Annotated in this window: 101 protein-coding genes, 4 tRNA genes and 1 other RNA gene (2 of these 106 running past the window's edge); 77 read left to right on the forward strand and 29 right to left on the reverse strand. The window is 70.0% G+C overall.

The window, feature by feature from the left end; all coding sequences use genetic code 11:
• From BLT62_RS06960 to BLT62_RS06975, 4 genes are all read left to right on the forward strand, one after another.
• Positions 1-1,068: the 3' portion of a YlbL family protein gene (locus BLT62_RS06960; RefSeq protein ID WP_231919380.1), read on the forward strand. 78 nt of this gene lie to the left of the window's left edge; 1,068 of the gene's 1,146 nt are visible here — the last part of the coding sequence; its start codon lies off the left edge, out of view; it ends in the stop codon at positions 1,066-1,068.
• A 64-nt stretch (positions 1,069-1,132) separates the two neighbouring features.
• Positions 1,133-4,072, forward strand: coding sequence for a UPF0182 family membrane protein (locus BLT62_RS06965; protein WP_083363410.1), 2,940 nt, complete (start codon positions 1,133-1,135; stop codon positions 4,070-4,072).
• A 723-nt stretch (positions 4,073-4,795) separates the two neighbouring features.
• Positions 4,796-4,869, forward strand: a tRNA-Met gene (locus BLT62_RS06970).
• A gap of 109 nt (positions 4,870-4,978) precedes the next feature.
• A tRNA-Met gene (locus BLT62_RS06975) sits at positions 4,979-5,052 on the forward strand.
• Positions 5,053-5,352: 300 nt separating this feature from the next.
• Here BLT62_RS06975 and BLT62_RS06980 read toward each other — a convergent pair.
• From BLT62_RS06980 to BLT62_RS06990, 3 genes are all read right to left on the reverse strand, one after another.
• Positions 5,353-5,871, reverse strand: a complete 519-nt coding sequence (locus BLT62_RS06980; protein ID WP_083363411.1) for a hypothetical protein — start codon at positions 5,869-5,871, stop codon at positions 5,353-5,355.
• 105 nt (positions 5,872-5,976) lie between these two features.
• The gene (locus BLT62_RS06985) at positions 5,977-6,540 is read right to left on the reverse strand and encodes a YdeI/OmpD-associated family protein (RefSeq protein WP_083363412.1); all 564 of its coding nucleotides are present in this window, start codon (positions 6,538-6,540) and stop codon (positions 5,977-5,979) included.
• Between the two features lie 9 nt (positions 6,541-6,549).
• Positions 6,550-7,503, reverse strand: a complete 954-nt coding sequence (locus BLT62_RS06990) for an alpha/beta fold hydrolase (RefSeq protein ID WP_156786270.1) — start codon at positions 7,501-7,503, stop codon at positions 6,550-6,552.
• A gap of 63 nt (positions 7,504-7,566) precedes the next feature.
• On the opposite strand from BLT62_RS06990, the gene BLT62_RS06995 reads away from it, so the two are divergent.
• Entirely contained in the window at positions 7,567-8,565 is a 999-nt protein-coding gene (locus BLT62_RS06995) for a helix-turn-helix transcriptional regulator (RefSeq protein ID WP_083365353.1), read from the forward strand.
• A 425-nt stretch (positions 8,566-8,990) separates the two neighbouring features.
• Here BLT62_RS06995 and BLT62_RS07000 read toward each other — a convergent pair whose 3' ends face one another.
• Positions 8,991-10,706, reverse strand: coding sequence for a SulP family inorganic anion transporter (locus BLT62_RS07000; RefSeq protein WP_083363413.1), 1,716 nt, complete (start codon positions 10,704-10,706; stop codon positions 8,991-8,993).
• Positions 10,707-10,921: 215 nt separating this feature from the next.
• On the opposite strand from BLT62_RS07000, the gene speB reads away from it, so the two are divergent.
• The gene (gene speB / locus BLT62_RS07005) at positions 10,922-11,926 is read left to right on the forward strand and encodes an agmatinase (RefSeq protein ID WP_407937559.1); all 1,005 of its coding nucleotides are present in this window, start codon (positions 10,922-10,924) and stop codon (positions 11,924-11,926) included.
• Here speB and BLT62_RS07010 read toward each other — a convergent pair.
• Entirely contained in the window at positions 11,865-12,359 is a 495-nt protein-coding gene (locus BLT62_RS07010; RefSeq protein ID WP_083363415.1) for a GNAT family N-acetyltransferase, read from the reverse strand. The two genes, speB and BLT62_RS07010, sit on opposite strands and share 62 nt — an antisense overlap.
• A gap of 161 nt (positions 12,360-12,520) precedes the next feature.
• On the opposite strand from BLT62_RS07010, the gene BLT62_RS07015 reads away from it, so the two are divergent.
• Complete coding sequence (locus tag BLT62_RS07015) at positions 12,521-12,979, forward strand: anthrone oxygenase family protein (RefSeq protein ID WP_083363416.1); 459 nt, start codon at positions 12,521-12,523, stop codon at positions 12,977-12,979.
• 48 nt (positions 12,980-13,027) lie between these two features.
• Positions 13,028-13,849, forward strand: a complete 822-nt coding sequence (locus tag BLT62_RS07020; RefSeq protein WP_083363417.1) for a carbon-nitrogen hydrolase family protein — start codon at positions 13,028-13,030, stop codon at positions 13,847-13,849.
• Here BLT62_RS07020 and BLT62_RS07025 read toward each other — a convergent pair.
• Positions 13,836-15,035, reverse strand: coding sequence for an aminotransferase class I/II-fold pyridoxal phosphate-dependent enzyme (locus BLT62_RS07025; protein WP_083363418.1), 1,200 nt, complete (start codon positions 15,033-15,035; stop codon positions 13,836-13,838). The two genes, BLT62_RS07020 and BLT62_RS07025, sit on opposite strands and share 14 nt — an antisense overlap.
• Positions 15,036-15,240: 205 nt before the next feature.
• Between BLT62_RS07025 and BLT62_RS07030 the strand changes: the two genes are divergently transcribed.
• The 5 genes from BLT62_RS07030 (at position 15,241) to BLT62_RS07050 (ending at position 21,233) form a co-directional block, all read left to right on the forward strand.
• Positions 15,241-17,025 carry a S1C family serine protease gene (locus BLT62_RS07030; RefSeq protein WP_083363419.1) on the forward strand — a complete coding sequence of 595 codons (1,785 nt, stop codon included), beginning with the start codon at positions 15,241-15,243 and terminating at the stop codon, positions 17,023-17,025.
• A gap of 110 nt (positions 17,026-17,135) precedes the next feature.
• Complete coding sequence (locus BLT62_RS07035; protein WP_172829770.1) at positions 17,136-18,191, forward strand: glycosyltransferase family 2 protein; 1,056 nt, start codon at positions 17,136-17,138, stop codon at positions 18,189-18,191.
• A gap of 2 nt (positions 18,192-18,193) precedes the next feature.
• Positions 18,194-19,006: a CDP-alcohol phosphatidyltransferase family protein gene (locus BLT62_RS07040; protein ID WP_083363420.1), complete on the forward strand. Its 813-nt coding sequence runs from the start codon at positions 18,194-18,196 to the stop codon at positions 19,004-19,006.
• Positions 18,993-19,871, forward strand: coding sequence for a glycosyltransferase family 2 protein (locus BLT62_RS07045; RefSeq protein ID WP_083363421.1), 879 nt, complete (start codon positions 18,993-18,995; stop codon positions 19,869-19,871). Before BLT62_RS07040 ends, BLT62_RS07045 begins: the two co-directional genes overlap by 14 nt.
• A gap of 63 nt (positions 19,872-19,934) precedes the next feature.
• Positions 19,935-21,233 (forward strand): CDP-glycerol glycerophosphotransferase family protein, encoded by a 1,299-nt coding sequence (locus BLT62_RS07050; protein ID WP_083363422.1) that lies wholly within the window; start codon positions 19,935-19,937, stop codon positions 21,231-21,233.
• 108 nt (positions 21,234-21,341) lie between these two features.
• On the opposite strand, the gene BLT62_RS17965 is transcribed toward BLT62_RS07050, so the two are convergent.
• Positions 21,342-22,394: a hypothetical protein gene (locus tag BLT62_RS17965; protein ID WP_197675178.1), complete on the reverse strand. Its 1,053-nt coding sequence runs from the start codon at positions 22,392-22,394 to the stop codon at positions 21,342-21,344.
• A gap of 261 nt (positions 22,395-22,655) precedes the next feature.
• Here BLT62_RS17965 and BLT62_RS07060 point away from each other — a divergent pair, with 261 nt between their 5' ends.
• Complete coding sequence (locus BLT62_RS07060; protein WP_083363423.1) at positions 22,656-23,279, forward strand: hypothetical protein; 624 nt, start codon at positions 22,656-22,658, stop codon at positions 23,277-23,279.
• A 28-nt stretch (positions 23,280-23,307) separates the two neighbouring features.
• On the opposite strand, the gene BLT62_RS07065 is transcribed toward BLT62_RS07060, so the two are convergent.
• From BLT62_RS07065 to BLT62_RS07075, 3 genes are all read right to left on the reverse strand, one after another.
• Positions 23,308-24,063 carry an ABC transporter ATP-binding protein gene (locus BLT62_RS07065; RefSeq protein WP_083363424.1) on the reverse strand — a complete coding sequence of 252 codons (756 nt, stop codon included), beginning with the start codon at positions 24,061-24,063 and terminating at the stop codon, positions 23,308-23,310.
• Positions 24,063-24,863 carry an ABC transporter permease gene (locus BLT62_RS07070; RefSeq protein ID WP_083363425.1) on the reverse strand — a complete coding sequence of 267 codons (801 nt, stop codon included), beginning with the start codon at positions 24,861-24,863 and terminating at the stop codon, positions 24,063-24,065. Before BLT62_RS07070 ends, BLT62_RS07065 begins: the two co-directional genes overlap by 1 nt.
• A 94-nt stretch (positions 24,864-24,957) precedes the next feature.
• The gene (locus BLT62_RS07075; RefSeq protein ID WP_083363426.1) at positions 24,958-25,650 is read right to left on the reverse strand and encodes a phosphocholine cytidylyltransferase family protein; all 693 of its coding nucleotides are present in this window, start codon (positions 25,648-25,650) and stop codon (positions 24,958-24,960) included.
• A 277-nt stretch (positions 25,651-25,927) separates the two neighbouring features.
• On the opposite strand from BLT62_RS07075, the gene BLT62_RS18100 reads away from it, so the two are divergent.
• From BLT62_RS18100 to BLT62_RS07095, 3 genes are read left to right on the forward strand one after another with little or no spacing between them, the layout of a single operon-like run.
• Positions 25,928-27,637: an ABC transporter ATP-binding protein gene (locus BLT62_RS18100; protein ID WP_231919381.1), complete on the forward strand. Its 1,710-nt coding sequence runs from the start codon at positions 25,928-25,930 to the stop codon at positions 27,635-27,637.
• Positions 27,613-29,187, forward strand: coding sequence for a hypothetical protein (locus tag BLT62_RS07090; RefSeq protein ID WP_231919382.1), 1,575 nt, complete (start codon positions 27,613-27,615; stop codon positions 29,185-29,187). The genes BLT62_RS18100 and BLT62_RS07090 overlap by 25 nt, the downstream gene beginning before the upstream one ends.
• 18 nt (positions 29,188-29,205) lie before the next feature.
• Positions 29,206-29,493, forward strand: coding sequence for a DUF3039 domain-containing protein (locus tag BLT62_RS07095; RefSeq protein WP_067226682.1), 288 nt, complete (start codon positions 29,206-29,208; stop codon positions 29,491-29,493).
• Positions 29,494-29,783: 290 nt separating this feature from the next.
• On the opposite strand, the gene BLT62_RS07100 is transcribed toward BLT62_RS07095, so the two are convergent.
• Positions 29,784-31,103 (reverse strand): nicotinate phosphoribosyltransferase, encoded by a 1,320-nt coding sequence (locus BLT62_RS07100; protein ID WP_172829654.1) that lies wholly within the window; start codon positions 31,101-31,103, stop codon positions 29,784-29,786.
• 28 nt (positions 31,104-31,131) lie between these two features.
• On the opposite strand from BLT62_RS07100, the gene murI reads away from it, so the two are divergent.
• The 4 genes from murI to BLT62_RS07120 are packed head-to-tail and all read left to right on the forward strand — an operon-like array spanning position 31,132 to position 34,324.
• On the forward strand, positions 31,132-31,956 hold the full coding sequence (murI, locus tag BLT62_RS07105) for a glutamate racemase (protein WP_083365357.1): 825 nt from the start codon (positions 31,132-31,134) through the stop codon (positions 31,954-31,956).
• Between the two features lie 8 nt (positions 31,957-31,964).
• Positions 31,965-32,735 (forward strand): ribonuclease PH, encoded by a 771-nt coding sequence (gene rph, locus BLT62_RS07110; RefSeq protein WP_231919383.1) that lies wholly within the window; start codon positions 31,965-31,967, stop codon positions 32,733-32,735.
• Positions 32,732-33,358, forward strand: coding sequence for an RdgB/HAM1 family non-canonical purine NTP pyrophosphatase (rdgB, locus tag BLT62_RS07115; RefSeq protein WP_083363429.1), 627 nt, complete (start codon positions 32,732-32,734; stop codon positions 33,356-33,358). The genes rph and rdgB overlap by 4 nt, the downstream gene beginning before the upstream one ends.
• Before the next feature lie 51 nt (positions 33,359-33,409).
• Entirely contained in the window at positions 33,410-34,324 is a 915-nt protein-coding gene (locus BLT62_RS07120; RefSeq protein WP_083363430.1) for a cation diffusion facilitator family transporter, read from the forward strand.
• A gap of 9 nt (positions 34,325-34,333) precedes the next feature.
• On the opposite strand, the gene BLT62_RS07125 is transcribed toward BLT62_RS07120, so the two are convergent.
• The 3 genes from BLT62_RS07125 to BLT62_RS07135 are packed head-to-tail and all read right to left on the reverse strand — an operon-like array spanning position 34,334 to position 36,484.
• A complete protein-coding gene (locus BLT62_RS07125; RefSeq protein WP_172829771.1) occupies positions 34,334-35,071 on the reverse strand; it encodes a DedA family protein in 738 nt (245 codons plus the stop codon).
• A gap of 55 nt (positions 35,072-35,126) precedes the next feature.
• Positions 35,127-35,798 (reverse strand): DedA family protein, encoded by a 672-nt coding sequence (locus tag BLT62_RS07130; protein ID WP_231919384.1) that lies wholly within the window; start codon positions 35,796-35,798, stop codon positions 35,127-35,129.
• Between the two features lie 2 nt (positions 35,799-35,800).
• Complete coding sequence (locus BLT62_RS07135) at positions 35,801-36,484, reverse strand: biliverdin-producing heme oxygenase (RefSeq protein WP_172829655.1); 684 nt, start codon at positions 36,482-36,484, stop codon at positions 35,801-35,803.
• Positions 36,485-36,651: 167 nt separating this feature from the next.
• Here BLT62_RS07135 and BLT62_RS07140 point away from each other — a divergent pair, with 167 nt between their 5' ends.
• A complete protein-coding gene (locus tag BLT62_RS07140) occupies positions 36,652-37,071 on the forward strand; it encodes a hypothetical protein (protein WP_156786271.1) in 420 nt (139 codons plus the stop codon).
• A 43-nt stretch (positions 37,072-37,114) separates the two neighbouring features.
• On the opposite strand, the gene BLT62_RS07145 is transcribed toward BLT62_RS07140, so the two are convergent.
• A tRNA-Leu gene (locus tag BLT62_RS07145) sits at positions 37,115-37,199 on the reverse strand.
• A gap of 81 nt (positions 37,200-37,280) precedes the next feature.
• Here BLT62_RS07145 and BLT62_RS07150 point away from each other — a divergent pair.
• From BLT62_RS07150 to BLT62_RS07175, 7 genes are read left to right on the forward strand one after another with little or no spacing between them, the layout of a single operon-like run.
• Positions 37,281-38,513, forward strand: a complete 1,233-nt coding sequence (locus tag BLT62_RS07150; RefSeq protein ID WP_083365360.1) for a CpaF family protein — start codon at positions 37,281-37,283, stop codon at positions 38,511-38,513.
• Positions 38,510-39,403 carry a type II secretion system F family protein gene (locus BLT62_RS07155; RefSeq protein WP_231919385.1) on the forward strand — a complete coding sequence of 298 codons (894 nt, stop codon included), beginning with the start codon at positions 38,510-38,512 and terminating at the stop codon, positions 39,401-39,403. The genes BLT62_RS07150 and BLT62_RS07155 overlap by 4 nt, the downstream gene beginning before the upstream one ends.
• Positions 39,400-40,338, forward strand: a complete 939-nt coding sequence (locus BLT62_RS07160; RefSeq protein ID WP_083363434.1) for a type II secretion system F family protein — start codon at positions 39,400-39,402, stop codon at positions 40,336-40,338. Before BLT62_RS07155 ends, BLT62_RS07160 begins: the two co-directional genes overlap by 4 nt.
• A gap of 18 nt (positions 40,339-40,356) precedes the next feature.
• Positions 40,357-40,530 (forward strand): hypothetical protein, encoded by a 174-nt coding sequence (locus BLT62_RS17850; protein WP_162842935.1) that lies wholly within the window; start codon positions 40,357-40,359, stop codon positions 40,528-40,530.
• A gap of 4 nt (positions 40,531-40,534) precedes the next feature.
• Positions 40,535-40,930: a TadE/TadG family type IV pilus assembly protein gene (locus BLT62_RS07165; RefSeq protein WP_083363435.1), complete on the forward strand. Its 396-nt coding sequence runs from the start codon at positions 40,535-40,537 to the stop codon at positions 40,928-40,930.
• Positions 40,905-41,357 (forward strand): hypothetical protein, encoded by a 453-nt coding sequence (locus BLT62_RS07170; RefSeq protein WP_083363436.1) that lies wholly within the window; start codon positions 40,905-40,907, stop codon positions 41,355-41,357. Before BLT62_RS07165 ends, BLT62_RS07170 begins: the two co-directional genes overlap by 26 nt.
• Complete coding sequence (locus BLT62_RS07175) at positions 41,354-41,803, forward strand: pilus assembly protein TadG-related protein (RefSeq protein WP_197675179.1); 450 nt, start codon at positions 41,354-41,356, stop codon at positions 41,801-41,803. The genes BLT62_RS07170 and BLT62_RS07175 overlap by 4 nt, the downstream gene beginning before the upstream one ends.
• 72 nt (positions 41,804-41,875) lie before the next feature.
• Here BLT62_RS07175 and BLT62_RS07180 read toward each other — a convergent pair whose 3' ends face one another.
• The gene (locus BLT62_RS07180; RefSeq protein WP_083363438.1) at positions 41,876-43,135 is read right to left on the reverse strand and encodes an MFS transporter; all 1,260 of its coding nucleotides are present in this window, start codon (positions 43,133-43,135) and stop codon (positions 41,876-41,878) included.
• Between the two features lie 75 nt (positions 43,136-43,210).
• Here BLT62_RS07180 and prfB point away from each other — a divergent pair, with 75 nt between their 5' ends.
• The 8 genes from prfB to BLT62_RS07215 all read left to right on the forward strand — a co-directional run bounded on the left by prfB (position 43,211) and on the right by BLT62_RS07215 (position 53,225).
• The gene (gene prfB / locus BLT62_RS07185; protein ID WP_083363439.1) at positions 43,211-44,314 is read left to right on the forward strand and encodes a peptide chain release factor 2; all 1,104 of its coding nucleotides are present in this window, start codon (positions 43,211-43,213) and stop codon (positions 44,312-44,314) included.
• A gap of 97 nt (positions 44,315-44,411) precedes the next feature.
• Positions 44,412-45,437 carry a cell division ATP-binding protein FtsE gene (gene ftsE, locus BLT62_RS07190; RefSeq protein WP_083363440.1) on the forward strand — a complete coding sequence of 342 codons (1,026 nt, stop codon included), beginning with the start codon at positions 44,412-44,414 and terminating at the stop codon, positions 45,435-45,437.
• Complete coding sequence (gene ftsX / locus BLT62_RS07195; protein ID WP_083363441.1) at positions 45,434-46,348, forward strand: permease-like cell division protein FtsX; 915 nt, start codon at positions 45,434-45,436, stop codon at positions 46,346-46,348. The genes ftsE and ftsX overlap by 4 nt, the downstream gene beginning before the upstream one ends.
• 44 nt (positions 46,349-46,392) lie before the next feature.
• Complete coding sequence (locus BLT62_RS17855; RefSeq protein WP_172829656.1) at positions 46,393-49,401, forward strand: hypothetical protein; 3,009 nt, start codon at positions 46,393-46,395, stop codon at positions 49,399-49,401.
• A complete protein-coding gene (locus tag BLT62_RS07200) occupies positions 49,385-50,050 on the forward strand; it encodes an ATP-binding cassette domain-containing protein (RefSeq protein ID WP_172829657.1) in 666 nt (221 codons plus the stop codon). The genes BLT62_RS17855 and BLT62_RS07200 overlap by 17 nt, the downstream gene beginning before the upstream one ends.
• A 55-nt stretch (positions 50,051-50,105) precedes the next feature.
• On the forward strand, positions 50,106-50,582 hold the full coding sequence (gene smpB, locus BLT62_RS07205; RefSeq protein WP_083363443.1) for an SsrA-binding protein SmpB: 477 nt from the start codon (positions 50,106-50,108) through the stop codon (positions 50,580-50,582).
• 2 nt (positions 50,583-50,584) lie between these two features.
• Positions 50,585-51,358 (forward strand): tyrosine-protein phosphatase, encoded by a 774-nt coding sequence (locus tag BLT62_RS07210; RefSeq protein ID WP_083363444.1) that lies wholly within the window; start codon positions 50,585-50,587, stop codon positions 51,356-51,358.
• Positions 51,359-51,806: 448 nt separating this feature from the next.
• Positions 51,807-53,225, forward strand: coding sequence for an HNH endonuclease signature motif containing protein (locus BLT62_RS07215; RefSeq protein ID WP_083363445.1), 1,419 nt, complete (start codon positions 51,807-51,809; stop codon positions 53,223-53,225).
• Between the two features lie 68 nt (positions 53,226-53,293).
• On the opposite strand, the gene BLT62_RS07220 is transcribed toward BLT62_RS07215, so the two are convergent.
• Complete coding sequence (locus tag BLT62_RS07220; RefSeq protein ID WP_083363446.1) at positions 53,294-53,956, reverse strand: SIMPL domain-containing protein; 663 nt, start codon at positions 53,954-53,956, stop codon at positions 53,294-53,296.
• A gap of 128 nt (positions 53,957-54,084) precedes the next feature.
• Between BLT62_RS07220 and ssrA the strand changes: the two genes are divergently transcribed.
• The 10 genes from ssrA (at position 54,085) to BLT62_RS07270 (ending at position 66,209) form a co-directional block, all read left to right on the forward strand.
• Positions 54,085-54,460, forward strand: a transfer-messenger RNA (tmRNA) gene (ssrA, locus tag BLT62_RS07225).
• Positions 54,461-54,609: 149 nt separating this feature from the next.
• The gene (locus tag BLT62_RS07230) at positions 54,610-54,966 is read left to right on the forward strand and encodes a PadR family transcriptional regulator (protein ID WP_083363447.1); all 357 of its coding nucleotides are present in this window, start codon (positions 54,610-54,612) and stop codon (positions 54,964-54,966) included.
• Entirely contained in the window at positions 54,963-55,904 is a 942-nt protein-coding gene (locus tag BLT62_RS17970; protein ID WP_197675180.1) for a hypothetical protein, read from the forward strand. The genes BLT62_RS07230 and BLT62_RS17970 overlap by 4 nt, the downstream gene beginning before the upstream one ends.
• Positions 55,905-55,980: 76 nt before the next feature.
• Positions 55,981-56,799 (forward strand): protocatechuate 3,4-dioxygenase subunit beta, encoded by an 819-nt coding sequence (pcaH, locus tag BLT62_RS07240; protein ID WP_083363448.1) that lies wholly within the window; start codon positions 55,981-55,983, stop codon positions 56,797-56,799.
• Positions 56,799-57,368 (forward strand): protocatechuate 3,4-dioxygenase subunit alpha, encoded by a 570-nt coding sequence (pcaG, locus tag BLT62_RS07245; RefSeq protein WP_083363449.1) that lies wholly within the window; start codon positions 56,799-56,801, stop codon positions 57,366-57,368. The genes pcaH and pcaG overlap by 1 nt, the downstream gene beginning before the upstream one ends.
• Entirely contained in the window at positions 57,358-58,692 is a 1,335-nt protein-coding gene (locus BLT62_RS07250; protein ID WP_231919386.1) for a lyase family protein, read from the forward strand. The genes pcaG and BLT62_RS07250 overlap by 11 nt, the downstream gene beginning before the upstream one ends.
• A complete protein-coding gene (locus tag BLT62_RS07255) occupies positions 58,689-59,477 on the forward strand; it encodes an alpha/beta fold hydrolase (RefSeq protein WP_083363450.1) in 789 nt (262 codons plus the stop codon). Before BLT62_RS07250 ends, BLT62_RS07255 begins: the two co-directional genes overlap by 4 nt.
• A complete protein-coding gene (pcaC, locus tag BLT62_RS07260; protein WP_083363451.1) occupies positions 59,474-59,875 on the forward strand; it encodes a 4-carboxymuconolactone decarboxylase in 402 nt (133 codons plus the stop codon). The genes BLT62_RS07255 and pcaC overlap by 4 nt, the downstream gene beginning before the upstream one ends.
• Before the next feature lie 132 nt (positions 59,876-60,007).
• Positions 60,008-60,373 (forward strand): hypothetical protein, encoded by a 366-nt coding sequence (locus BLT62_RS07265; protein ID WP_156786272.1) that lies wholly within the window; start codon positions 60,008-60,010, stop codon positions 60,371-60,373.
• A 163-nt stretch (positions 60,374-60,536) separates the two neighbouring features.
• On the forward strand, positions 60,537-66,209 hold the full coding sequence (locus BLT62_RS07270) for a peroxidase family protein (protein ID WP_172829658.1): 5,673 nt from the start codon (positions 60,537-60,539) through the stop codon (positions 66,207-66,209).
• Positions 66,210-66,283: 74 nt separating this feature from the next.
• On the opposite strand, the gene BLT62_RS07275 is transcribed toward BLT62_RS07270, so the two are convergent.
• Both BLT62_RS07275 and hisN read right to left on the reverse strand, forming a co-directional pair.
• Positions 66,284-66,811, reverse strand: coding sequence for a hypothetical protein (locus tag BLT62_RS07275; protein WP_083363454.1), 528 nt, complete (start codon positions 66,809-66,811; stop codon positions 66,284-66,286).
• A gap of 134 nt (positions 66,812-66,945) precedes the next feature.
• Positions 66,946-67,740: a histidinol-phosphatase gene (gene hisN / locus BLT62_RS07280; RefSeq protein ID WP_083363455.1), complete on the reverse strand. Its 795-nt coding sequence runs from the start codon at positions 67,738-67,740 to the stop codon at positions 66,946-66,948.
• A 127-nt stretch (positions 67,741-67,867) separates the two neighbouring features.
• Between hisN and BLT62_RS07285 the strand changes: the two genes are divergently transcribed.
• Positions 67,868-67,943, forward strand: a tRNA-Lys gene (locus BLT62_RS07285).
• A 225-nt stretch (positions 67,944-68,168) separates the two neighbouring features.
• On the opposite strand, the gene BLT62_RS07290 is transcribed toward BLT62_RS07285, so the two are convergent.
• The 8 genes from BLT62_RS07290 to BLT62_RS07325 form a co-directional block, all read right to left on the reverse strand.
• Entirely contained in the window at positions 68,169-68,570 is a 402-nt protein-coding gene (locus BLT62_RS07290) for a VOC family protein (RefSeq protein WP_083363456.1), read from the reverse strand.
• A gap of 135 nt (positions 68,571-68,705) precedes the next feature.
• Positions 68,706-69,299, reverse strand: coding sequence for an energy-coupling factor transporter transmembrane component T family protein (locus BLT62_RS07295; RefSeq protein WP_083363457.1), 594 nt, complete (start codon positions 69,297-69,299; stop codon positions 68,706-68,708).
• Positions 69,296-69,976, reverse strand: a complete 681-nt coding sequence (locus BLT62_RS07300) for an energy-coupling factor ABC transporter ATP-binding protein (protein WP_083363458.1) — start codon at positions 69,974-69,976, stop codon at positions 69,296-69,298. Before BLT62_RS07300 ends, BLT62_RS07295 begins: the two co-directional genes overlap by 4 nt.
• A complete protein-coding gene (locus BLT62_RS07305) occupies positions 69,973-71,118 on the reverse strand; it encodes a thiolase family protein (RefSeq protein ID WP_083363459.1) in 1,146 nt (381 codons plus the stop codon). Before BLT62_RS07305 ends, BLT62_RS07300 begins: the two co-directional genes overlap by 4 nt.
• Entirely contained in the window at positions 71,108-72,376 is a 1,269-nt protein-coding gene (locus BLT62_RS07310; protein WP_083363460.1) for a class I adenylate-forming enzyme family protein, read from the reverse strand. The genes BLT62_RS07305 and BLT62_RS07310 overlap by 11 nt, the downstream gene beginning before the upstream one ends.
• Positions 72,373-72,996, reverse strand: coding sequence for a biotin transporter BioY (locus tag BLT62_RS07315; RefSeq protein ID WP_083363461.1), 624 nt, complete (start codon positions 72,994-72,996; stop codon positions 72,373-72,375). Before BLT62_RS07315 ends, BLT62_RS07310 begins: the two co-directional genes overlap by 4 nt.
• Positions 72,997-73,071: 75 nt before the next feature.
• Positions 73,072-73,398, reverse strand: a complete 327-nt coding sequence (locus BLT62_RS07320) for a hypothetical protein (RefSeq protein WP_083363462.1) — start codon at positions 73,396-73,398, stop codon at positions 73,072-73,074.
• 156 nt (positions 73,399-73,554) lie between these two features.
• Positions 73,555-73,743 (reverse strand): hypothetical protein, encoded by a 189-nt coding sequence (locus BLT62_RS07325; protein ID WP_083363463.1) that lies wholly within the window; start codon positions 73,741-73,743, stop codon positions 73,555-73,557.
• A gap of 103 nt (positions 73,744-73,846) precedes the next feature.
• Here BLT62_RS07325 and BLT62_RS07330 point away from each other — a divergent pair, with 103 nt between their 5' ends.
• From BLT62_RS07330 to BLT62_RS17600, 10 genes are all read left to right on the forward strand, one after another.
• A complete protein-coding gene (locus BLT62_RS07330) occupies positions 73,847-74,452 on the forward strand; it encodes a TetR/AcrR family transcriptional regulator (protein ID WP_083363464.1) in 606 nt (201 codons plus the stop codon).
• A gap of 71 nt (positions 74,453-74,523) precedes the next feature.
• Positions 74,524-77,535, forward strand: a complete 3,012-nt coding sequence (locus BLT62_RS07335) for an MMPL family transporter (protein WP_083363465.1) — start codon at positions 74,524-74,526, stop codon at positions 77,533-77,535.
• A complete protein-coding gene (locus tag BLT62_RS07340) occupies positions 77,535-79,523 on the forward strand; it encodes a YhgE/Pip family protein (RefSeq protein WP_083363466.1) in 1,989 nt (662 codons plus the stop codon). Before BLT62_RS07335 ends, BLT62_RS07340 begins: the two co-directional genes overlap by 1 nt.
• 296 nt (positions 79,524-79,819) lie before the next feature.
• Positions 79,820-82,102 carry a bifunctional alpha,alpha-trehalose-phosphate synthase (UDP-forming)/trehalose-phosphatase gene (locus tag BLT62_RS07345; RefSeq protein ID WP_407937563.1) on the forward strand — a complete coding sequence of 761 codons (2,283 nt, stop codon included), beginning with the start codon at positions 79,820-79,822 and terminating at the stop codon, positions 82,100-82,102.
• A 9-nt stretch (positions 82,103-82,111) separates the two neighbouring features.
• Complete coding sequence (gene ilvD / locus BLT62_RS07350) at positions 82,112-83,806, forward strand: dihydroxy-acid dehydratase (RefSeq protein ID WP_083363467.1); 1,695 nt, start codon at positions 82,112-82,114, stop codon at positions 83,804-83,806.
• Positions 83,807-83,852: 46 nt separating this feature from the next.
• A complete protein-coding gene (locus BLT62_RS07355) occupies positions 83,853-85,679 on the forward strand; it encodes an acetolactate synthase large subunit (protein WP_083363468.1) in 1,827 nt (608 codons plus the stop codon).
• 3 nt (positions 85,680-85,682) lie between these two features.
• On the forward strand, positions 85,683-86,192 hold the full coding sequence (gene ilvN, locus BLT62_RS07360; protein WP_083363469.1) for an acetolactate synthase small subunit: 510 nt from the start codon (positions 85,683-85,685) through the stop codon (positions 86,190-86,192).
• Positions 86,193-86,243: 51 nt separating this feature from the next.
• Positions 86,244-87,269, forward strand: a complete 1,026-nt coding sequence (gene ilvC, locus BLT62_RS07365) for a ketol-acid reductoisomerase (RefSeq protein ID WP_083363470.1) — start codon at positions 86,244-86,246, stop codon at positions 87,267-87,269.
• Positions 87,270-87,428: 159 nt separating this feature from the next.
• A complete protein-coding gene (locus BLT62_RS07370) occupies positions 87,429-88,694 on the forward strand; it encodes an alpha-L-fucosidase (RefSeq protein WP_231919387.1) in 1,266 nt (421 codons plus the stop codon).
• Between the two features lie 219 nt (positions 88,695-88,913).
• Positions 88,914-89,495 (forward strand): hypothetical protein, encoded by a 582-nt coding sequence (locus BLT62_RS17600; RefSeq protein ID WP_156786273.1) that lies wholly within the window; start codon positions 88,914-88,916, stop codon positions 89,493-89,495.
• 179 nt (positions 89,496-89,674) lie between these two features.
• Here the strand turns inward: BLT62_RS17600 and BLT62_RS07380 are convergent, their stop codons facing one another.
• On the reverse strand, positions 89,675-90,850 hold the full coding sequence (locus BLT62_RS07380; RefSeq protein ID WP_083363473.1) for an ROK family transcriptional regulator: 1,176 nt from the start codon (positions 90,848-90,850) through the stop codon (positions 89,675-89,677).
• 282 nt (positions 90,851-91,132) lie between these two features.
• On the opposite strand from BLT62_RS07380, the gene BLT62_RS07385 reads away from it, so the two are divergent.
• From BLT62_RS07385 to serA, 10 genes are all read left to right on the forward strand, one after another.
• A complete protein-coding gene (locus BLT62_RS07385) occupies positions 91,133-92,392 on the forward strand; it encodes an ABC transporter substrate-binding protein (protein ID WP_083363474.1) in 1,260 nt (419 codons plus the stop codon).
• A gap of 34 nt (positions 92,393-92,426) precedes the next feature.
• Positions 92,427-93,338 (forward strand): carbohydrate ABC transporter permease, encoded by a 912-nt coding sequence (locus BLT62_RS07390; RefSeq protein WP_083363475.1) that lies wholly within the window; start codon positions 92,427-92,429, stop codon positions 93,336-93,338.
• Positions 93,328-94,287 (forward strand): carbohydrate ABC transporter permease, encoded by a 960-nt coding sequence (locus BLT62_RS07395; RefSeq protein WP_231919388.1) that lies wholly within the window; start codon positions 93,328-93,330, stop codon positions 94,285-94,287. Before BLT62_RS07390 ends, BLT62_RS07395 begins: the two co-directional genes overlap by 11 nt.
• Before the next feature lie 2 nt (positions 94,288-94,289).
• Entirely contained in the window at positions 94,290-95,306 is a 1,017-nt protein-coding gene (locus tag BLT62_RS07400) for an ROK family protein (RefSeq protein ID WP_083363476.1), read from the forward strand.
• Between the two features lie 13 nt (positions 95,307-95,319).
• Positions 95,320-96,912 carry a M81 family metallopeptidase gene (locus BLT62_RS07405; protein WP_197675205.1) on the forward strand — a complete coding sequence of 531 codons (1,593 nt, stop codon included), beginning with the start codon at positions 95,320-95,322 and terminating at the stop codon, positions 96,910-96,912.
• Positions 96,912-98,279: an alpha-L-fucosidase gene (locus BLT62_RS07410; RefSeq protein ID WP_083363478.1), complete on the forward strand. Its 1,368-nt coding sequence runs from the start codon at positions 96,912-96,914 to the stop codon at positions 98,277-98,279. Before BLT62_RS07405 ends, BLT62_RS07410 begins: the two co-directional genes overlap by 1 nt.
• A 5-nt stretch (positions 98,280-98,284) precedes the next feature.
• Complete coding sequence (locus tag BLT62_RS07415; RefSeq protein ID WP_083363479.1) at positions 98,285-99,037, forward strand: copper homeostasis protein CutC; 753 nt, start codon at positions 98,285-98,287, stop codon at positions 99,035-99,037.
• Positions 99,034-99,519 (forward strand): hypothetical protein, encoded by a 486-nt coding sequence (locus tag BLT62_RS07420; RefSeq protein WP_083363480.1) that lies wholly within the window; start codon positions 99,034-99,036, stop codon positions 99,517-99,519. The genes BLT62_RS07415 and BLT62_RS07420 overlap by 4 nt, the downstream gene beginning before the upstream one ends.
• Entirely contained in the window at positions 99,519-99,893 is a 375-nt protein-coding gene (locus BLT62_RS07425) for a hypothetical protein (RefSeq protein ID WP_083363481.1), read from the forward strand. The genes BLT62_RS07420 and BLT62_RS07425 overlap by 1 nt, the downstream gene beginning before the upstream one ends.
• Positions 99,894-100,028: 135 nt before the next feature.
• The gene (gene serA, locus BLT62_RS07430; protein ID WP_083363482.1) at positions 100,029-101,621 is read left to right on the forward strand and encodes a phosphoglycerate dehydrogenase; all 1,593 of its coding nucleotides are present in this window, start codon (positions 100,029-100,031) and stop codon (positions 101,619-101,621) included.
• A 265-nt stretch (positions 101,622-101,886) separates the two neighbouring features.
• Here the strand turns inward: serA and BLT62_RS07435 are convergent, their stop codons facing one another.
• Positions 101,887-103,377, reverse strand: a complete 1,491-nt coding sequence (locus BLT62_RS07435; protein ID WP_083363483.1) for an alanine/glycine:cation symporter family protein — start codon at positions 103,375-103,377, stop codon at positions 101,887-101,889.
• Between the two features lie 172 nt (positions 103,378-103,549).
• Between BLT62_RS07435 and nusA the strand changes: the two genes are divergently transcribed.
• The 9 genes from nusA to BLT62_RS07480 form a co-directional block, all read left to right on the forward strand.
• Complete coding sequence (nusA, locus tag BLT62_RS07440) at positions 103,550-104,545, forward strand: transcription termination factor NusA (RefSeq protein ID WP_083363484.1); 996 nt, start codon at positions 103,550-103,552, stop codon at positions 104,543-104,545.
• A gap of 175 nt (positions 104,546-104,720) precedes the next feature.
• Positions 104,721-104,978 (forward strand): YlxR family protein, encoded by a 258-nt coding sequence (locus tag BLT62_RS07445; RefSeq protein WP_083363485.1) that lies wholly within the window; start codon positions 104,721-104,723, stop codon positions 104,976-104,978.
• Between the two features lie 90 nt (positions 104,979-105,068).
• Positions 105,069-107,918: a translation initiation factor IF-2 gene (gene infB / locus BLT62_RS07450; protein WP_083363486.1), complete on the forward strand. Its 2,850-nt coding sequence runs from the start codon at positions 105,069-105,071 to the stop codon at positions 107,916-107,918.
• Between the two features lie 106 nt (positions 107,919-108,024).
• On the forward strand, positions 108,025-108,510 hold the full coding sequence (rbfA, locus tag BLT62_RS07455; protein ID WP_083363487.1) for a 30S ribosome-binding factor RbfA: 486 nt from the start codon (positions 108,025-108,027) through the stop codon (positions 108,508-108,510).
• Between the two features lie 136 nt (positions 108,511-108,646).
• Positions 108,647-109,657, forward strand: a complete 1,011-nt coding sequence (locus BLT62_RS07460; protein WP_172829659.1) for a hypothetical protein — start codon at positions 108,647-108,649, stop codon at positions 109,655-109,657.
• Positions 109,657-111,327, forward strand: a complete 1,671-nt coding sequence (locus tag BLT62_RS07465; protein ID WP_231919389.1) for an efflux RND transporter periplasmic adaptor subunit — start codon at positions 109,657-109,659, stop codon at positions 111,325-111,327. Before BLT62_RS07460 ends, BLT62_RS07465 begins: the two co-directional genes overlap by 1 nt.
• Positions 111,324-112,016: an ABC transporter ATP-binding protein gene (locus BLT62_RS07470; protein ID WP_083363489.1), complete on the forward strand. Its 693-nt coding sequence runs from the start codon at positions 111,324-111,326 to the stop codon at positions 112,014-112,016. Before BLT62_RS07465 ends, BLT62_RS07470 begins: the two co-directional genes overlap by 4 nt.
• Positions 112,013-113,350: an ABC transporter permease gene (locus BLT62_RS07475; protein ID WP_083363490.1), complete on the forward strand. Its 1,338-nt coding sequence runs from the start codon at positions 112,013-112,015 to the stop codon at positions 113,348-113,350. Before BLT62_RS07470 ends, BLT62_RS07475 begins: the two co-directional genes overlap by 4 nt.
• A gap of 1,455 nt (positions 113,351-114,805) precedes the next feature.
• Positions 114,806-115,343 carry the 5' end (the start) of an HNH endonuclease signature motif containing protein gene (locus BLT62_RS07480; protein ID WP_083363491.1) on the forward strand. Its footprint extends 680 nt past the window's final position, so the window shows 538 of its 1,218 coding nt (coding positions 1-538); the start codon lies at positions 114,806-114,808; its stop codon lies beyond the right edge, outside the window.

A 115,343-nucleotide genomic window follows, 5' to 3' on the forward strand; every position in this document is an offset into this window, starting at 1 on the left:
CGCCGTGTGCGCCGCGGCTGGTACTTTCTCGCCATCGCGCTGGCCTGCGGCCTCGTTCTCGGCCTGGTTCCCTCTCCCTATGTGATCGAGAAGCCGGGCCCGGTCTTCGACACGCTCGGCACCGCCGAGCATGACGGCACAGAGCGCCCGCTCATCAACATCCCGGACGAGCCCATCTTCCCCACCGACGGCGAGCTGAACCTGCTCACCGTCTCCGTGGTCGGCAACAGGGAGACGCGGCCCAACTGGTTCGAGGTGCTGGGCGCCTGGGCCAGCCCCGAGCAGGCGGTGCTGCCGCTGGACGCCGTCTTCCCGCCGAACGTGTCCACCGCCGACCGCGAGCAGGCGAACCAGGTAGCCATGGTCAACTCGCAGCAGGACGCCATCGCCGCGGCGCTGATCGAGCTCGACTACCCGGTGGAGCGCACGCTCGTCGTCAACTCGCTCTCGGCGAACTCGCCGGCCGAGGGCGTGCTGCAGGCCGACGACGAGATCGTCGCCGTCAACGGTGACCCAGCCGAGGACCTCGCCGATCTGCGGGCCACGGTGCAGCTGAACGGCGCGGAGAAGCCTGCATCCGTCACGATCGTGCGGGCGGGGCAGACCCTCGAGGTCGAGGTCACGCCGATCATGGTCGGCGACACCGCCGTGCTCGGCGTCAACATCGCCACCGACTACCAGTTCCCGATCGAGGTGCAGATCCAGCTCGACAACGTCGGCGGCCCGAGCGCCGGCATGATGTTCGCGCTCGGCATCATCGACAAGCTCACCCCGGGCCCGCTGACCGCCGGCAAGGACTGGGCGGGCACCGGCACCATCGACGCGGACGGCGTGGTCGGCCCCATCGGCGGCATCCGCCAGAAGATGTTCGGCGCCGTGGATGCCGGGGCGAAATGGTTCCTCGCACCGCAGACAAACTGCACCGAGGTGGTCGGGCATGTGCCGGACGGCCTCACCGTGTTCGCCGTGGACACCCTCGACCAGGCCCTGACCGCGATTGAGACTGTCAGCGACGGCGGGGACACCTCGCAGTTGCCCTCCTGCACACTCTCAGGTTCGGCTCCATAGGATAGAACCAGCACCACCAGAGTCTTTGCACTTCGAGACCCCACACACCGAGCATTGAGGCCACGTGACTTCCCCTGCAGCTGACGCACCCGCCCGCCCAAACCGAGCGCCGCTCGCCATCACAGTGGCCGTCGTGGCCGGACTTGTGATGGCGTTCTTCGCATTCGCCAGCCTCTACGCCGATGTGCTCTGGTTCGACCAGCTCGGCTTCCTGAACGTGTTGACCACGCAGTGGGTCGCCAGCACCGTGCTGTTCCTCATCGGCTTCGTCGCCATGGCGGTGCCGGTCTGGGTCGCGATCCAGATCGCCTACCGCTCGCGCCCGGTCTACGCCAAGCTCAACGCCCAGCTCGACCGCTACCAGCAGGTCATCGAGCCGCTGCGCCGCCTCGCGATGTACGGCGTCCCCGCCCTGCTCGGCCTGTTCGCCGGTGTCTCGGCCGCCTCGCGCTGGGAGACCACCCTCATGTGGCTCAACCGCACCCCGAGTGGCACCAAGGACCCGCAGTTCGGCCTTGACGTGTCGTTCTACCTCTTCGACCTGCCGTTCCTGCACTCGGTGCTCGGCTTCGCCTCCGCCGTGCTGCTGATCGCGCTCATCCTCTCCGCCGCCACCGCGTACCTCTACGGGGCGATCCGGGTGAGCGGTCGCGAGGTCATCATCTCCAAGGCCGCGCGCGTGCAGATCGCCGTGATGGCCGCGCTCTACCTGCTGCTGCAGGCCGCCAGCCTCTGGCTCGACCAGTACACCACCCTCACCGACAGCAGCGCCTACGTCATGTCCGGCGCCGGCTACACCGACGTCAACGCGACCATCCCGGGCCGTGCGATCCTCGCCGGTATCGCCGCCGTCGTCGCCATCCTCTTCCTCGTCACCGCGATCATGGGGCGCTGGCGCCTGCCGATCGTCGGAACCGTGCTGCTGATCATCTCCAGCCTGCTGATCGGCTCGCTCTACCCCTGGGTTGTGCAGCGCTTCCAGGTGGTCCCGAGCGCGAAGACGCTGGAGGCCCCGTATATTCAGCGCAACATCGACGAGACGCGGGCGGCCTTCGGCCTCTCCGGCGTCGAGGAGATCCCCTACAACGCGACCACCGAGGCCGAGCCCGGCGCGCTGCGCGAGGATGCCGAGACCACCGCGAACATCCGCATCCTCGACCCCGCGATCGTCAGCGACTCGTTCGAGCAGCTCGAGCAGTTCCGCCAGTACTACCAGTTCCCCGACCACCTCGACGTGGACCGCTACAACATCGACGGCAAGTCCCAGGACACCGTGGTCGCCGTGCGCGACCTGCGCCTGAGCGGTCTGAGCGACGCCCCGGACTGGGTCAACCGCACCCTCGTCTACACCCACGGCTACGGCATGGTGGCCGCCTACGGCAACCAGCGCTCCGCCGACGGCCAGCCGGTCTTCCTCGAGTCCGGCATTCCCAGCACCGGCGCGCTCGGCGACTTCGAGCCGCGCGTGTACTTCGGTGAGGACTCGCCCGCCTACTCCATCGTCGGCGCGCCCGAGGGTGCCAAGCCGGTCGAGCTGGACTACCCGGCCGGCGGCGACGGAACCGAGCAGACCTACACCAGCTTTGCCGGCGACGGCGGGCCCAAGCTCGACAACATCTTCAAGAAGCTGGTCTTCGCCCTGAAGTTCCAGAGCGAGCAGATCTTCCTCTCCGACTCCGTCACCGACTCGTCGCAGATCCTCTACGACCGCTCTCCGCTGGAGCGCGTGCAGAAGGTGGCGCCGTACCTCAAGCTCGACTCCGACCCGTACCCCTCGGTCATCGACGGCAAGATCGTCTGGATCGTCGACGGCTACACGACGAGCGCGGACTACCCGTACTCAACCAAGGTCGGCTGGAGCGGCGCCATCAACGACGCGCAGACCGCGGCGCAGAGCTTCGCGCTCGATGACGTCAACTACGTGCGCAACTCGGTCAAGGCCACGGTCGACGCCTACGACGGCACCGTCACGCTCTACGCGTGGGACGACCAGGACCCGCTGCTGGCCACCTGGCAGAAGATCTTCCCGTCGACCGTGAAGCCGCTCAGCGACATCTCCGGCGAGCTGATGAGCCACGTGCGCTACCCGGCCGACCTGTTCAAGGTGCAGCGCGCCATCATGGGCCAGTACCACGTGACGGATGCCGGCTCGTTCTACTCGAGCGACGATGCCTGGACCACCCCGAAGGAGCCCACGCTCCCCGCGGACAACAAGACGCTCCAGCCGCCGTACTACCTGACCATGCAGATGCCCGGGCAGAACTCGCCCGCCTTCTCGCTGTACTCCACGTTCATCCCCGACCAGAAGGGCGACAGCACGCGTGACGTGCTGACCGGCTACCTGGCCGTTGACGCGGATGCCGGCAACAAGGCCGGTGTGCGAGCCGACACCTATGGAAAGCTCCGCCTGCTGACGCTGCCGAACGACCGGATCCCCGGCCCCGGCCAGGTGCAGAACTCGTTCGACTCCGACCCCGCCGTCTCGCAGGTGCTCAACCTGCTCAAGCAGGGCCAGTCGAAGGTGCGCAACGGCAACCTGCTGACGCTGCCCGTCGGTGGCGGTCTGCTCTACGTGCAGCCCGTGTACGTGCAGTCGACCGGTGGCACCAGCTTCCCGCTCCTGCAGAAGGTGCTGGTCGGCTTCGGCAACCAGATCGCCTTCGAGAACACCCTCGACGAGGCGCTGAACGTGCTCTTCGGCGGCGACTCCGGCGCGACCGCCGGCGACACCGCGACGCCGGGCGGAGGGGTCACCGTGACCCCGACGCCGGAGCCGACGACGCCGCCCACCGACGGCTCGACCACGCCGCCGACGACCGAGCCGACGACGCCGCCGACCAGCGGCACCGCCGACGAGCAGGCCAAGGCGCTGCTCGAAGTCGCCAAGCAGGCCCTGCAGGACAAGCAGAAGGCCATGGCCGACGGTGACTGGGCCGCCTACGGCGCAGCCGACAAGAAGCTGGCCGACACGCTCTCCGCACTGATGCTGGTGCTCGGCGAGTAGTACCCCGCACGACTGGCGCATCCCTCCCGGAGCTCACGCTCCTGGAGGGATGCGCTTTTTCGTGCCGTCGTGCCGCAGTACCACAGTGGGGGAGCGGCCGATCGTCCGCCTCCCACGTCGGCTGAGCAAGGAACGAGCGACTCTCCCCACGTCGGCTGAACGAGGAACGAGCGAAGCCCTGATAGCCCGCGGACGCCGCAGCCGGCGGCATCCGCGGAGAGCCACTCGGGAGGCAACAATGACTTAGGGAGGCCGTTTGTGCACCAGTTCGGCCTCCCGATCCGCCTTTCGCCTCCCCGCATGCCCCCGCGGGGGAGCGGCCGCCGGCGCACCCCGCCCCGCGCTGGCTGCGCGGCCCTCCCCGCGTCGGCTGAACGACTTACCGACCGTCGGCTGAGCGACCCGCCCCACGTCGGCTGAGCGACCCGCCCCACGTCGGCTGAGCGAGGAACGAGCGAAGCCCTGACAGCCCGCGGACACCGCAGCCGTTGGCATCCGCGGAGAGCGCTCGGGAGGAAACAACGAGTTAGGGAGGCCGTTTGTGCACCAGTTCGGTCTCCCGATCCGCCTTTCGCCTCCCCACATGCCCAGCGGGCACCGCAGCCACCGGCGTTCGAGGGTCGTTCGAGGCGACCTGAGAATGTGGGCGGCGCGCCCGAGAACGCACGGAAACGGCCCTCGATTCGTCGCCTCCCAGCGCGTCTGGTAATCTAATTCTTGTGACGCGGGGTGGAGCAGCTCGGTAGCTCGCTGGGCTCATAACCCAGAGGTCGCAGGTTCAAATCCTGTCCCCGCAACAGAAACAGAAGGCTCGGAATCGTCAAGGTTCCGGGCCTTCTGTGTTTAACGCGGACGCCGGGCAGTGAACATGCGCACCCAAAACGTGGGGTAGTATTGATCTTGTAGCGCGGGGTGGAGCAGCTCGGTAGCTCGCTGGGCTCATAACCCAGAGGTCGCAGGTTCAAATCCTGTCCCCGCAACAGAAGGTAGTTCCAGGAACTGCCGCCAGAATCGCCCTCGAGGAAACTCGGGGGCGATTTTGAGTTTCCGGGACCTTTTCGCCGCCGGTGCCGGCCTCCGCCGCAGCGATGGGCCGCTGGGCACCGAATCTGCGCTCCCGTTAACGACTTTCAGGCTCGCGGAACAGATCGGTGAGCCTGGGTGTGTGCCCTCTCGGGCGGTATCGGGTGCCGGTTGTGCGGCTAGGTGCGCAGGGGTGGCCCGCCGGTATCGTCCGACGGCGCGGGTCTGGCTTTGTCGGGCCGTTCTACGCCGGCCGGCTAGGTGTCGGTGCAGGGGTTGCGGAACTCGCAGTCGCGGCGGGGGATCAGTCGCGGCTTCGCGGGCTGGCCGGCGGCGGCGCGCATGTCTTCTTTGATCTTGTCGCTGAGGAAGGCGGCGATCTTGCGCAGGTTGAAGTTGGTGAGCAGGATCGTGACGATGATTTGCGCCGCGCCCATACCGCGGACGCGACGCCTGTTCGCGGACTGGATGTCTTCGGTGCCGCCTGCCTTGATCTGGGCGTTCAGGGACTCGATCGAGTTGCGGGCATGGGTGTGTATAGCGTCCCACTCTGGGGTGCCGTAGTCGAAGGCCTGCTGGTGTCGGCGCATGTCGGCCTCGTCGAATGACGCCGAGTGCCGCTGGCAGATCTTGCCTGCGAACTCGGGCAGGTCGGCGGCGTCCACGGCCGGCCGCTCTTTGTCGGCGATCTTCCGTGTCTTCAGCAGTTCGCGCAGCGGGCGGGTGACGGTCGGGCTGGGGCCGAGCGCGGGGCCGAGCGCGGGGCAGAACAGCATGGTTCGTCCTGTGGGGTCTGCTTGCTCTGGTCATAGTTCGGAAGCGAGATGACCGAACCCGCACTCGCGCTCAGCGCCCAAGCCATCACGTCGAAGGACACCGCGCTAGATCAGTCCCCGGGGCTTGATCCCCTGGGCTGACGAGGAAATCAGAATGTCCAATCTCTTTTGCCTCGTTTCTTCTTTCTTCGCGCTCATGACCCACCAGACTGCATCGCGCCTATATGACGGTGCGAATACCGAAAACCTCTCCCAAGCGGTCTGATGTCCCTTGAACCTCTGCTCATATGCGGCGTCTAGCTGCACTTTTCGTGTTTCAGGTGAGTAGCCTTGAGTGTCCTTTCGACTGTTGAACAGTTCCAGCCCTTCTGGCCGCAGCTTGCCCAACTGCATCAACGCTTCAGCTTTTTTGACGTTGACGGAACTCCACACGCTATTCCGTTTGCGGGGTGTGAAACGCACTTTGTAACTGTCGCTGTCGACACTTTTTCTGAGCCCATCAATCCACCCAAAGCACAGTGCCACATCGACAGCTTCAGGCCATGTCTGGCTCACTCTCCCTGAGTTCTTCTTATGAAACAGTACCCACGCTTCAAACGTCTCACGGTGGTGTGCTTCGAGCCACTCGCTGAAAGCCTCAGCGTCGCTGAAGAATAGCGTGTCGACCATTTTCGTCTCCTAGCTGGCTGGGTTCCGGCCCAACCACTCGAGGATCGCATTCGTTGTTTCGCTGCGGCGTTCCTGCTGTACCCAGTGGCCGCTGTCAAAGCTGAGCTCTTCGACATTCGGAACGAACGCAGATAGCTGCTCTGAACGGGCGATAGCGTCGCGAAGACCGTAGATCATGAGAGCGGGTTGGTGGATGATGGGGTCGGCGTCTGCGAGCAAGTGCCAGTTGCGATTGAGGTTGCGGTACCAGTTGATGCCACCCGTAAACCCTGAATGTTTGAACGCGGATTCGTAGACTGCCAGTTCATTCTCACTGAGCAGAGGTTCGCCAAGAGGAGCGGTATCTCTGGCAATTTCGATCAGCGCCATGCCCGGTTTCGGGGGCATGAGCGGCTCGTCCCTGCGGTAGAGGTTGTTGATAAAGCGTGCGGGCTCTGCGTCGAATACCGCATCAGCAACACCCGGCTGCTTGTTGAAGTGTACGAAGTAGTAGTCGCTTCCTAGCACCGCCTCCATGAAATCGAGCCACGGCATTTCGCCACGTGCGAGGTACGGCAAGCTGAGCGCCACGACCCTGTCGACACGGTGTGGGTACAGCAGCGTGAAGCTCCACACGACAAACGCACCCCAGTCGTGACCGATGAAGGTTGCGCGCTCATAGCCGAAGTGGTCAAGCAGTGCCGCGAGGTCGCCCGTCAGGTGCTCGATATCGTAATCGACGATCTCTTCCGGCCTCGTTGAATTACCAAATCCGCGCTGGTTAGGAGCGATCACATGGTAGCCGGCTGCGACAAGGGCCGGGATCTGAAAACGCCACGTGTATGCAAGGTCCGGCCATCCGTGACAGAGCACAATCGGGTTTCCTGCGTTCTCTTGGCCAGCCTCGAAGACTTCAAGATCAACACCATTCACGGTGATCACGGTGGCGTCAGGAAAGGGAATTTCATGCGTAGATGTGTTCATGTTTTGAAGGTAACGACATAAATAGGCCACCTATTGACCGGTTTTTCTGGGAACATACACATCATGAAATCTGATCGTTTGGTGGCCATCCTCCTTTTGCTGCAGCGGCGTGAGCAGGTCACGGCTGCAGAGGTCGCAAAAGAACTGGAGATTTCTGAACGCACCGCGCGCCGCGATCTCGATGCCCTGGGTGTGGCAGGCATCCCCGTCTACTCGATTCAGGGTCGTTCTGGCGGGTGGCGTCTCCTGGGGGGTGGGCGCACTGACCTCTCAGGGCTCACCGCGAGCGAGGCTCGCGCCCTGTTTCTCGTTGCTGGACCAGCGGCAGCCGCGGAGGCCGCAGCGCCAGAGCTGAAGGCATCGCTTCGAAAACTCGTCCGAGCCTTGCCTGAGACGTTTCGTACACAGGCCGAGTCGGCGGCGTCTTCCATGATCGTGGATTCGCAACCGTGGGGTGCAACGGGGGCCGCAAAACCGCCGCCACCATTCATTGACGTTCTGCAAGACGCAGTCATCCGCGGCGTGCAGGCGCAGCTCAGTTACGTTGATAGCGCTGGCAAAGAGTCCGAGCGAATCGTGCATCCCCTGGGGCTAGTGGTGAAGGACTCGCGCTGGTATCTCGTTGCTCATGCTGACGCAGGTCGGCGTACCTTCCGCCTGGACCGTGTTACTGCCGTGGTCCCAAGCGAGACACTCGTTCACCGAGCGGAAGACTTCGATCTCACGAAAAGCTGGCGCGACCTCACCGCCGAAGCTGAGCGCCACCGTACAGTCGTCGACGTGCACGCGAACTGTGCCCCCGAAGGGCTTGGCTTTCTCCAAATCGCAGTCGGTGACAACCTCGAAATCGGGCCAGCTGCAAGCGATGGCCGCATCCCTGTAGTGATCCACGCGCCTAGCGAGTACGGGATCGCCGGCCATCTCGCAGGGCTCGTCGAGTGGCTTGAGATTACGAGCCCACAAGGTGTGCGCAACCACTTGGCAGTGATCGGCGCAGCACTTACGCGCCGGTACGGCCAAAGCGTCATGACGGATACCGCGACCGACCTCGGTGGCGCGTGACGTCTCGGTCATCACTACCCGGGTACGTCGAGAGAATCGCGCCGCGCTCGGTGTATGTGCGGCATGCTGGTGCGTTGCTCACACTGAGGTGGTCAGGAGCCAACGGGAACACGGTGACTGTCTGGCTCGCTGGCGCAGAAACGTTGCGAGGGACTGCTGCAGCTTCGGTTGACTCCTGGCCCGCGGTGATCGATCACCATTGTCGGCAGTTCCTGCCGTCTGAGTGAATCCTCGACAGATGTGGAGGAAAAGGACGATGGATGTGGAGGAAAGCTCGTTTGGTGGCGGCTTGAGATGCGCGCCGCGGCGGGTTTCGCGAACAGCCAACAGAAGGTAGTTCCAGGAACTGCCGCCAGAATCGCCCACGAGGAAACTCGGGGCGATTCTGTGTTTCCGGAGGATTCTGCCGTTGTCCCGGCACAGCCTCAGCCGCTCGACTCGGACGGCGGGTCCGACGACTCACGCTGGGCCAGCACCGCCGTGGCGACGTTGCCGTGGATGTTGGCCGCGCCGATGCGCTCGAGCACGCCGTCCCGTTCGAGCGTGGCCCGGACGGTTGGCTTCAGGCGGGCCAGGCGCAGCGTGATGCCGGCATCCTGGGCGAGGTCGACGACATCACGCATCGTCGCGGCGCCCTGCGAGTCGATGAAGTTCATGCCCGCACAGTCGAGAACGATGCCGGTCAGGCCGGGGTGCGAGTGGATGACGTCGCGCAGCCGGTCCTCCAAGGCATCCGAGGTGGCGAAGAAGAGTCCGCCGTCCATCCGCAGCACTACGACACCGGGGTCCAGCTCGTCCTCCGGGTGCTCGCTCAGCTCGCGGAAGACGTCGGTCTTGGCCTTCCGGGCGAGGACGGGGATGTGCGGGTGTGTGGCGACCCCGATCAGCCAGAGCAGCGACAGGCCGATGCCGATCAGCACGCCGGCCAGGACCCCGAAAGCGAGGGTGCCGGCGATGGCGGCGATTGCAACCCAGAAGTCGAAGGGCTGCACGCGGGCGAGTCGCCGCATCTCGGGGAGGTTGATCATGCCCATGACGACGGCCTCGATGATCAGCGCGGCCAGGACCGGCTTGGGCAGCGAGGAGAACAGCGGGGCCAGCACGAGCAGCGTCAGGAGCACCATGACGCCAGAGGTGAGCGAGGCCAGCCCGGTGCGGGCGCCGGAGTGGTCGTTGAGCGAGCTCGCCGACAGGCTGGTGGAGACCGGCATGCCCTGGAACAGCCCGGCGCCGGTGTTCGCCAGCCCCTGCGCGACCGATTCCTGGTCGATGTCGACCTGGTAGCCGTGCTTGGCGGCGAAGGCGCGGGCGTCGCCGGCGGTCTGGGAGAACCCGATCAGCACCAGCGCGATGGCGGCGATCGCCACGGTGCCCGCGTGATCCCACATCAGCCCGACATCCGGCAGCGCCACGGCGGGCAGGCCGCGCGGCACGTCCCCGACGAGCGCCACGCCGCGGTCGCCGAGCTGGAAGATCCAGGACGCGAGCAGTCCGCCGACGACCAACACCAGCGCGCCCGGGACCTGCGGGGCGATCCGCCTGAGCCCGAAGACGACGAGCAGCGAGATGCCGCCGACGATCGCGGTCGCCTGGTTCCACTCACCCGCCGTCCCCAGCCACGACCACAGCTCCTGGAACGAGTTGCTGCCGCTGGCCGGGCTGCCGGTGAGCTTGGGAAGCTCCCCGATGACGACATCGATCGCCGCCCCGAACAGGAACCCGGTCACCACGGCGCGGGAGAGGAACTGCGCGATCCAACCCATCTTGAGCACGGCCAGGAGCAGGAAGAGCACCCCGGATGCCAGGGTGATGCCCGCCACGAAGGAGGCGACGTCCACCTGCTCGGTGATGCCGGCGGCGACCACCGCGCTGGCGGCCACGGCGGCCAGCCCCGAGCTCGGGCCCATCGAGATCTGCCGGCTGGTGCCGAAGATCGCGTAGATGATGGCTCCGGCGGCCGCGGCGTAGAGGCCGTTCTGCAGCGGGAGCCCGGCGATGCCGGCATAGCCGAGGTTCTTCGGGACGATCAGCGCCGCCACCGTCAAGCCGGCGATCAGATCGCCGCGCAGCCAGCTCCGGTCGTAGCCGCGGATCCACCCCAGCATCGGAACCAGGCCGGCGATGCGCTGTCGGGTGCTCATGGCGTGGGGTCGAGCATCGACATGGTGGCCAGCTTTCAGCGAGTGGCTCTGGAGGAGCCGCTGCCGAGCGGTGCTCGGCCTGCGTGGATGCTCCGAGGGTTTCCATGGTGACAGCAAAAGGCGGCTCGTGCCAGAGGAATCCGGAGCCTCCGACCGGGTCGCGGTAGCGTGGTCGAAACCCGGTGAACCCCTCGCCGGGAGGGGGAGGCATCCGCGTGAGCACAGAGCAGCCGCAGCGCATCGGGCAACGAGACGACCCGGGGATGCCGCGCTTCGCCGGCCCGGCGACGTTCGCGCTGCTGCCGCGGAGCGAGGACATCGAGCACGCCGACATCGCCGTGCTCGGCATCCCCTTCGACGCGGGCACCAGCTTCCGGCCTGGGGCGCGCTTCGGGCCGGGGCACATCCGCGAGGCCTCGCGGCAGCTGCACCCGTACCACCAGATCCACGACGTCTACCCCTTCGCCGTGAACCAGGTGGCGGATGCCGGCGACCTCGGCGTCACCCCGTACGACCTGGCCGCCGCGGTGGCCAGCATCGAGGCGGCCGCCGACCGCTTCGCCGAGGCCGGCACGACGCTGATGACGCTCGGCGGCGACCACACCATCGCCCTCCCGCTGCTGCGCGCGGTGGCGAGGAAGCACGGGCCTGTCGCCGTGCTGCACTTCGACGCCCACCTGGACACCTGGGACACGAACTTCGGCGCGCCGATCTGGCACGGGTCGCCGTTCCGCCGCGCCTCGGAGGAGGGGCTGCTCGACCTGGCCCGCTGCCAGCACGTCGGCATCCGGGGCGGCGTCTACGACCGCTCCGAGCTCGATGACGACGCGGCGCTCGGCTTCCAGATCATCCGCAGCGAGGACTACCAGGTGCGGCCGGTCGCGGACATCGTCCGGCAAATCCGCGACCGCCTCGGCGGCGGACCCGTGTACATCTCGATCGACATCGACGTGCTCGACCCCGCGCACGCACCGGGCACGGGGACGCCGGAGGTGGCGGGCCTCACCACGCGGGAGCTGTTCACGACGCTCCGCGGCCTCGCCGGGCTCACCATCGTCGGCGCGGATGTCGTCGAGGTGCTGCCGGCCTACGACCACGCCGCGCTGACCGGCCTGGCCGCCGCCCACACCGCCTGGGAGCTGATCGCCCTGATGGCGCTCACCCCGTCGGCGACGGCGGGCGCCGAGGCGCAGGCGGGGCCGGCTCTGCCTCATAGGTGACCCAGCTCGTCCGCGTCGCAAGCGTGTCGTAGAGCGCTTGAGCCTGGAAGTTGTCTGCGGCAGTCTCCCACTGCACCACCGAGCGTCCCTCGGCCGCGGCCATCTCGGTGAGGCGGCCGATCAGGGCGCGCCCGACACCCCGGCCGCGCGCTGCGGGGTCGGTGAAGAGGTCGTCGAGGAAGAGGCCGGTGGTGCCGTCGTAGGGGGAGGAGAAGCGCCGGAGGTGGGCGAATCCCACGACCTCGCCGTCCACCTCGGCGACGAGCGCCTCGCACTCGTGTCGGGGGTCCATCAGCCAGCCCCAGACCCGGGAGACGACCTCCTCGGACTCCGGCAGCTCATAGAACTCGCGGTAGGCCCGGAAGAGCGCGCGCCAGCGGTGCTCGTCGGCGGGGGAGAACGGCCGGATCGTCGGGGCGGTCTTCTCTGGCATCGGGTGCTCCCGTCGGTGCGGAGTTCAGAATGTGAGGCGCGCTGGGACATCGCGGGATGCAGCGCCCACGCTGTAGGGAATCAGAGCAGGGACCTCACCGCAAGGGCCGGGAGGCGCGGCCTAGGATGGCCGGGGCTCACCACACCATCAGGAGGACCCCGATGATCAGCATCGTCATACCGGCCATCGGGCTCGTGCTGGCCGGCATCCTGGCCGGTGAGGAGTTCATCGTGCGCTGGGGCGTGCAGCCCGCGCTGTCCCGGCTGAGTGACCGCGCCCACCTCGAGGCGCGGATCGCGCTCGTCAAACGGCTGAAAGTCGTCGTGCCCGCCATCATGGTGCCGACGGCGCTGCTCGCGGTGGCCACCCTCGTCGTGGCCGGGCCGGAGGGTCTCGCCTGGCGCTGGGCCGGCATGGCCGCGCTCGTCGCCTTCCTGCTGTTCTCCTTCCTCGGCACCGTCCCGATCAACATCAAGGTCAACGACTGGGCGCTGGGCGCCCCGCCGGCCGACTGGAAGACCGTGGTCCGCCGCTGGGAGGCCATCGACGTGTACCGCTCGACGGCGGCGGTCCTGGCCTTCGTCTGCTTCACGGTCGCCTTCGCGCTGCAATCCCGCTGACGCCGCCCCGGCGGCCTCCGGCTCGGGGCGCCGCAGTAGGCTGTGGCCATGAGTGCAGAGATCGCGGTGGCCGTCGCCCAGTTCGCGCCCGGGGCCGACACGGCGGCGAATCTGGCCGAGATCGAGCGGATGACGCGGCTCGCCGCCTCCCGCGGGGCCAGCCTCGTCGTCTTCCCCGAGTACTCCAGCTTCTTCACCCCGACCATGGGCCCCGAGTGGGTGGCCGCGGCCGAGCCGCTCGACGGACCCTTCGTGCGGGCGCTCGCCGCCCTGGCCGCCGACACTGGCTGCCACATCGTGGCCGGGCTCGTCGAGACAGGCAGCGAGGCGACGGCCAGTGCGCACGGCCGCGTGCGCAACACCGTCGTCGCGCTCGCGCCGAACGCCGGCCTCGTCGCCCGCTACCGCAAACTGCACCTCTACGACGCCTTCGGCATGCGCGAATCCGACTGGGTCGAGGCCGGAGTCATCACCGAGCCCGAGCTGTTCGAGCTCGGCGGGCTGCGCGTCGGCCTGCAGACCTGTTACGACGTCCGCTTCCCCGAGGTGACCCGCCGCCTCGTCGACGCCGGCGCCGAGCTGGTGCTCGTGCCAGCCGAGTGGGTGCGCGGCCCGCTCAAGGAGGCGCACTGGCGCACCCTCTGTACGGCGCGCGCCCTCGAGAACACGGTCTACCTGGCCGCAGCCGACCACGCCCCGCCCGTCGGCGTCGGCAACAGCTTCGTCATCGACCCGATGGGCGTCGAGCTGGCGACGATCGGCGAGTCGACGGATGTCGCCCTCGCCTGGATCAGCCGGGAGCGCCTGGAGTCCGTGCGCCGCCTGAACCCGGCGCTCGAGCTCCGCCGCTTCGCCGTCAGCGCGCGCTGAGCCCGCTCAGCTGCACCGCGGCCCGCTCCAACAGGTCGAACTTCTTGCAGTAGGCGAAGCGCAGCAGCGAGGAGTAGCCGGCTCGGCGCTCCGCGTGCACGAACGCGGTGATCGGAACGGCGACGACCCCGACGAGCCCCGGCAGCGCTCGGCAGAGCTCGGCGCCGTCGTCGAAACCGAGCGGCGCGGCATCCGCCACCACGAAATATCCGCCCGCCGGCCGGGACACGGTGAAGCCCGCCCGCAGCAGCCCGGCCGAGAGCACGTCGCGCTTGGCGGCCAACGTCGCCGCGATGCCGGTGAAGAAGGCGTCCGGCAGGCCGAGCCCGACGGCGACGGCCGGCTGAAACGGCGCGCCGTTGACATAGGTGAGGAACTGCTTGACGGCCAGGATCGCCGTGATGTGCTCGGCGGATGCGCTCACCCAGCCGATCTTCCAGCCGGTCGTGTTGAACGTCTTGCCGGCCGAGCCGATGCTGATGGTGCGCTCGCGGGCCCCCGGCAGCGTCGCGATCGGCAGGTGCGGCGTCTCGAAGGTGAGGTGCTCATACACCTCGTCGGTGACGATCAGCGCGTCGTGGGTGTGCGCGAGCTCGACGATCAGCTCGAGCGTCTCCCGCGGCAGCACGGCGCCGGTCGGGTTGTGCGGCGTGTTCACGAGGATGATCCGCGTGCGCTCGTTGACCGCGTCGCGCAGCTCGTCCAGGTCGGGCTGGAAGTCGGGGGAGCGCAGCGGCACCGTCGTGTGCACGCCGCCGGCCAGGGCGATCGTGGCCGCGTAGGAGTCGTAGAACGGCTCGAGGGTGAGCACCTCGTCGCCGGGCCGTACGTAGGCGAGGATGGTCGCCGCGATGGCCTCGGTGGCGCCCGCCGTCACGAGCACCTCCCGCTCGGGGTCGAGGCGGATGCCGTAGAAGCGGTTCTGGTGTTCGGCGATGGCCTCGAGCAGCACCCGCTGGCCGCGGCCGGGCGGGTACTGGTTCACGCCGTCGCTGATCGCGCGCCGCGCCGCCTCGAGGACCTCCTCCGGCCCGTCCTCGTCGGGGAAGCCCTGGCCGAGGTTGATGGCGCCGGTGCGCTGGGCCAGCGCGCTCATCTCGGCGAAGATCGTCGCCGCGACGCTGCCGTCTGCGGCGAGGAGTCCTGCACCGGCAGCGGTGCGCTGCCACGGGGCGAGTGCGCTCATCGGAATCCTGTCTGCTCAGTCTGCTCACGCTCACTGCGGTTGCGCAGTCCCATCAGAGTACGCTGGCGAGTGGCATGAGTAGGCGAATCCCATCGTCGCGACTGCTCGGCCAAGCCTCAACCGATCCCAAGGTGGCTCTCAGCTTTCCCATAAAGATTGCACAGGGGCCGGGTGGATGCTTGAGCTTGCTTGGAAGGAGCAACCCATGACCGAGAACTACAACCAGGACGCGGCCCAGCCGGAGTCCGCGGACAACGCCGCCGCACAGGCTCCCGCTCAGACCCCCGCCCCGGCCGCCACCCCGGCGGACGCCGTGCAGACGACTCCCGTCGCAGACGCCCAGCCGGCGGTTCCCGCAGCCGCTCCCGCCCACGAAGCTCCCGCCCACGAAGCTCCCGCAGCGGCGCCGGCCGCTCCGGCCGCAACCACGCCCGAGCCTGCCGTTCCCGCAGCTGCCCCGGCCGCGACGGCACAGCCGGCTCCCGCAGCCCCGGCCGCTCCCGCTGCCCCCGCGCACCCCCCGTACGGCGCCGCCGCGCCCAACGCCACCGTCTACGCGCCGAACACCCCGCCGCAGCCCTACGCCGGCCAGCACACCGGGCAGCCCGCGCAGGCGGGCTACCCGCAGCAGGCCCAGCACGCGCAGTACCCCGGCCAGCAGCACACCCAGCCGACCGTTCCGCTGAACGGCGCCGCCTTCGGCCTCGGCGGCCCCGCCGGTCCCGGCGGCCCGACCGGACCCGGCCACCAGCCCGCGGCCGCAGCCGCACCGAAGCGCGCCGGCGTCGGCATGCTCGTCGCCGCGCTCGTGATCGGTGCCCTCGTCGGAGGCGGCTCCGCCGCCGGCGTCATGGCGATTGCCGGCGCCCAGAACCAGGGCCGGGTCTCCAGCTCGGCCGCTGCCCCGCAGAACGTCGTCGTGAACAACACCGAGTCCGTCAACCAGATCACGGCCGTCGCCGCCAAGGCGATGCCGAGCGTGGTGACCATCTCCGTCGCCGGGCAGAACGGTGCGGGCACCGGTTCCGGCGTTGTGCTCAGCTCCGACGGTTACGTGCTCACCAACACGCACGTCGTGACGCTGGACGGCGAGACGGCCGACCCGACGATCCAGGTCACGATGAGTGACGGCACACTGTACGACGCGAGCATCGTCGGCACCGACCCGATCTCCGACCTGGCCGTCATCCAGCTGAAGGACGCCTCCGGGCTCACCCCGCTGAAGTTCGCCGACTCGAGCAGGCTGAACGTCGGCGACACCGCCATCGCGATCGGCGCCCCGCTCGGCCTCGCGGGCACCGTCACCAACGGCATCGTGAGCGCGCTGAACCGCAGCATCACGGTGGCCTCCTCCGCGGTGCCGGCCACACCGGAGCAGGACAGCACGACGCCCAGCAACCCGAACGACAACTTCCCGTTCAACTTCGACTTCCCCGGCCAGGGCCAGTCGCAGCAGGCGCCGTCGACGGGCACCGGCACGATCTCGCTCGCCGTCATCCAGACGGATGCCGCCATCAACCCGGGCAACTCGGGCGGCGCCCTGCTCAACGATGCCGGCGAGCTGATCGGCATCAACGTCGCCATCGCCACGGCAGGCAGCTCCGACAGCGGAAGCAGCGGCGCTGGCAGCATCGGCGTCGGCTTCGCCATCCCGGCGAACCTCGCAGAGCGCGTCTCCAGCGAGCTCATCCAGAACGGCCAGGCCACCCACGGCCTGCTCGGCGCCACCGTCTCCGCGGCCGCCAGCGTCGAGGGCAGCACGACGGTCGGCGCCTACATCGCCGACGTCACCCCCGGCGGCCCCGCCGCCAACGCCGGCCTGCAGAAGGGCGACGTGATCACCCGCTTCAACGGCGTGCCGATCACCGACGCGAACGACCTGACCGCGCAGGTGCGCACGGTGGAGGGCGGCGGAAAGGCCACGCTCAGCTACGAGCGCAACGGCACGAGCTACGACGCCGACGTGACCCTGGGCACGCTCGGCAGCTAGCCCGCGCACCGCTCCTTCCCGCATCGCCGTCCGGCCTCTTGGCCGGGCGGCGATGTTCGCGTTCGGCTCGCCTGATAAGCTCGCAAGTCCAGTTTCAACGAGTGGGAGAGATGATCGACACGGTGTCGAATGACGCAGTCGCTGCGCTTCCCGGTGTTTCCTATGTGATGCCGGTGCTCAATGAAGTGACCCATGTGCGGGCTGCCGTCGACAGCCTGCTCAACCAGGACTACGCCGGCCCCTTCGAGGTGGCGCTGGCCCTCGGGCCGAGCATCGACGGCACCACGGAGCTGGTCGAGGACATGGCGCGGGTCGACCCGCGCATCCGCGTCGTGCAGAACGAGGTCGGCTCGACCCCGTCCGGCTTGAACGTCGCCATCCGCGCCTCCCAGTACCCCATCATCATCCGCGTCGACGCGCACTCCGTGCTGCCGCCCGACTACGCGCGCATCGCCGTCGAGACGCTGCAGCGCACCGGGGCCGCCAACGTCGGCGGCATCATGGACGCCCGCGGCGAGAGCCCGTTCCAGCGCGCCGTCGCCCGGGCCTACGGCTCCCGGGTGGGTCTCGGCGGATCCTCCTTCCACATCGGCGGCGAGGAGGGGCCGGCAGAGACCGTCTACCTCGGCTGCTTCCGGCGAGAGGCCATCGAGGCGGTCGGGCTCTTCGACGAGCACATCAAGCGCGGGCAGGACTGGGAGCTCAACCGCCGGCTGCGGAAGGCCGGCGGCGTCGTCTGGTTCACCCCGAAGCTGAGGGTCACCTACCGGCCTCGGCCGAGCGTGAAGCGCCTGGTCAAGCAGATGCTCTCCACCGGGCTGTGGCGCGGCGAACTCGCCCGCCGCTTCCCCGACAGCAACGGCATCCGCTATTTCATCCCGCCGGTGATGGTCGTCGGCGTCGTCGTGGGCCTGCTGCTGGGCCTCGGCGGACTCGTTCAGGCGCTCGTGGGCGCCTGGCCCTGGCTGCTCTTCGGCCTGGCCGCCCCCGCCACCTACGCGCTGTTCGTGCTCGTGGCCGCGCTCGGCAACCTGCGTGTGCTCGGATTACGCAGCACGCTCTGGTTTCTCCTAGTGTTGCCGTGCATCCACTTTTCGTGGGGCATCGGATTCCTGCTCGGCTACCTCAAGCTGACCAGCAACATCACGGCACACAACGGAAGGTGACCATGGCGCAGGCAACACCCAGACAGGGGCGCCCCTCGTCGATCGCCGAACTGCGCGCCGTGGCCCAGCCGCCCGAGGTGCGCTCGCGCCGCAACGCGGAGCACTGGACGGCGTCCCTCTACCTCCGCGACATCTCCCCGTACCTGACCTGGATGCTGCTGAAGACGCGCATCTCGGCGAACGGCGTGACCGGGCTGATGATCCTCGTCGGCTGGTCGACGGCCGCTGCCCTCCTCATCCCCGGCATCTGGGGGGCCGCGCTCGCGCTGCTTCTCGGCCAGCTGCAGATGCTCGTCGACTGCTCAGACGGTGAGGTCGCGCGCTGGCGCGGTACATCCTCCCCGGCCGGCGTCTTCCTCGACAAGGTGGGCCACTACTCGACCGAGGCGCTGATCCCGCTCGCCCTCGGCATCCGCGCCGCCGCCTACCCGTTCGAGACGCCGGAGGACTTCCTCTGGACCACCCTCGCCGGGCTGCTGGCGCTCATCATCGTGCTGAACAAGGCACTCAACGACATGGTGCACGTCGCCCGCGCCAACGCCGGCCTGCCCAAGCTCGCCGACACGCACGGCGAGTCGGCCCCGACCGGCGGGCTCGTGGCCACGCTGCGCAAGATCGCCCGCTTCGTGCCGTTCCACCGGCTCTACCACTCGGTCGAGCTCACCATGCTGATCTTCGTCGCCGCGCTGGTGGGGCTCATCGCCGGCCAGCCGATCACCGACCGGGTGCTGCTCATCGCCCTCGTGCCGCTGTCGTTGCTCGCCCTGTTCGGGCACTTCCTCGCGATCATGGCGTCCAAGCGTGTCCGCTCCTAGCCTGCCCACCGTCGGCGTCGTCGTCCTGACCCAGGGCACGCGCCCAGCCGATCTGGACCGGGGCCTCCGCAGCATCCTGGCCCAGCAGGGCGTCGTGCTCGACGTCGTCTGCGTCGGCAACGGCTGGCAGCCCACCGGCCTGCCGGAGGGCGTCAAGGCGCTCGGCCTGCCGGAGAACCTCGGCATCCCGGCCGGCCGCAACCGGGGCGTGCCGGAGGTGTCCGGCGAGTACCTGTTCTTCCTCGACGACGACGCCAGCATCCCGGATGCCGGCTTCCTCACCACCGCGATCGCCCAGCTGCGCGCCGACCCGAGCATCGGCCTGCTCCAGCCGCAGGTCGTCGACCCGAGCGGGGTCACCTCGCCCCGGCGCTGGATCCCGCGCATCCGCAAGGGCGAGGCCGGCCACTCCAGCAACGTGTTCTCGGTCTGGGAGGGCGCCGTGCTGCTGCCCCGTGCCGTCTTCGACGCGACCGGCGGCTGGGCGGAGCCGTTCTTCTACGCGCACGAGGGCATCGAGCTGGCCTGGCGGGTGTGGAACACGGGCAAGCGGGCCTGGTACGCCGGCGACCTGATCGCCAACCACCCCGTCATCCAGCCGACCCGGCACAGCTACTACTACCGGCTGAACGCGCGCAACAGGGTGTGGCTGGCCCGGCGCAACCTGCCCGCCGTGCTGATCCCGCTCTACGTCGGCAGCTGGACGGGCATCCAGCTGCTGCGCTGGTGGCGTCATCCGGTGGCCCTCAAAGCCTGGTTCGGCGGCTGGTTGGAGGGCTGGCGCGCAGACCCGGGGGAGCGCAGGCCGATGTCCTGGCGCACCGTGTGGCGGATGACGCTGGCCGGCCGCCCACCGATCGTCTAACGATTCGGTCGGTGACTCCCGTTCTGGGGTATTGAGTCCCCGGCGATCTGTACTCTGGAACACGTGGGTATACAGAAAGACATGCGCAACGCCATCAAGCTCGTCAAGGGGGTGCTGGCGTCCCGCAAGGCGCAGGGACAGCTTCGTGAGAAGCTCGCCGTGCAGGGGCCGCTCGAGCCGCACCGCTTCAAGGTGGGCGTGTACTTCGCCGACGGCAAGGTCAACATGTACCAGATGCGGCAGTGGTACAAGCCGCTGGCCAAGCTGGCCGAGACCTGGCCGGTTCTGATCCTCAGCCGGGCGTCGGGCGCCGCCCTCACCATGCTCGACGAGGCGCCGCTTCCCGTCGCCTACGTGCGCAAGGTTGTCGACCTGGAGCGGGTGATCCACGAGCAGGACCTGCGCGTGATCTTCTACGTCAACCAGAACGCCAAGAACTTCCAGATGATGCGCTACGGGCGCCGCTGGCACGTTTTCATCAACCACGGTGAGAGCGACAAGATGTATATGACCACCAACCAGTTCAAGGCCTACGACTACTCGCTGATCGCGGGCGACGCCGCCAGGGCCCGGCTCGGCAAGGTGCTCTGGGACTACGACTTCGACAAGCGCGCGCTGCCGATCGGCCGGCCGCAGGCCGACCACTACCTCGACGACGCGGCGCTGCCGTACCAGCAGGACTCCCGCGAGGTCGTGCTCTACGCGCCGACCTGGGAGGGCGATCGCGGGGGCGCAGCCTACGGCTCCATCGCCACGCATGGCGTGGCGCTGATCGCCGGACTGCTGGCCAGCCCGCGGCACCGCGTGATCTACCGCCCGCACCCGCGCTCCGGCGTGCTCGACCCGGCCTACGCGGCGGCCAACCGCGAGATCGTGCGGATGATCGAGGCGGCGAACGCCGCGGACGCCACCGCCCAGCACGTGTTCGACACCGGCTCCCAGCTTGGCTGGCAGCTGGTCGCCTCCGACGTCGCCATCGTCGACATCTCGGCCATGGTCTACGACCGGCTGGCTGCAGGCAAGCCGCTCCTCGTCACGCGCCCGGCGAACCCCGCCGCCGAGATCGACACGAGCGGCTACCTCTCCGACTGCGAGTGGCTGCCGGCGGCGGATGCCGGCAACATCGTCGCCATCGTCGACGAGCTCACCCACGGCGATGCCGCGCAGGCCAGGCTCCGGCGCTGGGTGGAGTACTACTTCGGCGACACGACGCCCGGCAGCGCGACCCACCGCTTCCACGGGGCCGTGCAGCACCTGATGGGGGAGTGGGACAAGCACGCGGCCATCCACGCCGCCGACGCCGAGTTCGACGACCACGACGTGAAGGGCGACATCGAGGACGCCGAGGAGATCGAGGCCTAGGCCAGAGATGGGCGCGCCGAACGGGTAGCCGATCGGCGGATGCGGCCGCCGGATCTACCCGGTCTGGCCGCTGCCGACGGCGCGTCGCGGGTCGCGTCCGCGGACTCGCTACGGGACGGGCACGCCGTCCACGGAGCCGCCGCCCACAGGAGTGCCGTCAACGGGAGTGCCGTCAACAGGAGTGCCGTCGGACGGCGTCTCGTCGGTCGGAACGCCGTTGTCGGGGTTGCGCGCCGCCGCGGCATCCGCCCGACCGCGCGGCAGCGCCTTGCGGAACGCACCGCCCACCGCCCCGCCGACACCGACGGCCGCGCCGCCCACGGCCCCGCCGACCCTGCTGCCGACGCGGGCGCCGCCGCGCACGACCGCCGTGCCCATGCCAGCCACGCGGCTCGCCGGGGTGCGCAGCGGCACAGTGCGCGCGGGTGGCTCCAGCTCGAACGGCAGAAGGGGCGGAGCCTGGCCGAACGCGAGGCGGGCGTTGCGCAGCACCCGCTTGCCCAAGATGTTGTTGCCGAAGCCGCCGACCGCGGCGCCGACGCCGAACGGCAGCGCCTTGCCGATGAAGCTCGCCCCTCCGCGCACCGCGAACTGCCGGATGAACACGGTCTTCATGCGGTCGACCAGGGGGCCCATCAGGGTGGCGGGGATGGCGCTGGTGACCATTTCACCCCAGTACATGTTGCGGGTGAACGTGCCGCCGGTGAACTGCCCGGCGAGGTTGCGCACCAGATCGCTGCCCTCGCGGCCGAGCATGAGCGTCATGACGAGGGCGCGGGCGCGGTCGGGGTCGTCGACGGCGATGCCGTGCACCTCGGCGACCGACTGGGCGAACAGGGCCGTCGCCTCCAGGAAACCGGCCGTCTCCACGCCGGAGAGGGCCAGGGTGACGCCGGTCCCGATCGCGGGGATCACCGCGGTCGCGCCGACGGCGGCCCCGCCGGTGGTGACGGCGGCGAGGTAGCGCAGCTCCAGGATGCGCACCAGCTGGTCGGGGGTGGCGTCCGGGAACTTGCGCCGGATGCTGCGGATGTGCGCGACCACGATCGGGCGCTGCACCGCCATGACCTTGTCGATGCCGCGCAGCAGGCCGTGCGGCAGCTCGCCGCCCTGGGGCGTGCCCCCGGTGGGCGAGATGATCGGTTTCGCTTTTCTGGCCACGAGGCGATCCTAGGGGCTGGCCTCCCTCCGCGCCTGAGTCAACGCCGAGAGCGGTCGGGCACAGGAGTCGATGCAGCGGGCAATCGGTCCGCGCCTGAGTCAACGCCGAGAGCGGCCGGGCACAGGAGCCGATGCAGCGGGCAATCGGTCTGCGCCTGAGTCAATGCCGAGAGCGGCCGGGCACAGGAGCCGATGCAGCGGGCAATCGGTCCGCGCCTGAGTCAATGCCGAGAGCGGCCGGCTCGGCGGTAGCCTTGGTGCATGGTCACTCTCATCACCGAAGACGACATCGACGAACTTGAACTGCGCGACTTCGACGAGAGAGCGGGCAGCAGCACCGGCGGGGTCGCCGAACACCTCGAGAAGGCCGCCATCTTCGAGTCCTGGGCGACGGATGCCGACGCCTACACGCTCGACGACGGCGTGACGCCCGCACAGCTGCTGATCGTGGCCGCCGAGCACCTGCAGATGGGGCGCGACTACGACGAGGCGTTCCGGCTCGCCCTGGCCGCGGCCGGCCACCCGTCCGCGGAGCGCTTCGAGGCGCACCCGACGCTGATCTCGTTGCACCTGGAGCTGGACCAGCGCGCCGAGGCGCTGGCGCTGGCCGACGAGGTGCGCACGGCCGGCGCGCCCGAGCTCGGCATCTACGAGGCGATCGCCTCGAGCTTCGAGATCGCCGACGAGCTGGCGCTCGCGGAGCGCTGGTACGCCATCGCGCTGCGGGCCCTCGACAAGGTGAACCTGGAGAGCCCGGCCGACCGGCTCTCGCTGCTCTCCGGGCGCTACCGGGTGCGCCGCGACGCGGGCAAGCCGCTCGACGTGCTGGACACCGAGACCGAGCAGCAGCGCGCCACGCAGGGCCTGGCCCCGCTCGAGGGCTGAGCGCCGAACCTCGAGTTCTGGCCGCGGGTTACGCGGTGCCGTACTCGGCGTTGTAGCGGGCCAGCACCTCGGCGATCGGGGCGTCGAGCACGAGGGCGCCCTTGTCCAGGTACAGCCCGCGCGTGCAGAAGCGGCGGAGGTCCCGCTCGTTGTGCGAGACGAAGAACAGGGTGCGGCCGCTGGCCAGCAGCTCCTCGATGCGCCGGTAGCACTTCTCCCGGAACGCCTTGTCGCCGACGGCGAGCACCTCGTCGACGAGGATGATCGGCTCCTCAAGCCGGGAGATCACGGCGAAGGCGATGCGCACCTTCATGCCACTGGAGAGGTGCTTGTACGGGGTGTCCAGGAAGTCGCCGATCTCGGCGAAGTCGATGATCTCGTCGAAGCGCGCATCGACCATCGCCTTCGTCATGCCGTGCAGGCCGGCCGTCAGGTAGACGTTGTCGCGCACCGAGAGGTCGTCGACGAATCCGCCGGTGATCTCGATCAGCGGGGCGACGCCCTGGCGCACGTCGACGGTTCCCTCGTCGGGCAGGATGACGCCGGCGACGAGCTTCAACAGGGTCGACTTGCCCTGCCCGTTGCGGCCGACCACGCCGATGGCCTCACCGGCGCGCACTGTGATGGTGACGTTGCGCAGCGCCCAGAACTCGCCCGGCCGGCTGCGGCGCTTGCGCCCGGCGAAGAGGTCCTTGAAGTTGCGGCGGCCGCGCCGGTTGCGGCGGAACCGGATGCCGGCATCCGTCACCGTCATCACGACGGGAGTGGCCTCGGTCTCTGGCATCAGATCTCCTTCAGCACGGAGCGCTCGAGGCGGCGGAAGACGAGCAGCCCGACGGCGAGGATGAGAACGGACATGACCGCGGACACCCCGACCGCGAACCAGTCGAGCTCGCCGGGGAAGAAGCCGGCCCGGTACAGGCTGAAGATGCCCGTCAGCGGGTTGAACGCAGCCCAGAAGTGCAGTTCCTCCGGCAGGTTCGAGGTGCCGTAGATGATCGGGGATGCGTAGAACAGGAAGCGCAGCACCAGCTTGGTGGCCCGCTCCAGGTCGCGGAAGAAGACGACGAGCGGCGCGACGATCAGGCCGATGCCGACGGTCAGCACCGTCTGCATCAGGATGGCGAGCGGGAACAGCACGAGGTCGCCGTTGATCGCGGAACCGGGGGAGAAGACCACGAAGAGTGCGAGCACCGGTATGGATGCCAAGAACTCGATCCCCTTGGAGAGCACCAGCCTGTTCACCCAGATCGTGCGCGGGATCTTGGTGGAGCGGATCAGCTTCGCCTCGCGCAGGAACGCGCGGGTCGAGTCGGAGACGGCGCCGTTAAACCACATCCACGGCAGCAGCGCCGAGAGCAGGAACACGATGTACGGGTCGCTGCCGAGGGGGCGCTGGAACACCTGGGTGAAGACGAACCAGTAGATGCCCGACATGACGAGCGGGTCGAGCACCGACCAGATGTAGCCGAGGGCCGACGTCGAGTAGCGCACGCGCAGATCGCGGCGCGTGAGCAGCCAGAGCGCATGGCGGTACCGTGCAAACGGCGACCAGTGCGGGCGCTCCTCAGCGATTGAACTCACAGGCACTATCGTATGGGCGCGCGAGACGGGAGGCGTGCATCACGCCTCCCGAACCGGCATCCGCTGGCTGAAAACGCCGGCACGACGGCTTCGATTAGACGAAGAGGTTCGCCCGGGCGAGGTCTTCGGCGAAGTCCACCTCGACCGCGTACAGGTCGGAGATGTCGACCGGCTCGACCAGCAGGCCGAACTTCTCGATCGCCACCTCGAGCCCGCGCTCGAAGTAGTCCTGGTCGCCGACCTTGACCAGCTCGCGCTGGAAGGTGGCCTTGTCGGCCGCGGAGATGTAGTTGATGCCGACGGCCTCGCCGAGGCCGCCCTTGACGGTCTTCGAGAGCTCCTTGATGTAGCCCTCTGCGCTGGTCGTGTACTTGACCTCCTCGTCGGACACCTTGGAGGTGTTGACGGTGACGAAGCTCTGGTCGCGGGCGATCATGGCCGCGGCGCGGTCGAGGATGCGCGGGTCGAAGACGACGTCGCCGTTCATCCAGAGCACGCCGCCCGGCTGCGAGGCCTGCAGGGCGCGCAACAGGCTCTTGGAGGTGTTGGTCTGGTCATACTCTTCGTTGTAGACGAAGGACGCCTGGGGGAAGGCCTCAATGATGTGCTCGAGCTTGTAGCCGACGACGATGGTGACCTTGGCGTTGTTGCCGAAGGCGTGCTCGATGTTGTCGAACTGCTGGCGCATGATGGTGCGGCCGTCGCTGAGCTCGGTGAGGGGCTTGGGCAGCGAGCGGCCAAGGCGGCTTCCCATGCCTGCGGCAAGAATTACGACCTGTGTGGTCATGTTGGGCTCCTCAAAGAAAAATCCGGCGAAATTCACCGAGCATGCGTGCCTGCGAGTCGAGCTCGCGCACTGTTCACCTCGGGTTCGCCCGTACGTTTACGTCAAGACACGCCATTATGCCTTCCGGAATTCTACCGTGACACCCTCTCGGGGGATGCCGAGAGGCGTGGAAAGTATCCACTTCGTTATGTGCCGCTCGGGACTTTCACAGGCTTGAATCCCCGGCATGTCGCTCGGCGGCACCGCTTGGAGGCGACGACTTTGGTAGCTTTGCTGAGTGACTTCTCTGCAGCACGACGCCACTGACTCCACCCCCATCGAACCGGCCCAGGGGGCATCCGCGCCGAAGGCGCGCGCTCCGCGAACCCCGACGGCCGCGAAGCCCGCCAGCAAGACCGCTGCCACCCAGGTGGACACCGCGAAGGCCACGCCGGCCAAGGCCCCCGCTGCGACGAAGACGACCGCGGCCGCGAAGCCTGCCGCCAAGACCGCGCCGGCCAAGACCACTGCCGCCAAGACGGCTGCGGCCAAGACGGCTGCGGCCAAGACGACCGCCGCGAAGACGACCGCTGCGAAGACGACGGCGGCCAAGAGCACGGCGGCCAAGTCGAGCGCAGCCGCGAAGAAGAGCGGCGCCGCCACGACCGCGAGCACGACGAAGAAGGCGACGGCGGCCAAGGCCGGCGCCAGCGCGACCGCCGCGAAAAGCTCCGCCGCCTCGAAGGGGGCAGCGAAGTCCGCCGCGGTGAAGGCGACGACGGCCAAGACGAGTGCCGCTCGGGCAAGCGCCGTGAAGGCCGCGGCCCAGGCGGCACTGGCCGAGCAGGCGCTGGCCGAGCAGGCGCTGGCCGAGCAGGCGCACCCGCAGCCGGCCTCCGCCGCCGAAATCGTGGACGACGGCCACCCCACCATCGCCCAGACGGCCAAGCTGTCCGCGACGGCGAGCGCGGTCGAGGTGCCCGCAGTCGCGATCCCCGCACCAGAGTCACCCGCAGCTGACACTCCCGCCGCTGCGCCCGCCACCGCTGACGCGCCCGCCACCGCTGACGCTGCGCCTGCCGCAGCTGACGCGCCCGCCCTCGAAGTCCCGGCCGTCGTCGCAGAGGTCGCCGTCGTTGCCGTGGCCGCCGAGCGCGCGGAGGAGCCCGACGCGCGCAAGCCCGCCCCGGCCGCGAAGAAGAAGAAGGGCGCTAGGCGCCCGGCGGCCATCGCCCCGGCATCCGACGCCCCCGTCGTGCTGCAGATCAACGCGCTGAGCAAGCAGTTCGGCGAGATGCGGGCCGTCGACAACATCGAGCTCGCCGTGCGCACCGGCTCCTTCTTCGGAATCGTCGGGCCGAACGGCGCAGGCAAGACCACGACGCTCTCCATGGTCACCGGATTGCTGCGCCCGGATTCCGGCAGCATCCAGGTGAACGGCATCGACGTCTGGGCCAACCCCGCCGCCGCGAAGCGCGCGATCGGCGTTCTGCCCGACCGGTTGCGTCTCTTCGACCGGCTCACCGGTGCCCAACTGCTCTACTACTCGGGAATCCTGCGCGGGCTCGACAACGCCTCGGTGCGGGAGCGCTCCGCAGACCTGGCGGCGGCCTTCGGCCTCGAGGACGCCCTGAACCGCCTCGTCGCCGACTACTCGGCCGGCATGACGAAGAAGATCGCGCTGGCCTGCGCCATGATCCACTCGCCGCGCCTGCTCGTTCTCGACGAGCCGTTCGAGGCCGTCGACCCCGTCTCCGCCGCGAACCTCACCGAGATCCTGCAGAAGTACGTGGCGGCGGGCGGCACCGTCGTGCTCTCCAGCCACGGCATGGACCTCATCGAGCGCGTCTGCGACAGCGTCGCGATCATCGTGCACGGAGAGGTGCTGGCATCCGGAACACTCGACGAGGTGCGGGGGAAGGCGACGCTCGAGGAGCGCTTCGTCGAGCTCGCCGGCGGACGCAAGGCAGCGGAGGGGATGGAATGGTTGCACAGTTTCTCGGACTAAAGCTCCGACTGCTGGGCAACCTGTTCCGGCGTAGCCCCTGGCAGCTCGTGGGCATGATCATCGGGCTGGTCTACGGACTCGGCCTCGCCGTGTTCCTCTCTGCCGCCCTCATCGCCCTGCGCTTCGCGCCGTCGACCGAGCCGATCCGCGACATCATCGTGCTCGGCGGCTCGCTCATCGTGCTCGGCTTCCTCGTCATCCCGCTGATCTTCGGCGTCGACGACACCATGGACCCGCGCTCCTTCGCGCTGTTCGGGATGCCGAACCGCTCGCTCTCGCTCGGGCTCGCGCTCAGCGCCCTCATCGGCGTGCCGGCGCTCAGCCTGGCGATCGTGCTCGTCGGGTACATCGTCACGTGGACCCGCGGCTTCGGCGAGACGCTGCTGGCCCTCATCGCCGCCGTGCTCGCCCTGGCCACCTGCGTGCTGCTGGCACGGGTCACCACCTCGATCGCCTCCTTCCTGCTCGCGACCCGCCGCTCCCGCGAGTTCACCGGCGTGATCGGGCTGTTCGCCATCGTGATGATCTCCCCGGTCGCCATCCTGCTGGGCAACGTCGACTGGGCCGAGGACGGCTCCGCCGTGTTCTCCGCGCTCGCGGACGCCCTCAGCTGGACGCCGCTCGGCGCCGTCTGGGCGATCCCGGGCGATGCTGCCAACGGTGAGTGGGGGCAGGCGCTGCTCAAACTGCTCATCGCCGGTGCCACGCTCTGGCTGCTCTGGCTGGCCTGGCAGGCTCTCGTCGCCAAGATGCTCGTCACCCCCAGTCGCGAGGCGCCGAGCAAGGCGTACCACGGCATCGGCTGGTTCGACCGGCTGCCGCACACGCCGAGCGGGGCGATCGCCGCCCGCAGCATCACGTACTGGACGCGGGACGCCCGCTACTGGGTGTCGCTGTTGATGATCCCCGTGCTCCCCGTCATCCTGATCCTCTCGCTCAGCGTCGGCGGCGTGGGCGACGGGTATCTGGCACTGCTGCCCGTCCCGGTGATGAGCCTCTTCCTCGGCTGGACCATCCACAACGATGTCGCCTACGACAGCACGGCCATCTGGCTGCACGTCACCTCCGGCACCAAGGGGCTCGCCGACCGGCTCGGCCGGCTGGTGCCCGCCCTGGTGCTGGGCATCATCGTGATCGGCCTCGGCACCGGTGTCAGCATGATGCTGCACAAGGACTGGTCCGTGATGCCATCGCTGCTCGGCGTCAGCACCTGCCTGTTCCTCGGCGGCCTCGGCTTCGGCAGCTACACCTCGGCCCGCTTCCCCTACCCGGTCACCAAGCCGGGCGACAGCCCCTTCGCCGCGCCGCAGTCCTCGGGCAGCGCGGCGGCGCTGGTGCAGTCACTCACCCTGTTCGGCACGCTGCTGCTCGCGGCGCCCGCCGTCGCGTTCGCGGTTCTCGGCCTCACCGACAACCCGGAGTGGCACGTCGCCTCGCTCATCGCCGGATGCGGCATCGGCGTCGTTGCGCTGATCGTCGGCGTCGCGGCGGGGGCGCGCACCTTCGACCGGCGCGGGCCGGAACTGTTGGCCGCCGCGCTGCGCGCCTAGCGGCGGTATTCTGGAACCATGTCTGAACTCTTTCGCGCCAGCATCGCCGACCCGGGAATGCCCGGCGGCGGAACGTCCACCCTCGACCGAGAGCTCGAAGAGCTGCTCAACCAGGAGTCGATCGAGCCCGGCGACCACGAGCGCTTCTCGCACTACGTGAAGAAGGAGAAGATCCTGCAGTCGGCGCTGACCGGCAAGCCCGTCCGGGCGCTCTGCGGCAAGAAGTGGACCCCGGGCCGCGACCCGGAGAAGTTCCCCGTCTGCCCGAGCTGCAAAGAGATCTACGAGAAGATGAAGTCCGAATAGGTCACGCGCTTCCTCGCACTGCGCCACTTCGTCGGCATCCGCACCACCTGATGTGGCTCGGATGCCGACCAACTGGCGCACGGCGCGGGCGCCGACCGGCTGGCTGCCCCCGCCCGGCTCACCGCGGCCACGCCGTGGCGCCCTGGGGGGTCCTGGCGCGGAATGGAGCGCGCTGCGCCACTTCGTCGGCCTGCGCGCCAGAGGATGCGGCGCGGAGGCCGACCAAGTGGCGCAGGGCGCGGGCGCCGCGGGGTGGCGCCCGCGGGGCGGGGCGCGCGGCCCAGGGGGGCCTAGCGGAAGACGGTGGGGATGACGGGGTCGCCCTGCCCGAGGCGGAATGCCTGGATCGGCAGCTCCTGCATCACGGCGGCGCGGTGCTCGCGGGCCAGCAGCGTGCCCGCGTGGCCGAGGTAGCGCTCCTCCGGAACGCCGTTGTGCACGAGCTGCACCAGCAGCTCGCGCTGGTTCTCGCCCGGCGCACCGGCCGGGGTGTCGACGCCGCTGCCCTGCACGTCGACGATCTCCTCGCGCGCGGTGCGGGTGGCATCCAGCCGCCGGAAGGCGCGCTTGCGGCCACCGACGCTCACCTTCTGGGCGCTGGCCTTGGCCACCGGGATCCAGTCCTCGCCCTGGTCGCCCTTGTGCGCGACGAGCTTGTAGACCATGCCGGCCGCCGGCGCGCCCGAGCCGGTGACGACCGAGGTGCCGACGCCGTAACCGTCGACGGGGGAGCCGGAGAGGCCCGCGATGGTGTGCTCGTCGAGGTCGCTGGTGACGGTGATGCGCGTGTTGACGGCGCCGAGGCTGTCCAGCTGCTCGCGCACGGCGGCCACCACCGTCGGCAGGTCGCCCGAGTCGATGCGCACGGCGCCGAGCCCGGTGCCGGCGACGGCGACGGCCAGCTCCACGCCCGCGTGGATGTCGTAGGTGTCCACCAGGAGGGTGGTCCCGGGACCGAATGCCGCCACCTGGGCGCGGAAGGCGTCCTCCTCGCTGTCGTGCAGCAGGGTGAAGGAGTGCGCGGCGGTGCCCATCGTCGGCAGGCCCCAGCGGCGGCCGGCCTCCAGGTTGCTGGTCGCGTCGAAGCCGGCGATGTAGGCGGCGCGGGCCGCCGCGACGGCGGACTGCTCGCCGGTGCGGCGCGAGCCCATCTCGGCGATCGGGCGGCCGAGGGCGACGGAGACCATGCGGGCGGCGGCGCTGGCCACCGAGGTGTCGTAGTTCAGCACGCTGAGGATCAGCGTCTCGAGGATGACGCCCTCGGCGAAGCTCGACTCCACGGTCAGCAGGGGAGAGCCGGGGAAGTACACCTCGCCCTCCCGGTAGCCCCAGATCTCGCCGCTGAAGCGGTAGTCGGCGAGCCAATCCAGGGTGCCCTGGCGCACCACGTTGTTGTCGCGGAGCCAGTCGAGCTCGGCATCCTCGAAGCGGAATGCCTGGATCAGCTCCAGCAGGCGGCCGGTGCCGGCGACGATGCCGTAGCGGCGCCCGTTCGGCAGCCGGCGGGCGAACGCCTCGAACAGGCAGGCCCTGTCGGCGGTTCCGCTCTGCATGGCCGCATCGACCATGGTGAGTTCGTAGCGGTCAGTCAGGAGTGCGGAGCTGGTCACGCAGGCCAGCCTAGTAGGGTTGATTGACGTGACTGATGCACCGATTGGGATCTTCGACTCCGGCGTTGGCGGTTTGACCGTCGCCCGGGCCGTGAAGGATCAACTGCCGAACGAGTCGATTCTCTACATCGGTGACCTCGCCCACTCGCCGTACGGCCCGAAGAAGATCGCCGCCGTGCGCGGCTACGCCCTCGAGGTGCTCGACGATCTGGTCGACCAGGGCGTGAAGATGCTCGTCATCGCCTGCAACACCGCCTCCTCCGCGATGCTCCGCGACGCCAGGGAGCGCTACAGCGTGCCCGTGATCGAGGTGATCCAGCCGGCCGTGCGCCGCGCCGTCGTCAGCACCCGCAACAACCGGGTCGGCGTCATCGGCACGGCGGGGACCATCGCGTCCCGCGCCTACAACGACGCCTTCGCCGCGGCACCCACCCTCGAGCTGTTCAGCCAGGCCTGCCCGCGCTTCGTGGAGTTCGTGGAGTCCGGCGTGACCACCGGCGCCGAGGTGCTCGCGACGGCGGAGGAGTACCTCGCCCCGTTGAAGGCGGCGGATGTCGACACCCTCGTGCTCGGCTGCACCCACTACCCGTTCCTCAAGGGCGCCATCAGCTATGTGATGGGCGAGGACGTCACGCTCGTCTCCAGCGACACCGAGACCGCCAAAGACGTCTACCGCACCCTCGTCGGCCAGGGCCTCGAGCGCACGGCCCCCGGCGCCCCCAGCTACCGCTACGAGGCGACAGGCGAGAGCACCAGCGCCTTCCTCGACCTCGCCCACCGCCTCATCGGGCCCGACATCTCGACCGTCGAGCTCACCAGCGTTCCCCCCGCCACCAGCGCGAAAACCCACTAGGAGACACCGTGACCACTCTGAACAGCTCCGACCTCGTCCGCGTCGACGGCCGATCCGTCAGCGACCTGCGCCCCGTCACGATCGAGCGCGGCTGGAGCGATCAGGCCGAGGGCAGCGCGCTGATCTCGTTCGGCCGCACCAAGGTTCTCTGCACCGCCTCGTTCACCAACGGCGTGCCCCGCTGGATGGCCGGCAAGGGCAAGGGCTGGGTCACCGCCGAGTACTCGATGCTGCCGCGCAGCACGAACTCGCGCATGGACCGCGAGTCGGTCAAGGGCAAGATCGGCGGCCGCACCCACGAGATCAGCCGGCTGATCGGCCGGAGCCTCCGCGCCGTCGTCGACATGAAGGCCCTCGGCGAGAACACCATCGTCATCGACTGCGACGTGCTGCAGGCCGACGGCGGCACCCGCACCGCCGCGATCACCGGCGCCTACGTCGCCCTCGCCGACGCCCTCGAGTGGGGCCGCGGCAAGAAGTTCCTCGCCCAGAAGGCGCAGCCGCTCATCGACAGCGTCGCCGCCGTCTCCGTCGGCATCATTGACGGCGAGCCCATGCTCGATCTGGCATACACCGAGGACGTCCGCGCGGAGACCGACATGAACGTCGTCGTCACGGGCCGCGGGCTCTTCGTCGAGGTGCAGGGAACGGCCGAGGCCGCCCCCTTCGACCGCCGCGAGCTGGACGCGCTGCTCGACCTCGCCGTCGGCGGCGCCGCGACGCTCACCGCGCTGCAGACCGCCGCGCTGGCGACCTCGCTCGAGGCCGCGCGCGCATGAGCATCGAGTTCGTGCTCGCCACGCACAACCAGCACAAGGTGGAGGAGTTCCAGCGGATCCTCGCCGAGGTGTTGCCGGATGCCGTCGTGCACGCCTACGACGGGCCGGAGCCCGTCGAGGACGGCACCACCTTCGCCGCGAACGCGCTCATCAAGGCGCGGACGGCGGCCAGCCACACCGGCCTGATCGCCCTCGCCGACGACTCCGGCATCAGCGTCGACGTGATGGGCGGCGCGCCGGGCATCTTCTCCGCCCGCTGGGCGGGTGGGCACGGCGACAGCCTCGCCAACACGCAGCTGCTGCTGGACCAGCTGTCCGACATGCGCGCGCCGAACCGCGCCGCAGCCTTCCACTGCGCCATCGCACTCGTCATCCCCGGGAACGAGGACGGCGCCGGGGCGTTCGAGCATGTGGCATCCGGCGTCTGGCCGGGCACCCTGGCCACCGAGGTGTCCGGCGCGCACGGCTTCGGCTACGACCCGATCTTCATCCCGGAGGGCTCGGAGCTGACGGCCGCCGAGCTCGCGCCGGAGGTCAAGAACGCCACCAGCCACCGGGCCAGGGCGGTCGCCGCGCTGATCCCCGTGCTGCTGCAAGCTATTGAGAATGGCACTCATTCCTAACTAGGCATACGCGCTGGCGTGGCGCTCGCGCGCCCGCCTAGCGTGGAGCACATGGGACACGACCACAGCCACGCCGATCGCTCGACGAACCGCACCAGGCTGCTCGTCGCGATCGGCATCATCGGCGCGTTCCTGCTCGTCGAGGTCGTCGGCGCCCTGCTCAGCGGCTCGCTCTCGCTGCTGGCCGACGCCGGCCACATGTTCTCCGACCTCACCGGCCTGATCATCGCCCTCGTCGCGACGGTGATCGCGGCCCGGCCGGCGAATGACCGGCAGACCTACGGCTACCAGCGGGCCGAGGTGTTCGCCGCGCTGTTCAACGGCGTCGTGCTCACCGTCGTCGCCGTCGGGGTGAGCATCGAGGGCATCCGCCGGCTCATCGAGCCGGGCGGGCCGGAGGTGCAGGGCGGGACCATGCTGCTGGTCGCGGTGCTCGGGCTGGCCGCCAACATCGCCGCGATGTTCGTGCTGCGCGGGGGAGCGAAGGACTCGATCAACATGCGCGGCGCCTACCTGGAGGTGTTCGGCGACATGCTCGGCTCCGTCGCCGTCATCATCGCCGCCGTCGTGATCATGACGACCGGCTTCGAGAAGGCCGACGCCATCGCCTCCCTGGCGATCGCCGTCATGATCGCGCCACGCGCCTTCTCGCTGCTCCGGGACGTGCTGCGCGTGCTCAGCCAGGCCGTGCCGGCCGACACCAACGTGGCCGAGATCCGCGCGCACATCCTGCGCACGCCCGGCGTCGTCGACGTGCACGACGTGCACGTCTGGGCGATCACGACGGGCAGCCATGTGTTCAGCGCCCACGTGGTGGTGGAGCCGGAGGTGCTGAGCGGGGATGCCGGAGGCTGCCTGCTCGACGAGCTCAGCGAGTGCCTCGAGGAACACTTCGACGTGGCCCACTCAACCTTCCAGCTGGAGCCGGCCACCCACGCGGCGCACGAGGACCACTCGCACGCCTAGCTGCGCTGCCTAGGCCGGGTCCTTGCCGTTCAGCAGCTCGGGGTCGAGCGCCAGCGCGGCGGCCTCTTCGGCATCCGTGATCTTGTCCGCGCCGGCGGCCGTCGAGCGCTTGGCCTTGACCGAGGAGCTGATGTAGTGCCAGACGGTCGGGATCAGGGTGATCGTCACCGCACCGAGCAGGATCAGGTCGATGTAGGACTGCACGAAGTTGGCGATCGGCGGGATGTAGCCGAGCAGGAAGCCGAAGTAGGTCAGGCCGGCGCCCCAGATCAGCGCGCCGATGGCGTTGTAGAGCGAGTACTTCTTGTAGTTCATGTGGCCGACGCCGGCCGCGACGGGGGCGAAGGTGCGCACGATCGGCACGAAGCGGGCCAGGACGATCGCCAGGGCGCCGAAACGGTCGAAGAATGCGTTGGTCCTGCGCACGTTCTCGACGCTGAACAGCCCGGACTCCTTGCGCTCGAATACCTTCGGGCCGAGCTTGTGACCGATCAGATAGCCGACCTCGCCGCCGAGGAACGCGGCAAAACTGATCGCGAGGCAGACCCACCAGATCTCCACGCCGAACACGAGCGACGTGTGGGTGAGCAGGCCGGAGATGACGAGCAGCGTGTCCCCGGGAAGCAGGAAGCCGACCAGGAGGCCCGTCTCGGAGAAGACGATCGCGCACACCACGAGCAACGCCCACGGTCCGGCCGAGGAAATGATGACCTCAGGGTCGAGCCAGGGGATGAGAGCGGTATGGATCACGAGGTGAAGTCTAGCTTTCCGAGGGGTGCACCAACCGGTCCGCTGGCCAAGATCATCCCTCGGATGTAGATGTTCCCGGCGTCGCAGCGGCTGCGGCGCGCTCCGCTTTGTCAATCCGCCAAGCGCGGATGCCGGCGACGATGGAGGCGGTGATGACGATGCCCGCGATCACGTAGGAGCCGGCCTTCACCGCGGGGATGGATGCGGCGAAGTAGCCGATCAGCGTGATTCCGACGCCCCAGGCCAGCGCGCCGACGAGGTTGGCGGTGACGAAGCGCAGATACGCCATCCGGCCGACGCCGGCGATGACGGGGATGAACACACGACCCCACGGCACGAACCGGGCGATCACAACCGACCACCAACCGAAGGTGTGGTAGAACCACTCGGTCTTCGCGATGGCCTTCTGCGTGCGGGCGCCGCCGCGTTTGTCGAGGTAGGGCCTGCCGAACCGGCGTCCGAGCAGGAAGCCGACCTGGTCGCCGAGGAACGCGGCGATGCCGACGCCGATCGTGAGCACCCAGATGTCGACCCCGGATGCGCTCGCGGCGATCAGGCCAGCGGCGAAGAGGAGCGAGTCGCCGGTGACGAAGGGGACGAAGATCCCGAAGAACAGGGCGGTGCCGGCAAAGACCAGTCCCCAGACGATGAGGTAGAAGACGATCGCGCCGACATCACCCAGCAGTCCGACGAGGTCATCGCTGACGCTGGTGGTGATATGCACGACTACGCGGCGACGGCGGGCGTCTGCAGCTCGTCGAACAGCGCGCCGTTGAACTCGAAGGCGGCCAGCGCCTCCTCGACGACGGCTGCCGACTCCTCTTCGCTCAGCGGGAGGGCGTCGAGCTGCTCGCGGTACTCGCGCTTGAAGTGCACGTGGTTCTCGATGCCGTCGAAACGGTAGAAGGCGAGCTGCTCGTCGGTGGCGGCGTAGTGCCGGGCCACGAGGCGCGAGATGGCCTGGCCGCCGGAGAGGTCGCCGAGGTAGCGGGTGTAGTGGTGGGCGACGTAGCGCGGGGAGTCGGTGGCGACGAGCTCGCGCAGGCGGTCGGCGTAGCGCTGCGTGGAGGGCAGGGCCGGGTGGCTGCTGCGCCAGTCGGCTGCGCCGAGGGCGACGAGGTCGCTCTCGATCTCGGCGAGGCGGTTCAGGCGCACGTCGTAGATCGCGAAATCGGATTCGCTGGGGGTGCGCGACTCGAGGGCCTCGTAGACCCAGGCCATCTGCGCCAGGTAGCGGGTGTAGTCGGCCAGCGAGAGCTCGCCCTTCATCAGCTGCACGATGAAGGTGCGCGACTCGGTGGAGCGGTGCTGATCGTGCGTCTCGGTGCGCAGGCGCGCTCCCAAGGCGAGCGGGTCCTCTGAGACGACGGTTTCAGAGGCGTGCGACTCGGGCGAGATTAGCTTAGGCATACCTACACAATACCGAACGAGTGTGGTGATTGCTGACAGATTTCCGGGACTCCGATGTGGGCGGAGGGGTGCGGATTGCCCGAATCGCGCCATTTACATCGGTCGAAAGGGGGCGCACAGTTGTTTGTGCCCCTCGAACGTGGGGTATCACGATCGGGGAAGACGAAATGCGAGGATCCAGAACAGCCGCCGTGGTCGCCCTGGCGGGTGCGCTCCTGCTCTCCGGCTGCGCCACTGGCGGGGGTGCGAGCCCGACGCCGAGCGCCGACGCCTGCGCGGCCGTGCAATCCGCGACGCGCGATATCGCGAACGGCGCGCAAAACACGCTGGCCGCGGCGGGCACGCCGAGCGAGATCGAGGCCAAGCTCAAGGGCTACAGCGAGCGCATCCTGGCGCTGGCCGAGAGCGCAGACAACGCCGCCGTCGCCGATGCCCTGACGGCCGTCGACGAGAAGATTGCCGAGGCGTCCGCGTTCGTCGCCGGCCTGCCGACGAACGAGGCCGGCGAGATTGACGCCGCCGCGATCGTCGACCAGCAAACGGCGATCCAGGACGCCGCCAGTGCGGTCAAGGCCGCCTGCGGGTAGTGCGCCACGGCTGGCCGGGGCCGACGCTGTCCGCGCCGACCGGTGGTGCGGGAGAAGGGACTTGAACCCTCACGCTCGAAAGCACAGGAACCTAAATCCTGCGTGTCTGCCAATTTCACCACTCCCGCGAGTGCCTCCCCAGCTTAGGTGGAAGAGGGGCCTGTGGATAACTTCTGCGCGGCCGGGGCAAATGGAGCATCATGGTCGGCATGAGCGACGCCGTGCGCATGATCACCGAGCAGGTGCGGTTGCGCGTGCGTCGGGAGAGCGTCGATCTGGCCGCCGATGCGGCCCTCGCCGAGAGTTATGTGCGCGATGAGGTGCAGCGTTACAGCGAGCGGGCCCTCGGCAGTGCGCTGCCGCTCATCCACGACGAGGAGCAGGCCGCGCGCGAGGCCGTCGCCTCGCTGACCGGGTTCGGCGCGCTGCAGCCCTACCTCGACGACCCGGAGATTGAAGAGGTGTGGGTGAACTCGCCGACCCGCGTCTTCGTGGCCAGGGCCGGCGTGCCGGAGCTGACCACCACGGTGTTGGCGGAGCGGGAGGTGCGGGAGCTGGTCGAGCGGATGCTGCAGAGCTCTGGGCGACGGGTCGACCTGAGCTCGCCGTTCGTCGACGCCTCCCTGCCGGACGGCAGCCGGTTGCACGTCGTCATCCCCGACGTCACGGCCCGGTTCTGGTCGCTGAACATCCGCAAGTTCAGCCGCCGCATCCGCAGCCTCAACCAGCTGGTCGCCGCCGGCTCGCTCAACCGGCAGGCGGCCGAGTTCCTGCGCATGTGCGTGCTGGCCGGGCAGAACATCCTCGTCTCCGGGGCGACGCAGGCCGGCAAGACGACGATGCTGAACGCGTTGATCGGGGCGGCCAGGGAGCGCGAGCGGATCGTGACCGTCGAGGAGACCTTCGAGCTCGACCTCCGCGCCCGGGACGTGGTCGCCATGCAGTGCAGGCAGCCCAGCCTGGAGGGCACCGGCGAGATCACGCTGCGCCGGCTGATCAAGGAGGCGCTGCGGATGCGGCCGGACCGGCTCGTCGTCGGGGAGGTGCGCGAGGCGGAGAGCCTCGACCTGCTCATCGCCCTGAACAGCGGAGTGCCCGGCGCCTGCTCGATCCACGCCAACTCCGGGCGGGACGCCCTGGTCAAGCTCTGCACGCTGCCGCTGCTGGCTGGGCGCAACATCGACTCCTCGTTCGTGCTGCCGACGGTGGCCAGCTGCGTCGACATCGTGGTGCACTGCGAGATGGACAGGCACGGTCGGCGCCGGCTCGCCGAGGTCCTCGCCGTGACGGGGCAGGTGCGCGATGGGCAGGTCGAGGCGGAGGCCCTGTTTGAGCGGCGCGCGGGCGAGCTCTGGGCCCCCGGCGTCCAGCCAGCGAAGCTCGAGAAGTTTCGCGCGGCCGGGTTCGACCCGGCCGTCGTGCTCGGGGCGGTGCCGGCATGAGCCCGCTGCTGAACACGCTGCTCGGGGCCGCGCTCGGGGCCGGGCTGCTGTTGGCGCTCGCCCCACTGTTCTGGCCGGCCGGGCGGGTCAGGCAGCCGGCGGGGCCCACGGCCGGTGCGGCATCCGGGCCCCGCGCCGCGGCAGCCCGCCTGCTCGCGCAGGCCGGCCTCCGCGGGGTGCCGCCGCTCGCCCTCGCCGCGCTCTCCGTCGCCCTCGGCGTCATCGCCGCCGGGCTCGCCCAGGCCCTCCTCGGCATCACCGCGCTCGCCATGGTGTGCGGGGCCGCAGCACTGCTGCTGCCCCTGGTGCTGGTGCGCTGGCGGGCGGCGGCCCGCCGCAGCGCGAATCGCGAGGTCTGGCCGGATGTCGTCGACCATCTGGTCTCGGCTGTGCGCTCTGGCCTCTCACTGCCGGACTCGGTGAGCAGCCTCGCCCGGGTGGGGCCGCCGAGCACGCGCGCGCCGTTCGCCGATTTCGAGCGCGACTACCGGTCGAGCGCGAACTTCGGCCAGAGCGTCGAGCGGTTGAAGGACGCGCTCGCCGACCCCGTCGCCGACCGGATCCTGGAGACATTGAAGATGGCCCGCGAGGTCGGCGGCACCGAGCTGACCGGTGTGCTGCGCAGCCTCGCCGGCTACCTGCGCGAGGACGCGGCGGTGCGCGCGGAGCTGCGGGCGCGGCAGGGCTGGGTCGTCAACGCGGCCCGGCTCGGCGTCGCTGCGCCCTGGATCGTGCTGATGCTGCTCGCCTCGCGCCCCGAGGCGGCCCGCGCCTATGACACCCCGGCCGGCTCGGTGCTGATCCTCGGCGGGCTGCTCCTCTCCGTCGTGGCGTACCGGGTCATGCTGCGCCTCGGCCGGCTGCCAGAGGAACAGCGGTGGTTCCGATGAGCCCCGCCGGCGGCTGGGCGCTCGTGTTGGGCTGCACCCTCGGACTCGGGCTGTGGTCGCTCGTCGCGCTGACACCGCGGCTCCGCCGGGCGCGCCTGATCGACCGGGTCGCGCCGTACCTGAGTGACGTCTCGGAAGCCGCGCGGGAGCGGGCAGGTCGGCACACCGTCGACCCGCTGCCCGTGCTCGGCACGCTGTTCGCCCCCGCCGCGGCCCGGGCGGCCGCCGTCCTCGGAGACGTGCTCGGCGGCTCCGAGCTGTTGGCCCGGCGGCTCCGCCAGGCCGGGTCGGGCCGCAGCGTGGTGCAGTTCCGCACCGAGCAGCTGCTCGCCGCCGTGCTCGGCCTGGCCGTGGGGCTCACCGTCACGATCCTCGGCTCGGCCCTCGGCACGCTGTCCCCGCTCGCACAGGTCGCCCTGCCGCCGACGGCGTTCCTCGTGGGCGGAGCGCTGCCGGAGCTGGTGCTGCGCCGGCGTGCTCGGGCGCGGCTGCGCCGGATCGAGGCCGAGCTGCCGCTGCTGCTCGAGTTCCTGTCGTTGAGCCTGTCGGCCGGAGAGGGCCTGCAGGACGCCCTCGCGCGTGTCTCCCGGGCCAGCTCCGGCGAGCTCGCCGCCGAGTTCGGCGTCGTCGTCGCCCGGGTGCACACCGGCATCCCGCTCACCCGAGCCCTGCACGAGCTTGCCGCCGAGCTGCGCATCACCGCACTCGCGCGCTGTGTGGACCAGATGATCGCGGTGCTCGAGCGCGGCACCCCGCTGGCCGAGGTGCTGCGCGCGCAGGCGAGCGACGCGCGCGGGGTCGCCAAGCGGGAGCTGTTGGAGAGCGGCGGCAAGAAGGAGGTACTGATGCTGGTGCCGCTGATCTTCCTGATCTTGCCGCTCACCGTCATCTTCGCCATCTTCCCTGGGGTGCTCGTGCTCCAGGCCGGGTTCTGAACAGGAAGGAAGACAACCATGTCCCGAATCACAGGAATGGCGCGGCTGCGCGAGGAGGAGCGCGGCGACGTGCCCGGCTGGGTTCTGATCTCGCTGATGACGGCCGGGCTGGTGGTGTTGATCTGGGGCCTGGCCGGCACGGCGCTTGCGCAGGTCTTCGATCAGGCCATCCAGCGCGTCCTCAGCTTCTGACACCGTGCGGCCCCGCGGCGCGGTACGGGACGAGCGCGGCAGCGCGCTCGCCGAGTTCACGATGGTCGCCGCCCTGCTCACCCTGCTCTGCCTGGCCGTCGTGCAGCTCGCCTTGGCCCTGCATGTCCGCAACACGGTGCAGGATGCCGCAGCGGAGGGGGCCCGGATGGCGGCCCTGGCCGGGGCGACGCTGGACGACGGCCTCCAGCGCACCCGCGAGCTGATCACTCTCGGCATCGGCGCGGGCTATGCCGGCAACGTGACGGCCGGCTACACCGAGGTGGCCGAGCTGCGCAGCACAGAGGTGCGCGTCGTCGCCCCGCTGCCGCTGATCGGCCTATTCGGGATCGCGTCGGGGCTGGAGGTGACCGGGCATGCGGCCGTGGAGCTTCCGGACTGAGCGCGGCTCGGCCTCGCTCGAGTTCCTCACCGTCGGCCTGATCCTGATGGTTCCACTGGTGTACCTCGTGCTCGCCGTCTCCGCGCTGCAAGCGGGCGCGCTCGCCGCGGAGGGAGCCGCACGGCAGGCCGCCCGCGCCTTCGTCCAGGCGGCGAACGAGGAGGCCGGGCAGGCCGCGGCCGGGCGTGCGCTCGCCGTGACCCTCGCCGACTACGGGCTCCCCACCGAGACCAGCACGCTGGAGTTCGACTGCGGAGACGGCCAGCCGCGCTGCCTGGTGCGCGGGGAGGTCGTCACGGTCAGTGTGCGCGTCACCGTGGCGCTGCCGCTCGTGCCGGATGTGCTCGGGCTGCAGCAGAGCGCGAGCGTACCACTGGCGGCATCCGCCACCCAACGGGTGTCGACGTTCTGGGGAGCAGCGCCGTGACCGGGGTGCTGAGAGGGAGGCTGCGCGGGGAGGAGGGCTCGAGCCTGGTGCTCACCGTCTTCTACGGCGCCTTCGCGCTCGCCCTGATCCTGATCGTCGTCGCCGCGACCTCGCTGTCGCTGGAGCGGAAGCGGCTGCTCAGCGTCGCCGACGGCGCCGCGCTCGCCGGGGCGGAGGCGTTCGAGCTCGGCGCGGTGCAGCCGGGCCCCGACGGGCTCACCGTCACCGTGCGCGACGCCGATGTGCGGGCGGCGGCGCTGGAGCACCTGGGCGCGGTTCCGCACGGCTCGCTGGAGGACCTGCGGCTCGAGCACGCGGGCACGCCGGATGGCGCCTCGGCTGTGGTCACGCTGAGCGCCTGGTGGCGGCCGCCGGTGCTCAGCGTGTTCGTGCCGGCCGGCATCCGCCTCGAGGCCAGCTCGACGGCGCGCTCGGTGTTCCGCTGACCGGGCCGGGGCAGGGCGGGCGCCGAGATGGCAGGTGAACGTTTTCCCGGGCGCCGGGAAGACGTGCAGCTGTCATTTCGATGCAGCGGGCTTGGCAGGGTGTTCGGCGGGGCGTTTGGCGGTGCGCGGCAGGTAGCGGGGGATGTAGCGGGCGAGGATGCCGGCGCCGAAGAGCCCGGCCACCCCGGCGACGCCGCTGGCGAGGGCGAGGGTGGCGATGGCCGTGATGCCGGCCACCGCAAGCGGCGCCACGGCGGAGCCGAGGTCTCCGGCGAATCGCCAGGCGCCGAGGAACGGGGCCGGGTTGCTGCGCGGGGCGAGGTCGGCGCCGAGGGTCATCATGATGCCGCTGCCGATCCCGTTCGCGAGGGAGAGGAACATGGCCACGGCAATGAACCACGCCACATTGCTGGGCAGGTCGTGCGTGAAGGCGAGCACGAGCAGGCCGGAGCCGAGCCCGAGCATGGAGGGCAGCGCGCTCCACAGCCGCCCGTGCTTGTCCATGATCTGGCCGCTGACGTAGAACAGCGCGAAGTCGACGGCGCCGGCGATGCCGATGATCAGCGCCGTGTCCGCCTGCCCGATGCCGATGCTGACCGCCCAGAGCGGCATGATCACGAGGCGCGTCGCCCGCATCGCGCCGACCAGCCCGACGCCGGTGCCGAGCCGCAGCAGCACGCCGCGGTTCGCCCGGAGGGTGCGGAACAGCCCGTCGGCGCCCGCGGTGCCCGGCCGCCCCTGCGGGGCCCCGAAGGTGCTCGCCGGGTCGGGCAGGAGCAGCAGCACGGCGGTGGCCGCGAGGCAGCAGACGATGAACACCCAGAACACGGCCTGGGTGCCGCCGGTCAGGTGGATGACGCCGGCGGAGAGGAACGGGCCGACGAAGAAGCCGGCCCGGAACACGCCACCCAGGGTGGAGAGGGCGCGCGCCCGGTACTGGATCGGCACATAGCTGGTCAGGAACGCGTGCCGGGCCAGACCGAACACGGCCGTCGCGAGCCCGACGATGAACACGCCGATGCCGAGCACGAGGGCGTTCGGGGCGGCCAGGCAGATCAGCACGGCGATGACGGAGAGCAGCGCCGCCCAGATCATGGCTGTGCGCTCTCCGATGCGGGCGACGATCGCCCCGCTCGGGATGTCGCCGACGACGGTGCCGACCATGACGAGCGCGCCGAGCAGCCCGGCCAGGGCCAGGGAGGCGCCGAGGTCGTGGGCGACGAGGGGGATGAGCGGGATGATGGCGCCCTCGCCGATCGAGAACAGCAGAGTCGGCAGCAAGGCGGCGAGTGCGACACTGCGCATGGAGAACTGGGGCGCGGCATCAGACATGGTTCCTCGATGCTACTTCAGCCGCCGAGCGCGGCAGCCGCCCGACGTCTCGCGGAGTATTAGGCTGGTGCCGACATGATTGAGCTCGATATATCCGAACAGATTGCCGCCCTGCGGTCCACTTTTGGCGACATTCGCGCCGTGCTCGACGTGGACGCCATCACCGCCGACATCGCTCGCCTGAGTGAGGCGGCCGGTGCCCCCGACCTCTGGGACGACACCGACAACGCCCAGAAGGTGACCAGCGCGCTCAGCCACCGCCAGTCGGAGCTCGCCAAGATCACCAGCATCGGCAGCCGGCTGGACGACCTCGAGGTGCTCGTCGAGCTCGCCAACGAGGCCGGCGACGACGAGAGCGCCCAGGAGGCGCGCGCCGAACTGGCCAGCCTGCAGAAGCTGATGGGCGAGCTCGAGGTGCAGACGCTGCTCGACGGCGAGTTCGACCCGAGCCCGGCCGTCGTCACGATCCGCGCCGGCGCCGGCGGCGTCGACGCCGCCGACTTCGCCGAGATGCTGATGCGCATGTACCTGCGCTGGGCCGAGAAGCACAAGTACCCGGTGCGCGTGCTCGACACCAGCTACGCCGAGGAGGCCGGCATCAAGTCGACCACCTTCGAGGTCGACGCCCCCTACGCCTTCGGCACCCTGAGCGTGGAAGCCGGCACCCACCGCCTGGTGCGGATGTCGCCCTTCGGCGCCGCGGGCAAGCGCCAGACGAGCTTCGCCGCCGTCGAGGTGGTTCCGCTGATCGAGCAGGCCCAGTCGGTCGACGTGCCGGAGGCGGACATCCGCATCGACGTGTTCCGCTCCAGTGGCCCCGGCGGCCAGTCGGTGAACACGACCGACTCCGCCGTGCGCATCACCCACCTGCCGACCGGCATCGTCGTCAGCTGCCAGAACGAGAAGAGCCAGATCCAGAACCGCGCGGCCGCGCTGCGCGTTCTGCAGTCGCGCCTGCTCCTGCTGCAGCGCGAGCAGGAGGCCGCCACGAAGAAGGAGTTCGCCGGCAACATCACGGCCAGCTGGGGCGACCAGATGCGCAGCTACGTGCTCGCGCCGTACCAAATGGTCAAGGACCTGCGCACCGACTACGAGGTCAACAACCCGAGCAACGTGTTCGACGGCGACCTGGACGGGTTCATCTCCGCCGGCATCCGCTGGCGCAAGGGTGCCCACTAGTCCGAGCGTCACGCTTGCCGCCACTGTTCGACGCCAAGCTGAGACGTGGCGCGTCGTTGCGCCGTTTCTTCGCACCGCTGCCTAAGCTCGGAGGGTCATGATTCGCTTTGACCACGTCACCAAGAAATACCCGGGAACCTCACGGCCGGCGCTGAACGCGATCGACCTTGAGATTCTCCGGGGCGAATTCGTCTTCCTCATCGGCGCGTCAGGCTCGGGCAAATCCAGCTGCCTGCGGCTCGTGCTGAAAGAGGAGAAACCGAGCACCGGCAGCATCCACGTGCTCGGCCAAGACCTGGGAACAATCTCCAACCGCAAGATCCCGTACTTCCGGCGCAACCTCGGCGTCGTCTTCCAGGACTTCCGGCTGCTGCCGAACAAGACCGTCTACGACAACGTGGCGTTCACGCTGCAGGTCATCGGCAAGTCGCGCGGCTACATCCAGGAGGCCGTGCCGGACACGCTGAAGATGGTCGGCCTCGACGGCAAGGCCCAGCGCTACCCGCATGAGCTCTCCGGCGGTGAGCAGCAGCGTGTCGCCATCGCCCGCGCCATCGTGAACAAGCCGCAGGTGCTGCTCGCCGACGAGCCGACGGGAAACCTCGACCCGACGACCAGCACCGGCATCATGACCCTGCTCGAGCGCATCAACGCCGGCGGAACCACGGTCATGATGGCCACGCACGAGGCGGCCATCGTCGACCAGATGCAGCGCCGCGTGATCGAGCTGAGCGCCGGAACCATCGTGCGCGATGAGCGCCACGGCGGCTACGCCACGAGCGCGGTGCCGATCCTGGCCGTCGGCCCCGAGTCCGTCGCCGCGGCCGCGCCCGCCACGAGCGCCGTGCCGACCAGCACCATGTCGCAGCCGCTCTACGTCGAGCCCGAGTTCAATGACGAGGTGACGGATGCCGCGGCCGCCGTCACTGCCGCGGCCCAGGCCGTGCAGCCGGCCCCCGCCGCGCCGCCCGCCCCGATGACGGGCAGCATGATCCGGCCGCTGCTGCCGGTGGCCAGGCACGAGGTGCCAGAACAACTGGGTCTCGCCGAGAAGCTGGGCCTCCGCGGCCCGGGCGAGAACAACGATCAGAGCAATGCACAAGAAGTGGGGCCGACGAAATGAGACTCGGTCTGGTACTCGGCGAGGCCGCCAACGGCCTGCGCCGCAACGCGTCGATGGTGGTCTCCGTCGTCCTCGTCACATTCATCTCGCTGACCTTCGTCGGCGTGGCCGTGCTCATGCAGATGCAGATCTCGCAGATGAAGAGCGTCTGGTACGACAAAGCGCAGGTCGCCGTCTACCTCTGCACCGACATCTCGCCGGGGGAGTCCTGCGCCGGCGGTGAGGCGACCCAGGAGCAGATCGACGCGGTCGAGGCGCAGCTGGACTCCGCCGTGCTCTCGCCCTTCATCGACAAGTGGTTCTTCGAGTCGCACGAGGAGGCGTTCAAGAACTTCCAGAAGCAGTTCGAGGGCAACCCCGTCACCGAGTACGTCACGGCCGACCAGCTCAACCAGACGTTCTGGGTGAACCTGATCGACCCGTCCAACGCCGCCGTGCTCTCCGAGAGCCTCGGCACGATGCCGGGCGTGGAGACCGTCACCGACCAGCGGCGCTATCTCGACCAGATCTTCTCGGTGCTGAATGCGGCCAGTTACACCGCCATCGGCATCGCGGCGCTCATGCTGATCGCCGCCGTGCTGCTGATCGCCACCACCATCCGGCTCTCGGCGTTCTCCCGGCGGCGGGAGATCGGCATCATGCGCCTGGTTGGAGCGTCGAACCGGTTCATCCAGACGCCGTTCGTGCTGGAGGGCGTCTTCGCCGCCCTGCTCGGCTCCCTGCTGGCCGGCGGCGCGGTGGTGGGCATCGTTCACTTCTTCGTGCAGGGCTACCTCGGCAGCGCGATGCAGTTCACCAGCTTCGTCGACGTCAAGGACGCCCTCGTGGTGGTGCCGATCCTGCTCGTCGTCGGCGCCGTGCTTGCCGCCTTCTCGGCCAACTTCGCCATCTCCAGGTATCTGAAGGTCTAGTGCCCAGCGCTCTCCGGCGGTTACTGCGTGCGCCTCTGCGCGCTGTGATCGTCGGGGCCCTGGCCGTGCTGCTGCTCGGCTCCGCGCTGCTGCAAGACGCGGCATCCGCCGCCCTGGCCGCCAGTGTCGACCCCGCCTCGCGCGGGATCTACGACATCCTGGTGACGGCGGATGCGGCCAGCGAGGCGCCGACGCTGCTCGCCCCGAACTCGCTGTACACAGGGGAGGAGCAGCTCAGCCTCGCCGACGTCGAGGCCATCCGCGCACTGGCCGGCGTGGATCTGGCTGCCCCGATCGCCCAGATCGTCGTGCCCGGCCAGCGCGGCTACCAGACCCAGGTGCGCATCCCGGTCGACCTCGGCCAACCCGTCTCGGCGCCCGAGAGCTACCGGGCGGTGTTGCGCCTGCTCGGTGACAGCGGACTCGGCGAACGGCTGATCGCCGAGAATACCGCTGCGCTGACGCTGGACCGAGCCGACGTGCCGCTGGAACCGCCCCCGGTGGTCGACGACGTCAACTCCTCCTGCTCGATCGGCGCTGTGGCGATCCCGTGCTCGCTGTTCCCGTGGGCGAGCGCGCCCCTGTCGCGGACGGCGGTGTGGATGGAGGCCCTCGATGGCACGTACTCGAGCACCGGTGAGAGCGACGGCCAGACGATCACCCTGCACATGCCGGCCTCGTTCAGCGGCGACCTGCGGATGACGCTCATCGACCCGAACGCCGAGCGGGCGCTGCTCGGCACCGCCGGCGGCTTCCTCGACCCGCTGATCGACCTCGGGGGCACGGCGCCGGTCGACTACGATGCCCTCGAGACCTGGGCGGCAGCACGCGACACCCCCGCGGCCCGCGCGATCAACGCCACCGCGCAGGCCACCCAGAAGTTCCATGACGAGTTCTTGGGCGGGGCGGCATACCTGGAGTATGCCCGCATCCTGCGCGAACGCGGCGAGGAGCCGGACCCCGACGCCTACACGGGCACCATGATGCCCGTTGTGCCCATGCTCCTCGCCGACGATCTCGCCGCAGGTGCGCTTCGCGCCGAGTTCAGCGTGGAGTCGTTCGGGCCGAGCGGTCCGCTTCCCGATCCGCTCGAGAACAGCGGTGGCTACGTGCCCAACCCGCCGATTCCGGATGCCGTGCGCAACGGCGACCCGGGCGTTGCGCTGCCGCCGGTCAGCGTCGACGCATCCGTGCTGCTGAATCCCGCGTCGTATGGCGCACTCTCGCTTCCCTGGCCCGGCACGGTTCCCGGTCGTGCGCCGGAGTCGGTGTTCCCCGATTACCCGTTCTACGTGGACCTGTCCAGCCCGGTGAGCGTGCACGACCTCGCTCCGGGTGTCGGCACCGTCGGATCCGATGGGGCGCAGGAGGTGCGCCTGGATGGCGTCGGATTCCACAAGCTCGGCGGGGATGCCGGAAGCGTTCTCAACGAGAGCCTGCGCGGCGGAACAGATGTGAATCCCGACCTCGCCGGAACCGAGTCGGTTTTCGGCGTCGTCCGGGCACGCGAGCGGGGCGTGCCCACCCAGGGCGAGTACCGGGGCGGGGTCAGCGTCGGCGGGTTCAGCGCCGGCGAGCAGCGCGCCATCACCGAGCTCGCCGCCGGCATTCCGCTCGGGGCATATGAGCCGAGTGACGCCACGTTGCTCGCGACGGCGGACGACGAGGGCCTGTCGGTGGGATCCCCGGTCGCCGGCTTCGGCCCGCTCGGCCTGGCCGCCGGGCGCACGAGCGCGATCGCCGACATCAACAGCGTCGCATTCCGCAGCGAGAACAAGGTCGACGCGGTGCGGGTGCGCGTCGCCGGCGTCGAGCGCTACGACGCGGCCGGCATCAGCGCCGTCACGCAGGCCGCCCGCGAGATCGAGCGGCTCGGCTACCGTGCCACGATCGTCGCCGGCAGCCAGGGCGAGGACGTGAGGGTGAGCGTCGGCGGCTACGCCTTCGGCACCATGGATGCCGCGACCCCGCAGAGGGTGGGGGAGCTCGGCGTCATCCAGCAGCGCTGGAGCGTGCTCGGGCCGGCCGCCGCGGCCGGAGCCGGCATCGGCGCGGGGACACAGCTGTTGCTCGGCACGGCGCTGCTTGCCGTGCTCGGGGCGTTCGCCCTGATCGAAGCGGGCGCCGTGCCGGCCCGGCGCCGGGAGGCCGCCGTGCTCCGCGGGCTCGGCTGGCGGCGCCGGCGCATCGTGGCCTGGTTCGCGGCCGAGCATGTCGTCGCGCTGGCGGTGCTGGCCGCCGCCGGCCTGGCCGCCGTGCTCGTCGCCGCCGACCCGCCGCTGACCGCGACCGTCGTCGTCGTCGTGCTGCTCGCCGGCTCGGCGATCGCGCTCACGGCGCTCGCACGGGCGACTCGGGCGCCCCGCGTGTGGACGGCGAGCGAGGCCGAGCTGCAGCACGCGCGGGGAGACGTGCGTGAGCGCGAGTTCGAGCGGCGGCCGGAGGCCCGCGTGCTCGGCACGGACCTGTCGGCTGCGGAATCCGCGCCGGCCGCCCGCATCGTGCGGATGCCGCGCTCGCCCCTGCTGTGGGGCGTGCAGCGTGCCTGGCGCAGCCCCGCCGCCTCACTGCCGCGCGCCGCCGCCGTCGGCGCGGTGATGGCACCCGTCGCCGCGCTCACCGCGGCCAGCGCCGAGCCGGGTGGGGGCGGCCCTGCCCAGCTCCTCCTCGCCGCGGCCGGAGTGGCTGCCGGCCTGGTACTGCTCGCCGGGTTGCGACAGCGCGACCGGGCGGCCGCCACGCCCGAGTCGGCCGACGCCCCCGCGGCCGTGTTGGCTGCCAGCGGCTGGCTGCCGCGCGAGGTCCGGTTGGCCGCCCTGGCCGCGTCGCTCGCCGCCCCGCTGGCCGCCGCGCTGCTCGGCAGCTATGCGCTCTGGTTCGTGCTCAGCTCTGCCGGCATCGACAGCGTCAACACTCCGGTCAGCGCGGCGCTGGTCGCCGGACTCGCCGCCGCACTGCTCCTGCTGCCGCCCCGCCCCCGCCCGTCTCCCTCGCCGTCAGCCGAGAAGATCCCAGCCCGAAAGGCGGCCCTGTCCCGTGGCATCGCTTCTTGAACTCCGCGCCGTGAGCGTGGCCTTCGCCGACCGCTCCGGCACCCTGACCGTGCTCGCCGACTCGCTCGACGTCGGGCTCCGCCCCGGGCGCCTGCACTGCGTGGCCGGGCCGCTCGGCTCCGGCAAGAGCAGCGTGCTGCGGGTGGCGGCCGGGCTGCTGCGCCCGACGTCCGGCACCGTCGCCTGGAACGGCGAGGAGCTGGCCGCGCTTGGTGAGGATGCCGTCGCCTCGCGGCGTGCGGCGCACATCGGCTACGTCGACCAGGAGGCGACGCTGCTCGGCCACCTGAGCGTGCTGGAGAACGTGCTGCTGCCGGCCGTGCCTCGGCGCCGGGGCGCCGAGCTGCAGGAGCGCGCGCACCAGCTGCTGGCCGAGTTCGGGGTGGCCGAGGTCGCCTCCGCCCGGCCGGCCGAGCTCTCGCCCGGCGAGCGCCGGCACGTCGCCCTGGCCCGGGCGCTGCTGCTGGAGCCACCGCTGCTCATCCTCGACGAGCCGACGACGGGCCTGGACCGGGCGTCCGCCGACGCGATGATCGCCGTTCTGGGCGCCCAGCGCGCGGCCGGCCGGGCGCTGCTCGTCGCCTCGGTCGACCAAGCGCTGGTCGACGCGGCCGATGTGCGCTCCACACTGGGCGGCGGCATCCGTTAGAGTGAAAGGCTGCTCGGCACCCGCCGGGCCACCCCCAAGACAGAAGGAGCCCGTCGTGCCCAGGGAACGTGGCGAGAAGGTCGTGGCCACCAATCGCAAGGCCCGCCACGACTACACGATCGAGGACACCTACGAGGCAGGCATGTCGCTCTCGGGGACCGAGGTCAAGTCATTGCGCGCCGGCCGGGCCAGCCTGGTCGACGGCTACGCCTTCATCGAGGGCGGCGAGATCTGGCTCGACGCCGTGCACATCCCCGAGTACTCTGGCGGCACCTGGACGAACCACCCGCCGCGGCGCAAGCGCAAGCTGCTGCTGCACAAGCAGGAGATCGTCAAGATCAGCCACAAGACCAAAGAGGGCGGCTACACCCTCATCCCGCTGCAGATCTACTTCAAGGATGGCCGCGCCAAGGTCGAGCTTGCGGTGGCGAAGGGCAAGAAGGAATACGACAAGCGCCAGGCGCTGCGTGAACGTCAGGACAAGCGTGAGTCCGACCGGGCGATCGCCAGCAGGAAGAATCTCGGAGACTGAGCATGAACCCGCACGACCGCATCCCCGTTTCCGGCACCTTCAACTTCCGTGACGTGGGTGGGTATCCCGCCGCTGGCGGGGTCGTGCGCCCGGGCAAGCTGTTCCGCTCCGACGGTCTGAGCAAGCTCGGGGACGCCGGCAAAGGCGATCTGATGCGTCTCGGCGTGGGGCTCGTGATCGACCTGCGCGATGACTTCGAGGCGACGATGATGCCGGACGACCTCGACGGCACCGGCATCCGCACGGTTCGGCTTCCCGTCTTCGAGGGCTCCGGCGCCTCACAGGCCGAGGGCAACGTGAGCCTGGAATCGCTCTACGAGAAGATCCTGAACGAGCATTCGGATGTCGTCGTCACCGCGCTGCGCGACATCGCCGACTCCGACGGCGGCGTGCTCGTGCACTGCACCGCGGGCAAGGACCGCACCGGCGTCGTCGTCGCCCTCGCTCTGCTCGTGGCCGGCGTGGACCGCGAGACCGTGCTGGCTGACTATGCCCGCTCCGAGGCGAACCTCGGCGGGGAGTGGCTCGACGGAATGCTCGCCCTGCTCGCCGAGCACGGTGTCGAGGCGACGCCCGCGCTGCGCACCCTGATGGGCGGTAGCCCGCCCGAGGTGCTCGACGCCGCGCTGCAGAGCATCGAGGCCAAGCACGGCTCCGTCAGCCAGTACCTGGCGGACTCCGGGATGCCGGAGAGCGAGATCGAGAAGCTCCGCGCCGCCCTGGTCGAGCCCGCCGCAGAACCCGTCGCAGAACCCGTCGCAGAGCCCGCCGCCTAGGGCTCGCCGAGCCGCGTTGGGCTGCGTCTGGCGCTCTGCCGCCCCGCGCACCCGCTGGTTGAGCCTGTCGCAGCCATCGCCAGCCTCACGCTGTGTCAGGGCTTCGGTCGCTGGCGCGCCCTCCAGCCAGCGTGAGACTCCCGTGCCCCGCCCCGCCAGCCAGCGTGCGACTCACGTGTCCCGCCTCCAACCAGCGTGCGACTCACGTGTCCCGCCTCCAGCCAGCGTGCGACTCACGTGTCCCTCTCCCCACGTCGGCTGAGGGAGCGAGGGACGAGCGACCGAAGCCCTCTGGTCGAGCCCGTCGAAATCGGCAGCAAGGCCTGCCGCAACCCGTTGGTCGAGTAGCGAGGAACGAGCGTATCGAGACCCCGCCGCACGAACAGAAAGTTATCCACATCAGGCATTTTTCTCGGGAATTGCTTGCATTCCGCCGTAGAATAGGAGCATGGAAAACGCGGCGGGGCAGCTGGCAGAGGCACAGTCCCTCCTCGCCGCCGCCCTCGCCGAATCCGATGAGCGGATGCTGCACGACGACGCCCTGCTCGAGCTCACCGCGACGGCCGAGGCCGTCGGCCGGCTCGTCGACGCGCTCCGCATCCGGGCGGCCGGGGAGGTCGCGTTCCGCTCCCGCCGCGAGCTCGGCGAGGACCGGCTGTCGGCGAAGAAGGGCTGCCGCAACGGGGTCGAGCTGCTCGCCCGGACCACGCTGGCCTCCGAGCGCACGATCACGCAGCGGATGCGGCTCGGGGCGGCCGTGCGGCCCCGCACCGCGCTCATCGGCGACACGATGCCGGCCCGCTTCGAGCAGGTCGCCGACGCCCTTCGTGCCGGTGCGCTCGGCTACGACAGCGCGGCCGCCATCGTCGACACCCTGGACCCGATCCGGGCCCGGGTCGGCGACCTCAACGTGGAACACGCCGAGACCGCGCTCGTCGCCGCGGCGACCGGGCCCACGATCGAGTCCGCTCTGCCGTTCGCGGCCGACGAGGTGCGCGGGCAGGCCCGCGTCTGGGAGAGCGTCCTGGACGAGGACGGCACCGAACCGATTGAGGAGCGGGCGATGGCCGCCCGCGGCATCAGCGGCGGCCTGACCCGGGACGGGTTGGTGCACCGCAGGATGGCGCTGCTGCCGGAGGTCGACGCGAAGTTCGAGTCCCTGCTGAACGCCTATCTGAGCCCGCGCTCGAAGCCCACCTTCAACGACGCCGACCCGGACCAGCCGAGAGACCCGCGGGCGACCGCGCAGGCCCGGCACGATGTGTTCGCGAGCCTGATCGACGGGGCCGCCCGCAGCGCCGAGGCTCCGACGATGGGCGGGGCCGCCCCGACGGTGCTGGTCTCCGTGCGGCAGGCCGACCTGACCGCCGGCAGCGGCTCCGGCTTCATCGAGGGCTGCGAGGCCCCGATCTCCCTGCGGGCGGTCGAGCAGTTCGTGTGTGCCGGCGGGCAGCAGCACGTCCTGATCGACGGCGACGGGCGCCTGGTCAGCCTGAGCAGCACCGATCGGGTGTTCAACGCCGCCCAGCGGCGGGCGATCAGCCTGCGCGACGGCGGCTGCATCATCCCCGGCTGCAGCATCCCGGCCGCCTGGTCCGAGATCCACCACGTCATCGCGTACCGGGACGGCGGCGAGACCGAGACCTGCAACGGTGTCCTGTTGTGCTGGTACCACCACCGCACCATTGAGACGAGCGGGTGGCGGATCCTGATGATCGACGGGGTCCCGCACGTCAAGCCGCCGCCCTGGCTGCGAAACGGCCACAGCGAGGCCGAGACGCCCTGGCGAAGATCGACGAAGTCCCGCACCCAGCTGGCCGACCTCCTCGAACGGCAGCGCGAGCGCCAGCCCGTGCTCGTCGAGTAGACCCCCGGGTCGAATCACGCCGCCAGGCAGTAAGCCAGCCGACCAGCTTCTCCGCCCGTGCCCGAGGCTTACCCCGCGCTGAACCGGGCGTGCACGGCCGCGCTCACCCGGATCTCCTCCGGCTTGAGCGTCGTGACGTCTCCGCCGGCATCCGCGGCACCCATCGACGTGCGCATCGCCATCTTCGCCAGCGGGTGCTCGTCATCGCCAAGCAGACCCGGGTCGCTGATCGCCTCGGGGATGACGCCGGTGAAGCCGAGGCTGGCCGCGTAGATCTCGGCCTTCTTGACGGCGGCGGCGACGGCATCCCGCTGCACCGCGCTCTCCACCTCGTGCCGGGTCGCGTCGCTGAGCGACCAGTCCACGCCATTCACCGTCACCCCGTCGAGCAGGGCGATCTCGCCCACCCAGCGGGAGAGGGCGACGAAGTCGTTGAACGTCGCGCTGAGGGATGCCGCCGAGTGGTGCACGACGGGCAGCTGCTCGCCCGTCTGACTCCATGGCCGCTGGCCCCAGACCCGGAGCTGCTCGCCGGCCCACTCCAGTACGGGGCCCGTGCCGGGGGAGTGCAGGTAGCCCAGCTGGGCGCTCAGCTCGGAATGCAGCCGGGCACTCTGCTCCAGCACGTCGTCGCGTTCCGGCCCCTCGAAGCCGACGGAGAGGTGGAGCACGGCGCGTTCCGCGGCGTGTTTGCGCTCGGCTTCTCCGGAAACGGTGATGGTGATGCCCATGGCTTCCCCCTTGGAATGGATTTCTGCTGGCCGCTGTTCTAGACTGTAGGGCTGCATGAGGTTCTCGTCTAGGACGGTCTCGTGCAGTGTTTGACAACTCAACAGCGTGTGACAACGACCTGCTTCATGGGGATGATCGGTTTCGACATTGCCTGTTCAATTGCGAGAAGCGGGTCGAGGATTCAGGGTTATCTCGTAAACGATCTCTGAAAAACAATAAGTGCCAATTCAAAGCGCACTGACTTCGCCCTCGCTGCCTAAGCGAGCGCACTAAAGAAGTCCGTCAGACCGGGAATGCTCTCTACCCGGATCCTGGCGCCATTTAGAGAGATTGCTTCTACATTGAGCCGCGGGGTGTAGAGGGACTTAAACGAGGGCTGGGCTTGTCGGATTAGGTGCTAGTGGCAAATTCCGGAGCCGAGTAGAACGATTTCACTAGATACACCCGTAGAAGGCGCATGACTACAGCAGTGGACCCGGGTTCAATTCCCGGCATCTCCACCACCAAGGTCGTTGTCACACGTTGTTGTTTCCTCCTGTTGTCACACCCTTCTCGCACGCGGCTTTCTCCGGCCCCGATCCGCGACACATCGTGCCGACACGCCCGAGCCGCATCACCGGGATATATCGATCGACAGAGTATGTTCTGTCGCATGGCCGACACCGAGATGCGCGAACCGACCCTCTTCATCCTCGCGTCGTTGGCGGGTGGGCAGAAGCACGGCTACGCGATGATCAATGACGTCGCAGCGCTCTCCGACGGCCGCGTCCGGCTGAAGGTCGCGACGCTCTACGCGGCCCTGGACCGGCTCGGCACGCAGGGACTGGTCGCCCCGGCAGGGGAGGAGTCCGTTGACGGGCGCCTCCGCCGCTATTACGCGCTGACGGAACCCGGATCGGATGCCCTGGAGCGCGAGCTCCAGCGGATCGAGGCGAATGCGCGCCAGCTGCGCTCCCGCCTGCAGGCGCGGCCGGCATCCATGCGAGCCGCGCTCGGGGGCATAGCGTGAGCGCCCTGGAGGCCCGGTACCGCGCCCTGTTGCGCGCGTACCCGCGCGCCTGGCGGGCGGCCAAGGAGGAGGCCGTGCTCGGCACCCTCCTGGACGTCGCAGACGGCGAGGGCCGCTTGGCGCCGAGCGCGCGCGAGACGACCGCCCTGCTCGGCAACGGCCTGGCCACCCGGCTGAGCGCCTCCCTGCCTGCCCGGGTCCGCGACGGCGTCGCCACCGTGGCCCTGGCGACAGGCGCCGCCCTCTCGCTCGTGTTCTTCCTCGCTCACGGCTGGGCGCCGTGGGCGGCCAGGGACCCGATGGTCGTGGTCCGGACGTTCGGCCCGTTCGTCAACCCGGGCGTGCTCCTCTACGCGGCGTGGCTGATCGCCCTTGCCCTGTCCCTGTTCGGTCGGCGGCGGGCGGCCCGGATCGCCCTGGCCGCGAGCGTGGTGACCGCCATCGGCCTGGTGGCGGCCAGTCACGCCACCGGAGGCTGGGCGGGGCTCTCCTCCACCACGATCGGCTTCCTGGGGCTCCTCGCTCTCCTCGGGCTCGGGGGAGCGCCCGTCACGCCCCGGATGACGCTCCTCGGCTTCGGTGTGGCCACCGCGGCCCTCGCCGGCGTGTACGCGGGGCTGGGCGTGTTCGGCGCGCGGTACCACGGCGATCACTTCTTCTGGCTGGTTCCGGCCGGAACCTCCAACCTGGGGATTGCCCTCGTGCTGGCGCTCCTCCTCGCCGGTGCCCTCCTCGTCGCCCAGAACGCCGTGGCCGCCGCGGTCGTGGTGATCGCCAGCCTGCCCTGGGCGGCGGCCTGGGCGGTCGGCTCGCTCAACTCCCGCGGGGAGGAGGGCATGGCGATCCTCGTCGCCGCGGCCGTCTGCGCATCGCTCCTGATCGGGGTGATCACACTGCGCCGCGCGGCTGCCGTCGCCGCCGCAGATCCTTCCCATTGAATGGGAATCGCTTGCCGGTCGGGCGGGCGCCGCTGCCACACTCGGGGGTGTTCGCTTGTGTCGCAGAGAGGCGCCCATGACCGTCATTCCCCGCCCCCCGGTGGCGCCGGAGAGCCTGCTGGCCGCGCCAGACCAGGCCTCCCAGGCCGAGATCACCCGGGAGATCGCCGAGTTCCACGCCGACTTCCTGCGCCGCGAGGCTGCGGGTGAGGTTCTCCCGCGCACGATGTACGACTTCCCGCCCTACCGCTCCAGCATCCTGCGGCATCCGACCAAGAGCCCGACCCTCGTCGACCCGGAGACCATCGAGCTCCTCTCGCCCGCGTTCGGGCAGCGCGACGTCGCCGCCATCGAGTCCGACCTCACCCTGCAGCACGCGGGGGAGCCGCTCGGCGAGCGGATCACGGTGCGTGGCCGGCTGCTCGACTCCTGGGGCCGCCCGATCGCGAACCAGCTGATCGAGGTGTGGCAGGCCAACTCGGCCGGGCGCTACATCCACCAGCGCGACCAGCACCCGGCGCCGCTGGACCCGAACTTCACCGGTGCCGGCCGCGCCGTCACGAACGATCGCGGCGAGTACCTGTTCACCACGATCAAACCCGGCCCGTACCCGTGGAAGAACCACGTGAACGCGTGGCGGCCGGCGCACATCCACTTCTCGGTGTTCGGCAGCTCATTCACGCAGCGCGTCGTCACCCAGATGTACTTCCCCGGCGACCCCCTGTTCGGCCTGGACCCGATCTACAACTCCATCCGCACGCAGGCCGACCGCGACCGGCTGATCGGCGTCTACGACCACGACCTCACCGAGCCGGAGCGCTCGACCGGCTACCGTTTCGACATCGTCGTCGACGGCCCGGACGCCACCTGGTTCGAGCAGGAGGACGACCACTGATGACGACCGCATCCGCCCCGCCCCGCAGCCTCGAGCCGACCCCCGGCCAGACCGTCGGTCCCTTCTTCGCCTTCGGCACCAACTACGAGAAGATGCACGAGGTCGTGCACCCGCACTCGCCCGGCGCGCTCCTGCTCGGCGGCACCGTGTACGACGGCGCGGGCAACCCGATCCCCGACGCCCTCGTCGAGATCTGGGGGGCGGATGCCGACGGCACCGTGCCCCGCGCGCGCGGCGCCCGCCGTCGCGACGACCACAGCTTCACCGGCTTCGGCCGCGCGGCGACGAACGACGACGGCCGCTACGAGTTCTGGACCCGCAGCCCCGGCGCCGCGGCCGGCCGCGCCCCGTTCCTCGCCGCGATCGTGTTCGCGCGCGGCCTGCCAGACAAGCTGCACACCCGCATCTACCTGCCAGAGGACGCGGAGGCGCTGGCCGCCGACCCGCTGCTGTCGTCGCTCGCGGCCGGGGAGCGCGCTACGCTCATCGCAACGCGCCTGCCGGGCGGTGGGCTCCACCACGACATCCGGTTGCAGGGCGAGAAGGAGACCGTGTTCCTTGCCTTCTGATGTGACGAGCGCCGATGTCTTGAACCCCGCTGTGACGAGCGCCGATGTGACGAACGCCGCTGCGCCGCCCGGTTCGGTGTTCGACCGCGGGCTGCTCTCCCCGGTGACGGCCGGTCACGACGACCTCGTGGCCGACGACGCCGTGCTCGGCGGCCTGGTCACCGTCGAGGTCGCGCTCTGGCGCGCCCTCGACACCGTGCGCGGCGGCGAGGCTTCCGCCCGGGAGCGGCGTTCGGCCGAGCTCGGCTGGCGCGGCGCCGGGGAGCTCTGCACCGGGCACCGGCTCGGCGTCGACCTCGACCAGGTCGCCCGGGAGGCCGCCTCCGGCGGCAACCCCGTCATCCCGCTCGTGCGGGCGCTGCGGGCGGGCGGGTTCGCCGAGGCGCACGAGGGCGCCACCAGCCAGGACATCCTGGACAGCGCCCTCATGCTGCTGGCCGAACGCGCCCGTGCCCAGATCGCCGCCGACCTGACCGCGCTCGAGTCCGCCCTCGCCCGGATGGCCAGAGAGCGGCGCGGCCAGACCGCCGCCGCCCGCACCCTCACCCAGCACGCCGTGCCGACAACGGTCGGTCTCCGTGCCGCGAACTGGCTGCGCGGCATCCGCCGGGCCCGGCTGGCCCTGGACGCCGCCCTGCTCCCCGCCCAGCTCGGCGGCGCCGGCGGCACCCTCGCCTCCTGGGCCGACGCACTCGGCGCCGAGCGGGCGGCCGCGCTGCCCGCCGCCTTCGCCGCCGAACTCGGCCTGGCCGCCCCCGACGCGCCCTGGCACACCCAGCGCTGGCCCGTCACCGAGCTCGGCGACGCGCTCGTGCAGCTGCTGGCGGCGCTCGGCAAGCTGGCGACGGATGTCGCCACGCTCAGCCGCACCGAGATCGCCGAGCTTGCAGAGGGGGAGCCCGGCGGCTCCTCGGCCATGCCGCAGAAGCGCAACCCCGCGGCCTCCGTGCTGATCCGCTCGGCTGCCCTGCGCGCCCCGCAGCTCGGCGCAACGCTGCAGCTGGCCGCCGTGCTCGCCGTGGACGAGCGCCCGGACGGCTCCTGGCATGCCGAATGGCCGACGCTGCGCGAACTGCTGCGGCTGGCCCTCGGCGCGACCGCGCACGCGCGCACGCTCGTCGGTGGGCTGGTCTTCGACGACGCCGCCGTCGCCCGCAACCTGGCCATGACGGGCGGCGCCCTCCTCGCCGAGCGCGGGCCCCGCGCGGGGGACTCAGCCCCCGCGAACTACATCGGCCTGGCCAGCGAGCTGGCCGTGCGGAACCTGGGCGACGACCCCACGCAGCAGGAAGAGGCCGCGCACCAGGAAGAACAGACATCATGACAGTGCCCCGGATCGCCCTGACCGCCGCGATCGGCCCCGCCGATGCGCCGCTGCTCGTGCTCGGCCCCTCGCTCGGCACCTCCAGCATCCTCTGGGAGCAGGCGGCACCCGCGCTCACCGAGCACTACCGGGTGCGGGCCTGGGACCTGCCCGGCCACGGCGCCTCCCCGGCGGCGACCGCGCCGTTCAGCGTTGCCGAGCTTGCCGATGCGGTGGCCGCTGCGGTGCGCGCCGGCGGCGACGAGACGCTGCTCTACGCCGGGGTGTCGCTCGGCGGGGCGACCGGGCTGGAGCTGGCGCTCCGGCACCCGGACCTCGTCACCGCGGCCGCGATCCTCGCCTCCGGCGCCCAGCTCGGCTCGCCGGAGGCCTGGCTGGAGCGCGCCGCCCAGGTGCGCAGGCAATCGACGTCCTCCCTGATCAGCGCCTCGGCCGGCCGCTGGTTCGCGCCCGGCTCGGTGGAGCGGGAGCCCGGCCTCACCGGGCGGCTACTGCACGCGCTGCAGGGCGCGGATGACGAGAGCTACGCACTCTGCTGCGAGGCGCTCGCCGGCCTGGACGTCCGCGAGCGGTTGGGCGAGATCTCGGCCCCCGTGCTGGCCGTCTGGGGCGAGTTCGACCAGGTCGCCCCCGAGGCCAAGGCCCGGGAGATCGCCGGCGGCGTGCAGCACGGCGCGACGGCGCGCATCCCGGATGCGGCACACCTGCCGCCCGCCGAACAGCCAGGGGCCACGGCAGACGAGCTGCTGGCGTTCTTCACCCACACACGAGAGGCACGGGCATGAGCAGGCCGGACGGCACAGGGCTGAGCGACGCGGAGCGCTACGAGCAGGGCATGCAGGTCAGGCGCGCGGTGCTCTCCGACGCGCACGTCGACCGTGCGACGGCATCCGTGACCCCGGTGACCGCGGACTACCAGGATTTCATCACCCGCGTCGCGTGGGGCGACATCTGGTCGCGCCCGGGGCTCGACCGGCGTGCGCGCTCGGTCGGCGTCATCACCGCGCTCATCGCCCTCGGCCACGACGAGGAGCTCGCCATGCACCTGCGGGCGGGCCTGCGCAACGGCCTCACCGTCGCCGAGATCAGCGAGGTGATCCTGCAGAGCGCCATCTACTGCGGGGTGCCGGCGGCCAACACGGCGTTCCGCATCGCCGCGGAGGTCTTCGCCGAGAATCCCTGATTCTTCTCGCCCGCCCGAGCGGCTCCGGGTCTATGATCGCGCCAGAAGCCGCTCGCGCGCCTGCGGATCCGACGCAGCATCGCGAACGGGGAATGCGACGATGCTATGACACGCGTGCCGGGGATGCGAGACGTGCTTCGCCGCGTGAGCATTGCCGGCGCCGCCCTGGCCGTGCTGAGCGGCCTCACGCTCGCCGGCTCGCTCACGTCTGAGCTGGAGTTTCAGGGCTCTGACCGGGGATTCGCATCGACATCCGTGGGCGCGGAGGGCGCAGAGGGCGACAAGGAGCGCGCCGACGCCGATGACGGGCTGCCCGCCGCCCGCGCGGTGGATCCGCCGGGCCTGGTCATGTTGCACGGCCGCGTGGTCGAGGATGCCGACGCCGCGCGCTTCGTCACGATGACGCGGAGCCGCGGCCCCCCTCTGCCCGCTGCCGTCAAGACAACGCCGCGAGAAAGCGGCTCGTGGGGCATCCACCCGTACCCCCAAAACGGGTGACATTAACAAGGCATTACTTGAGGTGTGCTCACCTTCGGGAGTAGACACACTCATGTAGCACGGGAACCCGAAGCCCAGCTACTGGAAAGGGGCAATGGTGCCCCCTCTTCCATCGGAATCGGGCCTGCCTCAGCGTCTCGACGCTCCGTTGGAGGGATCCGCCGTGTTGAACTTGCCTCAGACCCACTCGCCGCTGGTGAATGAGCGGCGGCAGTACCGCCGACGACTCGTCATCGCCGTCATCGCGACCGTCGCCGTCGCACTCGGTGGGAGCATCACCCAGAACGCGCTGCCGGCCCAGGCCGTGGCGACGGACACGAACCCCTCCTTCCGCATCGTCGAGGAGGACCTGGCGTTCATTCTGAGACAGATCCAGATAGCCGAGGCCCACGCCGCCGGCGGAGCACTGCTCTGCGACGAGATCACCGACGTCAGCGGCAAATGCGTTCCGTCGCCCGCCCTCCCGATGGGGCTGCGCACCGTCGACGGCTCGTTCAACAACTTGGTCGCCGGCCAGCAGGACTACGGCGCCGCAGACCGCGTTTTCCCCCAGCTGCTGCCGCAGGAGTGGCGCCAGGCCGACCCGGCGCCGGCGGCCGCCCCGCCGCAGACCGGCGACACCAGCGCCTGTGCCGACCCGGCATCCACCTGCTACGCGATGAATGACGGATTCGTTTACGACTCCGACCCGCGCACCATCAGCAACCTGATCGTCGACCAGACCCGCGGCAACCCGGCCGCGCTGAACGCCGCCGTGAACACGCCGGGATCGACAGAAGACCTGGCGACGGGGCGGCTGTTCATCCCGAACACCTCACCGGACGAGGGGCTCTCCGCCCCGTTCAACACGTGGCTGGGCTTCTTCGGCCAGTTCTTCGACCACGGCCTCGACCTGGTGAACAAGGGCGAGAACGGCACAATCGTGGTGCCACTGCAGCCGGATGACCCGCTCTACGTCGCCGGCAGCCGCACGAACTTCCTGACGCTGACGCGGGCAACGCGCTTCAACGAGGCGGGGGAGAGAGACCCGAACGGCACCTCGCACAACAACCAGACCACCCCCTACGTCGACCAGAACCAGACCTACACCTCGCACCCCTCGCACCAGGTCTTCCTGCGCGAGTACGAGCTGGTCGGCGGCAAGCCGGTCGACACCGGCCGGCTGCTGGACGGGCGCCAGCCCGACGGCAGCCGTGCCGGCCTGGCCACCTGGAACGACATCAAGGCCCAGGCGCAGACGGTGCTCGGCATCAACCTCGGGGACGCCGACGTGCTTGACGTCCCGCTGCTGGCCACCGACCTCTACGGCAACTTCCTGCCGGGTGAGAACGGCCTGCCGGTGCTGGTCACCCTCGCCGGCCCGGTGGAGGGCAACCTCCAGGCGCCGATCTCGACGGCGGATGCCGCGGGCACGGGCCACGCCTTCCTCGACGACATCGCCCACGGCGCCACGCCGAGCGTCGCGCTGGACGGGAACGGCGACCCCGTGCGGGACGCCTCCGGCGAGCTCGTGCTGACCGGCTACGACAACGTCACGCTCGGTGAGCACTTCGCCACTGGCGACGGCCGCGGCAACGAGAACATCGGCCTGACCGCCGTGCACCACGTGTTCCACTCGGAGCACAACCGCATGATCGACGAGATCGAATCCCTGCTGAACAAGCCGGAGAACGCCGAGTTGAAGAAGGCCTACCTCGGCGAGGCGAACAACTGGCCTGCACTGCGCGAGAGCGACAGGCTGCCGGGTGCAGAAGCCGACAACTGGAGCTATGCACAGCGCCTCTTCCAGGCCGCGCGCTTCGTCACCGAGATGCAGTACCAGCACCTCGTGTTCGAGGAGTACGCCCGCACGATCCAGCCCTCCATCGATGCCGTCGTCTTCAACGAGAACAGCTATGACGGCACCATCGACCCGGCCATCGTGGCCGAGTTCGCCCACGTCGTCTACCGCTTCGGCCACTCCATGATGACCGAGGATGTCGCGCGCCGAGACTTCGGGACGAGCGACGTGCCCCTGCTGGACGGATTCCTGAACCCGCGCAGCTTCGACAACGACGGCGCGCTCTCACCCGACGAGGCGGCCGGATCGATCGTGAACGGGACGACAGACCAGGTCGCCAACCAGATCGATGAGTTCATCGTCGACACGCTCCGCAACAACCTGCTCGGGCTGCCGCTGGACCTGGCCACGATCAACCTGGTGCGTGCCCGGGATGCCGGTGTGCCGTCGCTGCAGACGGCGCGGCAGACGCTGTACGCCGCCAGCGGCGACTCGGTGCTCCGCCCCTACGAGAACTGGGTCGACTTCGGCCTCAACCTCAAGACCGGCGACAACTTCGGCCGCACCGGCAGCAACGCCTCGCTGGTGAACTTCGTCGCCGCCTACGGCCGGCACCCCAGCGTGGCGGACGCCTCATCGATGGCCGCCAAGCGGGAGGCCGCCGAACTGCTCGTGAACGGCACGCCGGCCCCGGTGCCGCTGTCGGCCCGCTTCGGCGGAGCTGACCGATTCGACACCGCCGCGCTGCTCAGCCGGGCGAACTTTGAGCCCGGCGTCGCGACAGCGTTCGTGACCGTCGGAACGAACTTCCCCGACGCGCTCTCCGGCGGCCCCGCCGCTGCGATCGCCAACGCACCGATCCTGCTCACCCACACCGCGAGCCTCCCGCGGGCGACGGCGGCAGAACTCGCGAGGCTCCAGCCGCAGAGCATCACGGTGCTGGGCGGGGAGCACGTCGTTGACCCCGCGGTGTTCGAGACGCTGAGCGCCTACACCTCGGGGCCCGTTACTCGTCTCGCCGGAGCCGATCGGTATGAGACGGCCGCCGCCGTGAGTGCCGCGACCTTCCGCGGCAAGGCTGGCGTGGCCTACATCGCAACCGGGGCGAACTTCCCCGACGCCTTGGCGGCATCCGCCGCGGCGGGCGCCGAGGGCACCACCGAAGGCCGGGGGCCGGTGCTCCTCGTGGCCGACGGGGCGATTCCCGCGGCGACGGCCGCAGAGCTGACGAGGCTCAAGCCGACCAAGATCGTCGTGCTCGGCGGAACAAGCGTCATCTCGCCCTCTGTCGCCGCCGGCCTGCGGAAGTTCACCGCCGGCAAGGTGGTGCGGATCGCGGGCGCCGATCGCTACGGCACCGCCATCGAGAACAGCCGCGCATCACTGCCGAAGGGTGCGACGACGGCGTACATCGCGACGGGCGCGAACTTCCCGGACGCCCTGGCCGCCGCCCCCGTCGCTGCGGTGAACAACGCGCCCCTGCTGCTCGTGCCGAGCGCCGAGCTGCTGCCGGCCGTCAAGGCCGAGCTGCGGCGCCTCGGCGTCACCAAGGTCGTCGTCCTCGGTGGCGACGCCGTGGTGAACGTCTCGGTGCAGGCAGACATGGAGGCCGCGATCGACCCCAACATCGTCGCACCCGACGACCGGCTCGAATTCATGAACGGCGTCGGCAGCTGGGCCGCGGATGCCGCGGGCGTCGACCCCACCGGCCTCGGAGACATCGACATGTGGGTCGGCGGGCTCGCCGAGGCGCTCAACCCCTTCGGGGGCATGCTCGGATCGACGTTCAACGTCGTCTTCGAGCGGCAACTCGAGAACCTGCAGTTCGGCGATCGCTTCTACTACCTGTTCCGCAACCAGGGGCAGCAGCTGTTCGCGGCGCTGGAGGCCAGCTCCTTCTCCGACCTGATCAAGCGCAACACGGCCGCCACCGACCTGCCCGCGAACATCTTCTCGGTGCAGGACCCGATGATCGACCTCGATGCCATCCCGAACCCGCTGCCGGCGGACCTCGCCAAGTTCTCGCAGATGCTAGACGGCACCTACCGCTGGGCGGGTGACGAGCACATCGAGATCCACGGCACAGAGGCCGAGGACAGGATGCGCGGCGGCCAGGGCGACGACTCGCTGTTCGGCAACGGCGGCAACGACCGGATCGAGGGCGGCGACGGCAACGACCTGCTGCTCGGCAACAGCGGCGACGACATCCTCACCGACAGCTTCGGCGACGACAACCTCAAGGGCGGCCTCGGCAACGACGCCCTGGACGGCGGACCCGGAATCAACCTGCTGTTCGGCAGCCACGGCGACGACTACCTGGTCTCCGGCGGCGACACCGACAACACCAGCTTCGCCGGGACCGGCGATGACATCACGGTCGGCGGAGCCGGGCGGATGATCGTCTTCGGCGGCGAGGGCAACGACTGGGTCGAGGGCGGGAAGCACGGCGACCTGCTGCAGGGAGACAACGGCAACCAGTTCCAGAACGACACGACAGGAGGCGCGGACGTCGTCATCGGCGGCAGCGGCAACGACGATGTGGAAGGTGAGGGCGGTGACGACATCCTCGTCGGCCAGGCCCTCGGCACCGACCGCTACCTCGGCAACCTCGGCTTCGACTGGCTGACGTACTACGGGACGAAGATGCCGGTCACCGCCGACATGATGGTCAACCGCCTCACCGCACCCGGCGCGATCGCGGTGCGCGCGCGCTTCGACCAGCTGGAGGCCCTCTCCGGCGGTTCCGGCGACGACACCCTGCGCGGCTCCCGTAAGCTGCCCGACGAGTACCGTGACACGGATGCGGTGCTCGAGAAGGCGACGGAGGCCAGCCTCGACCTGGTCGCCGGACTCGAGGCGCTCCTGCGCCCCGGGGGCGGCCATGAGGACTACGCGCTGCGCTTCATGGACAACCCGCTCGCCCTGGACAGCGACGGCGTCAGCAACATCCTGATCGGCGGTGCCGGCAATGACACCATCGAGGGGCGCGAGGGCGACGACTTCCTCGACGGCGACGCCTACCTGCGCACACAGCTGGTGCACCTCCCGACCGGTCAGAAGTTCGACAGCGCGCGCGAGCTGCACGCTGCGATCTTCGCCGGCGAGATCAACCCGGGAGACATCGACATCGAGCGGGCCATCGAGGTGGACCAGGCGACCGACTCGATCGACACGGTGGTGTACCTCGGCAGCATGAGCGAGTACTCCATCACCGAGACGGTGCCCGGCTCCGGCTATTACCGAGTGCTGCACGCCGGCGCGGCGGAGCCGGAGGAGAGCGAAGGGGCAGACATCGTCCGCAACTTCGAGCGGATCCAGTTCAGCGACGGATGCTACGAGTTCGCCACCGGGGCGGCCTGCGTCGCCGAGGGCGCCGTGGCGCTCAGCTTCGAGGCACCCCTGGCGGAGGACAAGCCGGTGACGGCGACGATGCTCGGCCTCGGCGGGGCTCCGTTCGACACCGCGGGCATCAGCAACGTGCGCTACCACTGGTACGCGGGCGAGCCAGGCGACGGCAACGACATCGGCGAGTGGGAACTCCTGCAGAGCACCGGGCCGAACCCGGGCACGCTGACGGAGAGCACGTGGTCGGCCACGGATGCCGCGGTGGGCTCCGTGTTGCGCGTCGTCGTCAACTACACCGGGCCGGACGGCCGGGTGCGGGCGATCGTGTCGGAGACCACGGCCGACACGGTGGCCAACGTCAACGATGTCCCGTCGGAGGTCGTGCTGCGCACCGCAGAGGGCCTGCACGTCGGGGCCGGGCTCCTCGCCCAGCCGTTCACCGACGGGGACGGCCTGGCTGAGGCGGCCGAGGCCGGCATCGTCTACGAATGGCAGCGCTCGCTGGACGGCTTCGCCACCCACGAGGTGATCGCCGGGGCCGGCGGCACCGCCTACCTGCTGCAGGCGGCAGACCTCGGCGCCGGCATCCGCGTGGTCGTGCGCTACACCGATGATCTCGGCACGGAGGAGGCGAACACCTCCGCGGCGGTCGGTCCGGTCACGGACGTGCCTGTCGCGCCGTCTCCGGAGCCGGTGGCGCTGGCTCCGTAGGGGGAGTCGGCGCCGGAAACAGGTGAGGGGTGCGGCCGTGCGGCCACACCCCTCACCCGTCTGTCACCGGGCGTCTAGCGGGCCGCGCCCGCGAGCGATCCGGTGGTCCGTGCGGACGGGTCGTAGATCATGCAGGTGACGAGGCGGTCGTCGGCCTGCTCCCAGCTCTCCTTCGTCGGCGTGAACGGGTAGAAGTCGAGAGTGGACTCCTCGTAGGAGATGCCCGCGAAAGCGGGGAACGCGACGTAGCAGGCGTCGAGTGCCTCCTCGTAGACGGCGTCGTCGCCGGGGAACTCGGCGACGGTGAAGGTGTGCTCGAAGTAGGCCTCCTCGTCGTGCGGCTCGCCGCACGGCACGACGGGGACGTCGTAGACGGTGTCGCCGCTGACCTCGTTCATGCAATCGCCCACCTGGATCGAGAACACGTCGGCCTGGCCGGACTCGGTGATCTCCTGCGTCGCCGCGTCACGCACGGGCGGGGCCGCAGCGGATCCGAGGACACCTTGCAACACGGAGCAGCCGCTCAGCGTGATGGCCAGGGCGGCTGCGGCCGCCACGGCGCCGGTGTGGCGGGCGAAGCGGGCAATTGTCGAAGTGTTCACGATGCTCCATCTGCAGGGTGGACGGGGGCGTCTACCCCCAAATGGGGATGGTATCGGCGGGACCAGTCCGGGGCAAATCGGTGGGAGGTGGATCCCTCGGTGAGGCGTGGAGCGCCGCTGCGGACGCCGGGCGCCTACTTCAGGGCGTCGAGCACGGCCTCGTGCAGCAGGCCGTTGCTGGCCAGCGCGTTGCCGTGCCACGGTCCGGGCTCGCCGGTGACCGAGGTGAAGCGACCGCCGGCCTCCTCGACGATCGGCACCAGGGCCGCCAGGTCGTAGGGCTTCACATCGAACTCGCCGGCCACGTCGATGAGCCCCTCGGCGAGCAGCATGTACGACCACATGTCGCCGTATGCCCGGTCGCGCCAGACGGAGCGGGTCAGCGCGATCAGTCGGTCCAGGTAGCCGGCCTCATCCCACTGGGCGATGCTGTTGAAGCTGAGCGAGGCGTCGGCGAGCTCGCGCACGCCGCTCACTCGCAGCTGGCGCGGTGCGGCGTCGCCCTCCTGGATGAAGGCGCCGCCGCCGGATGCCGCCCACCAGCGCGAGGCCATGGCGGGCGCGCTGACGACGCCGAGCACGGGGTGGCCGTCGACGCTCAGCGAGATGAGGGTGGCCCAGACGGGCACCCCGCGCAGGAAGTTCGCGGTGCCGTCGATCGGGTCGATGATCCACTGCCGGGTGCTCCCGCCCTCTGTGCCGTACTCCTCGCCGAGGATGCCGTCGCCGGGGCGGGCCTCGGCGATGCGGGCGCGGATGGCCCGCTCGACGGCCTGGTCGGCATCCGTCACGAAGGTGCGGTCGGGCTTGGTCGAGATCTCGAGGTCGTTCGAGCGGAAGCGATCGAACGAGATCGCGTCGGCGATGTCGGCCAATTCTTGTGCGAGGATGAGGTCAAGCGCCAGGGGCGAGTTCGCTGCTGAATTCACAGATGCAGCCTATCGGCGCAGACGGAACGGCCGTTCCGACACTCCCGGGATCTGACGATTCGCCAGCTCAGAAATCAGATGGTAATGTTTTATCTCGGCCCGGGAAGCGCAAAACGGGCCAAGATACGCACCTCTAGCTCAATCGGCAGAGCAACTGACTCTTAATCAGTGGGTTCTCGGTTCAAGTCCGAGGGGGTGCACCACCAAAACCCCGGTCTCTCACGAGGCCGGGGTTTTCTCGTTAACGGGCACGGAGTGTTCTCGTCGATCGGGAAAGTTCTCGTCGATCGGAAAAGATTTCGTCGCGGCCCGCGTTCTGTCTCGCGGCCCGCGACATACCGCGTGCCGCGAGACACGACGCGTGCCGCGACGGGCCCGCAGCCCGGAACCCGCAGCCCGCAGCTCGGCGGCTCGGCGGCTCAGACGGCTCAGACGGCGTAGTCGGACGCCGCGTCGGCCGCGTCGCGGGGCGGCAGTTCCTGCAGCGCCCAGCTGTTGCCGTCCGGGTCGGAGAAGTAGACGAATCGCCCCCATGGCTGCGGGTCGACGTCGCTCGCGGTCACGCCGCGCTCGCGCAGGTGGGCCAGGGCCTCCTCGGCGTTCGGCACCACGATCTGCACGCCCTTCTGTGAGCCGGGCGGCATCTCGGTGATTCCCGTGCCGAGCACGATGGAGCAGGCGGAGCCCGGCGGTGTCAGCTGCACGAACCGCAGCTCGTCGGTCACGAGGATGTCGTGGTCGGCGTTGAAGCCCACCTGGTCGACGTAGAACGCCTTCGCGCGGTCGACATCCGTGACGGGGATGGCCACCAGTTCGATCTTCCAGTCCATGAGACTGACCTCTCTGCTCTGAGTTCCCGGCCGCGCTGAGCGCGCGGCCCTGCCCGTTCAGGGTAGGCCGCCGGGCACCCGCGCGACAGGGGCCAGGGCGACAGGGGCGGCGCGACAGGGGTCGGCGCGACAGGGTCAGTCGTCGAAGCCGCGGGCGATGAGGGCGTCGCCGAGCGCCTCGGCGCTCTGCAAGGAGCGCACGATCACCGGCACGGCGAGCGACATCACCGAGCCCTGCGTTCCCCGGGCCTTGCGGGCCTCCATCACCTCGCCGACGATCGCCGCGATCACCGGGATCGAACGGATGGTGAGCGCCAGCAGCAGGCCGATGCGGTCGGTGTCCACCCAGCGGCGCACGGGGCGGAGCAGCTGCTCGCAGGCGTCGAGCACGGCGCCGACCGTCGTGGTCAGCGTGAACAGCGCGGCCAGCAGCACCGCGATGAGCAGCCGCCCGCCCATCATGACCGCCATCACCCAGTCGGCGAAGAGCAGCTGGATCGGCACGGCGATCGCCAGCACCCAGAGCACGGGGGAGACCTGGCGCCAGAGTGCCCGGAACGGCAGGCGGGCGGATGCCGCCAGCAGCACGGCCACGGCCAGGACGACGCCCAGCTGCCAGGGCTCCTGCAGCACGACGGTCACCGCGATCAGCAGCGAGAGCAGCCCGAGCTTCAGCAGCGCGGGGGCACGGTGCAGCAACGAGCGGCCGGGATGGTAGAAGCCGATCACGCCAACAGGCCCAGATAGTGGCGGATGGCGGCATCCGGCACGTCGTCGGCGACGATGCGGCCCTCCTCCACGACGATCACCCGGTCGAAGCCGGCCAACAGCTCCAGCTGGTGGGTGACGACGAGGACCTGCTGGTCCAGCCCGGTGAGCAGATCGGTGATCAGGCGGGCGTTGCGCGCGTCGAGCAGGGTCGTCGGCTCGTCGGCGACGACGACGGCCGGCTCGGCAATGAGCACCGACGCCAGCGCGAGCAGCTGTTTCTGGCCGCCGGAGAGACGGTGTGCGGCGTGGTCGGCGTGCCCGGACAGGCCGAAGCGCTCCAGGATCGCGGCGACCCGCCCCGCGATCTCCTCCTTGGCGAGTCCGCGCCGGCGCAGGCTGAACGCGACGTCCTCTGCGACGGTCGGCATGACGATCTGGTTGTCGGGGTTGGTGAAGACGAAGCCGACGAGCCGGCGCACCTCGCGGCCGTTCTTGGCGACGTCCCGGCCGTGCACGCTGACCCGGCCGCGGTCGGGCGTGACGAGTCCGTTGACCATGCGGGCCAGGGTGGACTTGCCCGAGCCGTTGGCACCGACGATGCCCACCCGCTGCTCGGTGATGTCGAGGCTGATCTCGTGCAGCACCGGGCGCTCGCCGTAGCCGTGCGAGACGTTCTCGAAGCGGATGCCGCTCATGCCGCACGCTCCACGAGCATCGCGATGCCCTGGCCGCCGCCTATCGAGCAGGCGGCGAGGCCGTAGCGGCGGTCGCCGCCGGCGAGCATGCGCGCGGCCAGGCGCACCACGAGCACCGCCCCGGACGCCCCCCATGGGTGGCCGAGCGCGATCGCCCCGCCGCTCGCGCTGATGCGCTCCTCGTCCAGGCCGAGCTCGTCGCTGACGGCCAGCAGCTGGGCGGCGAACGCCTCGGTGATCTCGACGGCGTCCAGCTCGCTGGTCGCGACGCCGGTGCGGGCGAGCAGCTTCCGCACGGCGGCGACCGCGCCGATTCCGGGCAGGGCGGGGTCGGAGCCGGCCGTGCTGGCGGCGACGATGCGGAGGCCGGGCAGGCCGAGCTCCGCCCGCACAGCCTCGGTGGTGACGGCCAGGGCGGCAGCCCCGTCCGAGATGCCGCAGGAGTTGCCGGCGGTGACGGTGCCGCCCGCGCTGAAGGCGGCGCCGAAGCGGGCCAGTCGGCCTCGGTCGAGGTCGCGCCGCGGCCGGTCGTCGCGGGTGACGCCGTCGACGGCGACGATCTCGGCGTCGAAGCCGCCGCGCTCCCGGGTGGAGCTGGCCAGGTCGTGCGAGCGCGCCGCCCAGTCGTCCTGGCGCTGCCTCGAGATGCCGTAGCGGGCGGCGACGGCATCCGCGGCCGGGCCCATCTCCGGGTCCGGCCAGCCGATCGGGGCGAACGGGGCGCGCGTGTAGCGCTCCGGCTGTGCCTCGCCCTGCGGCGGCCAGAACCGCCACGGCGCGGTGGAGGCGGACTCGGCGCCGCCGGCGATGACCAGCTCGGCCTCGCCGGAGCGCAGCAGGGTTCCCGCCTGCAGAACGGCCTCCAGACCCGAGCCGCACTGGCGGTCGACGGTGACGGCGGGCACGGACTCGTCCAGGCCGGCGCGGAGCCCGGCGACGCGGGCCACGTTGCCGCCGGGGCCGAGGCAGTTGCCCAGGATGACCTCGTCGACGGGGCGCCCGGCTGCGGCGAGCTCCGCGGCGATCGAGCCGAGCAGCGGAGCCGCGAGGGCATCGACGGTGTGCTGGGCGAACCCGCGGCCACTGGAGGCGATCGCTGTGCGCCGGGCGGCGACGATCACGGGGGCGTTGTCAGTGCGCATTGCGGGGTGCTCCAGGTTCGGTGAAGGGGATCGTGCCGTCGGCCAGCCCCTGGCGCAGCGCGCCTTTGGCCAGTTTGCCGGATGCCGTGCGCGGCAGCTGCTCGACGAACAGCCAGCGGCGGGGGCGCTCGACGGGGGAGAGGGCGGCGTCCGCGCGGGCCTGGACGGTGCCGGGGAGCGCGCCGGCGTCCGTGTCGCTCTCGAGCTCTCTCTCGGCCTCGCTCTCGAGGTCGCTGTCGAGCTCGACCACGGCCACGACGATCTCGCCGAGCACGGGGTGCGGCTCGGCGATGACGGCGGCGGCGCGCACACCGGGGAGGGCGTCCAGGGCGGACTCGATCTGCTCGCTCGTCACGGTGCTGCCCGCCGTGGTCACGGCGTCATCGCCGCGGCCGAGCACGCGGAGCTCGCCGCCCGCGCCCAGCTCGGCGAGGTCGCCGACGCTGGCGAAGCCGTCCGCGTCCCGGCGGAGCGAGCCCGTGTCGGCGCCCTCGCCCGCCGCGTAGCCGAGGCTGATGTAGGGGGAGCGGGCCCAGAGCACGCCGCCGCGCAGGTCCAGCTCGGTGCCGGGGAAGGCGCGGAGCGTGCCGCCCGCGTCGGCGACGGCCACGAAGGAGAGCTCGGCCGCACCGTAGTACTCGGTGACGGCGGCGCCGCGGGCCAGGGCCTCGGCGCGGGCCCCGTCCGGCAGGGCCGCTCCGGCGACGACGAACAGGCGCGGCAGTCGCGGCGAGGAGAGCATCCGGCCGAGCACGGTCGGGGTGCAGTGCACGACGTCGGCGCCGGCCGGGTCGAAGCTGAGCTCGGCCCCGAGCCAGAGCGCGTGCAGCGCGGCGAACAGGTGCATCGAGACGTGCAGCGGCCCGCTCGGCGCGACGACGTCGGTGCGCCGGATGCCAGTGGCGGCGGTGAGCGGGGCGAAGGAGTCGTGCCAGGAGGCGGCGGTGCGGGCGATGGCCCGCGCCCGGCCGGAGGAGCCGGAGCTCAGCAGCAGCAGCTCGGTGCCGGCCGGGATGGCACGGGGCAGCGGCGCGGGGCTGGCCGGGTCGGCGACCAGCACGGGGCGGCCCTGGTCGATGCCCGCCAGCAGCCGCACCAGCAGCTCGACCGGGTCGGCATGCTCCGCGCGCACGATGGCGCCGGGCGGGAGGGAGTGGTTCTGGACGCGCTCACGCAGCTCGCCGTAGCTGAGGGCGCGGCCGGCGACGCTGACTGCGCGATCCCCGTCCGCCCCGCCCAGCCACGACGAGTCGCTCATACGGAGATCGGCTCGGTGCGGGCGCTCTTGCCGCGCGGCGTGATCAGGCCAGGCCAGGCACGGTGCACCTGCTTGGCGACGAGCACCGTGATGACGACCTTGAGGATGTCGCCGGGCAGGAACACGAAGGCGCCGGTCAGGGCGACCCAGAGGGGCGTGCCGGTGCTGAGGGCGAACCAGGGCACACCGATCAGGTAGATCGCGACGATGCCGCCGAGCACCGTCGCACCGAGGGCGGGCAGCAGCCGGTAGCGCGGCAGCAGGCGGGCGGTGAACCAGCCGATGACGAGCACGCCGAGCAGCCAGCCGACGAGGTAGCCGGCGCCGGGGGTGACGAAGACGGCGATGCCGCCGCGGCCGCCGGAGAGCAGCGGCAGGCCGGCGGCGACCAGCACCTCCAACAGCAGCACGGCAAAGAAGCCGTTGCGGGCGCCGAGGATCGCCCCGGCCAGCATCACACCGAGGGTCTGGAAGGTGATCGGGATGCCGCTGGCGCCGATCTGCAGGGCGCCGGGGAGTCCGAGCGCCGCGATGAGTGCGGCGAAGGTGGCGATGGAGGCGAGGTCGCGGGCCGTGAAGGAGCGCGTCGCCGCAGGCCGGTCGATGCTGTGCTGTGTCATGGTTGCAACGCTAGAAGCGCGGGAGGGTGCCGCGCTCGATCCGCCGTACAAAAAACAGCGGCGAAATCTGGACGGCTAGGCCGCGGCGGCCGCGACCGGGGCGGGGACCGACTGCACGGGGGCGCCCTGGGGTGCTGCCGCGTGCGCGGGATTCGCCCACACGGCGACCGGTGCCGGAGTCCACGGCAGCGCGCTCGGCTCGGTGCCCGGGGCGTTGCGCAGCGCGGTGCGGCCGGCCTTGACGGCCTGGGCGAGCTCGACGGCGATCTGGCCGCTCAGCATGGTGTGGAAGATGTCGTCGGTGTCGCCGCTCTCGCGTCGGACCAGGGTCCATTCGCCACTCGCGCCGATGAGGTCGGCGAGCTTGCCGTCGATGATCGCGAGCAGCGCATCGTCGCTCAACTCGGGCGGTGCGGCTGCTATCAGGACGGGTGCTGACTGTCGGCGCCTGCGGAACATCGCCACGGTCGCTTCCTCTCGCTCGCTTCGGGTGCTGCCCTCAGTCTGCGCTATACTCCGTCGGATCCCGGGGGGACACGCCGCGATGCCCTCAACTGCCTACTGCTCGAGGGCGCGTTCCTTGGCCTCGTCGCGGACGGCGGCGACCGCCAGGGCGAGTGAGATCCCCCAGCTCACCCACATCAGCGCCAGGCGCCAGTCGCGCGGTCCGTTGCGGGTCGCCTGGATGATGCCCCAGCTGCTGGTGACGGCGCCGATCACCGCGCCATTGAACAGGTACTTGCGCATTGTCTGCACCTTTCGTCCCCTCCACGTTAGCCGGATCTGAGAGTTGCCCCCTAGTCTGACCGATCGTGCAGTTTCTGACCGATTGGTCAAATACTCTGGTCGCATGCCCACACACGACGCCGAATCAGGCTCCGTCAGCCCGCGCCCGAAGGCGAGCGACGAACTGCGCCAGATCGCCCTCGAACAGTTCGCCGCCGTCGGCTTCGCCGGGGCGTCGCTGCAGCAGATCGCCGACGAGGCCGGCTACTCCAAGTCCAGCGTGCTCTACCACTACGCGAACAAGGAGGCGCTGCTGGAGGCCGCCATCGGCCCGGCCATCGACCGGCTGGGCGCGCTGCTGCAGCGCTACATCGACCGCGGCTCCTCGCTGGAGGCCCGCACGCTGTTCGTGGAGGAATTCATCGACTTCCTGCTCGAGCACCGCCTCGAGGTGTACACCTTCGTCAACCAGGGGCACTCCCTGCGCGGCATCCCCGTGATCGACAGGGCGAACGCCTTCATCGTGACCCTCTCGCACACCGTCTGCGACGACAACGCCACGACGGTGGAGAAGATGCGGTTCGGCGTCGCCCTCGGCGGCGCGACCTACTCGCTCGTGGCGGGAATGCACTTCCTCGACGCCGACTCGCTCGGCCCGGCCGAGGAGGTGCGGGCGGCCCTGATCCAACTCGTCGGTGAGCTGCTCGCCCCGCTCGCGCTCCCCGCCTAGGCCGCCAGGCCCAGCGCAGCCAACACCGCACCACCCCCCCTCACCGCACGCCCTTCAGGAGCAGGACACCAGTGGCAACCTTCCTCTACCGCATCGGTCACTTCGCCTATCGCCGCGCCTGGACGGTGATCGCCGCGTGGATCGTGGTGCTCGCCGCCCTGCTCGGCGGGGGACTCGCCCTCGGCGGCCAGCTGGCCGAGTCCTACGTCATCCCCGGCACCGAGTCGCAGGAGACGATCGACATGCTCGGGGCCGTGTTCCCGCAGGTGTCCGGCGCCTCCGTCGAGGCCGTCTTCCACGCCCCGGACGGCGCAAGCGTCGAGGACGCCCCCTACAAGGACGCCATCGAGCAGACCATCGCGGCCATCGAGGACGTCCCCGGTGTCGCGGCGGCCGTCAGCCCGTTCTCCGAGTACGCGGCCAACGCCGTCTCGGACGACGCCCAGACCGCCATCGCCCGGGTGCAGATGGACGGCGCGTCCACGGATGTCACCCAGGCGACGCTCGACGCCGTGACCGCCTCCGCGGCGATCGGCGAGGACGCCGGGCTCACCGTCGCCTTCGGCGGCCAGGTCTTCCAGGACACCACCTTCGGGCTCACCATCGTCGAGGTCTTCGGCGTGCTCTTCGCCGCCGTGGTGCTCGTGATCACCTTCGGGTCGCTGCTGGCGGCGGGGATGCCGCTGCTGATGGCGCTCGTCGGCGTCGGCGTGGCCGCCGGCGGCATCCTCGGGGCCGCCGCCTTCACGAACGTCTCCAGCACGGCGCCCATGCTCGCCGTCATGCTCGGCCTGGCCGTCGGCATCGACTACTCCCTGTTCATCCTCTCCAGGCACCGGCAGCAGCTGGCCCGCGGCGTGGAACCGGCGGAGTCGGCGGCCACCGCCGTCGCCACGGCCGGCGGCGCGGTGGTCTTCGCCGGCATCACCGTGATCATCGCCCTGCTCGGCCTGCTGGTCGTCGGCATCCCGTTCCTCAGCACCATGGGCATTGCCGCCGCCTTCGCCGTGCTCGTCGCGGTGCTCGTGGCCGTGACCCTGCTGCCGGCCATGCTCGGCCTGATCAAGGGCCGGATGACGCCCAAGCCCGGCAGCCGCGCCCACCGGCGCGCGCTCGCCGACGACGACGCCAAGCCGACGCTCGGCCGCCGCTGGGTGAACACCGTGCTGAAGGCCCCCATCGTCGCCGTCGTGCTCGTCGTCGGCGTGCTCGGCACGCTCGCCGTTCCCGCGCTCAGCCTCGACCTCAACCTGCCGACGGGCGCGGCCGAGCCGGCCGGCTCCACGCAGCGCGCCGCCTACGAGCTGGTCGAGGAGGGCTTCGGCCCAGGCGCCAACGGCCCGCTCATCGTCGTCGTCGACATCACCCAGACCACCGACATCTTCACCGACCTCGACGCGATCCGCGCCGAGCTGGAGCACCTCGACGGCGTCTCCTACGTCGCCCAGGGCCTGCCGAACGAGACCGTGGACACCGCCATCATCCAGGTGATCCCGACCACGGCGCCCGACGACCCGGCCACCAAGACGCTGGTGCAGGCCATCCGCGACCTGGCCCCCTCCATCGACGCCGACCTCGGCACCCCGATCCGGGTGACCGGCCAGACGGCCGTCACCATCGACATCTCCAACCGCCTGAGCAACGCCCTCGTGCCGTTCGCGCTGATCGTGGTCGGCCTCTCCATCGTGCTGCTGATGATGGTGTTCCGCTCGCTGTTCGTGCCGATCAAGGCCGCCCTCGGCTTCCTGCTCTCGGCCTTCGCCGCCATCGGCGCGACGGTCGCCGTGTTCCAGTGGGGCTGGTTCGCCGACCTGCTGCACATCGAGCACACCGGCCCGATCCTCAGCTTCCTGCCGATCCTGTTGATGGCCGTGCTCTTCGGCCTCGCCATGGACTACGAGGTGTTCCTCGTCTCCGGCATGCGCGAGGAGTTCGTGCGGCACGGCAAGCCGCGCGAGGCGATCGTGCACGGCTTCCAGCACTCCGCGCGCGTCGTCACGGCCGCCGCCCTGATCATGTTCTTCGTCTTCTTCGGCTTCGTGCCGGAGGGAGCCGGGGTCATCAAGGGCATCGCCTTCGCCCTCGCCATCGGCGTGTTCTTCGACGCCTTCCTGGTGCGCATGACGCTCGTCCCCGCCGCCATGGCGCTCGCGGGCAAGGCCGCCTGGTACCTGCCGGGCTGGCTCGGCCGGCTGCTGCCCAACGTCGACGTCGAGGGGGAGGGGCTGCGCGCCCACCTCGGCGACCTCGCCTGGGCGAAGGCGCAGAAGGGCGCCATCACCGCCGACGCGGCCCTCCTCGGCCTGCCCGGCCAGGCGATGGGCCCGCTGAGCTTCGACATCGAGGCCGGCAGCGTCGTCACCGTGCAGGCGCCCGCCGCGTCCCGCCGCGTCTTCGCCGCCTCGCTCGCAGGGCGGCTCGACCCCGTCGGCGGCCGGCTGCAACTGCTCGGCTCCCCGCTGCCCTCCGAGCGTTCCCGGGCGCTGCGCCGGGTCGGCTACATCGACGTCGGGGCCGGGCAGCCCCGCGCGCTCGAGCAGACCGTCGGCGAGCTGCTCGCCGAGCGGCTGGAGCTCTCCGCGCCCTGGTACCGCGGAGCCGGCAGCGGCAGCGGCCAGCACGAGTGGGTGGAGCGGGTCAACGCGGCCCTCCGCGCAACCGGCACCAGCCACCGCCCGCTCGAGGCCGACACCAGCATCGCCTCGCTCAGCGCGCTCGGACGGGCGACCGTTCTCGCAGCCGGCGTCCTCGCCGAGCGGCCGGAGGTGCTGATCGTCGACCTCGGCGACGCGCTGCCCGTCGACGCCCGCGGGCGCAGCATCGCCCAGGTGCTGGCGGCCCTGGCCCCGGCCTCGACCACGATCGTGCTGGCCGCCGGTGACGCCGTGCAGGCGGCATCCGGCGCCCTGATCGGGGCGCGGGCCGCCGTGGCCCTCGCGCTGCCAGAGCCACACGACACCGGCATCGACCCCGGCATCGACACCGACATTGACCCCGACGCCCGGAACGAGGCCCCCGCAGGGGCCGAGGCTCGGGAGCTCGCCGCCGAAGAATCCGTCCTGGAAGAAGGGGGAGTGCGCTGATGAGCGCTCGACTCGAGAAACTGTTCCGGCGCACGCCCGGCCAGCGCCGCACCGCGTTCGCCCTGATGCTCGCGGGCATCATCGTCGTGCCGCTGGCGATCGCCGGCCTCGTCTCCGGGGCCCTGGCCAGCGCCGACGACCGACTGGACGCGGTGCCGGCCATCGTCGTCAACAACGACGAGATGGTCACCGCCACGCTGCCGGACGGCAGCGAGCAGATGATCCTTGCCGGGCGCCAGCTCGTCACCGAGCTGACCGGGCCGGACACCGCGGGCTTCGCCTGGACGATCTCGAACTCCGAGCACGCCGCCGCGGCTCTCGCCTCCGGCGAGGCGTACGCCGTGCTGACGATCCCGAGCGACTTCTCCGCCGCCATCAACTCGCTCTCCGGCGCGGAGCCCACGCAGGCCGACCTGCAGATCACCACGGATGACGCGCACGCCTACCTGGCCGGCTCCGCCGCCCAGTCCGTCGGCGAGGCGATGACGAGCAGCTTCGGACGCGCGATCACCACCCAGTACCTGACCGCGTTCTACTCGGGCATCGCCGAGATGGGCAGCTCGCTCGGCACGGCGGCCGACGGCGCGACGACGCTCTCCAGCGGCGTCGGCACCCTGGCCGGCGGACTCGACGCGCTGAGCACGGGCGCCGGCACCGCGGCATCCGGTGCGGCCGAGCTGGCCGACGGCGCCAGCGGACTGGCCGGCGGTGCCAGCGGACTGGCCGGCGGGGTGCGCGAGTACTCCACCGGCGTCGACGGCATCGCCTCCGGGCTCGCCACGCTGAACAGCAGCGCCGCCGGGCTCACCCAGCTGAGCGACGGCGTGAAGGCCTACACCCAGGGCATCAACGGCGCCGTCGGGCAGCTGAACCCCTACCTCGACCAGGGCATGGCCGCGCTCGGCGCCCTGATGCCGAGCCTGACGCCCGAGCAGCAGCAGGCGGCGCAGGGCGCCCTCCAGGCCATGGGCGGCGTACAGGCCGGGATCAACCAGCTCGTCGGCAGCGGTGACGAGCTCGCCGCGCAGACCGCGACCGCGATCGGCGGCGTGCAGGGCGGAATCGGCCAGCTCGCCGCCGGTGCCGCACAGCTCTCCGGCGGGTCCGACGGCCTGCGCTCCGGCGCGGACAGCCTGGCCGGTGGGGCCTCAGAGCTCGCCGGGGGAGCCTCAGAGCTCGCCGGCGGCATCGCGCAGCTCGCCGACGGGGCGGGCGCCTCGGCATCCGGCGCGCACCAGCTGCACGACGGCGCCAGCGAGCTGGCCACGGGCCTCGGCGACGGCGCCGAGCAGGCGAGCGCACTCGCCGGCAGCGACCCGCAGGCCACGGCCGAGGTGATCGCCGAGCCCGTCGGCGTCAGCCTGGAGCGCGAGAACGCGATCTCCTCGATAGGCCAGATCATCGGCATGGTGTTCGTGCCCGTTGGGCTCTGGATCGGCGCCCTCGTCATCTTCCTGCTGATGCGCCCGGTGACGGCGCTCGCGCTCGGCTCGACGGCCTCCACCGGCCGGATCGTCGCGCGCGGGCTGCTGCGCGGCTTCGCGATCGCAGCAGCGCAGGCGCTCGTCGTCGTCGCCCTGCTGCACACCGCGCTCGGGGTCAGCTGGGCCGCCCTCCCGGCCACGCTCGGCTTCAGCCTGCTGATGGCCGCCGCCTTCGTCGCGGTGCACCACTTCCTGGTCACCGCGTGGGGGCGCACCGGCATCGTCGTCTCGCTCGTGCTGCTCGCCCTGCAGCTGACCAGCGCGGGCGGGCTCTACCCGGTGGAGATCCTCGCCGCACCGTTCCAGCTGATCAGCCCGATCCTGCCGCTCACGTGGGCGGTGCAGGGCATGCAGGCGATCGTGGCGGGCGTCGGCGGGGGAGCGGTCGGCACGCCGGCGCTCGTGCTGGCGGTGTTCGCCCTGCTCGGCGCCCTGGGCTCGCTCGCCGTGGTCGCCCGGCGCCGCGGGGCGCGCTCCTTCGCGTTCGCGCTGGCGCAGAGCTAGCGGGCTCGCGCTGTGCGGAGGGCCCCGGGGCGCGAGTCTCGGGGCCCTCTTTCTGTTGCGTGTGCCTGTTGAGCGTGTCCGTTGAGCGTGTCCGTTGAGTGTGCCGGTTGAGTGTGCCGAGACGTGCCCCGTCGGCTCCGGTCGCTGGCGCCCCGTCGAGCCGGCGGGCTCCCGCGCGTACCAGAGCAGACGCCGTTCGTAAACCCCCGGCGGCGGCCGGAGGCCGGTGCTAGCCTCGAAGATGAGCAAGGTGCGAGCACCTTTCGCACCGGAACGGACACACCATCTCCGCCCCACTGAGCCCCACAACCGAATCGCACACCGACACCGCTGCGCCCACCGGCGACTACAGCCTCGTCGTGGTGTCGAACCGCCTGCCCGTCGACTACGTCGTCGATGACGACGGGACCGAGCGCTGGCGCTCCTCGCCTGGCGGCCTCGTCACCGCGCTGGAACCCGTCATGCGCGAATCCGACGGCGCCTGGGTGGGCTGGGCCGGAGTCGCCGACCGCGAGTTCGAGCCGTTCGAGAACGACGGCATCTCGATCGTGCCCGTCGCGCTCAGCACGCTCGACGTCGAGCGCTACTACGAGGGCTTCTCCAACGACACCCTCTGGCCGCTCTACCACGACGTCATCGCACCGCCCAGCTACCACCGGGAGTGGTGGGAGAGCTACCAGGCCGTGAACCGGCGCTTCGCCGCCGTCGCGGCCCGCGTCGCCGCGCCCGGCGCCACCGTCTGGGTGCAGGACTACCAGTTGCAGCTCGTGCCGGCCATGCTGCGCGCGCTCCGGCCCGACCTCGTCATCGGCTTCTTCAACCACATCCCGTTCCCGCCCTACGGCCTGTACTCGCAGCTGCCCTGGCGCAAGCAGATCCTCGAGGGCCTGCTCGGCGCCGACGTCATCGGCTTCCAGCGGGTGGCGGATGCCGGCAACTTCACCCGCGCGGTGCGCCGACTGCTCGGCTACACCACCCGGCACACCGTCGTGGAGGTGCCCGGACAGGACGGCGACCTCCGCCGCGTCGTCGCCACCAACTTCCCGATCTCGATCGATGTCGCCGGCTTCGAGGAGCTCGCCGCCCGGCCGGAGATCCAGGCCAGGGCGCGCGAGATCCGGGAGGGCCTCGGCAACCCGGAGACGGTCATGCTCGGCGTGGACAGGCTGGACTACACCAAGGGGATCGGCCACCGGCTGAAGGCCTACGGCGAGCTCCTGGCCCAGCACCGGCTCGACGTCGAGAACACCGTCCTCGTGCAGGTCGCCAGCCCCAGCCGGGAGCGAGTCGCGACCTATATGACGTTGCGTGACGAGATCGAGCTGCAGGTCGGCCGGCTGAACGGCGACCACTCCACGCTCAGCCACACCGCCATCGCCTACCTGCACCAGGCCTACCCGCGCGAGGAGATGGTCGCCCTCTACCTGGCCGCCGACATCATGCTCGTCACCGCGCTCCGCGATGGCATGAACCTGGTCGCCAAGGAGTACGTCGCCAGCCGCATCAACAACGACGGCGTGCTCGTCCTGAGCGAATTCGCCGGGGCATCCGACGAGCTCAAACAGGCGCTGCTCATCAACCCGCACGACATCGACGGTCTGAAGGACGCCATCGAGCAGGCGGTGCGGATGCCGAAGAAGGAGCGCAGGAAGCGGATGAAGTCGCTGCGCAAACGACTGCGCGAGAACAACGTCTCCGACTGGGCCAAGGCGTTCCTCGACATCCTCACCGGGCGGGCCGCCATCGAGCCGGGCATCCCGGACGGCCTCGTCACCAAGCTGCGCGAGGTGGCGGCGACCCCGCGGCTGCTCGTCGCCCTCGACTTCGACGGCACGCTGGCCCCGCACGTGGACAGGCCGGAGGAGGCGAGGTCGCTGGAGAGCGCCCGCGACGCCGTGATGCGCCTCGTCGCCCTGCCGGACACCCGCGTCGCCTTCGTCTCCGGGCGCGCGCTGGTGAGCCTGGAACAGGTCGCGGAGCCGCCGGAGTCCGTGCTGCTGACCGGCTCGCACGGCATCGAGATGAAGCTCGACCAACCCGGCATCTCACTCGACCTCCTCGGCGAGGAGATCGCCCAGCTGGCGACCCTCGCCGAGATCCTCGACGGCATCGCCGCCAGGGCCGAGGGCGTGTGGGTCGAGCGGAAGCCGGCCGGCTTCGCCCTGCACACCCGCCTCGTCTCGGCGCCGGTTGGCCAGGCGCTGCAGCGCACCGCGCGCGGGGAGGTCAGCAGCGTGCTGCCGAGCCTCACCGTGCTGGAGGGCAAGAACGTGCTCGAGTTCTCCGTCCGCGACGGCAACAAGGGCGACGCCCTGCAACGCCTGCGCGAGTACACCGACGCGACATCCGTGTTCTACGCCGGCGATGACGTCACCGACGAGAACGCCTTCGCGGTGCAGGGCGCCGACGACCTCTCCCTGAAGATCGGCCAGGGCATCACGGTGGCCGGCAACCGGGTGCGCGGGCCGGAGGAACTGGCCGAGGTGCTCGCCCTGCTCGCCGATTTCCGCACGGCGAACGCCGAGGCGCTCGGCCGGGCCCACCCCGAGGCGACGGAGCCGCCCCCCGCTAGGTTCTAGACTCAAGCCATGCCTGAGATCGATATCAAGCCACGAAGCCGTGCAGTCACTGATGGAATTGAAGCCACCACGAGCCGCGGAATGCTCCGCGCCGTCGGCATGGGGGACGAGGACTGGGACAAGCCCCAGATCGGTATTGCGAGCTCGTGGAACGAGATCACGCCCTGCAACCTGAGCCTGGACCGGCTCGCCCAGGGCGCCAAGGAGGGTGTGCACTCCGGCGGGGGATACCCGCTGCAGTTCGGCACCATCTCCGTCTCCGACGGCATCTCGATGGGCCACGAGGGCATGCACTTCTCGCTCGTCTCGCGTGAGGTCATCGCCGACTCGGTCGAGACCGTCATGATGGCCGAGCGCCTCGACGGCTCCGTGCTGCTGGCGGGCTGCGACAAGTCGCTGCCCGGCATGCTGATGGCCGCCGCCCGCCTCGACCTGGCCTCCGTGTTCCTCTACGCCGGCTCGATCGCGCCCGGCTGGGTCAAGCTCAGCGACGGCACCGAGAAGGAGGTCACCATCATTGACTCCTTCGAGGCCGTCGGCGCCTGCAAGGCCGGCACCATGAGCGAGGAAGACCTCAAGCGCATCGAGTGCGCCATCGCCCCGGGCGAGGGCGCCTGCGGCGGCATGTACACGGCCAACACCATGGCATCCGTCGCCGAGGCGCTCGGGATGAGCCTGCCCGGCTCGGCCGCCCCGCCCTCGGCCGACCGCCGCCGCGACTACTTCGCCCACCGCTCCGGCGAGGCCGTCGTCAACATGCTGCGCCTCGGCATCACCGCGCGCGACATCATGACCAAGAAGGCCTTCGAGAACGCCATCACGGTCGCCATGGCGCTCGGCGGCTCGACCAACGTCGTGCTGCACCTGCTGGCCATCGCGCACGAGGCAGAGGTCGAGCTCACGCTCGAGGACTTCAACCGCATCGGCGACAAGGTGCCGCACCTGGCCGACATGAAGCCCTTCGGCAAGTACGTCATGGCCGATGTGGACCGCCACGGCGGCATCCCGGTGCTCATGCGCGCCCTGCTCGAGGCCGGCCTGCTGCACGGTGACGTGCTCACCGTGACCGGCAAGACCCTGGCCGAGAACCTGGCGGCGCTGAACCCCGACCCGCTCGACGGCGAGGTCATCCGCACCCTCGACAACCCGATCCACGCGACCGGCGGCATCACCGTGCTGAAGGGCACGTTCGCCCCGGAGGGCGCCGTCGTCAAGACGGCCGGCTTCGACGCCGACATCTTCGAGGGCCCCGCCCGCGTGTTCGAGCGCGAGCGCGGCGCAATGGATGCCCTGACCGAGGGCAAGATCAGCAAGGGCGACGTCGTCATCATCCGCTACGAGGGACCCAAGGGCGGCCCCGGCATGCGGGAGATGCTCTCGATCACCGCGGCCATCAAGGGCGCGGGGCTCGGAAAAGATGTACTACTCTTGACGGACGGCCGATTCTCAGGTGGCACAACCGGACTGTGCATCGGCCACATAGCACCCGAAGCAGTGGACGCAGGTCCAATTGCCTTCGTGCGCGATGGTGATCTTATACGGGTCGATATCGCGGCCCGCTCCCTTGACCTACTTGTCGACGAGACTGAGCTGGCCGCCCGCCGTGAAGGCTGGGCACCTCTTCCCCCGCGCTATACCCGTGGCGTCCTCGCGAAGTACTCCAAGCTCGTGCACTCTGCCGCTGAAGGCGCAGTCACCGGCTAGTAGCCGCGTTTCATCAATCCATCACGTACCCAAGGGAACCCACCGTATGCCTACGGAATCTCAGAACGTGCCGACGCCTCCCACACCCAAGACGGGTGTGGGGGCACCGGCGAACCCATTGACCGGCCCAGAGACGATGACCGGCTCCGGCGCCATCCTGCGCAGCCTCGAGCTGCTCGGCATCAAGGACGTCTTCGGCCTGCCCGGCGGCGCCATCATCCCGTTCTACGACGAGCTGATGTCCTCGACCGCGATTCGCCACATCCTCGTTCGCCACGAGCAGGGTGCCGGCCACGCGGCAGAGGGCTACGCGTCCTCGAGCAACAAGGTCGGCGTCGCCATCGCGACATCCGGCCCCGGCGCCACGAACCTCGTCACGGCGATCGCCGACGCCTACATGGACTCGGTGCCGCTGCTGGCGATCACCGGCCAGGTGTTCTCCACGCTGATGGGAACGGATGCCTTCCAGGAGGCCGACATCGTGGGAATCACGATGCCGATCACCAAGCACTCCTTCCTGGTCAAGCGCGCGGAGGACATCCCGGCGACGATCGCCGCCGCACACCTCATCGCCTCGACCGGGCGCCCCGGCCCGGTGCTCGTGGACATCACCAAGGACGCCCAGCAGGGCGAGATGGTGTTCAACTGGCCGCCGAAGATCGACCTGCCCGGCTACCGCCCCGTCACCAAGGCGCACGGCAAGCAGATCCAGGCCGCGGCCCAGCTGCTCGCCGAGGCCAAGAAGCCCGTGCTCTACGTCGGCGGCGGCGTGATCCGCGCGCAGGCGTCGGCCGAGCTGAAGGTGCTCGCCGAGGCATCCGGTGCCCCCGTCGTCACCACCCTGATGGCGCGCGGCGCCTTCCCGGACTCCCACCCGCAGCACCTGGGCATGCCCGGGATGCACGGAACGGTGCCCGCGGTGCTCTCGCTGCAGCAGGCCGACCTCATCATCTCGCTCGGCGCCCGCTTCGACGACCGCGTCACCGGCAAGGTGTCGCTGTTCGCGCCGCTCGCCAAGATCGTGCACGTGGACGTCGACCCGGCCGAGATCTCCAAGATCCGCAACGCCGACGTGCCCATCGTGGGCGACGCCAAGGATGTCATCGCCGACCTGACTGCGGCCCTGGCCGAGGTGACCGGCGGCACCGCCCCCGACATCGCGGACTGGTGGACCAACCTCAACGATCTGCGTGAGCGCTACCCGCTCGGCTACAGCAAGCCGAGCGACGGCCTGCTCGCCCCGCAGTACGTGATCCAGCGCATCGGCGAGCTGACCGGGCCGGAGGGCGTCTACGCCGCCGGCGTCGGGCAGCACCAGATGTGGTCGGCGCAGTTCATCAAGTACGAGCGCCCCAACTCCTGGCTGAACTCCGGCGGCGCCGGGACCATGGGCTACTCGGTCCCCGCCGCCATGGGCGCCAAGGTGGCCGAGCCGGACCGCGTGGTCTGGGCGATCGACGGCGACGGATGCTTCCAGATGACCAACCAGGAGCTTGCCACCTGCGTCATCAACAACATCCCGATCAAGGTCGCGATCATCAACAACTCCTCGCTCGGCATGGTGCGCCAGTGGCAGACCATGTTCTACGACGGCCGGCACAGCTTCACCGACCTGAACACCGGCCACGAGACGGCCATGGTGCCGGACTTCGTCAAGCTGGCCGACGCCTACGGCGCCCTCGGCATCCGCGTTCGCACGGAGGAGGAGGTCGACGCCGCGATCAAGCTCGCCCTGGAGACGAACGACCGCCCGGTCGTCATCGACTTCATCGTGAGCCGCGACGCCATGGTGTGGCCGATGGTGCCGCAGGGGCTCTCCAACAGCTCCGTCCAGTACGCCAAAGATCACGCACCAGCCTGGGAAGAGGAGTAAGCCATGAGCACCCACGTTCTGAGCCTGCTCGTCGAGGACAAGCCCGGCCTGCTCACCCGCGTCGCCGGCCTGTTCGCGCGCCGCGGCTTCAACATCGAGAGCCTCGCCGTCGGTCACAGCGAGATCGAGGGCCTCTCCCGAATCACCGTCGTCGTCGACGTTGACGCCCTGCCGCTCGAGCAGGTCACCAAGCAGCTGAACAAGCTGGTCAACGTGATCAAGATCGTCGAGCTCGACCCTGCGCAGTCCGTGCAGCGCGAGCACATGCTGATCAAGGTCAAGGTCGACAACGTCACCCGTTCCCAGGTGCTCGAGGCGGTCACGCTGTTCCGTGCCCGCGTCGTGGACGTCGCCACCGATGCCCTCGTCATCGAGGTCACCGGCGACGCCGGCAAGACGAACGCGTTCCTGCGCGTGCTCGAGCCCTACGGGATCAAGGAGATCGCGCAGTCGGGGCGCCTGGCCATCGGCCGCGGCTCCAAGTCGATCACCGAACGCGTGTTCAAGAGCTAGTCACTTCACATTTCTTCCACTCCACCACAACCAAGTTAGAGAGAAACACGAATGTCTGAGATCCTTTACGACAAAGACGCCGACCTGTCGATCATCCAGGGCAAGAAGGTTGCCATCGTCGGCTACGGCTCGCAGGGCCACGCCCACGCGCTGAACCTCCGCGACTCCGGTGTCGAGGTCGTCATCGGCCTGAAGGAAGGCTCCAAGTCCGCGCCCAAGGCGCAGGACGAGGGCTTCCAGGTTCTCTCCGTCGCCGACGCGGCCGAGTGGGCCGACCTCATCATGATCCTGGCTCCGGACCAGCACCAGCGTTCGATCTACAACGACCAGATCAAGGACAAGCTGACCGCGGGCAAGACCCTCGCCTTCGCGCACGGCTTCAACATCCGCTTCGGCTACATCGACGCCCCGAAGGACGTCGACGTCATCCTCGTCGCCCCGAAGGCCCCCGGCCACACGGTTCGCCGCGAGTTCGTCGCCGGCCGCGGCATCCCGGACATCATCGCCGTCGAGAACGACGCGACCGGCCAGGCCTGGGACATCGCCCTCTCCTACGCGAAGGCAATCGGCGGCACCCGCGCCGGCGTCATCAAGACCACCTTCACCGAGGAGACCGAGACCGACCTGTTCGGTGAGCAGGCCGTTCTCTGCGGCGGCGTCTCGCAGCTCGTCCAGTACGGCTTCGAGACCCTGACCGAGGCCGGCTACCAGCCGCAGATCGCGTACTTCGAGGTGCTGCACGAGCTCAAGCTCATCGTCGACCTGATGTGGGAGGGCGGCATCGCCAAGCAGCGTTGGAGCGTCTCCGACACCGCTGAGTACGGCGACTACGTCTCCGGCCCGCGCGTCATCGACCCGCACGTCAAGGAGAACATGCAGGCCGTTCTCGCCGACATCCAGAGCGGTGCATTCGCCAAGCGCTTCATCGACGACCAGGATGCCGGTGCTCCCGAGTTCCAGGCGCTGCGCGCCAAGGGCGAGGCCCACCCGATCGAGGTCACCGGCCGCGAGCTGCGCAGCCTCTTCGCGTGGAAGCAGCTGGACGAGGACTACACCGACGGCAGCGTCGCGCGCTAGTCGCCCCCGGCAGCTCCCCGCTGCACTTCGTTCCACCGCTGTGGCCCGCCTCCTCGAGGCGGGCCACAGCTCGTTCGGCCACGCGTCCCGGCCAGACATCCGATGTCTATGGCTAAACTGGGGGGAGTCATTCGCCCCTCACCCCAGGAGTACAACGCCGTGTCTGCAACTGACTGGTTCACCGCCGCCCGCTTCGGAATGTTCGTCCACTTCGGTTTGTACAGCGGTGCCGCCCGGCACGAGTGGGTGCAGACGAACGAGAAGCTCACCGACGCGGACTACCGCCAGTACTTCGACAACTTCGACCCCGACCTCTTCGACGCGGCCGAGATCGCCCGCACGGCGAAGCAGGCCGGCATGAGCTACGTGGTGCTCACCACCAAGCACCACGAGGGCTTCGCGCTCTGGAACACCGCACTGAGCGACTTCAACTCCGAGGCCGCCTGCGGCCGCGACCTCGTGCGCGAGCTCGTCGACGCGCTCCGCGCCGAGGGGCTCAAGGTCGGCCTGTACCACTCGCTGATCGACTGGCACCACCCCGACTTCACGGTCGACTGGGTGCACCCGCGCCGCGACGACGAGAACGCCGCGAGCCTGAACGAGGGCCGCGACATGGCCCGCTACCGCGAGTTCCTGCACGGCCAGGTGCGCGAACTGCTCACGGACTACGGCCAGGTCGACTACCTGTTCTTCGACTACACCTACCCGGAGACCAAGCAGGGCTGGGCAGGCAAGTCGGCCGAGGACTGGGACGCCGAGGGCCTGCTGGCGCTCTGCCGCGAGCTGCAGCCCGGCATGATCGTCAACGACCGGCTCGGCATCCCCGGCGACTTCGTCACCCCCGAGCAGTACCAGCCGACCGAGCCGCTCGTCGCCGACGGCGTGCCCGTGCTCTGGGAGGCCTGCCAGACCACGAACGGCTCCTGGGGCTACGACCGCGACAACGACAACCACAAGTCGGCCGACCTGCTCATCCGGATGCTGGCCGACTCGGTCTCGATGGGCGGCAACATGCTGCTGAACGTCGGCCCGAACGGCAGGGGAGCGCTCGACAAGCGCGACACCGCCCTCCTGGCCGAGATCGGCGAGTGGATGCGGCTGCACGAGCGCGCCGTCGTCGGCGCCGGCCACGCCGCGCACAGGCCGCCGCGCGAGGGCGTCTACACGCAGCGCGGCAACAAGCTCTACCTGCACGTCTTCACCTGGCCGATGGGCTTCCTGCACCTGCCGGAGCTGGCCGGCAAGGTCAGCTACGCCCGCCTGCTGCACGACGGCTCGTGGGTGAAGACGTCGGTCTCCGACCCGGACCAGCAGGCGCTCGTGACGCAGCCGGCCGGCCAGGCCGCCGGAACCCTCACGCTGTCGCTGCCGACGCGCCGTCCCGACGTGGCGATGCCCGTGATCGAGCTGACGCTGGCCGACTAGCGGCGCCGGCAGCGCGGCGAGCCGGCAGCGCGGCGCGCCCGCCGTGCAGCGCGCCCGCCGTGCAGCGCGCCCGCCGTGCGCCAGTTTGTCGCCCTCCGCGCCACAGGGTGTGGCGCGGAGGGCGACAAAGTGGCGCCGGGCGCAGCTGCGGCAGCCGCCCGGGCCGACGCTTCCCGCGGCGTGCGCGTGCTTCGGCCGTGCGCTCGGTAGTGTGACGGCATGAAGCCCACTGCGACACGCTGGCCCACACCGAGCGTCGTGCGTGGCACGGCGGTCATCCTGCCCGGTTCCGGTTACAGCGCAGAGATGCCGCTGCTGTACTGCGCCGCCCGCACGCTGGTCGCCGTCGGGTTCGACGTGGTCTCGATCTCCTGGCCGGTCGAGCGCGACTGGGCTCAGGACGGCGTGGGCCTCGTTCGCGCCGGGCTGGCGGCCGCGGTGGAGGCGGCCGGCGCGACCCCCGACCTCGTCGTGGCGAAGTCGATCGGGGCGCTGTCCGCAGAGGTCTTGCCCGAGGTTCCGCACGTGCTGCTGACCCCGGTGCTCGCGCCGGGGTACCCGGCATCCCTTGGCAACGCGACCGCGGGCGAACGCGGCGGCGTCGCGATAGGCGGAAGCCGCGACCCGCTGTGGTCGGCGGAAGCCGCGCGGGCACGCGGGTTCGACGTCGTCGAGATCGCGGATGCCGCGCACACACTCGAGGTGGAGGGCGCCTGGCGCGAATCGCTTGAGGCGCTCGGTCGCGTGCTGGAGGCGATCGAGCTCTTCGCCACCCGTGTGGCGGCGGGCAGCGCGGACTGAGTGCGCTCCCCGCCAGCCCCGTTGACCGCGCTCTGCGCAGCTTCGGAAGGGCCGCGCACCTCGCCGCCCCAGCTGGCCGCACTCTGCGCCACTTCGGGTGCGTTACGCCAGTTCAACTGGCGCAACGGTGCGAAAGTGGCGCAGAACGCGCGTGGGACCGGGCGGGGACGCCGCGCGGGTTAGCCGCCGAGCAGCGAGACCTTCTCGCGCACGAGGTGCGCGGCGCCGAACAGGCCGGCATCCGGGCCCGTGCTGGCCGCCTCGATGCGCAGGCTGCGGGTGACCAGCGGGTGGCAGCCCTCGTAGACGCGGCTGCGCACCGCGGCGATGAACGGCTCGCAGCTGGCCATGCCGCCGGTCAGGAACAGCGCGTCCGGGTTGAAGAAGTTGACGACGCTCGACAGCACCTCGCCGAGGTACGTGCCGGCGGTGCGCACCAGCGTCGTGGCGAGCGGGTGCGCGTCGCGGGCGAGCGCGATGACGTCGGCCGTCGTCTCGACGTCCACACCGAGCTCGCGCAGCTGGCGGACCAGGCCGGCGCCGCTGGCCATCGTCTCGAGGCAGCCGATGTTGCCGCAGGAGCAGGGCTCGGATGCCGCCGCCGAGATGCGGGTGTGCGTCACGTCGCCCGCCGCACCCGTCGCGCCTCGGTAGAGGGCGCCGTTCACGATGATGCCGCTGCCGATGGCGGTTCCGGCCTTCACAGTGATGCTGTGCTGCTCGGAGGTGAGCTGCGCATAGTGCTCGCCGAGCGCCATCAGGTTGGCGTCGTTGTCGACGACGATGGGCACGTCGGGGAAGTCCTGCGCGAGCCGGTCGCGCACGGAGAAGCCCTGCCAGCCGGGCATGCGGGAGGGCAGCTCGACGCCGCCGAACTCCTCGGATGTCGGCCCGGGCAGCGCGATCCCGATGCCGCGCAGCCTGCTGCTCTCCGCCTCAGGGGCCGCCGCGATCATCTCGGCGAACGCGGCGGACACCAGGCGCAGCGTCGCCTCCGGCCCGTCGGCGATGCGCACGGGGAAGGTCGCGGTCTCGTGCAGCACCCCGGCCAGGTCGACCCGGCCGATGCGGGCATGCTGGCCGCCGAGGTCGGCGACGATGTTGAAGTCCGTGCCCTCGCGCAGGCAGAGGATGCGGGGCTTGCGGCCGCCGCTGGAGTGGCCGACGCCGCGCTCCACGATGAGCCCGCGCCGTTCCAGCTCTGCCACGCGCAGCGAGACCGTGGACGGGGCGATGCCGAGCGCTCTGGCGAGCTCACTGCGGGACGTCGCCGTGCCGGAGGCTATGAGATCGATGATCTGCTCGGTGTACTGCTCGGTGCCGTGCGCGCCGGTGCGCGGGCCAATGGGCGACATAATTTCCCTCATCTTCGAATTAAGTAGAGACTACTCGTTGGCGTGCACACCCCGTGTATTTGCGGCGTTACAAAGCCGTAACACGGAGACATCGGATGAAAGTTGACCTTTTTGCCCGGCGTCTGCGAGTATGACTTTACGCAATATCAAGAGCAACTTACTTTGAACCTCAAAATAAGTCGCCCTTTCCCTGACACTCGACGAGGAAATCGCTCGGGGAGTGTGCACCTGAATTACTGAATGTGGCCGCGTGAGCGGCCCGCACTGAGGAGACATTTTTCGATGAAGAAGATGCACATCGCAGCGGCACTGACCGCTTCGGCAGCGCTCGTCCTGACCGGCTGCAGCGCCGGCGGCACGGACGCAGGCAGCGCAGGCGGCGACAACAAGATCGTCGTTGACATGTGGGCCGGCAGCCAGGACGACACCGCGGCACTCGAGGCACAGGTCGCCATCGCACAGAAGGCCAACCCCGACCTCAAGATCGAGCTGCGCACCGCGCCGTGGGGCGACTTCTTCACGAAGCTCACCACCAACATGGCCTCGGGCAACATGGCCTGCGTCACCGGCATGAACAGCGGAATGCTCTCCAGCTACACCGCCGGCTTCGCCCAGCTGACCGACGAGGACCTGGCCACCGCCGGCATCGTCACCGACGAGTTCGCCGACGGCGCACTCGAGATCCTGAGCAACAAGGGCGACGTCTACGGCGTTCCCTTCGACATGGCCACCATGCTCACCTACTACAACGCCGACATGCTGACCGAGACCGGCGCGCCGGTCCCCGCCGACGGCTGGACCTTCGACGACTTCGAGGCCACCGCCAAGGCCGCCACCACCGACAAGCACGCCGGCTTCGGCATCGGCATGGGCGGCTTCCAGTGGCAGGCACTGCCCATCGCCAAGGCCGGCGTCCAGCCGGTCAAGCAGGACGGCACGCTCGACCTGACCAACCCCGCCTTCGTCGACGCAGCCACCTGGTACGGCGAGCTCGTCACCGAGCAGAAGGTCGCTCTCCCCGTCTCCTCCGCATCCGACACCGGCTGGGGCGAGAACCAGTACTCCAGCGGCATGGCGGCCATGGCCGTTGACGGCACCTGGAACGCCGTCGGCTACCTCGACAACGACCCGGGCTTCACCGCCGGCATGGCCCCGCTGCCCGCAGGCCCCAACGGCTCGCTCGGCCTCGTGCTCGGCTCCGGCTTCGGCATCGCCCAGGACTGCGACAACAAGGAAGCTGCCCTCAAGGTTCTCGGCTCGCTGCTGAGCGTCGAGTCGCAGGACTACATCGCGTCCTCCGGTCGCAGCTACCCGGCCCGCGTCTCCTCGCAGCCGCTGTACTTCGAGTCGCTCCCGGCCGAGTACCGCGACCAGGTTGAGGCCGCGTTCGAGTCTGCGTTCAGCAACGTGCAGGGTCAGTACGTCACCGACAACTGGTCCAAGATCGACACCTTCGTCCAGCCGCAGCTGGTCAGCGTCTACAACGGCCAGGAGAGCATGGAGAACGTGCTCAAGACCGCCCAGTCGCAGTTCGGCAAGTAACAACTAACTAACGAAAGCGAGGAGTCCTCTCGACATGTCGAACGGTACTCACACACCTCGTCGAGGGGCTCTTGCAAAGAGCGAATCCCGTCAGGCGCTGGGCTTTGTCAGCCCGGCCCTGGCGGGCCTCGCCCTGTTCACCTTCGTCCCCGTAGCACTCTCCATCGTGATGGGCTTCTTCGACTGGCCCACCGTCGGCGAGAAGACGTTCGTCGGCTTCGACAACTACGTCAAGCTCTTCACGGACAGCCCGGACTTCTGGCCCGCCCTCCGCAACACCTTCGTGTTCGCGCTGCTCTACGTGCCGATCAGCGTCGTCATGTCCTACCTGCTGGCGCTCTCGCTGCACTCGCGGATCCGTGGCCGTGGCGCCCTCCGCGTCCTGTTCTTCATCCCCGTTGTCACCCCGATGGTGGCCAACGTTCTGGTCTGGAAGATGCTGCTGCAGCCGCAGGGCCTCGTCAATGGTCTCTCCCAGACCTGGTTCGGCATCGAACTGCCCAACTTCCTGGCCGACCCGCAGTGGGCCATGATGATGGTCGTCATGATGAGCGTCTGGCAGGGCCTCGGCTACAACATGCTGATCTTCTCCGCCGCTCTCGAGCAGCTGCCGGAGTCCGTCGTGGAGGCGGCCCGCATCGACGGAGCCACCGGCCTGCGGATGACGTGGAAGATCACCGTGCCGCTGACGTCGCCGTCGATCTTCTTCGCCAGCATCATGACCATGATCAGCGCCATGCAGGTGTTCGTGCAGCCGCAGATGCTCACCGGCGGCGGCCCGGGCAACGCCACCCAGCCGATCGTGCAGTTCATCTACAACCAGGGATTCAAGTTCCAAGAGCTCGGCCTCGCCGCCGCGGCCGCCTGGATCCTCTTCGCCATCATCATCGCCATGACCGCCGCGCAGTTCGGCGCTCAGAAGAAGTGGGTGCACTATGAGCACTAGTACGATCACCGCCCCGGCCGCCCCGGCCGACGACACCCGCGCGGTGACGATGCCGCCGGCGCGCAAGCGCCGCCGCGGCAAGGAGGACCAGGAGAAGGTCGCCGGGCACGCCCCGATGACCGGACCGGAGAAGGTCCGCCTGGTCTTCGCCCACATCGGCGTCTACATCGCCGCCGCGATCTTCCTCGCCCCGCTGGTGTACGCGTTCTTCTCGGCCATGAAGCCGAACCAGGAGATCTTCTCCATGCCGCCGACGCTGATCGCGTCAGAGGTGCGCTGGACGAACTTCATCGACGTGTTCAGCTACGGCCCGTTCCTCAGCTATATCGGCAACTCCTTCTTCGTCGCCATCGCCGGAACCCTCGTCGTGCTCGCCGTGTCCACCATGGCCGGCTACGCGTTCGGCCGCCTGCGCTGGAAGGGCCGCGACGCCGTGTTCGTGCTGTTCCTGGCCACCCTGATGGTGCCGGCCGAGGTCATCGTCATCCCGATGTTCATCGTGATGCAGTGGTTCGGCTGGGTCGACACCTACCAGGCGCTCATCTTCCCCTTCGCGTTCACCGCCTTCGGCACCTTCCTGATGCGCCAGTTCTTCCGCGGCATCCCGTTCGAGCTCGAAGAGGCAGCCCGCGTGGACGGCGCCGGACCGATCCGCACCTTCCTGCAGATCATCCTGCCGCTGTCCAAGTCCGGCGTCGCCGTGCTGGCCGTCTTCACCTTCCTCGGCTTCTGGAACAGCTACCTCTGGCCGCTCATCGTGACCGTCGACTACGCCGCGCACGGCACCCTGCCGATCGGTCTGGCCAGCTTCTCCGGTCTGACCGGAACCCGCTGGGACCTCCAGATGGCCGCCGCGATCATCTCCATGATCCCGACGACCGTCCTCGTCATCGCGCTGCAGAAACACCTGGTCAAGGGCATCTCCATGGCCGGTCTGGGTGGTCGCTAAGCATGACGAACGCACAACGCCAGGGCACCGCTGTGCCCGCGGCCGTGGCGGGAATCGACATCGGTGGCACCAAGATCTCTGCGCTGCTCGTTGACCGTGCCGGAACCGTGCTGGCCTCCGGCACGGTCCCGGCCCCGGCCAGGGAGGGCGGCGCGGCGATGAGCCGCGCCGCCGCCCGGCTGGTGCAGAGCCTCGAGGCCACCCTCGGCCTCCGCGCCATCGCGGCCGGTGTCGGCGCGGCCGGCGTCGTCGACGCCGAGACCGGCGTCATCATCGCCGCCTCCGAGTCCTTCACCGACTGGGCCGGCTTCGGCCTCGGCGCCGACCTCGGCGAGCGGCTCGGTGTCGGCGTCGCCGTCGACAACGACGTGAACGCCTTCCTGCTCGGCGAGACCCGCTACGGCGCGATCGCCGGCAGCGAGAACGCCCTCGGAATCATGCTCGGAACCGGTGTCGGCGGCGCGCTAGCGCTCGGCGGCGAGGTCTTCCTCGGCGCCCGCGGCGCGGCCGGCGAGATCGGGCACACGCCCGGCTACAGCGACATCGTCTGCACCTGCGGCCAGCTCGGCCACCTGGAGACGCTGGCATCCGGCCGCTCCATCGCGGCGCGCTACAGCGAGCGGGCAGGAGTCGACATCGACGCCGCCGTGCTCGTGGCCGCTCGCGCGCGTGCCGGCGACGCGGATGCCATCGCCACCTTCGACGCCGCCGGGCACGCCATCGCCCTCGCGATCGCCACGGCGGTCAACCTGGTCGACGTGCAGGACGTCGTCATCGGCGGGGGAGTGCGCGGCGCCTGGGACGTGCTCGAGCCCGCCCTCCGTGAGACGCTGAGCAGGCACCAGCCCGTCTCCGGCTACCCCCTCGTCGTCGTGCCGAGCGCGCTCGGCGGCAACTCCGTCGCCATCGGCGCCGCCGCGCTGGCCTGGCAGCTCGCAGACGGCAACAGCGCAGACATAACCAGCGCAGACACGAACAACGCCGACAGAAACAGCGCTCTCGTCAGCGCCGAAGCATAGGAACTACAGCGTGATTGAAGCATCGGAAATCTGGTCCGGCCCGCTCTCCCCGGTCGCTGAGGGTGGCCTCGTCCGCCCGCGCATCGGCATCGGCGGCATCTCGATCGAGTCGAGCACCTTCTCCCCGCACGTGAGCGGCGACGAGGCGTTCACCGAGCGCCGCGGCGACGTGCTGATCGGCTACTACCCGTTCATGGAGCCCGGCTCCGAGCTGCGCGAGGCGGCCGACTGGGTGCCGCTGCTGCAGGCCCGCTCGCTGCCCGGCGGCGCCGTCGCCCGCGAGACCTACGAGCGGCTGAAGGCGGAGATCCTCGCCGGCATCGCCGAGCAGGGCCCGTTCGACGCGTTCTACTTCGACATCCACGGCGCCATGAGCGTCGTCGGCATGACGGATGCCGAGGGCGACCTCGGCTCCGCCGTGCGCGAGGCGCTCGGCGCCGACACCTTTGTCTCCACCTCGATGGACCTGCACGGCAACGTCTCGCGCACCCTCCTCGACATGAGCGACCTGATCGCCTGTTACCGGATGGCCCCGCACGAGGACCACTGGAACACCAAGCAGCGCGCCATCTTCAACATGCTGGAGCGCCTGCGCTCCTCCGTCGGCTCCGATGTCGACGCGCGCCGGCCGTACAAGGCCTGGCTGCCCGTCCCGGTGCTGCTGCCCGGCGAGAAGACCAGCACGCGCATCGAGCCCGCGCGCACCATCTACGCGGAGGTCCCCGCCTCCGAGGCCCGGGAAGGCGTCATCGACTCCTCGATCTGGGTGGGCTACGCCTGGGCCGACGAGCCGCGCTGCCAGGCTGTCGTCGTCACGACCGGCGACGACGTGGAGGCGATCCGCGCCGAGACCGAGCGCCTGGGCAAGCTGTACTGGGACGCCCGCGACGACTTCGCCTTCGTCGCCGACGCGCTGCCGCTGGCCGCGTCGATCGATGCCGCGCTCGCCTCGAACGCGGCATCCGACGCGCGCCCCTACGTCATCAGTGACTCGGGCGACAACCCGACCGCCGGTGGTGCGGGCGACGTCTCCTGGACGCTCGGCCAGCTGCTGGCCCGGCCCGAGTTCGCCGACGGCACGATCAACGTCGTGCACGCGTCGATCTTCGATGCCGCTGCCGTCGCACAGGCCGTCGCGGCCGGCGTCGGCGCGACGGTGTCGCTCGAGGTCGGCGGCCGCGTCGACGGCGGCCCGTCCGGCCCCGTCGCGATCACCGGCGAGGTGTTCTCCATCACCGAGGGCGACTCGGATGCCGGCACCCAGGTGGTCGTGAAGGCCGGCGGCGTGCACGCGATCATCACCGAGCGCCGCAAGCCGTTCCACCACATCGCGGACTTCACCCAGCTCGGCATCGACCCCAACTCGATGGACATCGTGTTCGTCAAGATCGGCTACCTCGAGCCTGAGCTCTACGCGCTCACCACCGGCGCCGCCGAGGGCGAGCGCTGGAAGCTGGCCCTCACCCCCGGCGGCGTCGACCAGGACCTGCTGCGCCTCGGCCACTCCCACCTCGAGCCTGGGGTGTTCCCCTTTGACCCGAACGGCACGCCGGAGCTGCGCGCCGTCATCACCCGCCGCACCGCAGACGGAATCGAGACGATCTGATGTTGAACTTTGAGAGCCGCGTCGGCCCCGACTTCGGCGCCAACGGCCCCAGCTACCCCGACGCCGGCGTGCCCGAGTGGTACCGCGACGCCAAGCTCGGCTTCTTCGTGCACTGGGGCCTCTACTCGGTGCCCGCCTGGGGCACCCCGACCGGCACCCGCAACGTGCCCGCCGAGGACGCCTACGCGCACCACCAGTACGCCGAGTGGTACGGCAACACCGTGCGCATCAAGGGCAGCCCCACCTGGGAGCGCCACCAGGATGTGTACGGCACCGGCACCAGTTACGAGGACCTCGCCGACCACTGGAACGCGGATGCCTTCGACCCGCAGGCCTTCGTCGGCTCGCTCGTCGACGCCGGCGCCCGCTACGTCATCCCGACCACCAAGCACCACGAGGGCTTCTGCCTGTGGGGCACGGAGACGACGCCGTTCAACGCCGTCAACCGCGGCCCGAAGCGCGACCTGATCAGCGAGATCGCCCGGGAGACCCGGGCGGCCGGCCAACGCTTCGGCGTCTACTTCTCCGGCGCACTCGACTGGCACGTCAGCGACTTCCCGCCGATCGAGTCGGACACCGACCTGTTCCGCTTCCGTCGCAACGACGAGAGGTTTGCCCGCTACAGCGCGGCCCAGCTCGAAGAGCTGATCGAGCGATTCGAACCCGACATCCTCTGGAACGACATCGACTGGCCCGACGGCGGCAAGGGACACGACCCCTACGCCGTCGCGGCCCTGCTCGAGCGCTACCTCGACGCCATTCCGCACGGCGTCGTCAACGACCGCTGGGGCGTGCCGTATCACGGCTTCATCACGCGCGAGTACCGGCACGTGGAGGACATCATCGAGCAGCCGTGGGAGTCCACCCGCGGCCTCGGCTACTCCTTCGGCTACAACCAGGTCGAGGGGCCGGAGCACACGCTCTCCGGCGACGCCCTCATCCGCCTGCTGGTCGACGTGGTGAGCAAGAACGGCAACCTGCTGATCAACGTCGGCCCCCGCGCAGACGGCTCCATCCCCGAGCTGCAGCAGCAGAGCATGGCCGCCATGGGCAGCTGGCTCCGCGGCAACGGCGAGGCCATCTACGGCACGCGCCCCTGGCGGCGCGCGGGGGAGTCCGGCCAGGCCGTCTCCTACACGCAGAACGCCGGAAAGCTCTACCTGCAGGCCAGCGACCCGGCCGCCGGCGAGGCCGCCCTGCCCGCGGAGTACCGCGAGGGAACGGCCGTGCACTGGCTCGGCCAGGGCGGGTCCCAGCCGGCCGAGGTGCTGGCGGCGACGCCGGGCTCCGGGGCGCGCCTGGTCGTGCCCGAGTCGCTCCGCGGCGAGGCCGTCGCGGTGGCCGTGCTCGCCGACCCGCTAGCGTGAGCAGCATGACCTCGAAGAAGCACTCGCTCGAACTCGCCGTCCAGGACCTCGACGGGGCGCGCACGGCGCTCCGCGTCGGGGCGACCCGGATCGAGCTCTGCGGGGCGCTCGGCGTCGGCGGGCTCACCCCGTCGATCGGCGCGGTCGAGCAGGCCGTCGAGGCGGCCCAGCTAGCCGGGGCCGCCGACTTCGTGCACGTTCTGGTGCGCCCGCGGCCGGGCGGTTTCGTGTACTCGGCTGACGAGGTCGACACGAGTATCCGCGACATCCGCGCGGTCCGCGCCGCCGGAGCGGCCGGCGTCGTGATCGGGGCGCTGACCGCGTCCGGTCTCGTCGACAAGGCCGTGACGGCCGAGTTGATCGCCGCCGCAGAAGGCATGCAGGTCACCTTCCACCGCGCCATCGACGCCGTCGAATCGCCGCTGCACACCGCCGACGTGCTGGTCGGCCTCGGGCTCAGCCGGGTGCTCACCTCCGGTGGTGCAGCGCGCAGCATCGACGGCATCGAGACCCTGACCGCTCTCAAGGCGCACGTCGGGGATCGCCTGCAGATCATGGCGGGCGGCGGAGTGCGCGTCGAGGACATCGGCGCGCTGCTCGCGGCCGGCCTCGACGCCGTGCACCTCTCCGCCAAGACCACCGTCGCCGACCCCTCGCCGAGCGGGCCGGGCGGCGGCGCCCAGAGCTACGACAGGACCGACGGCGACATCGCCGCCGCGGCAGCTGCCGCCGTGATGGCCGCTACGCTGGAGCCATGACCCGCGACCCCGACGACGATGCCCTGAGTTGGGCCGGCGAAGACGACCCGACGCTTGAGGGCGCAGGCCCGAAGACGCCGGAGAGCGGGCTCGCACCCGGCTGGAAGCCGGTCGGCGGCCCCGGCAAGATCGCCGGGCCGAGCGAGGCGACGCCCGAGCCTGAGGCCCAGACAGAGGCAGAGGATGCCGCGGCCGGCAGCTCCGTCGCCCTCGTCGTGCTTGGCATCCTCGGCGGGGTCTACCTGCTCTACACAATCGGCTGGGCTCTCACCGCCGGCCGGATGCCGAACAGCGCCGCCGACCTGGTCGGAAGCTTCATGTTCACGCTCGGGCTCTGGCTCGCCGTGCTGGCACCGGCCGGCTGGTTCGCGCTCGTGTTCTGGCAGACGCGGGGACGCACGCTCCGCCGCATCCTGCTGCTCGTGCTCGGCGCGCTCGTGCTGATCCCATTGCCGTTCATCCTCGGGACAGGGGGCGCATGATGAGTGCATCCATCGAGGCCACCCCGGCCGAGCGCGGCACGCACACGCCGCTCTGGCTGGCGGCCACCATCGCCGTGTTCTTCGGCCTGTTCTACGCCTTCGACGTGTGGGAGGCCCTCGGCAACCTGCTCGCCATCCAGCAGAGCGCCAGCGCGCTCGGCGTGCCCATCACCGCGTACGGCTGGATCGTGCTGATCGCGGCCCTGGTGCTGCCGCTGGCCCTGTTCGGGCTCGCGTTCTGGCTGGGCCGCAACCGTGGCGCCCTGGCACTGGCGGCCTTCCTTTTCGTCGGCCTGTGCGTGTCAGCCGTCGCGTATCTCAACATCATCGGGGTTTTCGCTTTCGGGCCGATCCTCGACTTCTCCGGGGCCTGATCCCCCGTCACGAGCACCCCTGACGCTCCACTAAAGTGGGGGAGTATCAGCGCCCCAATGGCCGTGGCGCCCGAACCCGTCGTTCATTCCGCGTTCGATTCCGTCGCATCCGACCACAAAGGAAACTGATACATCGTGCCCAAGCCGATCGTGCTGATTGCCGAAGAACTGTCGCCCGCCACCGTCGATGCCCTCGGGCCCGACTTCGACGTTCGCTCCGTCGATGGAACCGACCGTCCCGCCCTGCTGGCAGCCCTCGCGGATGCCAACGCCATCCTGGTGCGCTCCGCCACCAAGGTCGACGCCGAGGCCATCGCCGCGGCGCCGAAGCTGCAGGTCATCGCCCGTGCCGGCGTCGGCCTCGACAACGTCGACATCAAGTCGGCCACGACGGCTGGCGTCATGGTCGTCAACGCGCCGACCTCCAACATCATCTCGGCCGCCGAGCTGACCGTCGGCCACATCCTGAGCCTCGCCCGCCACATCCCCGCCGCGCACAACGCGCTCGCGCAGGGCCAGTGGAAGCGCTCCGCCTACACCGGCACCGAGCTGTACGAGAAGACCGTCGGCATCATCGGCCTCGGCCGCATCGGCGCGCTGATCACCGCACGCCTGCAGTCCTTCGGCGTCAACGTCATCGCCTACGACCCCTACATCACCTCGGCCCGCGCCCAGCAGCTCGGCGTGACCCCGGTCTCGCTCGACGAGCTGCTCGAGCAGAGCGACTTCATCACCATCCACATGCCGCGCACGCCGGAGACGATCGGCATGATCAGCACCCCGCAGTTCGCGAAGATGAAGAAGACGGCATACATCGTCAACGTCGCCCGCGGCGGACTCATCGACGAGGACGCGCTGCACACGGCGCTCACCGACGGCGAGATCGCCGGCGCCGGCCTCGACGTGTTCGTCACCGAGCCGCCCGTCGAATCCCCGCTGCTCGCCCTGCCGAACGTCATCGTCACCCCGCACCTGGGTGCGTCCACCGACGAGGCCCAGGAGAAGGCCGGCGTCTCCGTCGCCAAGTCGGTGCGCCTGGCCCTGGCCGGCGAGCTGGTCCCGGATGCCGTCAACGTCGCCGGCGGCATCATCGACCCGTACGTGCGCCCCGGCATCCCGCTCGTCGAGAAGCTCGGCCAGGTGTTCTCCGGCGTCGCGCACAGCAGCCCGCTGACCAGCGTCGACGTCGAGGTGCACGGCGAGCTCTCCGGCTACGACGTCAGCGTGCTCAAGCTCGCCGCACTCAAGGGCATCTTCACCAACGTCGTCAGCGAGACCGTCTCCTACGTGAACGCGCCGCTGCTCGCCGAGCAGCGCGGCATCACGGTGCGCCTGATCACGGACGCCGTCTCCGACGAGTACCGCAACGTCATCACGCTGCGCGGCGCGCTGGCCGACGGCACGCAGGTCTCGGTCTCTGGCACCCTGACCGGCACCAAGCAGATCGAGAAGATCGTCGAGATCAACGGCTACGGCGTCGAGATCCCGATCGCCCAGCACCACATCGTCATGATCTACACCGACCGCCCCGGAATCGTCGCCGTCTACGGCGCCGAGTTCGGCGAGGCCGGCATCAACATCGCCGGCATGCAGATCGCCCGCCACGAGGCCGGCGGCCAGGCGCTCAGCGTGCTGACCGTCGACTCGCCCGTGCCGGACGGACTGCTCGCGACCGTGCGGGAGCGCATCTCCGCCGACGTCATGGTGGAGATCGACATCACCGAGTAGGACGCCTCGCGCCAACAGGGATGGCCCCCAGATCACGATCTGGGGGCCATCCCTGTTGTGCGCGCCTCGCGCGGGGCGCGGTGGTCGAGTAGGCCCGCCAGGGCCGTGGCGAGGCCCGGTTATCGGCGGGGGAGTGAGTCCCGTGCGGGGTCTCGATACGCTCGTTCCTCGCTACTCGACCAGCGGTCGAGGCCCCGTCGCATGGTGGCTGGAGGGAGCGCCAGCGACCGAAGCCCTGAGCGTCCCGCGGGCCGGCGGAGCGCGCCTAGCGCCGCCCGTGCAGGTGGTCGCGGTGCGTCTCGTCGCGCAGCACCGGGATGGTGCCCGTGACGGACTGCTCGTCGACCCAGCACTCGATGCCGTCGAGGTCGGGCATGCGGGACTGTGTGAACACCGGGTCGTGCCCGGCCCGGCGCTGGCTGGTGTAGTCCTTCAGCAGGCGGAATGCCACCCCGGAGAGCAGCATGATCGCGATCAGGTTCACCATCGCCATCAGGCCCATGATGCCGTCGGCCGTGTTCCAGACGAGGTCGGCGGATGCCACGGAGCCGAACAGGATGACGGCCACGGCGACGATCCGGTAGCCGGTGAGCACTGAGCGCTTCGTGGTGATGAACTCGATGTTCGACTCTCCGTAGTAGTAGTTGCCGAGGATCGAGCTGAACGCGAGCAGGAAGATGATCACGCTGAGGAGCACGTTCGACCAGGAGCCCAGATTGGACACGATGGCGTCCTGGGTGAGCCCGATGCCGCGGCTGGCCCCGGCCAGGTCCGGTGTCGAGACGAGGATGATGAACGCCGTGATGGAGCAGATCAGGAACGTGTCGAAGTAGACGCCGAGGGTCTGCACGAGGCCCTGCTTGACCGGGTGGGTGACGGCGGCGGAGGCGCCCGCGTTCGGGGCCGAGCCGAGCCCGGCCTCGTTGGAGAACATGCCGCGCTTGACGCCCGTCATGATGATCGTGCCGATCGTCGCGCCGATCACCTCGTTGTAGCCGAATGCCTGCGTGAAGATCGAGGCGAACACCTCGGGCAGCTTCTCGATGTTCATGGCCACGATGACGAGGCCGACGAGCAGGTAGAGCAGCGCCATCAGCGGCACGACGGCCTGGGTGACGGAGGCGATGCGGCGCACCCCGCCGAAGACGACGAGCCCGGTCAGCGCGGCCAGGACGATGCCGATCGCCCAGCCGAGCCAGCCGGGCACCTCGCCGCCGAGGCTGGAGCCGACGGTCGCCGCGATCGTGTTGGCCTGCAGAGAGCTGAACGCGAGTGGGAAGCAGAGGATCAGGATGACGGCGAAGACGACGCCCATCCAGCGCGCCTTGAGGCCGTGCTGCATGTAGTAGGCCGGGCCGCCGCGGAACCCGGTCGCGTCCTTGACCTTGTACGTCTGGCCGAGCGTCGACTCGACGAAGCTCGACGCGCCGCCGATGAACGCCATCGCCCACATCCAGAACACCGCGCCGGGGCCGCCGATCGCAATCGCCGTGCCGACACCGGCGATGTTGCCGACGCCGACGCGGGAGGCTGCGGAGATCGTGAACGCCTGGAACGCCGAGACCGATTGCGGCTTGCCGTCCGCGTCGCGCGGGGTCTTGTCGGTGAGGGTGCGGAGCATCTCCGGGATCAGGCGAAACTGCACCACCCCGCTGCGGATCGTGAAGTACAGGCCGAGCCCCACGACGACCGGCAACACGATCCATGTCCAGAACTGGTCACCGATGGTCGCGACGAGGTCAGAGAGTGCATCCATCTGCCCAGTATGACTGGGGCCCGTCAAATGATGGGAATTCCTCGACAGTCCGGGCTCGGCGCCCCAGAAATGTCGCGCCGTGGTGTCGAACGGCCCGAGAGTCAGCTAACGTAGATCGGTACGCCACCGCACGCTTTTGCGGTGGCGAGAATGTGAATAGAGGAGGCCGGCAATGGACATCGACCTCAGCGTCCTGCGTCAGATGGAACGCGAGAAGGAAATCCCCTTCGACGAGCTCGTGGAGATTATCGAGCAGGCGATCCTGACCGCATATGTCAAGCACGTCAACCCCGAATCGCACGGTCACGTGGATCCGCAGGGAGTGCGCGTCGAGCTGAACCGGAAGAGCGGCCACATCGCCGTCATGGTTCCCGAGCTCGACGAAGAAGGCAACATCATCGGCGAGTCCGAGGATGTTCCCAATGACTTCGGCCGCATCGCGGCTTTCGCCGCCAAGCAGGTCATCAACCAGCGCCTGCGCGACCTCGCGGATGACGCGGTGCTCGGCGAGTTCCGCGGGCGCGAGGGCGACATCATCGCCGGCGTGATCCAGCAGGGCCCGAACCCGCGTATGATCCACGTCGACCTCGGCACGATCGAGGCGATCCTGCCCCCAGAGGAGCAGGTTCCCGGCGAGGAGTACAAGCACGGCCAGCGCATCCGCGTCTTCGTGACGAGCGTTGCCAAGGGGGCAAAGGGCCCGCAGATCACCGTGTCTCGCACCCACCCCTCGCTCGTGCGCAAGCTCTTCGCACTGGAGGTCCCCGAGATCGCCAGCGGCGTCGTGGAGATCGTCTCGCTCGCCCGCGAGGCCGGCCACCGCACGAAGATCGCCGTGCGGGCGACCGAGCCCGGCGTCAACGCCAAGGGCGCCTGCATCGGCGAGCTCGGCCAGCGCGTGCGCGCGGTGACCGCGGAGCTCAACAACGAGAAGATCGACATCGTCGACTACTCGGCCGACCTGCCCGCCTTCGTCGCCAGCGCGCTGTCGCCGGCCAAGGTGACCAGTGCGTTCGTGATCGACGAGGCCACCAAGGCCGTTCGCGCGCTCGTGCCCGACTACCAGCTCTCGCTGGCGATCGGCAAGGAGGGGCAGAACGCCCGCCTGGCGGCGAAGCTGACTGGCGCGAAAATCGACATCCAGCCGGACTCCATCCTCGAGGACTGAGTGGATGCCGGTCGTGCCGGCGGCCACGTCGCGCTAGCGATGTGAAAGTCGGCAGCCAAACATCAAGAAATCTCTGGAACGTGTTCCCCTGGCCTTCCTCCCGCACCGATCCCGGCGCGGGAGGGGGCCTGGCCCCGACACGCCAGGTCGGCCCGACTGAACAGTGAGTGCTACGATGGAACCCGTTAGAACGTGCGTTGCTTGCCGTTCACGCGCTCCGAAATCCTCACTTCTGAGGGTTGTTGCCCGGGAATCAGAACTTGTTGTCGATGACAATGCCGTTCTGCCGGGGAGGGGTGCGTGGCTGCATCCGACGATCGAGTGCTACCGCGTGGCAGTGCAGCGTCGGGCCTTCGGGCGTGCGCTGCGAGTGACGAGCGCACTCGACACGATCACCTTAGAGAACAGGCTGAATGGCACCGTGAACATCTAATGAGTAACAACTAATGAGCGGCTCAAAATGAGTCCCGTCCGTTACTAACGGTTTGCCCCTTTCCGGGTGCAGACCCGGAACAGGAGAATTGTGGCTGCAAATCCACGCGTACATGAGATCGCTACCGAACTCAATGTCGACACCAAGGCTGCCCTTGACAAGCTCAAAGAGATGGGCGAATACGTCAAGGGACCGTCCTCGAGCATCGCACCGCCGGTTGCTCGCCGACTGAAGGCTGCCCTCGAGGCCGCCGGACTCGTCGGAACTGCAACACCCGCGCCGGCCAAGCCGGCCGCTGCCAAGCCGGCACCCAAGGCTCCGACGCCTTCGGCCCCGGCCGAGCCCGTCGCCGAGGCTGCCCCGGCAGCCCCGCGGCCGCCGGCACCAGTGCCGAGCGCTCCGATGACTGTCGCCGAGCGCCAGGCTGCCGCCGAGAAGGCCGCGGCCGACAAGGCTGCCGCTGAGAAGGCTGCTGCCGACAAGGCCGTCGCCGAGACCGCAACGACCGACACGAGCGAGGCAGCCCCGGCTGCCGCCGAGAAGACCGACGCCGCGGCTCCCGCCCCGGCGGCAACGCCCGGCGCTCCGGCATCCTCGATCCCGCGCCCCGGTGCACCGCGCCCCGGCGCCCCCGCACCGCGACCGGGCAACAACCCCTTCGCTTCCAACCAGGGCATGGGCCAGCGTCCCGCGAACCCCCGCCCCGGCAACAACCCCTTCGCCAGCGCGCAGGGCATGGGCCAGCGCCCGACGCCGAGCAACATCCCGCGTCCCGCGGCTCCGCGCCCCGGCGCCCCCCGCCCCGGTGGACCCGGCATGGGCCAGCGCCCGGCCGGCTTCGGCCAGCGCCCCGGCTTCCAGCAGCGCCCCGGCACGCCGGGCGCCCGCCCGGCCGGCGGCGGCTTCCAGCGCCCCGGCGGCACCGGTGGTGCCCCCGGCACCGCAGGCGGCTTCGCTCCTCGCCCCGGCGGCGGAGCGGGCGGCCGTGGCCGTGGCCCCGGCGGTGGAACCGCTGGTGCGTTCGGTCGCGGTGGCGGCAAGAGCAAGGCACGCAAGTCGAAGCGGACGAAGAGGGCCGAATTTGAGATGAGGGAGGCTCCGTCGCTGGGCGGCGTGAGCGTTCCCCGTGGCAACGGCAGCACCGTCGTGCGCTTGCGCCGTGGTGCATCCCTCGCGGACTTCGCAGACAAGATCGATGCGAACCCCGGTTCGCTCGTGACGGTGCTGTTCCACCTCGGTGAGATGGCAACGGCAACGGAGTCGCTCGACGAGGCCACCTTCCAGGTGCTCGGCGAGGAGCTGGGCTTCAAGATCCAGGTCGTCTCCCCTGAAGAGGAAGACCGCGAGCTCCTTGAGGGCTTCGGCATGGATCTCGACCAGGAGCTGGAGAACGAGACGGACGAGGATCTCGAGATCCGCCCGCCCGTCGTCACTGTCATGGGTCACGTCGACCACGGTAAGACCCGACTGCTCGACGCGATTCGCCAGGCGAACGTCGTCGAGGGTGAAGCCGGTGGCATCACCCAGCACATCGGTGCCTACCAGGTGTGGACAGAGCACGAGGGCCACGAGCGCGCCATCACCTTCATTGACACCCCGGGCCACGAGGCGTTCACCGCCATGCGTGCCCGTGGTGCCCAGGTCACCGACATGGCGATCCTCGTCGTCGCGGCGGATGACGGCATCATGCCGCAGACCATTGAGGCGCTCAACCACGCCCAGGCTGCCAACGTGCCGATCGTCGTCGCGGTCAACAAGATCGACAAGCCGGAGGCCAACCCGGCCAAGGTCCGCCAGCAGCTGACCGAGTTCGGCCTCGTTGCCGAGGAGTACGGCGGAGACGTCATCTTCGTCGACGTGTCTGCCCGCAACGGCATCGGCATCCAGGACCTCCTGGACGCCGTGCTGCTCACCGCAGACGCCGGTCTCGACCTGCGTGCCAACCCGAACAAGGACGCCCGCGGTGTGGCCATCGAGGCCAAGCTCGACAAGGGTCGCGGCGCGGTTGCAACCGTGCTCATCCAGTCGGGAACGCTGCGCGTCGGCGACTCGATCGTCGCCGGTACCGCCTACGGCCGTGTGCGTGCCATGGCCGACGAGAACGGCGACGCCGTGCTCGAGGCCTACCCGTCGCGCCCGGTCCAGGTGCAGGGTCTCTCCAGCGTTCCGCGCGCCGGTGACACCTTCATCGTGACCGACGACGACCGCATGGCCCGTCAGATCGCCGAGAAGCGTGAAGCCGCAGAGCGCAACGCCCTGCTGGCCAAGGCTCGCAAGCGCATCAGCCTCGAAGACTTCACCCGTGCTCTCGAAGAGGGCAAGGTCGAGTCGCTCAACCTCATCATCAAGGGTGACGTCTCGGGTGCCGTTGAGGCCCTCGAGGAGTCGCTGCTCAAGATCGAGGTCGATGACAGCGTGCAGCTGCGCATCATCCACCGCGGCGTCGGTGCGATCACGGAGTCGGACGTCAACCTGGCGACCATCGACAACGCGATCATCGTCGGCTTCAACGTGCGCCCCGACACGAAGGCGCGCGAGCGTGCCGCTCGTGAAGGCGTCGACGTGCGCTTCTACTCGGTCATCTACAACGCGATCGACGAGATCGAGGGCTCGCTCAAGGGCATGCTCAAGCCGGAGTACGAAGAGGTCCAGTCGGGCGTCGCCGAGATCCGCGAGGTGTTCCGTTCCTCCAAGTTCGGCAACATCGCGGGTGTCATCGTCCGCTCCGGAACGATCACGCGCAACGCCAAGGCCCGCGTCATCCGCGACGGCATCGTCGTCGGGGACAACCTGGCCATCGAGTCGCTGCGTCGCTTCAAGGATGACGTCACCGAGGTGCGCACGGACTTCGAGGCCGGTATCGGCCTCGGCAAGTTCAACGACATCCAGGTCGGCGACGAGATCGAGACGATCGAGCTCAAGGAGAAGCCCCGCGCCTAGGTTCAGGCACGGAGCTCACCCTCTGTGACAATGGCCGAGTCAGATTCTCTCTGGCTCGGCCATTGTTCTCATTCTTTAAGTAGTTCCCATTGAGAGGAAAATGACCATGGTAGATCAGGCACGCGCCAAGAAGATGGCCGACCGGATCAAGGTGATCATCGCCAAGCGCCTCGAGCGCGGCATCCGCGACCCGCGCATCGGCTTCGTGACCATCACCGATGTGCAGATGACCGGCGACCTGCAGCACGCCTCCGTCTATTACACGGTGTACGGCAGCGACGAGGAGCGCGCGGACACCGCGGCAGCCCTCAAGGCCGCCACCGGCATGTTCCGCAGCGAGGTCGGCAAGAACCTCACCGCGCGGCTCACGCCGTCGCTCGAGTTCCTGCTCGACGCGATCCCGGAGAACGCCGCGCACATCGACGACCTGCTGCGGGAGGCGCGCGAGCGCGACACCGCGGTCGCCGGGCTGGCCGCCACCTCGGCCTACGCCGGTGACGAGGACCCGTATGTGAAGCCGCGCGAGATCGACGAGAACGACGCAGACGACGACGCAGACGCCGGAGACGACGAGGTCGACGCCACCGCGTAGGCCCACCGCCAGCTGTTCCCCCAGCCCGTCATCCCGTTCCGCCCGCCCGGCATCCGCTAGGCTCGGGCGGGGGATGACGGGCTGGGGTCCGTTTCGGCAGCAGCGCCGTCCCGCGACACACGAGTTGGGGGTCACCGTGCGTACTGGCACTTCTTTGTCCTTTGTCGGCCTGGCGGTTGCCGCCACCATCGCGCTGAGCGGTTGCTCGGGCGCGGGCGACGGCGGTGGCGGGGGCGACCTCACGTACGAGGACAGCCCGCTCAGCGCCTTCACGTCTGCGCTCTGGGGCGAGATGGACCAGGCCAAGTATGACGAGCAGCAGGTCGAGGTCGAGAAGCTCGTTGCGGCCTGCATGAAGGACGAGGGCTTCGAGTACACGCCGAACACCCAGAACGGCAGCGTCGTCACCATGGGCAGCTCCGACATGGCCGAGCGCGAGACCGAGGAATGGGTCGCCAGCAACGGCTACGGCATGGTGCAGACCCAGGAGGAGATGGAAGCGCAGCAGGAGCAGGTCTCCGACTACGTCGACCCGAACCAGGACTACCTCTCCACCCTCTCCGAGTCCGAGGTGAGCGCCTTCTACGAGACGCTGCACGGGCCGGGCCCCTCCGAGGAGGAGATGGCCGCGATGGAGGCGGGCGAGGCCTACGAGTACAACTGGGAGACCGGCGGATGCTACGGCGCCGCCCAGCACTCGACCCAGGACCAGGGGATGGAGGCCTACTCCGACCCGAAGTACCAGGGCCTGTTCGAGAAGATGGGCGCGATCTACACCACCATGCAGGAAGACCCCAAGATCAAGGAGCTCGACCGCTCCTGGGCCAGCTGCATGGCGGATGCCGGCTACTCGGACTTCACCATGAAGCAGGACGCCTTCACCCTGATCTCCGAAGCGCAGAACGCCATCTACGAGACCATGGAGTACGACCAGGAGACCGGCGAGCCGCTCGGCGACAACACCGAAGCCCTCGCCGAGCTGAAGCAGCAGGAGATCGATGTCGCACTGGCCGACTTCCGCTGCTCGGAGAAGCTGAACTACATGCAGGAGACGTTGAAGGCCCAGTTCGCGCTGGAGACCCGCTTCGTCGAGGACAACAAGGCGGAGCTTGACGCCCTGCTCGCCGACTACGCGACGAAGAAGTAATGGGTAAGCGCAGCGGCGAACCTGACGAGTTCGCGGAGATTCTGGAGCCCACCCCGGCGGGCACGGGCGGCACGGCGGAGCAGGAGCCCGCCGATCCGGACCACACTGATCAGGCGCCCGTCGACGCGGCGCCTGCCGATCAGGCGCCCGCCGACCCGGCCGTCTCCGGCTGGCGCCGCGTGCTGCACGGCAACCGCGCCCTCTGGGTGCTGGCTGCCGTCGCAGTGGTCTCGCTCGTCGCCGGCGTCGCACTCAGCGCGGTCATCGTCTCGCCCGGCCAGGCCGCGGCCGACGCCAAGCCGCCGGAGCCCGGGCTGATCACCGTGCCCGTCGAGCTGCGCAGCCTGTCCAACGACGTGACCCTGCGCGGTGACGTGCAGTACGCCGACTCCGTCGAGGTCACGCTGGAATCCGGGGACCGCGGCGGGCCGGCCGTCGTCACCGGTCGCGTGCCGGAGGCCGGCGCCACGCTGGAGCCCGGCTCCGTGGCCCTCGAGGTGGCCGGGCGCCCGGTGATCGTGCTGCCGGGGGAGCTGCCCGTCTACCGCAGCCTCCGCCTGGGCCTCGCCGGCCCCGACGTGACCCAGCTGAAAGACGCGCTGCGCTCGCTCGGCATCGACCCCGGCGGCTCGAACACCTTCGATGCCGCCACCGCGGCCGCGATCGGCGAGTTGTACGCCCGCGTCGGCTACCCGGCACCCGAGCCCGCCGAGGGCAGCGCGGCGGCCGTGCGCGGCGCGCGCGACGGCGTCCGCTCGGCCGAGGAGGGGCTGGCCAGCGCGCAGCGGGCGCTCAACACCGCGGCGTCCGGGGCCTCGGAGGCGGTGCGGATCCAGCTGGACAACCGCGTGCGCAACGCCGAGCTCGCCCTCGAGGCGGCGAAGAACCCGCCCGCCGTGCAACCCGACGACCCGACCAAGCCAGAGGTGCCAGGCAAGCCGAACCCGCAGGCCGTCGCCGCCGCAGAGGGCGACCTCGCCCTGGCCATCGCCGAGCGCTCCGCCGGCCTGGCCGCGCCGGACACCAGCGGCGAGAACTCGGCCATCGGCTTCGCCCAGCGCGCCCTCGAGGACGCCCGGCTGGCGCTGACCGCAGCCGAGGAGGGCACGCTCACCTTCCTGCCCTCCAGCGAGGTGATCTACCTGGCCGGCCTGCCGCGCCGGGTCGACGAGGTGATGGCCAAGCGCGGCACCGTCTCGCAGGGCGCCGTGATGCGCGTCTCCGGCGCCGAGCTGGTGCTGGCGGCATCCGCGGCCGAGAGCGACGCCAAGCTGCTGACGATCGGCGACATCGCCACCGTCACCCTCGACGACACCACGCTCGAGGCGCGGGTCACCGCGGTCGAGCCGCGCAAGGCCACCGGCAAGGAGGCGGGCGCGCGCTACAACGTGAGCCTCGCCCTGGTCGACCCGACGCCGGACCAGGTGGCGTCGTTGCAGGGGCAGAACGTGCGCATCGCGATCCCGATCGGGGCGACGGCCGGCGAGGTGCTGGCCGTTCCGGCCGCGGCGCTGACGGCGGGCGCCGGCGGCGAGTCCCGCGTCGAGGTGTACCAGCCCGGCGAGAAGGACACCCGGCTGGTGGCCGTGACCACGGGCCTGGCCGCAGAGGGCTTCGTCGAGATCAGCGGCGACATTGAGGAGGGCGAGCAGGTCGTGGTCGGCCGATGACCGACTCGCAGAGCCCGGACACCGTCGTCGAGCTCATCGACGTCACCCGCTCTTTCCCCGGCCCGCCGGAGGTGCAGGCGCTGAAGGGCGTGAACCTCGCCATCAACCGCGGCGACTACCTCTCCATCGTCGGGCCCAGCGGCTCCGGCAAGTCCACCCTGCTCAACGTGCTCGGCCTGCTCGACCGGCCGAGCGTCGGCGAGTTCCTGCTCGACGGGGTGCGCACCGGCGCGCTCAGCGAGGAGGAGCGGGCGGCGCTGCGCGGGCGCAGCATCGGCTTCGTGTTCCAGTCCTTCCACCTGCTGCCGCGGCGCACCGTGCTCGACAACGTGCTCATCTCCACCCTGTACAGCGGGGTGCCCCGGGCCGAGCGGATGCCGCGCGCCCGCGCCGCGCTGGACCGGGTGGGCCTCGGCCACCGGCTCGGGTTCCTGCCGACGACGCTCTCCGGCGGCGAGCGGCAGCGCGTCGCCATCGCGCGGGCCGTCATCGCCCAGCCCCGGCTGCTGCTGGCCGACGAGCCCACAGGCAACCTCGATGCGCAGACCTCCCGCGAGGTGATGGACCTGTTCGAGGAGCTGAACGCCGACGGGCTCACCCTCGTCGTGATCACCCACGACAACGCGGTCGCCGAGCGGGCCCGCCGCGGCATCCGCATCGACGACGGCCGAGTGAGCGTGCTCCGATGACGCGCGCCTCGCTGTGGCGGACTTCGACGTGGCGCACTCCGACGTGGCTGGGCTGGCTGAAGAAGCCGTTCAGCAAAGCGGAGCGCCCGCCGCGCCCCGTGAACCCAGTCAAGCGCGCCGACCGCTTCACCGTGCAAGACCTGATGGTCGAGGCCAGTCACGGCATCGGCGGTCACACCGGGCGCCTCGTGATGACCACGATGGGCACGGTGCTCGGCATCGCCTCGCTCGTCGTGACGATCGGCTTCGCGCAGACCGCCGCCGGGCAGATCGCCCGCCAGTTCGACTCCGTCTCGGCCACCCAGGTGCTCGTGCAGCCGGGCAAGACCGGCAACATGTTCGGCTCCGGCACGCCGAAGACCTCGCTGCCCTGGGACGCCCCGGAGCGGGTGGAACGCCTTGCAGGGGTGGAGAAGGCCGGCCTCGTCGGCCAGGTGGATGCCGCCGGAGCGCGGATCACCGCCGTGCCCGTCAACGACCCGTCCGCGCCGCAGAGCGCCGGACCGCCGCTTCTGGCCGGATCTGCCGGGCTGCTCGACGCCGTGCGCGGCTCCGTGGTGACCGGCCGGTTCTTCGACGCCGGCCACGACGCGCGGGCCGACCGCGTCGTCGTGCTCGGCACCCGGGCGGCCGAGGAGCTCGGTGTGAACCGGGTGGACAGGCAGCCGGCGATCTTCATCGGCGACCGCGCGTACACGGTGATCGGCATCATCGACGACGTGCAGCGCCGCACCGACATGCTGGACGCCGTCATCCTGCCGTCCGGCACCGCCAGGGCCGACTTCGGCATGGGCTCGGCCCAGGAACTGCACGTGCGCATCGCCGTCGGGGCGGGCAGCGTCGTCGGCAAGCAGGCACCGATCGCCCTGGACCCGAACACGCCGGACAACTTTGACGTCATCGCGCCGCAGTCCGGCTCCGAGCTGCAGCAGAGCGTGCAGGCCGACGTCAACATTGTCTTCCTCGTGCTCGGCCTGATCGCGCTGCTGGCCGGCGGCCTCGGCATCGCCAACGTCACCCTGCTCTCGGTCTCGGAGCGGGTCGGTGAGATCGGCCTGCGCCGGGCCCTCGGCGCCACACGGCGCGAGATCCGGGCGCAGTTCACGGTGGAATCGGTCGTGATCGGCCTGCTCGGCGGCCTCATCGGCGCCGCCCTCGGCGTCTTCGCCGTCGTCGGGGTGTCGCTGGTGCAGCAGTGGACGCCGATCATCGACCTGCCGATGGTGCTCGGCTGCGCCGTGCTCGGCGCCGTCGTCGGCCTGGTCGCCGGGGCATACCCGGCGGCGAAGGCCAGCAAGATCGAGCCGATCTCGGCGCTCCGCCAGGGGGTGTAGCGCGCGTCTGGCGGCACGCCGGCTGGAGGGAGCGAGGAACGAGTGACTGAAGACCGGTTTTCAGCCTGATCGCACCCCCTACCCGCTGGTCGAGCCCGTCGAAGCCATCGCCAGTCTCACGCCGTGTCAGGGCTTCGGTCGCTGGCGCTCCCTCCAGCCAGCGTGCGACTCACGTGCCCCGCCTTCAGCCAGCGTGCAACTCCCGCCCGCCTTCCACGTTCCTCTCTCCACGTCGGCTGAGGGAGCGAGGAACGAGCGACCGAAGCCCGGTTTCCCGCGCGACAGTCTTTTTGCTGGTTGAGCCCGTCGAGGTCATCGCCAGTCTCGCGCCGTGTCAGGGCTTCGGTCGCTGGCGCTCCCTCCAGCCGGCGTGCGACTCACGTGCCCCGCCTTCAGCCAGCGTGCATCTCCTGCCCGCCTTCCACGTCCTCTCCCCACGTCGGCTGAGGGAGCGAGGAACGAGCGACCGAAGCCCGGTTTCCCGCGCGACAGTCTTCTCGCTGGTTGAGCCCGTCGAGGTCATCGCCAGTCTCGCGCCGTGTCAGGGCTTCGGTCGCTGGCGCTCCCTCCAGCCAGCGTGCGACTCACGTGCCCCGCCTTCAGCCAGCGTGCAACTCCCGCCCGCCTTCGACGTCCTCTCTCCACGTCGGCTGAGGGAGCGAGGAACGAGCGACCGAAGCCCGGTTTCCAGCGCGACAGTCTTTTTGCTGGTTGAACCCGTCGTGGCGGTCGCCAGTCTCACGCCGTGTCAGGGCTTCGGTCGCTGGCGCTCCCTCCAGCCGGCGTGCGACTCACGTGCCCCGCCTTCAGCCAGCGTGCATCTCCTGCCCGCCTTCCACGTCCTCTCCCCACGTCGGCTGAGGGAGCGAGGAACGAGCGACCGAAGCCCGGTTTCCCGCCGGAAAGTCTTTTCGCTGGTTGAGCCCGTCGTGGCGGTCGCCCGTTTCCCGCTGTGTCAGGGCTTCGGTCGCTGGCGCTCCCTCCAGCCAGCGTGCTTCTCCCCGCCTGTCGGTCCAGATGGCGTGCATCTCCTGCCCGCCTTCCACGTCCTCTCCCCACGTCGGCTGAGGGAGCGAGGAACGAGCGACCGAAGCCCGGTTTCCCGCGCGACAGTCTTCTCGCTGGTTGAGCCCGTCGAGGTCATCGCCAGTCTCGCGCCGTGTCATGGCTTCGGTCGCTGGCGCTCCCTCCAGCCAGCGTGCGACTCCCGCGTCCCTCTCACCACGCTGGCCGAGCTCCTCTCCCCACGCTGGCCGAGCTCCTCTCCCCACGTCGGCTGAACTTCTTTCCCCACGTCGGCTGAGGGAGCGAGGAACGAGCGACCGAAGCCCGGTTTCCGGCCCGGCCACGGCATCCCTTTCCGACGCTACCGTGCCCCACCGACACTGCGCGGAAAGTTATCCACATCAGGCATTTTTCTCGGGAATTGCTTGCATTCCGCCGTAGAATAGGAGCATGGAAAACGCGGCGGGGCAGCTGGCAGAGGCACAGTCCCTCCTCGCCGCCGCACTCGCCGGATCCGATGAGCGGATGCTGCGCGACGACGCCCTGCTCGAGCTCACCGCGACGGCCGAGGCCGTCGGCCGGCTCGTCGACGCGCTCCGCATCCGGGCGGCCGGGGAGGTCGCGTTCCGCTCCCGCCGCGAGCTCGGCGAGGACCGGCTGTCGGCGAAGAAGGGCTGCCGCAACGGGGTCGAGCTCCTCGCCCGGACCACGCTCGCGTCCGAGCGCACGATCACGCAGCGGATGCGGCTCGGGGCGGCGACCCGCGCCCGGGTCGCGCTCACCGGCGACACGATGCCGGCCCGCTTCGAGCAGGTCGCCGACGCCCTTCGTGCCGGTTCGCTCGGCTACGACAGCGCGGCCGCCATCATCGACACCCTGGACCCGATCCGGGCCCGGGTCGGCGACCTCAACGTGGAACACGCCGAGACCGCCCTCGTCGCCGCGGCCACCGGGCCCACCCTCGAGTCCCCACTGCCGTTCGCGGCCG

The organism is Microterricola viridarii, assembly GCF_900104895.1.
Taxonomy (GTDB): Bacteria; Actinomycetota; Actinomycetes; order Actinomycetales; family Microbacteriaceae; genus Microterricola; species Microterricola viridarii.

Bases quoted from the DNA above. Each gene is read 5' to 3' on its own strand.
- BLT62_RS07095 (WP_067226682.1), top strand. From the start codon at position 29,206: ATGTCTGAACTCTTTCGCGCCAGCATCGCCGACCCGGGAATGCCCGGC.
- BLT62_RS07310 (WP_083363460.1), bottom strand. From the start codon at position 72,376: ATGAGCGACTCGTCGTGGCTGGGCGGGGCGGACGGGGATCGCGCAGTC.
- prfB (WP_083363439.1), top strand. From the start codon at position 43,211: ATGATTGAGCTCGATATATCCGAACAGATTGCCGCCCTGCGGTCCACT.
- pcaG (WP_083363449.1), top strand. From the start codon at position 56,799: ATGACGACCGCATCCGCCCCGCCCCGCAGCCTCGAGCCGACCCCCGGC.
- BLT62_RS07315 (WP_083363461.1), bottom strand. From the start codon at position 72,996: ATGACACAGCACAGCATCGACCGGCCTGCGGCGACGCGCTCCTTCACG.
- BLT62_RS17600 (WP_156786273.1), top strand. From the start codon at position 88,914: ATGAAGCCCACTGCGACACGCTGGCCCACACCGAGCGTCGTGCGTGGC.
- rbfA (WP_083363487.1), top strand. From the start codon at position 108,025: ATGGTAGATCAGGCACGCGCCAAGAAGATGGCCGACCGGATCAAGGTG.
- BLT62_RS07325 (WP_083363463.1), bottom strand. From the start codon at position 73,743: ATGCGCAAGTACCTGTTCAATGGCGCGGTGATCGGCGCCGTCACCAGC.
- BLT62_RS07410 (WP_083363478.1), top strand. From the start codon at position 96,912: ATGTTGAACTTTGAGAGCCGCGTCGGCCCCGACTTCGGCGCCAACGGC.
- BLT62_RS07120 (WP_083363430.1), top strand. From the start codon at position 33,410: ATGGGACACGACCACAGCCACGCCGATCGCTCGACGAACCGCACCAGG.
- BLT62_RS07210 (WP_083363444.1), top strand. From the start codon at position 50,585: ATGAACCCGCACGACCGCATCCCCGTTTCCGGCACCTTCAACTTCCGT.
- BLT62_RS07010 (WP_083363415.1), bottom strand. From the start codon at position 12,359: ATGCCAGAGAAGACCGCCCCGACGATCCGGCCGTTCTCCCCCGCCGAC.
- BLT62_RS07305 (WP_083363459.1), bottom strand. From the start codon at position 71,118: ATGCGCACTGACAACGCCCCCGTGATCGTCGCCGCCCGGCGCACAGCG.
- BLT62_RS07300 (WP_083363458.1), bottom strand. From the start codon at position 69,976: ATGAGCGGCATCCGCTTCGAGAACGTCTCGCACGGCTACGGCGAGCGC.
- BLT62_RS06990 (WP_156786270.1), bottom strand. From the start codon at position 7,503: ATGAACACATCTACGCATGAAATTCCCTTTCCTGACGCCACCGTGATC.
- BLT62_RS07435 (WP_083363483.1), bottom strand. From the start codon at position 103,377: ATGGATGCACTCTCTGACCTCGTCGCGACCATCGGTGACCAGTTCTGG.
- BLT62_RS07470 (WP_083363489.1), top strand. From the start codon at position 111,324: ATGACCGACTCGCAGAGCCCGGACACCGTCGTCGAGCTCATCGACGTC.
- BLT62_RS07230 (WP_083363447.1), top strand. From the start codon at position 54,610: ATGGCCGACACCGAGATGCGCGAACCGACCCTCTTCATCCTCGCGTCG.
- BLT62_RS07090 (WP_231919382.1), top strand. From the start codon at position 27,613: ATGGTTGCACAGTTTCTCGGACTAAAGCTCCGACTGCTGGGCAACCTG.
- BLT62_RS06985 (WP_083363412.1), bottom strand. From the start codon at position 6,540: ATGGTCGACACGCTATTCTTCAGCGACGCTGAGGCTTTCAGCGAGTGG.
- BLT62_RS07135 (WP_172829655.1), bottom strand. From the start codon at position 36,484: ATGCCTAAGCTAATCTCGCCCGAGTCGCACGCCTCTGAAACCGTCGTC.
- BLT62_RS07030 (WP_083363419.1), top strand. From the start codon at position 15,241: ATGACCGAGAACTACAACCAGGACGCGGCCCAGCCGGAGTCCGCGGAC.
- BLT62_RS07445 (WP_083363485.1), top strand. From the start codon at position 104,721: ATGGAACCCGTTAGAACGTGCGTTGCTTGCCGTTCACGCGCTCCGAAA.
- BLT62_RS07140 (WP_156786271.1), top strand. From the start codon at position 36,652: ATGCGAGGATCCAGAACAGCCGCCGTGGTCGCCCTGGCGGGTGCGCTC.
- BLT62_RS07155 (WP_231919385.1), top strand. From the start codon at position 38,510: ATGAGCCCGCTGCTGAACACGCTGCTCGGGGCCGCGCTCGGGGCCGGG.
- BLT62_RS07355 (WP_083363468.1), top strand. From the start codon at position 83,853: ATGCCTACGGAATCTCAGAACGTGCCGACGCCTCCCACACCCAAGACG.
- ftsE (WP_083363440.1), top strand. From the start codon at position 44,412: ATGATTCGCTTTGACCACGTCACCAAGAAATACCCGGGAACCTCACGG.
- BLT62_RS07035 (WP_172829770.1), top strand. From the start codon at position 17,136: ATGATCGACACGGTGTCGAATGACGCAGTCGCTGCGCTTCCCGGTGTT.
- BLT62_RS07385 (WP_083363474.1), top strand. From the start codon at position 91,133: ATGAAGAAGATGCACATCGCAGCGGCACTGACCGCTTCGGCAGCGCTC.
- BLT62_RS07255 (WP_083363450.1), top strand. From the start codon at position 58,689: ATGACAGTGCCCCGGATCGCCCTGACCGCCGCGATCGGCCCCGCCGAT.
- nusA (WP_083363484.1), top strand. From the start codon at position 103,550: ATGGACATCGACCTCAGCGTCCTGCGTCAGATGGAACGCGAGAAGGAA.
- BLT62_RS07160 (WP_083363434.1), top strand. From the start codon at position 39,400: ATGAGCCCCGCCGGCGGCTGGGCGCTCGTGTTGGGCTGCACCCTCGGA.
- BLT62_RS07390 (WP_083363475.1), top strand. From the start codon at position 92,427: ATGTCGAACGGTACTCACACACCTCGTCGAGGGGCTCTTGCAAAGAGC.
- BLT62_RS07020 (WP_083363417.1), top strand. From the start codon at position 13,028: ATGAGTGCAGAGATCGCGGTGGCCGTCGCCCAGTTCGCGCCCGGGGCC.
- BLT62_RS07380 (WP_083363473.1), bottom strand. From the start codon at position 90,850: ATGTCGCCCATTGGCCCGCGCACCGGCGCGCACGGCACCGAGCAGTAC.
- BLT62_RS07425 (WP_083363481.1), top strand. From the start codon at position 99,519: ATGAGTGCATCCATCGAGGCCACCCCGGCCGAGCGCGGCACGCACACG.
- rdgB (WP_083363429.1), top strand. From the start codon at position 32,732: ATGAGCATCGAGTTCGTGCTCGCCACGCACAACCAGCACAAGGTGGAG.
- BLT62_RS07220 (WP_083363446.1), bottom strand. From the start codon at position 53,956: ATGGGCATCACCATCACCGTTTCCGGAGAAGCCGAGCGCAAACACGCC.
- BLT62_RS07395 (WP_231919388.1), top strand. From the start codon at position 93,328: ATGAGCACTAGTACGATCACCGCCCCGGCCGCCCCGGCCGACGACACC.
- BLT62_RS07330 (WP_083363464.1), top strand. From the start codon at position 73,847: ATGCCCACACACGACGCCGAATCAGGCTCCGTCAGCCCGCGCCCGAAG.
- BLT62_RS07180 (WP_083363438.1), bottom strand. From the start codon at position 43,135: ATGTCTGATGCCGCGCCCCAGTTCTCCATGCGCAGTGTCGCACTCGCC.
- BLT62_RS07075 (WP_083363426.1), bottom strand. From the start codon at position 25,650: ATGACCACACAGGTCGTAATTCTTGCCGCAGGCATGGGAAGCCGCCTT.
- ilvD (WP_083363467.1), top strand. From the start codon at position 82,112: ATGCCTGAGATCGATATCAAGCCACGAAGCCGTGCAGTCACTGATGGA.
- ilvC (WP_083363470.1), top strand. From the start codon at position 86,244: ATGTCTGAGATCCTTTACGACAAAGACGCCGACCTGTCGATCATCCAG.
- pcaH (WP_083363448.1), top strand. From the start codon at position 55,981: ATGACCGTCATTCCCCGCCCCCCGGTGGCGCCGGAGAGCCTGCTGGCC.
- BLT62_RS06980 (WP_083363411.1), bottom strand. From the start codon at position 5,871: ATGCTGTTCTGCCCCGCGCTCGGCCCCGCGCTCGGCCCCAGCCCGACC.
- BLT62_RS07150 (WP_083365360.1), top strand. From the start codon at position 37,281: ATGAGCGACGCCGTGCGCATGATCACCGAGCAGGTGCGGTTGCGCGTG.
- BLT62_RS07065 (WP_083363424.1), bottom strand. From the start codon at position 24,063: ATGCCAGAGACCGAGGCCACTCCCGTCGTGATGACGGTGACGGATGCC.
- BLT62_RS07170 (WP_083363436.1), top strand. From the start codon at position 40,905: ATGCGGCCGTGGAGCTTCCGGACTGAGCGCGGCTCGGCCTCGCTCGAG.
- ilvN (WP_083363469.1), top strand. From the start codon at position 85,683: ATGAGCACCCACGTTCTGAGCCTGCTCGTCGAGGACAAGCCCGGCCTG.
- BLT62_RS07400 (WP_083363476.1), top strand. From the start codon at position 94,290: ATGACGAACGCACAACGCCAGGGCACCGCTGTGCCCGCGGCCGTGGCG.
- BLT62_RS17850 (WP_162842935.1), top strand. From the start codon at position 40,357: ATGTCCCGAATCACAGGAATGGCGCGGCTGCGCGAGGAGGAGCGCGGC.
- BLT62_RS07475 (WP_083363490.1), top strand. From the start codon at position 112,013: ATGACGCGCGCCTCGCTGTGGCGGACTTCGACGTGGCGCACTCCGACG.
- pcaC (WP_083363451.1), top strand. From the start codon at position 59,474: ATGAGCAGGCCGGACGGCACAGGGCTGAGCGACGCGGAGCGCTACGAG.
- BLT62_RS07415 (WP_083363479.1), top strand. From the start codon at position 98,285: ATGACCTCGAAGAAGCACTCGCTCGAACTCGCCGTCCAGGACCTCGAC.
- BLT62_RS07340 (WP_083363466.1), top strand. From the start codon at position 77,535: ATGAGCGCTCGACTCGAGAAACTGTTCCGGCGCACGCCCGGCCAGCGC.
- BLT62_RS07060 (WP_083363423.1), top strand. From the start codon at position 22,656: ATGGTCACTCTCATCACCGAAGACGACATCGACGAACTTGAACTGCGC.
- BLT62_RS07015 (WP_083363416.1), top strand. From the start codon at position 12,521: ATGATCAGCATCGTCATACCGGCCATCGGGCTCGTGCTGGCCGGCATC.
- BLT62_RS06995 (WP_083365353.1), top strand. From the start codon at position 7,567: ATGAAATCTGATCGTTTGGTGGCCATCCTCCTTTTGCTGCAGCGGCGT.
- ftsX (WP_083363441.1), top strand. From the start codon at position 45,434: ATGAGACTCGGTCTGGTACTCGGCGAGGCCGCCAACGGCCTGCGCCGC.
- BLT62_RS07000 (WP_083363413.1), bottom strand. From the start codon at position 10,706: ATGAGCACCCGACAGCGCATCGCCGGCCTGGTTCCGATGCTGGGGTGG.
- BLT62_RS07290 (WP_083363456.1), bottom strand. From the start codon at position 68,570: ATGGACTGGAAGATCGAACTGGTGGCCATCCCCGTCACGGATGTCGAC.
- BLT62_RS07215 (WP_083363445.1), top strand. From the start codon at position 51,807: ATGGAAAACGCGGCGGGGCAGCTGGCAGAGGCACAGTCCCTCCTCGCC.
- BLT62_RS07420 (WP_083363480.1), top strand. From the start codon at position 99,034: ATGACCCGCGACCCCGACGACGATGCCCTGAGTTGGGCCGGCGAAGAC.
- BLT62_RS07040 (WP_083363420.1), top strand. From the start codon at position 18,194: ATGGCGCAGGCAACACCCAGACAGGGGCGCCCCTCGTCGATCGCCGAA.
- BLT62_RS07465 (WP_231919389.1), top strand. From the start codon at position 109,657: ATGGGTAAGCGCAGCGGCGAACCTGACGAGTTCGCGGAGATTCTGGAG.
- BLT62_RS07025 (WP_083363418.1), bottom strand. From the start codon at position 15,035: ATGAGCGCACTCGCCCCGTGGCAGCGCACCGCTGCCGGTGCAGGACTC.